105 protein-coding genes and 3 pseudogenes (2 of these 108 running past the window's edge) are annotated in these 111,645 nt (G+C 70.2%); 55 read left to right on the top strand and 53 right to left on the bottom strand.

Annotation, left to right across the window (positions count from 1 at the left end; genetic code table 11):
• A protein-coding gene (locus tag IOD14_RS23770; protein ID WP_249126044.1) for a hypothetical protein crosses the window boundary here: on the bottom strand, positions 1–241 show its 5' portion. The gene continues 50 nt to the left of window position 1, outside the view; the window shows 241 of its 291 coding nt (coding positions 1–241); its start codon is at positions 239–241; its stop codon lies beyond the left edge, outside the window.
• Positions 242–517: 276 nt separating this feature from the next.
• On the opposite strand from IOD14_RS23770, the gene IOD14_RS23765 reads away from it, so the two are divergent.
• From IOD14_RS23765 to IOD14_RS23750, 4 genes are all read left to right on the top strand, one after another.
• Positions 518–760 (top strand): DUF5302 domain-containing protein, encoded by a 243-nt coding sequence (locus IOD14_RS23765; RefSeq protein ID WP_123986835.1) that lies wholly within the window; start codon positions 518–520, stop codon positions 758–760.
• Between the two features lie 88 nt (positions 761–848).
• The gene (locus tag IOD14_RS23760; protein ID WP_123986834.1) at positions 849–1,040 is read left to right on the top strand and encodes a hypothetical protein; all 192 of its coding nucleotides are present in this window, start codon (positions 849–851) and stop codon (positions 1,038–1,040) included.
• 32 nt (positions 1,041–1,072) lie between these two features.
• Positions 1,073–1,951 (top strand): LLM class flavin-dependent oxidoreductase, encoded by an 879-nt coding sequence (locus IOD14_RS23755; RefSeq protein WP_123986833.1) that lies wholly within the window; start codon positions 1,073–1,075, stop codon positions 1,949–1,951.
• A gap of 394 nt (positions 1,952–2,345) precedes the next feature.
• Positions 2,346–2,741, top strand: coding sequence for an acetyl-CoA synthetase (locus tag IOD14_RS23750; RefSeq protein ID WP_249126043.1), 396 nt, complete (start codon positions 2,346–2,348; stop codon positions 2,739–2,741).
• 46 nt (positions 2,742–2,787) lie between these two features.
• On the opposite strand, the gene IOD14_RS23745 is transcribed toward IOD14_RS23750, so the two are convergent.
• A complete protein-coding gene (locus IOD14_RS23745) occupies positions 2,788–5,445 on the bottom strand; it encodes a glycosyl hydrolase (protein WP_212671464.1) in 2,658 nt (885 codons plus the stop codon).
• Between the two features lie 293 nt (positions 5,446–5,738).
• Between IOD14_RS23745 and IOD14_RS23740 the strand changes: the two genes are divergently transcribed.
• The 3 genes from IOD14_RS23740 to IOD14_RS23730 all read left to right on the top strand — a co-directional run bounded on the left by IOD14_RS23740 (position 5,739) and on the right by IOD14_RS23730 (position 8,959).
• Positions 5,739–7,442 carry a glycosyltransferase family A protein gene (locus tag IOD14_RS23740; protein ID WP_123986832.1) on the top strand — a complete coding sequence of 568 codons (1,704 nt, stop codon included), beginning with the start codon at positions 5,739–5,741 and terminating at the stop codon, positions 7,440–7,442.
• Between the two features lie 274 nt (positions 7,443–7,716).
• A complete protein-coding gene (locus IOD14_RS23735; protein ID WP_148094998.1) occupies positions 7,717–7,872 on the top strand; it encodes a DUF6131 family protein in 156 nt (51 codons plus the stop codon).
• Between the two features lie 247 nt (positions 7,873–8,119).
• Positions 8,120–8,959 (top strand): RNA polymerase sigma factor SigF, encoded by an 840-nt coding sequence (locus tag IOD14_RS23730; protein ID WP_123986831.1) that lies wholly within the window; start codon positions 8,120–8,122, stop codon positions 8,957–8,959.
• 81 nt (positions 8,960–9,040) lie between these two features.
• Here IOD14_RS23730 and IOD14_RS23725 read toward each other — a convergent pair whose 3' ends face one another.
• Positions 9,041–9,973: a LysR family transcriptional regulator gene (locus IOD14_RS23725; protein ID WP_174269035.1), complete on the bottom strand. Its 933-nt coding sequence runs from the start codon at positions 9,971–9,973 to the stop codon at positions 9,041–9,043.
• A gap of 461 nt (positions 9,974–10,434) precedes the next feature.
• On the opposite strand from IOD14_RS23725, the gene IOD14_RS23720 reads away from it, so the two are divergent.
• Positions 10,435–11,328 (top strand): helix-turn-helix domain-containing protein, encoded by an 894-nt coding sequence (locus IOD14_RS23720; RefSeq protein WP_249126042.1) that lies wholly within the window; start codon positions 10,435–10,437, stop codon positions 11,326–11,328.
• 490 nt (positions 11,329–11,818) lie between these two features.
• Here the strand turns inward: IOD14_RS23720 and IOD14_RS23715 are convergent, their stop codons facing one another.
• The gene (locus IOD14_RS23715) at positions 11,819–12,166 is read right to left on the bottom strand and encodes an SH3 domain-containing protein (RefSeq protein ID WP_212671463.1); all 348 of its coding nucleotides are present in this window, start codon (positions 12,164–12,166) and stop codon (positions 11,819–11,821) included.
• A gap of 265 nt (positions 12,167–12,431) precedes the next feature.
• On the opposite strand from IOD14_RS23715, the gene IOD14_RS44500 reads away from it, so the two are divergent.
• The 5 genes and pseudogenes from IOD14_RS44500 to IOD14_RS44495 form a co-directional block, all read left to right on the top strand.
• Positions 12,432–12,623 (top strand): immunity 51 family protein, encoded by a 192-nt coding sequence (locus IOD14_RS44500; RefSeq protein WP_249126041.1) that lies wholly within the window; start codon positions 12,432–12,434, stop codon positions 12,621–12,623.
• A gap of 188 nt (positions 12,624–12,811) precedes the next feature.
• Entirely contained in the window at positions 12,812–13,051 is a 240-nt protein-coding gene (locus IOD14_RS23705) for a hypothetical protein (RefSeq protein ID WP_249126040.1), read from the top strand.
• 214 nt (positions 13,052–13,265) lie between these two features.
• A complete protein-coding gene (locus IOD14_RS23700) occupies positions 13,266–14,150 on the top strand; it encodes a nuclease (protein ID WP_212671462.1) in 885 nt (294 codons plus the stop codon).
• A 103-nt stretch (positions 14,151–14,253) separates the two neighbouring features.
• A complete protein-coding gene (locus tag IOD14_RS23695) occupies positions 14,254–14,577 on the top strand; it encodes a hypothetical protein (protein ID WP_123986825.1) in 324 nt (107 codons plus the stop codon).
• A gap of 36 nt (positions 14,578–14,613) precedes the next feature.
• Positions 14,614–14,706, top strand: a pseudogene (locus IOD14_RS44495) (ADP-ribosylglycohydrolase family protein); the annotation flags it as partial.
• A 399-nt stretch (positions 14,707–15,105) separates the two neighbouring features.
• On the opposite strand, the pseudogene IOD14_RS23690 reads toward IOD14_RS44495, so the two are convergent.
• Both IOD14_RS23690 and IOD14_RS23685 read right to left on the bottom strand, forming a co-directional pair.
• Positions 15,106–15,314: pseudogene (locus tag IOD14_RS23690) on the bottom strand (helix-turn-helix domain-containing protein); the annotation flags it as partial.
• A 66-nt stretch (positions 15,315–15,380) separates the two neighbouring features.
• A complete protein-coding gene (locus IOD14_RS23685) occupies positions 15,381–16,772 on the bottom strand; it encodes an aminotransferase class V-fold PLP-dependent enzyme (protein WP_212671461.1) in 1,392 nt (463 codons plus the stop codon).
• A gap of 101 nt (positions 16,773–16,873) precedes the next feature.
• On the opposite strand from IOD14_RS23685, the gene IOD14_RS23680 reads away from it, so the two are divergent.
• The 3 genes from IOD14_RS23680 (at position 16,874) to infA (ending at position 18,607) form a co-directional block, all read left to right on the top strand.
• Positions 16,874–17,341, top strand: coding sequence for an Lrp/AsnC family transcriptional regulator (locus IOD14_RS23680; protein WP_212671460.1), 468 nt, complete (start codon positions 16,874–16,876; stop codon positions 17,339–17,341).
• Between the two features lie 253 nt (positions 17,342–17,594).
• Positions 17,595–18,386: a GNAT family N-acetyltransferase gene (locus IOD14_RS23675; protein ID WP_212671459.1), complete on the top strand. Its 792-nt coding sequence runs from the start codon at positions 17,595–17,597 to the stop codon at positions 18,384–18,386.
• Positions 18,383–18,607, top strand: a complete 225-nt coding sequence (gene infA / locus IOD14_RS23670) for a translation initiation factor IF-1 (protein ID WP_123758744.1) — start codon at positions 18,383–18,385, stop codon at positions 18,605–18,607. Before IOD14_RS23675 ends, infA begins: the two co-directional genes overlap by 4 nt.
• An 83-nt stretch (positions 18,608–18,690) precedes the next feature.
• Here infA and vanX read toward each other — a convergent pair whose 3' ends face one another.
• Genes vanX through vanH form a run of 3 tightly spaced genes read right to left on the bottom strand, consistent with a single transcriptional unit; the run spans position 18,691 to position 21,342 of the window.
• Positions 18,691–19,299: a D-Ala-D-Ala dipeptidase VanX gene (vanX, locus tag IOD14_RS23665; protein ID WP_212671458.1), complete on the bottom strand. Its 609-nt coding sequence runs from the start codon at positions 19,297–19,299 to the stop codon at positions 18,691–18,693.
• Positions 19,296–20,336 (bottom strand): D-alanine--(R)-lactate ligase, encoded by a 1,041-nt coding sequence (gene vanA / locus IOD14_RS23660; protein ID WP_212671457.1) that lies wholly within the window; start codon positions 20,334–20,336, stop codon positions 19,296–19,298. Before vanA ends, vanX begins: the two co-directional genes overlap by 4 nt.
• Entirely contained in the window at positions 20,329–21,342 is a 1,014-nt protein-coding gene (gene vanH, locus IOD14_RS23655; RefSeq protein ID WP_212671456.1) for a D-lactate dehydrogenase VanH, read from the bottom strand. The genes vanA and vanH overlap by 8 nt, the downstream gene beginning before the upstream one ends.
• Positions 21,343–21,501: 159 nt before the next feature.
• Here vanH and murF point away from each other — a divergent pair, with 159 nt between their 5' ends.
• Positions 21,502–22,845: a UDP-N-acetylmuramoyl-tripeptide--D-alanyl-D-alanine ligase gene (murF, locus tag IOD14_RS23650; RefSeq protein WP_212671455.1), complete on the top strand. Its 1,344-nt coding sequence runs from the start codon at positions 21,502–21,504 to the stop codon at positions 22,843–22,845.
• A 147-nt stretch (positions 22,846–22,992) separates the two neighbouring features.
• Here the strand turns inward: murF and IOD14_RS23645 are convergent, their stop codons facing one another.
• Both IOD14_RS23645 and IOD14_RS23640 read right to left on the bottom strand, forming a co-directional pair.
• Complete coding sequence (locus IOD14_RS23645; RefSeq protein WP_212671454.1) at positions 22,993–23,610, bottom strand: HAD-IA family hydrolase; 618 nt, start codon at positions 23,608–23,610, stop codon at positions 22,993–22,995.
• 141 nt (positions 23,611–23,751) lie between these two features.
• Positions 23,752–24,540, bottom strand: coding sequence for a class I SAM-dependent methyltransferase (locus tag IOD14_RS23640; RefSeq protein ID WP_212673375.1), 789 nt, complete (start codon positions 24,538–24,540; stop codon positions 23,752–23,754).
• Between the two features lie 127 nt (positions 24,541–24,667).
• Here IOD14_RS23640 and IOD14_RS23635 point away from each other — a divergent pair, with 127 nt between their 5' ends.
• Entirely contained in the window at positions 24,668–25,558 is an 891-nt protein-coding gene (locus IOD14_RS23635) for an aminoglycoside phosphotransferase family protein (protein ID WP_123986814.1), read from the top strand.
• Between the two features lie 241 nt (positions 25,559–25,799).
• Here the strand turns inward: IOD14_RS23635 and IOD14_RS23630 are convergent, their stop codons facing one another.
• Positions 25,800–27,041, bottom strand: a complete 1,242-nt coding sequence (locus IOD14_RS23630) for an MFS transporter (RefSeq protein ID WP_212671453.1) — start codon at positions 27,039–27,041, stop codon at positions 25,800–25,802.
• Positions 27,042–27,180: 139 nt separating this feature from the next.
• Between IOD14_RS23630 and IOD14_RS23625 the strand changes: the two genes are divergently transcribed.
• Positions 27,181–28,116: a LysR family transcriptional regulator gene (locus tag IOD14_RS23625; protein WP_212671452.1), complete on the top strand. Its 936-nt coding sequence runs from the start codon at positions 27,181–27,183 to the stop codon at positions 28,114–28,116.
• Positions 28,117–28,200: 84 nt separating this feature from the next.
• On the opposite strand, the gene IOD14_RS23620 is transcribed toward IOD14_RS23625, so the two are convergent.
• Positions 28,201–29,349 (bottom strand): peptidoglycan bridge formation glycyltransferase FemA/FemB family protein, encoded by a 1,149-nt coding sequence (locus IOD14_RS23620; protein WP_212671451.1) that lies wholly within the window; start codon positions 29,347–29,349, stop codon positions 28,201–28,203.
• Positions 29,350–29,708: 359 nt separating this feature from the next.
• Here IOD14_RS23620 and IOD14_RS23615 point away from each other — a divergent pair, with 359 nt between their 5' ends.
• Together IOD14_RS23615 and IOD14_RS23610 are read left to right on the top strand one after the other, a co-directional pair.
• Positions 29,709–30,257 (top strand): SigE family RNA polymerase sigma factor, encoded by a 549-nt coding sequence (locus tag IOD14_RS23615; protein WP_123986810.1) that lies wholly within the window; start codon positions 29,709–29,711, stop codon positions 30,255–30,257.
• Complete coding sequence (locus tag IOD14_RS23610; protein WP_212671450.1) at positions 30,254–30,961, top strand: hypothetical protein; 708 nt, start codon at positions 30,254–30,256, stop codon at positions 30,959–30,961. Before IOD14_RS23615 ends, IOD14_RS23610 begins: the two co-directional genes overlap by 4 nt.
• Before the next feature lie 60 nt (positions 30,962–31,021).
• Here IOD14_RS23610 and IOD14_RS23605 read toward each other — a convergent pair whose 3' ends face one another.
• Positions 31,022–31,840: an SAM-dependent methyltransferase gene (locus IOD14_RS23605; RefSeq protein WP_123986808.1), complete on the bottom strand. Its 819-nt coding sequence runs from the start codon at positions 31,838–31,840 to the stop codon at positions 31,022–31,024.
• Positions 31,841–31,976: 136 nt separating this feature from the next.
• Here IOD14_RS23605 and IOD14_RS23600 point away from each other — a divergent pair, with 136 nt between their 5' ends.
• Both IOD14_RS23600 and IOD14_RS23595 read left to right on the top strand, forming a co-directional pair.
• A complete protein-coding gene (locus IOD14_RS23600; protein WP_249126039.1) occupies positions 31,977–32,156 on the top strand; it encodes a hypothetical protein in 180 nt (59 codons plus the stop codon).
• A gap of 66 nt (positions 32,157–32,222) precedes the next feature.
• Positions 32,223–32,879, top strand: coding sequence for a hypothetical protein (locus IOD14_RS23595; RefSeq protein WP_212671449.1), 657 nt, complete (start codon positions 32,223–32,225; stop codon positions 32,877–32,879).
• Between the two features lie 147 nt (positions 32,880–33,026).
• Here the strand turns inward: IOD14_RS23595 and IOD14_RS23590 are convergent, their stop codons facing one another.
• The gene (locus IOD14_RS23590) at positions 33,027–34,526 is read right to left on the bottom strand and encodes an FG-GAP and VCBS repeat-containing protein (RefSeq protein ID WP_212671448.1); all 1,500 of its coding nucleotides are present in this window, start codon (positions 34,524–34,526) and stop codon (positions 33,027–33,029) included.
• A 450-nt stretch (positions 34,527–34,976) separates the two neighbouring features.
• On the opposite strand from IOD14_RS23590, the gene IOD14_RS23585 reads away from it, so the two are divergent.
• Positions 34,977–35,810, top strand: a complete 834-nt coding sequence (locus IOD14_RS23585) for a PIG-L family deacetylase (protein WP_123986805.1) — start codon at positions 34,977–34,979, stop codon at positions 35,808–35,810.
• A 177-nt stretch (positions 35,811–35,987) separates the two neighbouring features.
• Here the strand turns inward: IOD14_RS23585 and IOD14_RS23580 are convergent, their stop codons facing one another.
• Positions 35,988–36,254 (bottom strand): hypothetical protein, encoded by a 267-nt coding sequence (locus tag IOD14_RS23580; RefSeq protein WP_212671447.1) that lies wholly within the window; start codon positions 36,252–36,254, stop codon positions 35,988–35,990.
• Positions 36,255–36,397: 143 nt separating this feature from the next.
• On the opposite strand from IOD14_RS23580, the gene IOD14_RS23575 reads away from it, so the two are divergent.
• Both IOD14_RS23575 and IOD14_RS23570 read left to right on the top strand, forming a co-directional pair.
• The gene (locus tag IOD14_RS23575) at positions 36,398–36,700 is read left to right on the top strand and encodes a hypothetical protein (protein WP_212671446.1); all 303 of its coding nucleotides are present in this window, start codon (positions 36,398–36,400) and stop codon (positions 36,698–36,700) included.
• Between the two features lie 49 nt (positions 36,701–36,749).
• Positions 36,750–37,418, top strand: coding sequence for a hypothetical protein (locus IOD14_RS23570; RefSeq protein WP_212671445.1), 669 nt, complete (start codon positions 36,750–36,752; stop codon positions 37,416–37,418).
• A 326-nt stretch (positions 37,419–37,744) separates the two neighbouring features.
• Here the strand turns inward: IOD14_RS23570 and IOD14_RS23565 are convergent, their stop codons facing one another.
• The 7 genes from IOD14_RS23565 to IOD14_RS23535 all read right to left on the bottom strand — a co-directional run bounded on the left by IOD14_RS23565 (position 37,745) and on the right by IOD14_RS23535 (position 41,694).
• Positions 37,745–38,410: a dihydrofolate reductase family protein gene (locus IOD14_RS23565; RefSeq protein ID WP_212671444.1), complete on the bottom strand. Its 666-nt coding sequence runs from the start codon at positions 38,408–38,410 to the stop codon at positions 37,745–37,747.
• On the bottom strand, positions 38,410–38,937 hold the full coding sequence (locus IOD14_RS23560; protein WP_212671443.1) for an SRPBCC family protein: 528 nt from the start codon (positions 38,935–38,937) through the stop codon (positions 38,410–38,412). Before IOD14_RS23560 ends, IOD14_RS23565 begins: the two co-directional genes overlap by 1 nt.
• Positions 38,921–39,283 (bottom strand): metalloregulator ArsR/SmtB family transcription factor, encoded by a 363-nt coding sequence (locus tag IOD14_RS23555; protein WP_212671442.1) that lies wholly within the window; start codon positions 39,281–39,283, stop codon positions 38,921–38,923. The genes IOD14_RS23560 and IOD14_RS23555 overlap by 17 nt, the downstream gene beginning before the upstream one ends.
• A gap of 80 nt (positions 39,284–39,363) precedes the next feature.
• Entirely contained in the window at positions 39,364–39,984 is a 621-nt protein-coding gene (locus tag IOD14_RS23550) for a hypothetical protein (protein WP_123986801.1), read from the bottom strand.
• A 111-nt stretch (positions 39,985–40,095) separates the two neighbouring features.
• The gene (locus tag IOD14_RS23545; RefSeq protein ID WP_212671441.1) at positions 40,096–40,953 is read right to left on the bottom strand and encodes a rod shape-determining protein; all 858 of its coding nucleotides are present in this window, start codon (positions 40,951–40,953) and stop codon (positions 40,096–40,098) included.
• Positions 40,950–41,321 carry a TraR/DksA C4-type zinc finger protein gene (locus tag IOD14_RS23540; protein WP_212671440.1) on the bottom strand — a complete coding sequence of 124 codons (372 nt, stop codon included), beginning with the start codon at positions 41,319–41,321 and terminating at the stop codon, positions 40,950–40,952. Before IOD14_RS23540 ends, IOD14_RS23545 begins: the two co-directional genes overlap by 4 nt.
• Before the next feature lie 46 nt (positions 41,322–41,367).
• Positions 41,368–41,694, bottom strand: a complete 327-nt coding sequence (locus IOD14_RS23535; protein ID WP_123986798.1) for a TraR/DksA C4-type zinc finger protein — start codon at positions 41,692–41,694, stop codon at positions 41,368–41,370.
• Positions 41,695–42,012: 318 nt separating this feature from the next.
• On the opposite strand from IOD14_RS23535, the gene IOD14_RS23530 reads away from it, so the two are divergent.
• Both IOD14_RS23530 and IOD14_RS23525 read left to right on the top strand, forming a co-directional pair.
• Entirely contained in the window at positions 42,013–42,963 is a 951-nt protein-coding gene (locus IOD14_RS23530; protein WP_123992448.1) for a sensor histidine kinase, read from the top strand.
• Positions 42,960–43,625 (top strand): response regulator transcription factor, encoded by a 666-nt coding sequence (locus IOD14_RS23525; RefSeq protein WP_123986797.1) that lies wholly within the window; start codon positions 42,960–42,962, stop codon positions 43,623–43,625. Before IOD14_RS23530 ends, IOD14_RS23525 begins: the two co-directional genes overlap by 4 nt.
• Before the next feature lie 348 nt (positions 43,626–43,973).
• On the opposite strand, the gene IOD14_RS23520 is transcribed toward IOD14_RS23525, so the two are convergent.
• On the bottom strand, positions 43,974–44,138 hold the full coding sequence (locus IOD14_RS23520) for a hypothetical protein (protein WP_212671439.1): 165 nt from the start codon (positions 44,136–44,138) through the stop codon (positions 43,974–43,976).
• Between the two features lie 233 nt (positions 44,139–44,371).
• Between IOD14_RS23520 and secD the strand changes: the two genes are divergently transcribed.
• A complete protein-coding gene (gene secD, locus IOD14_RS23515) occupies positions 44,372–46,597 on the top strand; it encodes a protein translocase subunit SecD (RefSeq protein ID WP_212671438.1) in 2,226 nt (741 codons plus the stop codon).
• A gap of 34 nt (positions 46,598–46,631) precedes the next feature.
• Here the strand turns inward: secD and IOD14_RS44490 are convergent.
• The 4 genes and pseudogenes from IOD14_RS44490 to IOD14_RS23500 all read right to left on the bottom strand — a co-directional run.
• Positions 46,632–46,739: pseudogene (locus IOD14_RS44490) on the bottom strand (transcriptional regulator); the annotation flags it as partial.
• 116 nt (positions 46,740–46,855) lie between these two features.
• Positions 46,856–47,620 (bottom strand): MBL fold metallo-hydrolase, encoded by a 765-nt coding sequence (locus IOD14_RS23510; protein WP_212671437.1) that lies wholly within the window; start codon positions 47,618–47,620, stop codon positions 46,856–46,858.
• A 251-nt stretch (positions 47,621–47,871) separates the two neighbouring features.
• A complete protein-coding gene (locus IOD14_RS23505) occupies positions 47,872–48,411 on the bottom strand; it encodes a hypothetical protein (RefSeq protein ID WP_123986794.1) in 540 nt (179 codons plus the stop codon).
• A gap of 71 nt (positions 48,412–48,482) precedes the next feature.
• Positions 48,483–49,379 carry an AraC family transcriptional regulator gene (locus IOD14_RS23500; RefSeq protein WP_212671436.1) on the bottom strand — a complete coding sequence of 299 codons (897 nt, stop codon included), beginning with the start codon at positions 49,377–49,379 and terminating at the stop codon, positions 48,483–48,485.
• A gap of 133 nt (positions 49,380–49,512) precedes the next feature.
• On the opposite strand from IOD14_RS23500, the gene IOD14_RS23495 reads away from it, so the two are divergent.
• The 5 genes from IOD14_RS23495 to IOD14_RS23475 all read left to right on the top strand — a co-directional run bounded on the left by IOD14_RS23495 (position 49,513) and on the right by IOD14_RS23475 (position 53,163).
• On the top strand, positions 49,513–50,277 hold the full coding sequence (locus IOD14_RS23495; protein WP_212671435.1) for a nuclear transport factor 2 family protein: 765 nt from the start codon (positions 49,513–49,515) through the stop codon (positions 50,275–50,277).
• Between the two features lie 85 nt (positions 50,278–50,362).
• A complete protein-coding gene (locus IOD14_RS23490) occupies positions 50,363–51,289 on the top strand; it encodes a macro domain-containing protein (protein WP_212671434.1) in 927 nt (308 codons plus the stop codon).
• Between the two features lie 7 nt (positions 51,290–51,296).
• Positions 51,297–52,190: an NAD-dependent protein deacetylase of SIR2 family gene (locus tag IOD14_RS23485; protein ID WP_212671433.1), complete on the top strand. Its 894-nt coding sequence runs from the start codon at positions 51,297–51,299 to the stop codon at positions 52,188–52,190.
• Positions 52,183–52,563: a nuclear transport factor 2 family protein gene (locus tag IOD14_RS23480; protein ID WP_212671432.1), complete on the top strand. Its 381-nt coding sequence runs from the start codon at positions 52,183–52,185 to the stop codon at positions 52,561–52,563. The genes IOD14_RS23485 and IOD14_RS23480 overlap by 8 nt, the downstream gene beginning before the upstream one ends.
• 48 nt (positions 52,564–52,611) lie before the next feature.
• Positions 52,612–53,163, top strand: a complete 552-nt coding sequence (locus IOD14_RS23475) for a GNAT family N-acetyltransferase (protein WP_123986788.1) — start codon at positions 52,612–52,614, stop codon at positions 53,161–53,163.
• Positions 53,164–53,264: 101 nt separating this feature from the next.
• Here the strand turns inward: IOD14_RS23475 and IOD14_RS23470 are convergent, their stop codons facing one another.
• The 6 genes from IOD14_RS23470 to IOD14_RS23445 all read right to left on the bottom strand — a co-directional run bounded on the left by IOD14_RS23470 (position 53,265) and on the right by IOD14_RS23445 (position 60,451).
• Positions 53,265–54,989, bottom strand: a complete 1,725-nt coding sequence (locus tag IOD14_RS23470; protein WP_212671431.1) for an acyl-CoA dehydrogenase family protein — start codon at positions 54,987–54,989, stop codon at positions 53,265–53,267.
• Between the two features lie 66 nt (positions 54,990–55,055).
• On the bottom strand, positions 55,056–55,634 hold the full coding sequence (locus IOD14_RS23465) for a PadR family transcriptional regulator (RefSeq protein ID WP_123986786.1): 579 nt from the start codon (positions 55,632–55,634) through the stop codon (positions 55,056–55,058).
• 97 nt (positions 55,635–55,731) lie between these two features.
• Positions 55,732–57,726: a right-handed parallel beta-helix repeat-containing protein gene (locus IOD14_RS23460; protein WP_212671430.1), complete on the bottom strand. Its 1,995-nt coding sequence runs from the start codon at positions 57,724–57,726 to the stop codon at positions 55,732–55,734.
• A gap of 177 nt (positions 57,727–57,903) precedes the next feature.
• A complete protein-coding gene (locus IOD14_RS23455; RefSeq protein WP_123986784.1) occupies positions 57,904–58,557 on the bottom strand; it encodes a 3-oxoacid CoA-transferase subunit B in 654 nt (217 codons plus the stop codon).
• Positions 58,554–59,249 carry a 3-oxoacid CoA-transferase subunit A gene (locus IOD14_RS23450; protein WP_123986783.1) on the bottom strand — a complete coding sequence of 232 codons (696 nt, stop codon included), beginning with the start codon at positions 59,247–59,249 and terminating at the stop codon, positions 58,554–58,556. Before IOD14_RS23450 ends, IOD14_RS23455 begins: the two co-directional genes overlap by 4 nt.
• Positions 59,246–60,451 (bottom strand): thiolase family protein, encoded by a 1,206-nt coding sequence (locus tag IOD14_RS23445; protein ID WP_123986782.1) that lies wholly within the window; start codon positions 60,449–60,451, stop codon positions 59,246–59,248. The genes IOD14_RS23450 and IOD14_RS23445 overlap by 4 nt, the downstream gene beginning before the upstream one ends.
• Before the next feature lie 71 nt (positions 60,452–60,522).
• On the opposite strand from IOD14_RS23445, the gene IOD14_RS23440 reads away from it, so the two are divergent.
• Positions 60,523–61,431, top strand: a complete 909-nt coding sequence (locus IOD14_RS23440) for a LysR substrate-binding domain-containing protein (RefSeq protein WP_212671429.1) — start codon at positions 60,523–60,525, stop codon at positions 61,429–61,431.
• A gap of 327 nt (positions 61,432–61,758) precedes the next feature.
• Here IOD14_RS23440 and IOD14_RS23435 read toward each other — a convergent pair whose 3' ends face one another.
• Positions 61,759–62,286, bottom strand: a complete 528-nt coding sequence (locus IOD14_RS23435) for an MEKHLA domain-containing protein (RefSeq protein ID WP_212671428.1) — start codon at positions 62,284–62,286, stop codon at positions 61,759–61,761.
• Between the two features lie 290 nt (positions 62,287–62,576).
• Here IOD14_RS23435 and IOD14_RS23430 point away from each other — a divergent pair, with 290 nt between their 5' ends.
• Entirely contained in the window at positions 62,577–63,503 is a 927-nt protein-coding gene (locus IOD14_RS23430; RefSeq protein WP_249126038.1) for a hypothetical protein, read from the top strand.
• A 109-nt stretch (positions 63,504–63,612) separates the two neighbouring features.
• Here IOD14_RS23430 and IOD14_RS23425 read toward each other — a convergent pair whose 3' ends face one another.
• Positions 63,613–63,981, bottom strand: coding sequence for a VOC family protein (locus IOD14_RS23425; protein WP_123986779.1), 369 nt, complete (start codon positions 63,979–63,981; stop codon positions 63,613–63,615).
• Between the two features lie 63 nt (positions 63,982–64,044).
• Between IOD14_RS23425 and IOD14_RS23420 the strand changes: the two genes are divergently transcribed.
• The 3 genes from IOD14_RS23420 (at position 64,045) to IOD14_RS23410 (ending at position 65,743) form a co-directional block, all read left to right on the top strand.
• Positions 64,045–64,503 (top strand): MarR family transcriptional regulator, encoded by a 459-nt coding sequence (locus tag IOD14_RS23420; protein WP_123986778.1) that lies wholly within the window; start codon positions 64,045–64,047, stop codon positions 64,501–64,503.
• Positions 64,504–64,629: 126 nt separating this feature from the next.
• The gene (locus IOD14_RS23415; protein WP_212671427.1) at positions 64,630–65,334 is read left to right on the top strand and encodes a phosphotransferase; all 705 of its coding nucleotides are present in this window, start codon (positions 64,630–64,632) and stop codon (positions 65,332–65,334) included.
• 46 nt (positions 65,335–65,380) lie between these two features.
• Entirely contained in the window at positions 65,381–65,743 is a 363-nt protein-coding gene (locus IOD14_RS23410; protein WP_123986776.1) for a hypothetical protein, read from the top strand.
• 29 nt (positions 65,744–65,772) lie between these two features.
• Here IOD14_RS23410 and ligA read toward each other — a convergent pair whose 3' ends face one another.
• On the bottom strand, positions 65,773–67,884 hold the full coding sequence (gene ligA, locus IOD14_RS23405) for an NAD-dependent DNA ligase LigA (protein WP_212671426.1): 2,112 nt from the start codon (positions 67,882–67,884) through the stop codon (positions 65,773–65,775).
• 108 nt (positions 67,885–67,992) lie between these two features.
• Here ligA and IOD14_RS23400 point away from each other — a divergent pair, with 108 nt between their 5' ends.
• Together IOD14_RS23400 and IOD14_RS23395 are read left to right on the top strand one after the other, a co-directional pair.
• Entirely contained in the window at positions 67,993–68,547 is a 555-nt protein-coding gene (locus IOD14_RS23400) for an isochorismatase family protein (protein WP_212671425.1), read from the top strand.
• A gap of 742 nt (positions 68,548–69,289) precedes the next feature.
• On the top strand, positions 69,290–69,796 hold the full coding sequence (locus IOD14_RS23395; protein ID WP_212671424.1) for a nitroreductase family deazaflavin-dependent oxidoreductase: 507 nt from the start codon (positions 69,290–69,292) through the stop codon (positions 69,794–69,796).
• Between the two features lie 209 nt (positions 69,797–70,005).
• Here the strand turns inward: IOD14_RS23395 and IOD14_RS23390 are convergent, their stop codons facing one another.
• Complete coding sequence (locus IOD14_RS23390) at positions 70,006–71,280, bottom strand: ArgE/DapE family deacylase (RefSeq protein WP_212671423.1); 1,275 nt, start codon at positions 71,278–71,280, stop codon at positions 70,006–70,008.
• Here IOD14_RS23390 and IOD14_RS23385 point away from each other — a divergent pair.
• Positions 71,279–71,434, top strand: a complete 156-nt coding sequence (locus IOD14_RS23385) for a hypothetical protein (RefSeq protein WP_174269016.1) — start codon at positions 71,279–71,281, stop codon at positions 71,432–71,434. The genes IOD14_RS23390 and IOD14_RS23385 overlap by 2 nt on opposite strands.
• Positions 71,404–71,889 carry an Lrp/AsnC family transcriptional regulator gene (locus IOD14_RS23380; RefSeq protein WP_348540914.1) on the top strand — a complete coding sequence of 162 codons (486 nt, stop codon included), beginning with the start codon at positions 71,404–71,406 and terminating at the stop codon, positions 71,887–71,889. Before IOD14_RS23385 ends, IOD14_RS23380 begins: the two co-directional genes overlap by 31 nt.
• A gap of 105 nt (positions 71,890–71,994) precedes the next feature.
• Here IOD14_RS23380 and IOD14_RS23375 read toward each other — a convergent pair whose 3' ends face one another.
• Positions 71,995–72,573, bottom strand: a complete 579-nt coding sequence (locus IOD14_RS23375; RefSeq protein WP_348540913.1) for a translation initiation factor IF-2 — start codon at positions 72,571–72,573, stop codon at positions 71,995–71,997.
• 327 nt (positions 72,574–72,900) lie between these two features.
• On the bottom strand, positions 72,901–75,246 hold the full coding sequence (locus IOD14_RS23370) for an alpha-L-fucosidase (protein ID WP_212671422.1): 2,346 nt from the start codon (positions 75,244–75,246) through the stop codon (positions 72,901–72,903).
• 598 nt (positions 75,247–75,844) lie between these two features.
• Here IOD14_RS23370 and IOD14_RS23365 point away from each other — a divergent pair.
• Entirely contained in the window at positions 75,845–76,162 is a 318-nt protein-coding gene (locus IOD14_RS23365; RefSeq protein WP_212671421.1) for a transposase, read from the top strand.
• Between the two features lie 189 nt (positions 76,163–76,351).
• Here IOD14_RS23365 and IOD14_RS23360 read toward each other — a convergent pair whose 3' ends face one another.
• On the bottom strand, positions 76,352–77,383 hold the full coding sequence (locus IOD14_RS23360) for a saccharopine dehydrogenase NADP-binding domain-containing protein (RefSeq protein ID WP_212671420.1): 1,032 nt from the start codon (positions 77,381–77,383) through the stop codon (positions 76,352–76,354).
• Between the two features lie 101 nt (positions 77,384–77,484).
• Here IOD14_RS23360 and IOD14_RS23355 point away from each other — a divergent pair, with 101 nt between their 5' ends.
• Entirely contained in the window at positions 77,485–78,483 is a 999-nt protein-coding gene (locus IOD14_RS23355; protein WP_123986768.1) for a helix-turn-helix domain-containing protein, read from the top strand.
• Positions 78,484–78,517: 34 nt separating this feature from the next.
• Here the strand turns inward: IOD14_RS23355 and IOD14_RS23350 are convergent, their stop codons facing one another.
• Positions 78,518–81,583 (bottom strand): glycoside hydrolase family 2 TIM barrel-domain containing protein, encoded by a 3,066-nt coding sequence (locus tag IOD14_RS23350; protein WP_212671419.1) that lies wholly within the window; start codon positions 81,581–81,583, stop codon positions 78,518–78,520.
• Positions 81,584–81,771: 188 nt separating this feature from the next.
• On the opposite strand from IOD14_RS23350, the gene IOD14_RS23345 reads away from it, so the two are divergent.
• Complete coding sequence (locus IOD14_RS23345) at positions 81,772–82,827, top strand: LacI family DNA-binding transcriptional regulator (RefSeq protein WP_249126037.1); 1,056 nt, start codon at positions 81,772–81,774, stop codon at positions 82,825–82,827.
• Positions 82,828–82,867: 40 nt separating this feature from the next.
• Here IOD14_RS23345 and IOD14_RS23340 read toward each other — a convergent pair whose 3' ends face one another.
• The 10 genes from IOD14_RS23340 to IOD14_RS23295 form a co-directional block, all read right to left on the bottom strand.
• Positions 82,868–84,628, bottom strand: coding sequence for a cellulase family glycosylhydrolase (locus IOD14_RS23340; RefSeq protein WP_212671417.1), 1,761 nt, complete (start codon positions 84,626–84,628; stop codon positions 82,868–82,870).
• A gap of 81 nt (positions 84,629–84,709) precedes the next feature.
• Positions 84,710–86,212 carry a glycoside hydrolase family 43 protein gene (locus IOD14_RS23335; RefSeq protein ID WP_212671416.1) on the bottom strand — a complete coding sequence of 501 codons (1,503 nt, stop codon included), beginning with the start codon at positions 86,210–86,212 and terminating at the stop codon, positions 84,710–84,712.
• An 18-nt stretch (positions 86,213–86,230) separates the two neighbouring features.
• Entirely contained in the window at positions 86,231–88,366 is a 2,136-nt protein-coding gene (locus IOD14_RS23330; RefSeq protein WP_212671415.1) for an alpha-galactosidase, read from the bottom strand.
• A 256-nt stretch (positions 88,367–88,622) separates the two neighbouring features.
• Positions 88,623–88,931: a hypothetical protein gene (locus IOD14_RS23325; RefSeq protein ID WP_123986762.1), complete on the bottom strand. Its 309-nt coding sequence runs from the start codon at positions 88,929–88,931 to the stop codon at positions 88,623–88,625.
• Between the two features lie 104 nt (positions 88,932–89,035).
• Positions 89,036–91,927, bottom strand: coding sequence for an RICIN domain-containing protein (locus tag IOD14_RS23320; RefSeq protein ID WP_212671414.1), 2,892 nt, complete (start codon positions 91,925–91,927; stop codon positions 89,036–89,038).
• Between the two features lie 114 nt (positions 91,928–92,041).
• Entirely contained in the window at positions 92,042–93,082 is a 1,041-nt protein-coding gene (locus IOD14_RS23315) for an ABC transporter permease (protein WP_212671413.1), read from the bottom strand.
• Positions 93,075–94,583, bottom strand: coding sequence for a sugar ABC transporter ATP-binding protein (locus IOD14_RS23310; RefSeq protein ID WP_123986759.1), 1,509 nt, complete (start codon positions 94,581–94,583; stop codon positions 93,075–93,077). Before IOD14_RS23310 ends, IOD14_RS23315 begins: the two co-directional genes overlap by 8 nt.
• 20 nt (positions 94,584–94,603) lie before the next feature.
• Positions 94,604–95,674 carry a sugar ABC transporter substrate-binding protein gene (locus IOD14_RS23305; protein ID WP_123986758.1) on the bottom strand — a complete coding sequence of 357 codons (1,071 nt, stop codon included), beginning with the start codon at positions 95,672–95,674 and terminating at the stop codon, positions 94,604–94,606.
• 117 nt (positions 95,675–95,791) lie between these two features.
• A complete protein-coding gene (locus tag IOD14_RS23300; protein WP_123986757.1) occupies positions 95,792–96,550 on the bottom strand; it encodes an SDR family oxidoreductase in 759 nt (252 codons plus the stop codon).
• Positions 96,547–97,854 carry an L-fuconate dehydratase gene (locus IOD14_RS23295; protein ID WP_123986756.1) on the bottom strand — a complete coding sequence of 436 codons (1,308 nt, stop codon included), beginning with the start codon at positions 97,852–97,854 and terminating at the stop codon, positions 96,547–96,549. The genes IOD14_RS23300 and IOD14_RS23295 overlap by 4 nt, the downstream gene beginning before the upstream one ends.
• Before the next feature lie 309 nt (positions 97,855–98,163).
• On the opposite strand from IOD14_RS23295, the gene IOD14_RS23290 reads away from it, so the two are divergent.
• The 8 genes from IOD14_RS23290 to larE all read left to right on the top strand — a co-directional run bounded on the left by IOD14_RS23290 (position 98,164) and on the right by larE (position 106,246).
• On the top strand, positions 98,164–98,898 hold the full coding sequence (locus tag IOD14_RS23290; RefSeq protein ID WP_123986755.1) for an FCD domain-containing protein: 735 nt from the start codon (positions 98,164–98,166) through the stop codon (positions 98,896–98,898).
• 576 nt (positions 98,899–99,474) lie between these two features.
• A complete protein-coding gene (locus IOD14_RS23285) occupies positions 99,475–100,326 on the top strand; it encodes a fumarylacetoacetate hydrolase family protein (RefSeq protein ID WP_212671412.1) in 852 nt (283 codons plus the stop codon).
• Complete coding sequence (locus IOD14_RS23280) at positions 100,326–101,336, top strand: aldo/keto reductase (RefSeq protein ID WP_212671411.1); 1,011 nt, start codon at positions 100,326–100,328, stop codon at positions 101,334–101,336. Before IOD14_RS23285 ends, IOD14_RS23280 begins: the two co-directional genes overlap by 1 nt.
• A 34-nt stretch (positions 101,337–101,370) precedes the next feature.
• Positions 101,371–102,273, top strand: coding sequence for an amidohydrolase family protein (locus tag IOD14_RS23275; protein ID WP_123986753.1), 903 nt, complete (start codon positions 101,371–101,373; stop codon positions 102,271–102,273).
• On the top strand, positions 102,270–103,550 hold the full coding sequence (gene larA, locus IOD14_RS23270) for a nickel-dependent lactate racemase (protein WP_123986752.1): 1,281 nt from the start codon (positions 102,270–102,272) through the stop codon (positions 103,548–103,550). Before IOD14_RS23275 ends, larA begins: the two co-directional genes overlap by 4 nt.
• Positions 103,547–104,254, top strand: a complete 708-nt coding sequence (larB, locus tag IOD14_RS23265) for a nickel pincer cofactor biosynthesis protein LarB (protein WP_123986751.1) — start codon at positions 103,547–103,549, stop codon at positions 104,252–104,254. Before larA ends, larB begins: the two co-directional genes overlap by 4 nt.
• Positions 104,251–105,435, top strand: a complete 1,185-nt coding sequence (gene larC / locus IOD14_RS23260) for a nickel pincer cofactor biosynthesis protein LarC (protein ID WP_212671410.1) — start codon at positions 104,251–104,253, stop codon at positions 105,433–105,435. The genes larB and larC overlap by 4 nt, the downstream gene beginning before the upstream one ends.
• Positions 105,428–106,246 (top strand): ATP-dependent sacrificial sulfur transferase LarE, encoded by an 819-nt coding sequence (gene larE, locus IOD14_RS23255; RefSeq protein WP_212671409.1) that lies wholly within the window; start codon positions 105,428–105,430, stop codon positions 106,244–106,246. The genes larC and larE overlap by 8 nt, the downstream gene beginning before the upstream one ends.
• A gap of 18 nt (positions 106,247–106,264) precedes the next feature.
• Here the strand turns inward: larE and IOD14_RS23250 are convergent, their stop codons facing one another.
• The gene (locus IOD14_RS23250; protein ID WP_212671408.1) at positions 106,265–108,691 is read right to left on the bottom strand and encodes a SpoIIE family protein phosphatase; all 2,427 of its coding nucleotides are present in this window, start codon (positions 108,689–108,691) and stop codon (positions 106,265–106,267) included.
• A 333-nt stretch (positions 108,692–109,024) separates the two neighbouring features.
• On the opposite strand from IOD14_RS23250, the gene IOD14_RS23245 reads away from it, so the two are divergent.
• A protein-coding gene (locus tag IOD14_RS23245; RefSeq protein ID WP_212671407.1) for an RICIN domain-containing protein crosses the window boundary here: on the top strand, positions 109,025–111,645 show its 5' portion. Its footprint extends 73 nt past the window's final position; 2,621 of the gene's 2,694 nt are visible here — the first part of the coding sequence; it begins with the start codon at positions 109,025–109,027; its stop codon lies beyond the right edge, outside the window.

Genomic DNA, 111,645 nt, shown 5'->3' with positions numbered 1-111,645 from the left:
GTTCGCGGGCGTTCCCCGGTGACATGGCCTGTATCGCGGCATCGAGGAGAGCGCGGGCCTCGAAGGGGTCGCCGCAGCAGTCCCAGTGCGTGTCGCCCTGCTCGAAGTCGAGCCACAGCCGACGCTCGGGGAGGTGGACGTACTCCCTCCACAGACGCAGAGCCGTGCCGACGTCTCCTGGCCCCAGATAGTTGCGAGTGCGTTCGAGGCGGACGATCTCGGACAGCGCACGCGCGGACAAGCCGTCGATGACCGGCGTCGCTTTCGATGTCCGGCAGCCGGGAGCACCGGCCCGGACGCGTCCTGGCCGTCTACGCGGCATGGACCTTTCGGTTCGTCGTCATGCCCACATCCTGCCAGGATCTCGAAGCGTGTCGAACGGTTTTGCCCCGCACGGTCCGCACGGCCTGCACGGAGCAGCCGCCCGCAGTGCGGGATGCACAGACGGTAATCGGCGCCGGTACCGTGCCCGGCATGACAAGCTGGGCTTCCCATTGCCCGAACCCAGGAGGTCACGATGACCGCAGAAGCTGCGTCCCCGGAAGGTTCGGAGCCGGCTGCGCCCGAGACGTCCGCGCTCGCGCCCGACAGCGACGGCAACTACGACCTCAAGCGCAAGTTCCGCGAGGCCCTGGAACGCAAGCGCGGTGCACAGGCTGACGCGGCCGATCTTGCCGCCAACGCCAATGGGTCGAAGATCCGCGGGGCGCACGGCCCGGCCTCGAGCCAGCGTTCGTTCCGACGCAAGAGCGGGGGCTGAGCCGTACGGCCGTAGCCGAGCCGGCCGGCTTGCTCGAACGCGGTCCGGGCGGGGCACATGCGTGTCCTCGCCCGGACAGGGTCCCGCCGTGCAGCGCGTGGTCGCCATGGACGGGACAGCCGACGACGAAGTGCTTCCCTCGGCGCGCGTGAACGCGGCCCTCGACCGTCCGCGCCACCACGACGTCCACTACCGCCTCGTGCTCGACATCTCCGACCTGAACCGAGCGGGGGCCTGCCGAAGTGGCCGAACTCCCGTGCCCGCCAGGACACACCGTTGATCGAATTGTCACCGCCGCATAGGTTCCGGCGTATGACGAACGTACGGATCGGTGTGATGTACGACCGCGACTGGGCCCCTGAGCAACTGCCCGGGTTCGCGCGGCAGGCCGAGGCGCTCGGCGTGGACGACCTGTGGGTGGTGGAGGACCTCGGCTGGAACGGCGGGGTGTCTGCGGCGGCCGTCGCCCTCGGAGCCACGGAACGCGTCAGGGTCGGCATCGGCATCGCCCCCGCCCCGCTGCGCAGCCCGGCGCTCCTGGCGATGGAACTGGCCACGCTGGCACGGGTGTTCCCAGGCCGTCTGGTGGCCGGGATCGGGCACGGTGTGCAGGAGTGGATGGCCCAGGTGGGCGCCGCGGCCCGATCTCCGCTGGCCCTGCTGGAGGAGACGATCACGTCCGTACGCGCGCTGCTGCGCGGAGAACGGGTGGAGCTGGACGGCCGTGAAATCCGCCTGGACGGTGTCGAGTTGACGCATCCCCCGGCCGAGGTCCCGCCGGTCGTCGCGGGCGTGGTGCGCCCTCGTTCCCTGGAACTGTCCGGACGGGTCGCGGACGGCACCGTGATCACGGAGGGACACGGCCCGCGCGACCTGGAGAACGCCCGTGCGCTGATCGGCAAGGGTGGTGCCGCGTCCGACCACGCCCTGATGGTCTTCGCCTTCGCCTGCGTCGGTGACGACCCCGACGAGGTCGCCCGGGCCCTGCACCCGCACATCGAGGGTCACGGCGCCTGGCTCGGCCGCCCGCCCCACGAGGTGTTCACCGTCTCGGGCCCGGCCTCGCAGGCCGCCGGGCACATCCAAGAGCTCGCGACGGCCGGCGCGGACACGGTCGTCCTGCGCATCGCCGGTCCGGAGCCGCTGCGGCAGCTGAAGGCCGTACTGGAGGCGGTGGGGCGACGGAACTGACGTCCGGGGATCGGGTCGGCGGGGTTGGGGGAGGCGGGGCCGCGAGGCCGGGGGAGACGAGACCGAGGGTAGGCGGGGCGGCGGGGCGGCGGGTGTGCGGCCAGGGGCCGACGGACGGTCTGCGCAGCGGGGGCACGCCCAGTGCCCGACCGGCAGAAGCCGGTGCCACGGACGGCACGCGTCCACCTTCGCCCGGCGGGCGCCGTGGGGCATGCTGGTGTGCGTGGGAGCCGGGCCGGGAGGTGCGCGGATGCGATGGTGGGCCGGTGGGTGGGTGACGGTAGGGGTGGTGGTCCTGGTGGCGTGCGGAGGGTCGTCGGGAGGACCGTCCGAGGGCGGTTCCGGCACCCCGACCACCGGTGCGCCGACCTTCTCCACGCCTGGTGCGTCGCACGTGAGCCCGACCGGCCCGAGTCGGTCCGGATCGGCCTCCACGCCCTCCTCCTCGGAGAGCTGTGCCACCGGGCAGGTCGAGCTCACCGTGTCACCCGATGATCCGGTCCGGCAGCGGATGTGTGTGCGGCCCGGGACCGTGGTGTCGCTCGTCCTGCGCCCCCGCACGGACGGCAGGCGTTGGACCGCCGTACGCAGTTCCGCGCCGGCCTTCGTCGTGCCGTCCGGATGGCAGGTGGGTGCGGACGGCACCGCGAGGGCCTCGCTGCGGTGCGCGGGCACCAGGGGTGGTGCCGCCGACATCACCGTCCTGGCGAAGGAGCCGGACCTGGCGGGCGTGGGCCGTGCTGCCTTCACGCTGCAGGTGAACTTGGTGCCGCATACGACGGCGGGGTGACCCCGGAAACCGGGATCACCCCTTTCAGTGCGACGTGGGTGCCGTCTCAGTCGCAGTCCCGCACCTTGATGGTGTAGATGCCGCGTCCGTGGGTGGCCGCGTACAGGGTGCTGCCGTCGGGGCTCAGCTTCAGCTGGAGCACGGCGACGGCCGGGAGGGAGCCGACGCGCTGCCAGCTGGTGCGGCCGGGCGCCCGATAGACGACGCCGAGGTCGGTGGCGACGGCGAGGCCGCCGTTCGGTGTGACGACCGCGGAGTCGGCCGGCACGTCGGGGAAGTTCTTGGAGATGTCCTTCCAGGTGGTGCCGCCGTTCGTGGACTCGAAGACATGGCCGACGCCGGCGCCCGGTCCCTCGGTCCACTGCCGGGAGAAGCCGTTGACCGTGAGGAAGACGTGGTCGGCGTTCTTCGGGTCGATGGCGAAGCCGCTGAGGTAGCGGTTGGGCACGGTCCCGTTCGCGCCGCTGGCCGGCAGGGCGATGTCGTGCCAGCCGGTGCCGTCCGCGTTGCCGACGGAGATGCCGCGGGCGAAGCCCTGGTTGTTGCAGGGCCCGCACCATGCCGCGTACACCTTGCCGCCCGAGGCAGCGACGGCGGTCGCGGTGCGGCCGGCGCCGAGGTCGTACACGCTCTTCCACTCGTCACCGCTGCGGATGGCGTAGCCGTGGGTCTGCACCCAGATGTGACGGCCGCCGGCGATCCAGGTGGAGCTGTTCTTGGCGTCGGCGGCGAGCGGGGCGATGAAGCGTGCCTCGCTGGTGGCGTTGTCGGCCGGGGCGACGTTGTACGACGTGGCCTTGCTCGCGTCGGTGATCCAACTGCCGTCGTTGACCGCGCAGTTCTGGGTCACCTGGATGGAGAGGTAGACGTACTCCTCGGCGATGTTGCAGCCGTTGGCGGGGTCGGTGAGGGTGTCGCCGCCGTCGCCGCCGAAGTTGGAGCCCATCACCTTGTCGTTGCTGCGCAGGATCGACTGGCCGTTGTCCTGCAGGCCGCCGGTGACGGAGACGCTGCCGTGGGCGAGGTCCTTGCCGATGCCGACCGAGTAGTACTGCAGGGTGTCGATGGTGCCGTCGTTCAGCGAGGTCCAGTCGGTGGCGTGACCGGAGGAGTCCTGGGTTCCGTCGACGGGGCGCTTGTAGACGCCTCCGTCGTTGCCGACGTAGACGAAGCTCTTGCCGTGGTAGCTGCCGATCGCGACGCCGTGCTGGTCGGAGTGGGTGGTGGGGTTGCAGTCACCGGTCTGCTTGGCCGGGTCGATGCTCCAGCAGGAGAAGCCGAAGTTCCAGTACGGGCCGACGGCCGACCAGCTGGTGCCGCCGTCCTTGCTCTCGTAGACCTCCTCCAGGCCCGCGTAGACGTGCTCGGGGTCGGCCGGGTCGACGGTGAGGAACTGGTTGTACCAGGCCTGCACGCCGGGCATGTAGCCGGGTGAGGTCAGGGCCGAGCCGTCGGCTGCCAGGCCCTGGTAGTCGGCGATCTTCGTCCAGGGGCCGCTGGGAGAGCCCGACTTGGAGACGTAGATGCCCTCCAGGCCGCTGTCCGGATTGGTGTTCAGCTGCTCGGGCGACTGGTCGATGGCGTAGTAGCGGGAGCCGTCGGCGGAGCGGGCGAAGGTGACGCTGCCGACGTCGTCCGCGTCGGTCGGCAGGTCGCCGAAGCCGCTGCTGATGCGGGTCCAGGCGCCCTTGGAGTCCTTGGTGTAGAAGCCGTTGTAGTCGTCACCGCTGCGCCAGCCGACCGCGAGCACCACCTTGGAGGGGTTCTTCGGGTCGATGGCGATGTCGTTGGTGATGTTCTTGTACGCGGCGTCCGGGTCGTCGGCCTTCGGACCACCGGGCAGATAGTCGGGGTTGGGCGCGTACTCCAGTTTCCAGGCGCCGCTGAGCTTCTTCGTGGAGTGGCTCCACACGCCCTCGCTGGTCGCCGCCCACACCTTGCCGCCGCCGAAGCGCAGCTCGTGGATGGTGGTCGATTCCAGTTCGTCGCCGCCGACCCTGCTGCGCGTGGAGAAGGTGCCGTGGTGCGGGTCGGAAAGGAGGTAGACGCCGCTGCCGAGGTAGGCGTCCGCGTTGGTCGTCGCCTCGCCGGTGCCCAGCCACAGCCGTCCGCCGCCGTCGAGTGCGAGCGCACCGGTGGACTGCGCGGGGAGCCGGTCGCTGATGGGCTGCCAGTGCCCGCCGCCGCTGCGGGAGCGCCACACGCCGCCGCCCGCGCTGCCCGCGTACACGTATCCGTCGTCATCGGCGGCCATCGCGGCCATCCGGCCGGTGACCCGGCCCGAGCCGCCGCTGGAGTTGGAGTCGATGTCGCGGTAGCGCGCGTCGTCGGAGTCGTACGGCAGATCGGTGATGTTGCGCCAACTGCCTCCGGTGCGCGGCAGCTTGCTGAGACTGGTCCACGCGGCGCCGTATGCGCCGGGGGCGACGATGCCGGGCGAGGTGCGGGCCTCCGCGTACTGGTCCGCGCCCTCGGCTATCTCGTCGGCCTCGTTGCCGTCGTCGCCGTCGTCCTCTTTCACCTTGGGGCTCATCGTGCCCACCGACTGCTGCCGCTCGGCGGCGAGTCGGGCGAGCGTGCGGGCCCCGAAGGGGCTGCCGCTGTGCGGGCCGGGCGCCGCGCTCGCGGGAATCGCGACGAGTCCGGCGGTTGCGGTGATGGCGCAGAGGGTGAGCCATCGTCTTCTACGGGTTGGTGCCGACACCAGGTTCTCCCAAAGGGCGGTGATACAGCCGTCGTTGGAGACCCGACCACGAGGGGGACAGGGCGTCCGGGGGTTTGGCAAGTCTTTGACCGGAACCTGCCATTGCGTAGCCGAAGCCGGCACGGCGGTTTACCGCGCTTGCCTCGGAGTTGACCCGGCAAGCACGGCACGCGGAGAAAGGCAATCCTTGAAGGCTGTCGTGGATTGTTTCGCGTGGGACAACCTTTGCCAGAGTCTGAACGTCCAAAGAACAACAGGAGACAACAACGTGGTCTCCGCTGGGGGGAGCGTTCATGCTCAAAGTGAGCATCGTGGTGCCCGTTTACAACGCGGGCCGATACATAGACATCTGTGCGCCGTCACTCTTACGTCAGTCCTTGGGGGAGGGCGCGTACGAAATCATCTACGTCGACGACGGATCGACCGACGACTCCCCGCAGCGGCTCGACGAGTTGGCCGCCAGGCACGCGCACGTACGGGTGATCCACCAGGAGAACTCCGGCTGGCCCGGCAAGCCGCGCAACGTCGGCATCCGGGAGGCCCGCGGGGAGTACGTCCAATTCGTCGACCAGGACGACGAGTTGACCCCGGAGGCCCTGGAGCACCTGCACCGGCTGGCCACCCGCAACGGCTCCGACATCGTCCTAGGCAAGGTCATCGGCACCATGCAGGGGCCCAGCAACGTCTTCAAGCGCACCGTGGAGCGCTGCACGGTCGAGGACGCGCCCCTCATGGAGAGCCTCACCCCGCACAAGATGTTCCGCCGCGACTTCCTGCTCGCCCACGACATCCGGTTCCCCGAGGGCCCGGTGCGGCTGGAGGACCAGCTCTTCATGGTCCGCGCCTACGTGCGCGCCAAGACGGTCTCGATCCTCGCCGACCACCCTTGCTACATATGGAAGCGCCGGGACGACGGAGGCAACAACAGCAGCCGCGGCACCACTCCGGAGGAGTATTACGGTCACCTGCGCGAGGTCGTCGAGGCCATCAAGGAGGGCACCCGGCCGGGCCCGCTGCAGAACCACCTGCTGCGCCGCTCCTACCGCGTCGAACTCCTGCGCCCGGTGAACGAACCGCGCGTCCTGCAGCGCACCGGCAAGAATCTCGAGCGCCACTTCGACGTCGTGCGCCGTATGGCGCTGGAGGCATACCCGCCCGGTGTCCGCGACGGCCTGCCCGCCCTCACCCGACTCCGGGCGCACCTGCTGGAGGAGGGCCATCTGGACTCCCTCGTCGAACTCGCCCGCCGCACCCGGGGCATCAGGCCCGAGGTCACCGTCGACGACATTCGCTGGCGCGACGGAAAACTCCATGTCACCACCACGATCGGCATGCGCCGCGCCGACGGTGAGCCCCTCGCCCTCGTCGAGCGCTACGGCCGTATGCTCCTCGACCCCGAGCTGCTGTCCGGCATCGAGGGCGCCGAGGGCTGGGAAGCCCCGCACCCCCTCGGTCACGCCTACGGCGAGCTCCTGGTCCACGACACGACCCGCGACCTGTGGTGGTACCCGGACATGGATCTGATCCCGCGTACCCAGCCGCTCGGCGGTGGCCGCCACCGCGTCGTGCTCACCGGCGAAACGGTCGTCGACCCCCTCACCCTGGCCGGTGGGCGTTCGTTGGAACCGGGCGCGTACGTGGTGTGGGCGAGCGCCCAACTCCTCGGCGTGGGCCGTCGGGCGAGGGTGACACGGTCGGAGGACGCGTCGCGCGACGCCGGCTCGGGGCTTGCGCTCGGCGGACTCGGCTTCGGCTCGGTCAAGGTCGGAACCCCGCCCCACCTGGTGATCCCGACGTGGGGCGGCCCGGGCGGCCAACTCCGTCTCTCCGTCCGCCCACCGGGCCGGACCACACTCCCGCACCGCATCTACCTGCGCACCACATCGGCCCCACCCATCCGCCGGGCGGCCGTCACGGTCCTGCACCGCCTCCCCCCGGACGTCCGCGGCCGCGCCAAGAAACTGGCACGCAGGGCAGATCCCTGGAGCGGCGGCTGAGAGACGCCGGGAGGGCGGAGAGGGGCGCCGACCCTCTCCGCCCGGTACTCCCCACTGACCGCCACGGCGCGTGGTGATCGCTCGGCGACATCGTCCGCCACAGCGGCCTCGCAGGCGGATTTCCGGCCCATTCCGGGGCTGGGGCGGCCCGAGCCGATGATCCGTCGAACGAAACCCGTACCGATGACGCGGAGGACTCCAACGAGGGTGGGTGATGTTGCCGCTTCGGGGCATTCGGGAGGTGACAAGGTCAGCTCACCCGAGGAGGCACAACATGATCGCGCTCGGCATCATCCTGCTTGTCGTCGGTTTTCTCACCGGCATATCGATCCTGTGGACGCTGGGGATCATCCTGGCCGTGGTCGGCGTCGTCTTCTGGATCATGGGATCCATGGGGCACGCGGTCGCCGGCCGACGTCACTATTGGTGACCGCGGCTGTCCTCGAGCGGAGCCTGACACAGGCATGCGACGACGGCTGGGCCTGCCGAGGAAGAACCCCGGCGGCCCGGCCGTCGTGCGTCTCCCCGCACGCGTGGTCGGCGCAGCTCCTCGGTACTCCGGAACCGGCATCGAGGTTTTCGCATGTGCGTGCATGTGTGCTCCGGGTCGGGGTACATGGCCGGTCGTCGATCAGCGGGTCGGCTGATGCGAGGCCGACACAGTGGAGGGGTACATCATGGCGACGAGCGTGCGGACTGCCGGACGGACGGAGGCTCTGCCGGAGATCACCGACCCGTCCCAGGTGGCACCCAAGGACGCACGAGAGCTGTCGAAGCTGTTCTTCGAGCAGCTCGCGGTGCTGGAGGAGGGCACGCCCGAGTACCAGTACGCGCGCAACACGCTGATCGAGATGAACATGTCCCTGGTCCGCTACGCGGCCGGCCGGTTCCGCAGCCGCGGTCCGGAGGAGATGGAGGACATCGTCCAGGTCGGCATGATCGGCCTGATCAAGGCGATCGACCGGTTCGAGCTGACCCGCGAGGTCGAGTTCACCTCCTTCGCCGTCCCCTACATCGTCGGTGAGATCAAGCGGTTCTTCCGCGACACCTCCTGGGCGGTCCACGTGCCCCGGCGTCTGCAGGAAGCCCGGGTGCAACTGGCCCGCGCGAGCGAGGAGCTGAGCAGCCGACTGGGCCGGACGCCGACCACCCGCGAACTGTCCGAGCTGATGAGCCTGCCCGAGGAGGAGATCGTGGAGGCGCGGCTGGCCTCCAACGGGTACAGGTCGGCCTCCCTGGACGCGGCGATCGGCGGCAGCGAGGACGGTGAGAGCGTGCTCGCGGACTTCATCGGCAAGCAGGATCCGGCGCTCGGCCTGGTCGAGGACTTCCACGCCCTCGCGCCGATGATCGCCGAACTGGACGAACGCGACCGCAGGATCATCCACTGGCGCTTCGTCGAGGAACTCACCCAGGCCCAGATCGCGGAACACCTCGGCATCTCCCAGATGCACGTCTCCCGCCTGATCACCCGGATCCTGACCCGCCTGCGGGAGGGCATGCTCAGCAGCCACTGAGCGCTGAGGACCCCGGCGCGCGGGGACGGTCCGGAGCCGGGACACGGCCCGGCCGTCCCCGCCGTTGTGCCGGACCTTCGGTCAGTGCTCCGGTTGCTGCGTCGAGCGGGCCGCCGCCCGCAGGGCACGGACGGCGGGCAGGTCACGGTTGGCCGGGAGCCACGCGAGGAAGGACACGGACTCACCGAGCTCGGGGACGTCCACGTAGACGAGCCCCGGGCGCGGATAGAGGCGGCGCGCCGAAGCGGGGAGGAAGGTGATGGCCCGCTTCTGCAGGACGGCGAGGACCATGGCCTCGGTGTCCCGGACCACAGGTCCGTAGCGGACGGGAGTTCCGTCGGGCCGGGGATTGACGGTGAGGTGGTCCCACCATGTGCGGGGCACCTCGCGTGGCATGTCGACGACCATGCGGTCCTCGAGCTGAGCCAGCGTCAACGTCGCCTCCCCGGCCAGGGGATCATCGGCGGCCAAGCACACCACCCGGGATTCCGTGGCCAGTTGAAGGCTCTGGAACCCCGAGGGCAGCGGCCCGCGCAGGAAGGCCGCGTCGACCTCGCCGCCGGCCAGCGAGTCGAACTGCTGGATGAAGCCGAGGTTGCGCACCTCGACCTCGAGGTGCGGATGCTGCTCCCGCAGCCGGGCGAGAACCGCGCCGGCGTGCGGCATGGCGGCCTCGGCGCCGAGTGACCCGATCCGCAGTCGTCCGGTCATCGCCCCGGCGTGCGAGTCGGCGACCCGCAGCAGCCGGTCCAGCCCTTCGACGACAGCCCTGGACTCCTCGGCGACCGCACGTCCCGCGGGTGTCAGTCGTACGCCCCCGCCCCCGCGTTCGATCAACGAGACGCCCAGGCGCTCCTCCAGCGCACGGATCTGCTGGCTGAGCGCGGGCTGGGAGATGAACGTACGCGCGGCGGCCCGCCCGAAGTGCAGTTCCTCCGCCATCACCAGCAGGAGGCGCAGTTGGTGAATGCTCGGCTCGCGCAGGCGCTGCCCGCGCCTGTCCCCGGCAACCATAGAGACAAGGTTATCGAACCATCGACTTCTCCTCCCCGATGTGTCACTGGCGCGGGCGCCCTGTCGCGGGTGAGCATGGCGGGGCGAGACCGGCACCGCTTCGCAGTCCGACCAACTGCGAAGAATCAGGGGGAAGTTCCACGTGTCGTACTGTCGTACCCCACATGACGGATGTGGTGGACAAGCCCGCTTCCGATGCGGCACGGGTGTGAGCCCGGAGCGTTCCTCCAGCCGTACGGCGATGGCCTGCGCCGCGCACAGCGCCGTGCGCGATCACGAGTTCGCAGGCACGCCCGCGGCACACGACCGCGCGCTCGACGAGACCGTCGGGCGGAGGCCGACAACCCGCAACGCCCATCGGGAAAGAGGCATCCTTGCTCCGCTTGCATTTCACTGCCGACGACCTGAAGAGAGTTCGGCTCCTGCGCAGCCCCGACCCCACGTGGGAGATCATCTGCAGCATGTGCCGACTGAAGACCGACGAGGGGCGGACGGCGTTCGGTACGTGGCGCAGTTCGACACGCAGCAGACTGCACCACGACGAGAGACTGCGCGCGGCTCTGTTCCCGCTGCGCGGGCTGGTACCCAGCGTCGGCTACATCCCGGACTTCCTGACCCCCACTACCACCACCGACGGCCTGCCCGCGGCGCTGGAGAGCATCCGCGCGACCTCGCGCAGTGCGGTCACCCACCAGCTGACCCTGCTGGACGCGGGGCAGCGCAAGGCCGGCAGACCGGGCACGACACCACGTCCCGACGACACCGACCCTTCCCTGATCGCCGGGGCTCTGGAGACGTACTTCGAGACGACGTTACGGCCGCACTGGCCACGTATGCGCGCGGCGGTGGGCGCCGATGTCGACGCACGCACCAGGGCGTTGCTCGACGGCGGCGTCCAGGAGCTCTTCGACGGTCTCGCGCCGCTCGCACGGTGGCGGGATCCGGTCCTCGAGGTGGACTACCCGGTCGACCGGGACGTGGCACTGAACGGCCGGGGGCTGCTCCTCGTCCCGTCCTACTTCTGCTGGCGACGCCCGACGGCCCTGGCCGACTCCGCCCTCCCGCCCACCCTGGTCTACCCGGTGGCCAAACAGCCCTTGGAGCCGACTCAGACGTGGGGGACGGGAGCCGCCCGCCTGCTCGGCCGCACACGTGCCGCCATCCTGTCCGCCGTCGCCCGCCGGGACGGTCGCACCTCCTCGGACGTCGCTCACGCGGTCGGCGTCGCGCAGTCCAGCATCTCCTACCAGATCGCGGTCCTGCGCGAGAGCGGTCTGGTCAGCAGCCACCGCACGGGAAAGTGCGTCATCCACACGGCCACGCCGCTCGGTCTGCGCATCCTCGACGCCGGCTGATCACCGAGTGGTGCGCTCGGGAAACACTTCGGGCGTGCTCGAAAGGCCGGCACGTCGCTGTCCCCGTTGGTCATCGTGCACAACGACAGGCCGAACCGCAGCCGTTCGAGCGGCCACGGTTCACAGGGGGATGCCGACACAGGAGACATCGCGTGCTCGCTTCGATCCGAACAGCGTCCAAAGCGGCTCGCATGACAGCGGTCGCCGTCGCGGCGGTCGCCGCGACGGTGGCGCTGCCGACGAGCGCCGTGGCCCAGACGCCCGCGCCGTCGTCAGCGTCCCTGGTCTGCTTCGTCAACGGGGACGGTGTACGCATCCACTCACAGCCGAACGCGTCGTCCACGGTGCTGGGGCCGGCCTACTCCGGTGACAACTGGGTCGAGAGCGCGGGCAGCAACCGCGACCTACGCACACGGCACGGACGCCCGTACCGGAGTGTCCGGGTACATCACCTGGTCCTGTCTGCGCCACTGCTACGAGTGAGACCGGGTCAGTCGCGGTAGTAGGACAGGTACTGAGTGGCCGCCCAGCCGTCGACCCCGGTCGTGAAGTCGTAGATGTGGGCGAAGGCGTTCTGGACCTCGCCGCAGTACCAGCCGACGGTGTGACTGCGGTAGCCGAGCCCCTTGACGCCGCAACTGGTGCTGGGGCACGAGCGAATGCGGACACCGTCCGCGAGGAACATCGCGCCGCCCGACGGCTCGTCGGCGGGGGAGGCCCGGTGAGTGACCGCACCGGAGGTGTGCGCAGCGGCCTGCGGCGCGGCGGCCAGCACGGGTACGACGGTCAGCGCCGCTGCGACGGTGCCGATGCGCATCATGCGGTTCACGGTCTTCACGCCCGCCTCGCCCTTCGGGGAAATGGCCGGCCACCGGTCCGGGCCAACCGATTCGCCGATCCGGCCTGCATTTCCCCCTCATCCTGCTCAGGCCGTGGCGAGCGGCGAAGCACTTCGAGTCGCATCGAAGAGATGGCGCCGGCACTGAAGCTCCATGACCTCGACGGCGAACACTCGCTGACGTTGGATGTTGGTGGGCCAGGCTGCTGATGCCGCAGGAGCCGAAGCAGGGCACGAGCCGAACGGGTACTTCTGGGAGGGTCTCGTGCGGTTCGCCTGGCCGGACATCGCTGAACGCCTCGACTTCGACAGTGAGGCCGGCATGTTGTGCGCGGTCGGGAGTCCAAGTGACTTCGCGCGACTCAAGGCGGCCGTTGCGCCAGTCATCACGAGCCCCGAGGCAGTTCGCGACATCATCGCCCGGGCGGAGACTTCGGGCTTCGAGTTCGACGACTAGAGCTCCAACCCACCGGTCAGGAAGCCCCGTTCGGTCAGACTGCTGCGGTGAGTGGGCGTCCGCCCCAGCGGACGCCCTTTTGCCGACGACTTCGAGAGGCGCCTCGCGGTACGTCACCGTGATCGATTTCGAAGAGCCCCCGGACGGGTACCAGTGGTCGAACCTCACCAGTCGGCAAAGGAGTTCAGATGCATCTGCGCAAGCGTGTGCTGGCCCTGGTGTTCGTGGCCACTGCGGCCTTCACCGCCCTCGGACCGCAGGCCATGGCCGCCCCCATGCCCTGGGAGACCAGCAAGACCCCCGCAGCCGTCACCCATCACTCCTCCACGGCGGCCGGCGAGCGCGGCACGGTCACGTGCTGTGTGTCCCTCCCTGCTACCAGTAGACAGCCGCGCTCTGAACCCATGCCGGAACCGACGAGGCGGTGACTCTCGAAGGCACGTACATCGGCTATGCGGGCGGGTGTGCGACGCCCAGTTACTGGCGCCAGAGGGGTTCGCGGGCGGCGTCGCGGTCCTGCATGTCGGCAGGCGTCACCATGATCATAAGCAGGGTCCCAGCGCGGGATCTGCATGCGACGCCAAGCCGAGCACCCTGTGTCATCATTGGACACATAGAGTGATGTCCGTCAAGGGAGTCGCCATGCCTATGCTGCTCATCAAGGGCTCGTTCAAGGTGTCGGAGAAGGCCAAGCCGGACGGCGACACCATCTCGTTCATCCCGGACAACGTGGCCGACTGGAAGCTCGTACCCGGTAGCAAACCGATCCTGCCCGCCGCCGACGGCCACGCCAACATCCGGCTCGAAGGTGTCGACGCGCTGGAGACTCACTACGGGGGCAACTACGGATCGGACCAACACCAGCCGATCGGCCTCGCCCACCAGGCCGCTGACGAACTGCTGACGTTCCTCGGTTTCACCAGCATCGTCCGCAAGCCGGACGAGACCGTCACCCTCACCCCCGCCAGCGTGCCCGGCTTCATCCTCACCCGAGGCTCCGACGTCTACGGCCGCTGCGTGGCCCTGGTCGGCCGCGGCACCCCGCCCGGGTGCAGCGGCTACGAGATCAACGTCGGTGACGCCCTGCTGAAGAAGACCGCCAACCACCACCTGCTCTCGCTCGGCCTGGCCTACCCGACCTTCTACACCGGCTTTCCCGTCTCCCTGCGCACGGCCCTCGCCGCCGCCGCCCAGCAGGCCCGTCAGTCCACACCGCCGCTGGGCGTGTGGGCCAAGGACGTCACGCAGTCCGGAGTGAAGATCACCGGAATGGCCTCGCTCACGGCCGACGACGGAGCGGTCATCCTCCCGAAGCTGTTCCGCCGGCTGAAGGAATACCTGGACCTCAACCCCACAAGCCCGTCCCTGGCCTGCCTCACCTCCTACCTGGGCGGAGGCGCCGACAAGTTCCACATGCCGCCGACCTCCAAGGAGATCACCGGCCTGCAACACGCCATCGAGATCACCAACGGCAACACCGTGAGGATGACCCACCAGCCCGAAGAGATCATCTTCGTCGAAAAGTAGACGGCCGGAGCCGACCGGCCATGACCTGCGCGGAGGTGCCGTGACGGATCCACGAACGATCCTGTGGCAGGCGCGTCAAGGTCCCGTGCCACGGGAGTGGCGCGTGTTCACCAAGAGGCGGGGCGCGCTGTCCGGCTTCTTCCGCGGGACGTCGAACGATCCGGACCCGCTGCTGGTGATCACGCCGGACGGCTCCGTCGAGTACATCAGCGAACGCAAGCCGCTGACGATCGTCGTCTTCCAGGACCTGGCCGGCATGAAGCTACGCGTGGCCAGTACCGATTCGTCGGCTGCCGTCTCCACCTGGGTCGACCTGCGCTACCTCGACGGCAGCAAGTCGAAGTGGCGGTCCGGCTTTGGTCTGGAGGCGGTCCAAGGGTTCATCGAGGCTTACGGCGCCCACAAGGCACTTCGCGGCTACGCGTGAGTCCCGAAGCGTGCCGTCCCATCGGCACGACGGTGCGGTGACGAGATGTGCGGAGACGGTGGCTGGGACCGCGAGGCCACCGACGCCACGCAGATGGCCGTCCTGGTCGCGGAGTCACTGCTGGGGCGGGGACTGGATTCTTCGGCCGAAGGACATCGGCCTGCGGACCAAGGCGCGCTTTGACCTGCTGGAGGTCGTAGGCTCCCTGCTGCTTTTCGGCGGCAGCCTGCTGAGTTGCATGGTGGGGGAATCCTGGTTGTGGCCCGGCCTCGCAGGCTTCCCGCTCCTGGCCGCTGTCCACGCCGTGAAGGGCGTCCACCGACTCCGCACCCGCCGCCACTCCACGGCCTGATCGAAACGTCGGGGACGGCCTGCGTCGTTGCTTGCTGACGGTTCGTCCGTTGAGTCAGTATGACTGCCCATCTCGCGGTCGGCGGGATAGACCTGACCGTAGGCCCGTCGACGTCTGCCAAGTCCTCGGTCTCGGCTGACCGCTGGGACGGGCCCTGGTACCGGGTCGACCTCGCCGACCGGTCGTGCGGTGGCCGTCGCGATGACGAAATCCTCGTCTTCATCGCTGAGTTGGCGGGACGGCCTCCCGCCCACTGAGGGTCCAGGCGGGCCGGGCCGATCTCGTTGAAGCGGTGGATCACGTCCCGGACGGTGTCCTCGTCGGTCTGCACAAGCTGGGCGATCGCCGGCACCCGGTTCCCGCCCGACGAGGCCAGCAGCATCATCGCCCGCCGGTAACGCACCGAACTGGTGCTGCCCCGGCGCACGATCTGATGAATGCGGGCACAGCACTAGCGCAGCGTGTCCAGCACGTGGATGACGTCGGCGGCACGGGTGTCCGGGTTGACGAAGGCCATCCGCAGGACCGTGGTGTCGTTCCACCGGGTCGGCACGCACAGCATGGCGCCCGTCTGGGCGACCCGGGCAGACCAGGACGCGTAGTCCTGAGGGCTCCAGCCAGGGCGCTCGAAGAGGAGCACGGACAGGTGGGGGTCGATGGTCAGGCGCAGATGATCACTGGTGCGGATGGCGTCGGCGACCAGACGACTGGTGGTCAGCGTCTGTTCCACGGCACGCGCGTACCGGTCGGTTCCGTGGACCGCCAGGCTGAACCAGAACGGCAGCCCACGGGCCCGGCGGCTGAGATGGAGGGCCAGGTCCGCCGGATTGTGGACGTCCCGGTCGATGGCGTCGAGATAGTGCGCCGACTGACTGTGCGCCGCACGCGCCGCCGCGGGGTCCCGGTACAGCAGCGCGCAGCAGTCGTACGGGGCGAAGAGCCACTTGTGCGGATCGACGATGAAGCTGTCTGCCCGCTCGATGCCGCTGTAGAGGTGTCGCACGCTGGGCGCGGCGAGGCCCGCGCCGCCGTAGGCGCCGTCGATGTGCAGCCACACACGGTGGCGTTCACACGCGTCGGCGATGCCCTCGATGTCGTCGACGAGACCGGCGTTGGTGGTTCCGGCGGTCGCCACCACCGCGAACACGCCGTCCACCGAGTCCAGCGCAGCGCTCACGGCGGCTCCGGTGAGGCGTCCCCGTCGGTCCACGGCTGCGGTGACGACCTCGACGTCCATCGCCTGAGCCGCGGTTCTGATGGAGGAGTGGGCACTGTCGGCGCACACGATCTTCCAGCCGTCCGTCGGACGGGACCGGAGTGCGGCGGCAGCGGTGCGCGCCGCGACGAGGGCCGACAGGTTGCCCGAGGTGCCCCCGCTGACGAAGCATCCCGCCGAGGTGTCCGGCCAGCCGAGCAGCTTGGTGAGCCAGGCCAGGGCCTCGTTCTCGGCGTGGATGGCACCCGCCCCGGCCTCCCAGGTGCCCGCGAAGATGTTGGCCGCGCCGGTGACGGCTTCGAAGGCGAGCGCGGCCCGGGTGGGGGCCGCGGGGATGTAGGCGAGGTTCGTCACCGCGTTCTGGGCCCGGGTGGCCGGTGCCAGGACCCGGTCGAAGAGTTTGAGGGCCGCCTCGCCGCCGATTCCCCAGGGCGTGATGGCCGTACCGGCCGCGAGGGCGAGGTCGGCGGCGGACCGGGCACCCGACACCGGATCGGGAGCCCGGGTGAGGCGCCGCCAGGCGTAGTTCACGGCAGCCGCCACGACCTCGTCCTCATCGCCCCACACCCGGTTGTCGACGTGGGGCGGCCTGCTCACTGACATGTTGCTGCGTTGCGCGTTCTGCATGGCCAGAACGTAAGGAGGCGCAGCAGTATGCGCAATATGCAGAAGATTATGTGATCAGAATGCTCAAAAGAGAGAGGTAGTGGCGTGGCATACTGTGCACCATGCGAAACATCGACGCCCTCGACTCCCGGATCCTGCTGGCGCTCGACGCGGACCCCCGGGCCACGACGGTCGCGCTGGCCGATCGGCTCGGCCTGGCCCGCAACACCGTGCAGGCTCGACTGAAGCGACTGGAAGAGGACGGACGGCTGCGAGAGCCCAGCCGGCGCGTGGACCCCGCGGCCCTCGGCCGTCCACTGCTGGCCCTGATCACGCTGTCGATCAGCCAGCGGGTGGGACATCCCACCCAGGAAGCGATCCTGCGCATCCCCGAGGTCGTCGAGCTGCTCGTCACCACCGGCGACGGCGATCTGCTCGCCCGAGTGGTCGCCCGCGACACCGAGGACCTGCACCGCATCACCAACCTGCTGCTGGAGGCACCCGGCGTCGTCCGCTCCAACACCACCATCGTCCTGTTGGAGGTGCAGCCGTTCAGCGTCCGGTCGCTGTTGGAGCAGAGCGCCGGCTGAAGGAGCGGCACCGGGGCTGCGCCGTCAGGCAGGGGTTCGGGAATCCGCTTCGCTCGCGAGGTCGTGGAAAAGGGTTTGGGTGCGGCAACTCCCCGCTGCTACGGTCCTGATGGACCGTGAAGTCGTTGTCTGGAGGTGAGCCCCGTGAACACAGTTACCCGTGGGTGCTCCCTCATCCCGTCACGGTCCGGCGGCTGACGTTCGGTGTCGCCAGGAGCGCCTGAGATCGAGGCACTCCTGGAGGGAGACTCCGATGAACACACAGCCTTTCACTTCCGGCCTGAGCGAGCACGCCGTGCTGATCACGCGCATCGCGGACAGGCAATGGCATGCACTGGACGACGACCTGGTCGTCGGCCGTGGACATGCGCAACACCGGGCCGACGGACGGTTGTTCGTCAGCATCGACGCCTGGCACGACACCGCCTTCGACCGGCTCGCCGAGGCCATGCTGGCCCACCTGCCGGCGCCGCTGTACACGGTGGTCGACGAAGCCGACGTCGAGCTGACGGCGGCCTGGCACCGGGCCGGGTTCACGTTCCGGCGCCGAGAGTGGGAGTACGTCGTTCCCACCGACCCACAGGTCACGGGGCTCGACGAGGTCATGCCGCCGCCGGGCGTGACGATCGTGCCCGCCGGTCAGGCGTACGAGGACCCGCTGCGGGCGGTGGACCGCGCGATCCGAGACGAGGTCGAGGCGACCGTCGGGTGGGCGTCGATGCCCGCGGAGGTGATTCCCTTCCCCGAGGGGGACACCATCGTCGACCCGTCGAAGTACGCGGTGGCCGCGGCGCCGGACCGCTATCTCGGCCTGATCCGCGTGGTGACGGTGATCCGGCCGCGCATCGGGCTGATCGCGGTCCGGGCCGGCGAGCGGCGCCGCGGCATCGCGCGGGCACTGCTGGCCCACGCCTTGGGAACCCTGCACGACTCCGGGTTCACCGGGGCCTGGGTGGAAGTCCAGGAGTCCAATCGAGCGGCCGCGGCGCTGTTCGAGAGCATCGGCGCCCAGCCGGTCAGCAGCAACCTGGAGCTGGTGCGATGACCAAGCACAAGAACGTCATCGAAGTCGAGGGCAGGGTCGTCGAGTGCCTGCGCAGCGCCATGTTCACCGTGGAGCTCGAGAACGGCCACCAGGTCCTCGCGCACATCAGTGGGAAGATCCGCAAGAACTACATCAAGATCATGCTGGAGGACCGGGTACTGGTGGAGCTTCCGCCGTACGACCTGACACGCGGCCGGATCGTGTTCCGGTACCGGAACTAGCGGCGGTCGGCGCCCTGCGCGGCAACTGATTCCGGGCTCTCCGGTCACGGCGTTTCCGTGACCGGAGAGCTGCCGTACGGGTGCTACTCGATCGGGAAATCGAAGTAGGTGTCCGGATAGGGTTCGCCCTCCAGCGTGTAGTGCCACCACTCGCGTGCGTACGCCCTGAATCCGCAGTCCTCCATGATGGCGCGCAGGCAGGCACGGTTGCGCGCTTCGACGTGCCCGATCCCCGTCGCCCCATGATGGGAGAGGGAATCCATGAGGTCGTGACCGCCACCCATGGCGGCGAGTTCGCCGGTGTCCAGGTGATACAGCGTCACATCCACTGTGCTGCCCCGGCTGTGGCCCGACCTGGCGGCCACGTATCCCCGGTCGAACATGTCGGCCCTGCCGATCCTCGGGTAGTGCCGTGACTTGGTCCGGCCGTCCTCCGGCTGCTGCGACCAGCGCACGAAGCAGTTCACCGCGCGCTGGGGACGGTAGCCGTCCCACAGCAGCAGGCCGAAGCCGAGGGATCGCGCCTTGCCCCGGGCCTTGTCCAGCGCCGCGCACAAGGCCCTGGTGCCGACTATGCGATTCGCCAGGTAGCCGTCCACCGGCTTGCCGGTGAAGTTGTCCCAGGTCGCGTACTTGGCATCCCAGCGTATTCCGGGGACGAGGTCGTCCACGAAGGCGAAGTCCTCGTTCATCGAGGCTCCCGTGCCAGTGCCAGGGACACCAGTCGGTCGATCACTTCCGTGAGCGGCAGGTTCGCGGCCGCCATCATCCTCGGGTAGCGGCTGTACGAGGTCATGCCCGGAAAGGTGTTGACCTCGTTGAGCACGACTTCGCCGTCCTCCTTGAGGAACATGTCCACCCGCGACAGCCCCCGGCACCCGAGGGCGCGGTAGACGGCCTTCGCCCTCTCCACGACGAGCGCGCGCGACTCCTCCGGAATGTCGGCGGGCACGATCGCCGCGGAGTTGTCGGATCCCGTCTCCGGCTGATCCTCCTGGTGGATCCTGAAGAATCCGTGCGAGAGCGCGATGTGGTCCACCTGCCCCGCTGTCAGGTTCGTCTCGTCCCCGAGAAGGGCGCAGCCGATCTCGCTGCCGACGACGGCCTCTTCGATCAGCACCTTCGAGTCGTACTGCCGGGCGGTCTCCACCGCCCCCGCGAGTTCGTCCTCCCCGGACACCTTGCTGACGCCGAAGGACGACCCCGAACGGGCCGGCTTCACGAAGACGGGGTAGGTGATCCGCTCGGGATCGATTTTCTCGTCCGCCATGACCGTCCAGTGATTCGGCGTGGGAATACCTGCGTTCGCGGCGACGAGGTAGGTGAGGGACTTGTCCAGGCAGAGCGCGGAACTCTGGATGTCACAGCCGACGTAGGGGATGCCGGAGAGCTCGAGGAGCCCCTGTATCGCACCGTCCTCGCCGAACCTGCCGTGGAGCACCGGCAGTACGACGTCCAGAGTGATCCTCTCGTACCGCCCCTGCTCCAGGACGAGCAGTCCGGGCTCGCTCCGGTCCGGTGACAGCGCGACCGGGCGGCGGTTGTTCTGCTCCCAGTCCGTGTCGGGCCCGTCGCACAGCCTCCACTCGCCGCTGCGCGTGATCCCGATGAAGTACGGCTCGTACTTCTCGACGTCGAGGTTCCGCGCGATCTCCCGCGCGGACTTGACGGAGACCGGGTGCTCCTCGGAGCAGCCGCCGAACACGATGCCGACCTTCAGCCTAGCCATGCTGATTCCTTCTCTCGAATTCCAGGCAGTTGATGATGGAGTTCTCGACCGTGTCGATCAGGGCGTGCTCCGTGTAGTACGCCGTGTGCGGGGTGATGAGCACGTTCGGCATCTCCTGCAGCCGCAGCAGTGCCTTGCTTTCGATGTGCCTGTTGCGGCAGTCGGAGTAGAAGATTCCTTCTTCTCCCTCGACGACATCCAGCGCCGCACCGCCCAGGCGGCCGCTTTCCAGCGCCGCGACGAGGGCTTGGGTATCGATCAGGGGACCGCGTCCGGTGTTGATGACGAAGGCGCCGTCCTTCATCCCGTCGATGCGCCGACGGTCGAGGAGGTGATGCGTGTCCGTGGTGAGCGGTGCGTGGAGCGTCACGATGTCGCTCAGCCGCAGCAATTCGTCGAGGGAAACGTATCCGTTAGATGTCCTGGGGCGACGGTCATGGAAAAGGATCCGACTGCCGAAGCCCTTGAGCCTTTCCACGACCGCCGTGCCGATACGCCCTGTTCCCACGACTCCGATGGTCAGGTCGCGCAGTTCCTTGCCGCGTACCTCGTGCAGTCGGTAGTCGTGGCGGTCCGAGCGGCGGACGGTGGTCTTCGCGTTCCGTACCGCCATCAGCATCAGCATCAGGGTGTAGTCGGCCACGCTGTCGGGCGAGTAGGCGACATTCTCGACCGAGATGCCGATACCGGCCGCGTATTCCACATCGATGTGGTTGCAGCCGATGCTCCGCGTGGAGATGTATTCGACGCCTGCTCGACGGAGAGCGAGAAGTGTGGAACGGGTGATCCGGGTTTTGTGGCCTACGCTGATGCATCGATTCCCGGCAGCCAGGCCGGTATTCGCCTCCGATACCGCCGAGTCCGTGATGGTGGTGCTGACGCCGAAGCGGAGTGCCTTCTCCCGGAACAGAGTCGCCTCGTCCGGCCCGCATCCGTAGACGGTGATACCCGTTGCCGGGGACAGGGTGCATCCGGCCGCCCCTCGGGCTGATTCGCTGTGGGTCATGGAGACAGCCAAGGCGAGGTCGTGTTGCCGGGGCGTATGCGGTTTTGGATACGCCGACGATATGCAACTGGCCGCTAGCGTCGGGCACATGGCTACGTTGATTGCCCAACCGATTCCGTTTTTCCGGAAGCCTTTCTCTCAGAACTGCGAGATCCCGGCATGATTCCGCTCAGTGCTGGTGAGATCGCCGCCATTGCCGGCGGGACGATCTCGGGAGACGAATCCGTCACGGTGACCGCGCCGGCCGTGCTCGACAGCAGGCGGGCCGAACCGGGCAGCCTCTTCGTCGCCTTCACGGGGGAGCACGTCGACGGTCACGACTACGCCGAGCAGGCGGGCCGGGCCGGCGCCGTGGCCGTACTCGGCTCCCGGCCCACGCCGCTGCCCACCATCGTCGTCGAGGACGCACAGGCCGCGCTGCAGACGCTCGCCGCCCACGTCGTGGGCCGGCTGCGCGAACGGCTGACGGTCTTCGGGGTGACCGGCTCGCAGGGCAAGACCAGTACCAAGGACTTGCTGGCGGCCGTGCTGTCGAGCACTGCGCCGACGATCGCCACGTTCGGCTCGTTCAACAACGAACTCGGTGTGCCGCTCACCATGCTGCGCGCCGACGCCACCACGCGGTTCCTCGTCCTGGAGATGGGAGCCCGCCACATCGGCGACATCGCCGAACTCACCGGCCTGGTCGCCCCCGACGTCGCCGTCGTCCTCGGCGTCGGCCAGGCCCACCTCGGTTCGTTCGGTTCGCGCGGGGCCATCGCCAAGGCCAAGGGTGAACTCGTGCGAGGGCTGGCGCCCGGCGGCACCGCCGTCCTCAACGCGGACGATCCCCGGGTGGTCGCGATGCGCGCGCTCACCGACGGTCCGGTGCTGACCTTCGGCCGGGCGGAGCACGCCGATGTGCGGGTGCGCGGCCTGTCTCTGGACTCGCTCGGCCGACCGTCCTTCACCCTGCGGACCGTCGACGCCTTGCATCCCGTGGCGCTTCCGCACGTGGGCGCCCACCAGGCGCTCAATGCGTCGGCCGCCGCGGCCGCGGGTCTGCGGGCCGGCGTACCCCTCGACACGGCCGCAACGGCGCTGGCCACCGCCCCGCTGTCGAAGTGGCGCCTGGAACCGCGTGACCTCGCCGGCGGAGCGACACTGCTCAACGACTCCTACAACGCCAACCCCGACTCGACCCGCGCGGCCCTGGACGCGCTGGCCGCGATCGCGGGCGGACGCCGCATCGCCGTCCTCGGCGAGATGCTCGAACTCGGCCACGTCAGCGACGCCGAGCACCACGCCGTCGGACAGTACGCCGCCCACCGGGCCGACGTGGTGGTCTCGATCGGCAAGACCGCGCTGTCGATCGCCGACGGTGCGGGCGAGCGCGGGGTGGCACTGGCCGACAACAGCGCGGCCGTCGACTGGTTGCGCGACCACCTGGCCGCCGACGATGTGGTGCTCGTCAAGGGGTCCCGAGGAGCACGCCTGGACGAGGTGGCCGCCGCGCTCAGGTAGGTCGGCGAGGCGAGCCGGAGAAACGGCGTCGCAGTCGCCGTACCGTCGAAGGTGCGGGCGTCAGGCTCTCCGGGCGGGCGAGGCCATGCGCGTGTTCGGACGCGTGGCAAGGGTGGGTGACGGACGGGTGATGGTGCGCCGCATCGGTCAGCTCAGCAGCGGCGCGACAGCGGCCCGCAGTTGTTCGATGCCCCGGAAGTGCAGGCCCGCCGCGCCGGCCGCCTGAGCTGCCCTGACATGACCAGCGGTGTCATCGACGAACAGACACCGCGTGAGGTCGGCTCCGGCTCGCCGGGCGGCTGTGTCGAAGACGCGTCGGTCCGGCTTGGCCACCCCGATCCGGGCTGTGTTGACCACTGCGTCGAACGCCTCGTCCAGCCCGATCGCGGCGAGATATGCCTCCAACCTGGTGGTCGCGTTGGAGACCAGGACCACGGGCACCCTCGTGCGGAGCGCGCCGAGCACATCCACGACGTCGGGGTCGACCCGGCCGGTGAGCTTGCTCCATCTCGCGACCAACTCCCTTGCCCGACCCGGTGATCCGCAGACCGGGGTCAGGTCCTGGGCGACTCGGTCACGCCATTGCTCGTCGCTCAGACAACCCGTGACGGCTGCCTGGAGCAACTCGCCCTCGAACGCGGCCTGCGCCAACGTGCCCTCGGGCAGGCCCCAGGCCCTGTCCAGTGCGTTCATCCCGTCGGGATCCCACAGGTGCACGACTCCGTCGAAGTCGCACAGCACCGCGTCGAACGGCAGCGTGTCCATGGGCGGCGATCATGCCATCTGCCGGATCAACCGCCAACGCCGTGCAGAATGACGGCTTCGGCATTGACGGTTACGGCGCCTGTCGCCCATTGCCCGTCCGCCACCACTCCGACATGCCGTCACCAAGCGATCCAACACCCTTCAGTCGGCCTGCAGGACGAAGAACAGGAAGCACAAGAAGCGCGTCTTCGTGGCGATGGCCTCGGGGAACAGTTGGCGGGCGGAGGGATCGGGCTCGGGCTCGCTGATGGCCGTGATCCGGAAGCCGGCTCCGGTGAAGGCTTCGATCATCGCGTGCAGTGGCCTGTGCCAGATGCTCATCAGTGCGGTGTGGCCGCCCATGGTCCACTCTTCGGTCCAGTTGGTGGTGTCGAAGTAGTCGTACTCGGCCTCGCGGCCGGCCTGGCGGTGCATGAGGTTGATCGCAAAGGGATGGTCGACGGACGCGATCAGCCGGCCGCCCGGCTTGAGCACGCGCCGAAGCTCGGCCAGTGCCGGTCCCCAGTCCTCCAGGTAGTGCAGCACCAGTGAGGCGACCGCATCGTCGAACGTGTCATCGGGATAGGGCAGCGGGCCGTCCAGGTCCGCCACCTTCAGGTCCGCACCGTCGCCGAGCCGCCGCCGGGCCAGCTCCAGCATCCCGGCACTCGCATCGAAGCCGCTCACGACGGCGCCACGGTCGCGCAGCGCGGCGAACAGGGGCCCGGAGCCGCAGCCGACGTCGAGGATCCGTCGGCCGGTCACCTCTCCGGCGAGGGCCAGCATCGCAGGCCGCTCGTAGTGGGCGTTGATGAGGTTGGCTTCATTCTCGGCCGTGTACGCCTCGGCGAAACTGCTGTAGTCGTTGACCTTCGGTGGATCCACATTCACAGGGGACGGCGGCGTGAGCCCGGTGGAACTCGCTTTCTCCTGGTGCTCGTTGGAGATCATGGTGCGGGAGACGTGCACTGCATCCGTTCGGTTCCTGGTCGCCCCGACCGGGCTCGCGGCTTTGAAGATCCAACAAGCGGTTCGTTCAAGCGTCGCGGCCACCGTCGCCTCAGTACTGTGACTTCGCATGACCGACACCGAGATCACCGCAGACCTGGTTCGCGACCTGCTGCGGGAGCAGCATCCAGACCTTGCGGGGCTGGCCGTCCGTGAGGTGGCGGGGGGCTGGGGCAACCAAATGTGGCGCCTCGGGGACGAGTTGGCGGTGCGCATGCAGCGCATGGACCCCACCCCGGAACTCCAGCTCAAGGAGCGGCGGTGGCTACCCGTGCTGGCCCCGCGCCTACCGCTCCCGGTGCCGACCCCGGTGCGGTTCGGCGAACCCTCCGCGCGCTTCCCCAAGCACTGGACGGTGATGACGTGGGTCGACGGCGAGCCCCTCGACCACGGCACGATCACCCGCGGCGCCCACGCTGCCGACACGCTGGCGGGCTTCCTGCGCGCACTCCATGTGGAGGCACCCGCCGAGGCGCCGATCGCCGCGGACCGCGGTGGCCATCCGAGGAACTGCACGGACGGCTTCGAGAACTTCCTCCAGGCCGTCGTCCTCGACGACATCGCCGCCGATGTCCGGGCCGTCTGGGACGACGCCGTCGCGGCCGACGCGTGGGAGGGCCCGCGGGTGTGGGTGCACGGCGACCTCCATCCCGCGAACGTCGTCGTCTCGGACGGCACGCTCTCGGGCATCGTCGACTTCGGTGACATGTTCGCCGGCGACCCGGCGTGGGACCTCGCCGCCGCATGGGTGCTGCTGCCCGCGGGCACGGCCTCACGGTTCTTCGACACGTACGAGCATGCGGACGAGGCAGCGATCCGGCGCGCTCGCGGGCTTGCCGCGATGAAGAGCCTCTTCCTGATGCTCATGGGGCAGAACGGAGATCGGGGCCTTCCCGGCGGCAAGCCGCACTGGGGACCTGCGGGCCGGGCGGCGCTTGATCGGGTCCTGAAGGGTGTCTGATACGCGCTGCCCCGCCTCCGGGTGGGCTTCGCGGGCCTGCACGTTCTCGCCGGTGGCCGGTGGCCGGTGGCCGGTGGCCGGTGGCAAGCTGCGGCCGTCGGGGCGGGTCGGGGCAGGGCGAAGGAGCGAGCCCCTGGGCCCTCGGCGGTGACGTGGTGCTCGCGCAGCCGCTGGTTCAGGTCGACGCGGACATGCACCGAGGGCCCGACGGCGGTCCGCGGGCGGGGCACGTCGCGGTGCCTCACTGGCTGCGAGACAGTTCCGGCTCGTGCTGCGCCGTCCTGCCCTGTCGGGGAAGCAGGAGCGGTGTGGCCAGGACGAGCAGTCCTGTGACCGTGAGCGCGGTGCGCGGGCCGGTGGCGTCGGCGAGCAGTCCGGCGAGTGCGGTGAGGACGGCGATGGACGCTTGCGAGCCGATCGACCAGGCCGTCAGGGTGCGGGCGACGAGATGCTTGGGGGTCTGTTCCAGCCGGTACGTGGCGAGCACCGGGCTGTACAGGCTCATGTTGATGATGATCGCCAGCTCGACGGCCATCACGGTGACGAGGCCGACGACGCCGGGACGGACGAAGGCAAGCCCGATCAGCCAGACGGCGCGCAGGCTGCCCACGATCCGGAAGACCCACTGCCGGCCGAAGCGGGCCACTACGCGGCCGGCCAGCCTGGAGCCGATGAGTCCGCCGAGGCAGGGGACGGCGAAGGCGAGGGCGTACTGCCAGGGCGGGAACCCGAGCCGGCGAAGCAGGAGCACCGCCAGCAGCGGCTCGGTGGCCATGATCAGGCCGGCGACGAGCATCTGATTGAGGTAGAGCGAGCGCAGAACCGGATGGCCCATGATGTGTCGCCAGCCGTCGAGCAGCGCACCCGGCCGGACCAGGCTCCGGTCGGTCGTTCGCGGCGCTTCTCCCTGACCGCGGATCGCGGTGATGCCCAATGCGGAGAGCAGGTAGCTGAGCGCGTCGGCCACCACGGTGGTGACCGGTCCGAACACGCCGATCGCGGCCCCGCCCAGCGGTGGCCCGATCGCGATGGAGCTCCAGTTCGTGGACTCGAACCGCGCGTTGGCGACGAGCAGGTCATCCGGTCGTACGAGGGCCTTGAGGTAGGCGCCGCCTGCCGCGCTGAAGGCGATCTTGGCTGCGGCGACCACGGCCGAGACCACGAGCAGTTGGACGAAGCCGAGCCGTCCGAAGGCGTAGGCGACGGGGATCGTCGCCATGACCGCGAACCGGGCCAGGTCCATGATGATCATGACCGGGCGCTTGGGCCGGGACTCCACCCACGGCGCGAGCGGCACCGCGATCAGCGCGCCCACCGCGGGCCCCACCGCGGACAGTGCGGACACCTGGGCGGGTCCGGCATGCAGCACGAGAACGGCGATCAGCGGCAGCGCCCCGAACCCCAGCCCGGACCCGTAGGCGCTCACCGCGTACGACGCCCACAGCCAGCCGAACTTTCGGCCCAACCGTCTCCTGCCCACCATGCTCAGCGCACTCTCCTCGGTTCCCGTGCGAACAAGCCGACGTTGGCCGAGGAGAGCCAAGCGGACAGAACAACAGCAGGTCAAACAACCGGTCGGGCGGCAGTTCACAACCGCTGGTTGTTCACTAGGGTGGGTCGCCGTGGATCTCGAAGCAGTACGCACCTTCGTCGCAGTCGCGGAGGCGGGCCAGTTCCAGAAGGCCGCCACCGACCTTTCGATCACCCAGCAGGCCGTCTCCAAGCGCATCGCCGCGTTGGAGCGCACCCTTGGTGTGCGGCTGTTCACCCGCGCCCCACGCGGCGCCGAGCTCACCATCGACGGTCAGGCGTTCCTGCCCCACGCACGCGAGCTGCTGAGGGTCGCCGAACGTGCGGGCGCGTCCGTGCGCCCCGGCCGCCGTCCGCTTCGCGTCGACGTGCTCGCCTCGCGCAGCGCGCAGTCCCATCTGATGCGCGGTTTCCACCGGGCACATCCCGAGATCGACCTCGACGTGATGATGCTGTTCGACATCGAGACGGCCGTCGCAGCGATTCTCTCCGGTGCGATCGACGCGTCCTTCCGGGCCGTCGCTGCGCCTGGTCGACCCCTTCCCGAGGACATCGAGTCCGTCCGGGTCCTCGACGAGCCGCTTCAGCTGCTCACCGGCCCCGCCCATGCTCTGGCGGACGCCCGATCGCTGACCGTCGCCCAGCTCACCAGGCACCGGATCTGGATGCCCGGCATCGCCCCCGGTACCGAGTGGGGCGCCTACTACGACGACCTCGTCGGCGAGTTCGGCCTCACCATCGAGGTGACCGGTCCCAACTTCGGCTCCGACGCGCTCCTCGACACCATCGCCGACACCCCGGCCCTGGCCACGTTCATGGGCGAGCACACCCGCCTCATCTGGCCCGTCGACCACGGTCTGCGCCGCATCCCGGTGACCGATCCGACGCCTGTCTACCCGCACTCGCTCCTCTGGCACCGCGACAACCCCCACCCGGCACTGGCCACCCTCCGTGCCCACCTCGCCGCCACGGGAGCCGGCCGCGACGCCGCCGGGACCTGGGCTCCGGGGTGGGTGCTTCCCCACTGAGCCTTGCGCCGCACACCCATCGCCTGTGACCGGGCAGCTGCACCGGCTAGGTCCAGCTCCTCGATGCTCACTCCGAGGATCCGTTCATCGCCCGCGCCGCGTGATGTAGAGGTCGAAGGCCCGGTAGACCAACGGCCGCAGCGGCAGGTCCCATTCGCCGACGTACCTCACCGCGCGACCGCCGGTGCCGACCTTGAACTGGATCAGCCCGGCATGCGGGTCGTCGGGGTCGAGGGTGGGGGTGATGCCACGCAGGTCGTAGATGTCGCAGCCGGAGGCCAGGGAATCCCGGATCATCGCCCACTGGCAGGCGTTGGAGCCGCGCACTTCGCGCTTCTCGGTGGAGGAGGCGCCGTAGGCGTACCACGCGTGGGTGCCGACGCGGATCAGGATGGTGGCGGCGACCAGGTCTCCCTGGTGACGGGCCAGGTAGAGCCTGATCCGCTCGGGGTCCTCCGCTTCGAGCGCCGCGAACATGGTCTCGAAGTAGCGCAGCGGCCGGGGTGTGAAGCGGTCGCGCTCGGCGGTGTGGAGGTAGAGGTCGTGGAAGGCCTTGAGGTCCTCACCGGTCGTGACCTCGACTCCCGCCCTGGCCGCCTTCTTGATGTTGCGACGCCACAGCTGGTTCATGCTCCGAAGCAGGTCGTCCTCGGTTCTCCCGGCCAGTGGAACCTCGTACTTGAACTGAGGATGCCCGACCCCGAAGCCGTCCTGCGGGCTCTGCGGCAACCAGCCGGCGTCCCTCAGCCGGCTGGTCACACGGGCCCCGACCGGGTCGGCCCACTGCCCGGACAACTCGGTGAGCCTGTTCACGCCCGGGTCGGCGATGCCCTCCTTGATCTGGGCGGCGCTCCAGGTGTCCGTGCGCACCGGCGGGCCGAGCCGGATCGCGAAGGCGCCGTGGGCCTTGAGACGGGCCGCCAGGGGGTCGAGCCACGCGTCGATGTCGCCGGTCCAGTCGATGACCGGACCCTCGGCGAGATAGGCCAGTGTGAAGCGCTCGAGCCGCGGCACCGGTCGGTGCAGGACGAGCCCGGCACCGACCAGCCGCCCACCGTCGAACCAGCCGAGGGACTCGCCGCCCCACTCGGTCTTCACGTGAGCCCACGCCGGGGTCTGCAGGAAGCTGACCGAACGCTGTGTCCGCACGAAGTCCAGGTGCGCGGCAGCGCTGATCGGGCCTACCGTCAGGCTCCCGCCCACGGCCCTTGGGCGGGACTCGGTCCGACTCACTGGCCCGCCGTCCTCACACCGACGTTCCGGGACGGTACGCCGATGCACCTGGGGTACGAACGGGCCGGGACTGCTGTGCACGCTGACTCGCTGTAGGACATGCCGACAGCCAAGTGAGCGCGGTGTTGCGGGCCCGTATGCGGTTTTGGATACGGCGACGATACGTGTCGGTTCCTGGCATCGAGAGGGGACGGGTGCGCGGCGACCAAGCGATGCACCGGCCTCGACTCCCGCCCGTCATCGGCCCGTCCGGACCGCCTGTGAGGCACCTGACGGCGAGGTGTTCGAGAAAGTCCGGCCGGCAAGGCAGTCGAACCCCCTGCCGCACCCGTCTTCACAGGGGAACGAGGGAGGGCACTTTGAACGCCGACGAGGAACGCCAGTTCCGCGACTTCGTGGCGGCGAGGTCGAGATCGCTGCTGCACACGGCATACCTGCTGACCGGGGACTGGGAACAGGGCCGGGACCTGCTCCAGACCGCGCTCGCCTCCACCGCTCGGCGTTGGTCGAAGCTGCGTGACCGGGAGCAGCCGGAGATCTATGTGCGCCGGGCGCTCTACCACGCCCAGGTGGACCGCTTCCGACTCCTCAGCTGGGGGAGGGAGACGGTCACCGACACCCTGCCGGACCGACCCCAGGGCCAGAGCGGCGACTTGGCCGACTCCGTGGTCCAACGGCAGGACATCATGGCCGCGCTGCGGCGGCTGCCCAGGCGCCAGCGTGCGGTGATCGTGCTGCGGTACTTCGAGGACCGGCCGGACCACGAGATCGCCACGATTCTGGGCGTCGCCCAGGGAACGGTTCGCAGCCAGACCCACAAGGCGCTCGCCACTCTCCGAGCCACCCTGAGCGAGGCCGGGCCGTCCGCCTCCTCCTCCACTGCCTCCGGAAGGGGCGTGACCGCATGAACGACTCGACCGGGGAGCTGCTGCACGAAACGCTGCTGCACGACACCCTGCACACGCATGTCCGGGAGCACGACGGTGACGCCGGCGCCCATCTGGTCGGCCTGGCGGACGGTGCGTTGCGGGTCGCCCGGCGGCGGCAGCGGCTGGCGCGCGCCGGTGCCGGGGTGGCGCTGGCCGCGGCGGTTGCCACCGCCTGGGTGGCCGTCGCGGACGACGACCCGCCGCGCGCTCATGTGGTGCAGCCCGCCGAAGGACGTGGCGCCGCGAAGGCGGCCACGGTCTCCTTCCTGCCGGTCACCTCGGCGACCGAGCGGGCCTGCACCCCGGCCGGCAGCGGTTATACCGTGCACCGCACCGAGACCTACCCGGCGATGTGCATCCACGCCGACGAGGCCGGCGGCATGAGCGGTGTCCGCGTGGCCTCCGCGAAGGCCGAGAAGGGCACGGTCAAGGGCAGCTGGGGGGTGGAAGTGACCCTCACGCCCGCCGACCGGACCCGTTTCGCCACGTTCACCGGCTCCCTCGCGTCGGCCCCGCCCCCGCGCAACGAGTTCGCCATTGTCGTCGACGGCAAACTCTGGGGCACCCCCATGGTGTCCGACGCGGTCACCGTTGGCCGTATCGAGATCGTCGGCGTCTACGACGGAGACCTCACCAGCGCCATGGCCCACGACCTCGCCGACCGGCTGGATCCCGGCAGGTGAGGACGACGGGCGGCGGGTGGGGACCGAAGGCGGTGGAGGCGCCGTCGACCCGGCGGGCGGTCAGGGCTTGCGGGCCAGACCGGCGGCGATGAGGTTTTCCCAGACCGTGAGTTGACGCGGTCCGTCGTCGTTCCACGGGGAGTCGGTCGCGGCGGGCCGCCACAGGGGCGCGGGGACGATGCCGGGGTCCAGGATCTCCAGCCCGTCGAGGAGGCCGGCGATCTCCGCGTCGGTGCGCCACCGGCCGCGGCCGAAGGTCTGCTGGAGAACCTTCTCGGCCTCCCGCGTCTCCGGGTTGTTGCCGGAGCGGAAGTGGCTGACGAAGAAGTGGCTTCCGGAGGGCACTTGTTCGCGCCAGTAGCGGACGATGCCGGCCGGGTCCTCGTCGTCGTTGACGTGGTGCAGGATGGCGCTGAACATGACGGCGACGGGCTGAGTGAAGTCGATGATGTCCAGGGTGTCGGGGTGGGTGCGGATGCCCTCGGGGTCGCGCACGTCGACGGGGACCACCCGGGTCCGGTCGTCCTTCTCCAGCAACGCCCGGCCGTGGACCAGGACCTGGGGGTCGATGTCGACGTAGACGACCCGGGCCTCGGGGGCGTACCGCTGCGCGACCTGGTGGACGTTGTCGGCGGTCGGCAGACCGCTGCCCAAGTCGACGAACTGCCGGATGCCGGTGGTCTTGACGATCTCCGCGACCGCGCGGGTCAGGGCCGACCGATTGGCGAAGGCGATGGCCACCGAGCCGGGCAGGTCGCGTTTGAACACGTCGCCGATCTCACGGTCCACGGCGTAGTTGTCCTTGCCGCCCAGCAGGTAGTCGTACACGCGAGCGATGCTGGGCTTGGACGGGTCGATGGAAGAGCCTTCGTGCGTCATGACGCCATTTTCCCTGCAACCTCGCTTGCTGACCATGGTTTTGGGATGCTTGGGCCCGCCCTTGGTACGTGTGGCGATGCGGCGGGCCGTGGTGCGGGCGCCAAGGACTGGCGGCCGTGGCACCCTGACGGTTTTCGTGCGCCTCCCTGTTCCGCTTCCCAAGCGAATCGACGAGCTGCTGATCAAGACCTATCCGGTCATCGCCGGTACCGGAATCCCGGTGGTCGACGGTGCCTTCGACCCCACCGCCTTCGACGTCGCCGAGCGCACCGCCTTCCCCAACGGGGCCACCCTGACCCACCTCGTCCGCCGATAGCGCGTCGTCCGCGACGGTCGGCCGGACAGGGCGGATCGCCTTCTTCCCTCGCGATACGGTGCTGCGATGTCTCGATCAGTCGAAACCCGATCAGTCCTGTCTCCCGTCACCGCGGACGACGTCGACCTTGCCGTGCGGCTCGCCGTGAGCATCCTTCGGGACGCACCCGCGGAAGGGTGGGGAGACAAGGCAGGTTCGCTGGAGTGGGACTGCTGGGAGACCGTCGAGCACCTGGCCAACGACCTGGTGTACTACGCCGTGCAACTGGGGCCGCAGAGCCCGCCGCTGGACACCCATGTGCCTTTCGCGTTGCGCCAGAGGAGGCCGGACGGGCCCGCGTACTTCGTCCTGGCCGAGCGGGCCGCGGGTCCGGCCGGCCTGGTGCAGGTGCTGGAGGCGTGCGGGGCGCTGCTGGTCGCCATGGTGCGTACGACGCCGTCGCGGGTCCGCGCCCACCACGCAGCCGGGGTGTCGGATCCCGAAGGCTTCGCGGCCATGGGGGTGGTGGAGACGCTGGTCCACATGCACGATGTGGCCGAAGGCCTCGGGCTCGCCTGGACCCCGCCCTCCGCTCTCTGCTCGCGGGTGCTCGCCCGTCTGTTTCCGGAGGCACCGGGCGGCAAGGACCCCTGGCTCACCCTGTTGTGGGCCACCGGCCGCACCGAACTGCCGGGGCACCCTCGTCTCACCACGTGGCACTGGGTCAGCACACCGCGGTCGTAGGAGCGGACCGGCCGGAGGCGGGGGAGGGTTGCCGCGCAAGGGAGTTGTCGCCAGGACGGGTGGGCCGGGCCCGTGACCGATCGGGCCCGTGAGGGTGGCCGATCCGTCACGGGCCCGCTGTTGGCTGTCCGCCCGACGGAGCTCCGGCTAGTCGGCGAAGAGCGCGCCGAACTGGGCGGTGCCCGAGGTGGAGACGCCCACCGCGGTCACGGACAGGGCGCGGGAGCCGGTCGTGCCGATCTTCGTGCCGGTGGAGGGCAGGTAGGTCACCGCTCCGTCGCCGCCGTCCTCGTACGAGCCGATGACCAGGTCGGCCTTGCCGTCGCCGTTGACGTCGTCGAGCTTGACGTCGGCGCCGAACAGGTCGTTCTTCTCGGAGGTGCCGGGGACACCCGTCGTGTTCTGCTCGAACGACTGCAGGCCGGTGGAGGTGTTGATGCCGCTCGCCGTGCCGTACAGGACGGTGACCATGCCGGCGTTGGTGACGCTGCCGAGGTCCTCGTTGGGGGTGGAGACGACCAGGTCCTGGTAGCCGTCGCCGTTGACGTCGCCCAGGTCCAGGTCCCAGCCGAAGGCGTCGCCCTTCTCCGAACTGCCCGGCACGTTCCCGGTGTTCTGGGTGATGCCGGTGGTCGAGGCGGGGCCGGACGCCGAGCCGTAGGTGATGCTGACCTTGCCGCCGTTCGCGGAGTCCGGGATGGTCTGGCCGTCGCCGGTGGTGGCGTCCCAGCCGGCGCCGGTGACGATGTCCCCGTAGCCGTCGCCGTTGATGTCGCCGATGCCGGTGACGATGCCCGGCTTGAGGGTCTTGACGCCGGCGACGCTCAGACCGCTCGCGGTGCCGGGCACGTAGTAGTTGGTGTTCCAGCCGTTCTCGGTCTGCGTCTCGTAGCCGTCGACCACGAGGTCGGTGCGGCCGTCGCCGTTCACGTCACCGGCGGTGAGCTGCTGCGGGCCGTACGGGAAGCCGGAGGAGCCGGGCATGATCGGGGGCTTGACGGTGTAGCGTCCGCCGGGCTGGCCGGTGGAGCTGCTGAAGCCGCCCTTGTAGACGTAGAGGGTCGCGGACGAGCTGCCGACGGCCAGGTCGGCCTTGCCGTCGCCGTCGAAGTCGCCGGCGGCCAGGGCGAGTCCCCAGTTGTCGTGCGAGGAGACGGCCGGGTCGGGCACGTCGCTGGCCTTGCCGGTGAGGCCGCTCGCCGAGCCCCAGAGGATCGCGAGGGCGCCGCCGTCGGTGTCGGTGCCGACCTTCTCGTACGGCGAGGCCACGGCGAGGTCGTCGTAGCCGTCGCCGTTGAAGTCGGCGTACGCCGTCGCGCCGCCGAACAGGTCGCCGGTCTCGGCGCTGCCGGGCACGGTGCCGGAGTTCTGGCTGAGGACCGAGCGCTTGGCCGAGGTGATGCCGTTGCCGGCGCTGCCGTAGAGGGCGACGACCTGGCCGGCGTCGGCGTGGCCGCTGACGGAGGCGCCGGGGGCCGAGGCCACCTCGTCGCCGATGCCGTCGCCGTTGAAGTCGGCCTTCGGGACCTTGAACGAGTCGGCGGCCGTCGCCGTCGTCGCGGTGACTGTCAACAGACCGCCCGTCAGCGCGGCCGCGGCGGCCGTCGCGAGGGCGAGTCTGAGGTGCGGATGGTGCTTCTGGTGCATGCGGGATTCTCCTGCGGCATGCGGGGGATGCCTGGCGGGCATCCGCGTCGATGGGGTGCGGACCGTCCGCGTTTGCCAGGTGTTGTCCTGGGGGACACGGGTGGTTGGCGATCAAGAGACTTCCGGTGGGGCGCAAGGGTTGTACGGGACGCCGCGGGTTTCTTCTGCGGCGGCCGCGCGGCGGTCGGGCGGGCGCCGAGCCGTGCAGGGCGCGCCTGTGTCTGGTTCGCGTAGGTACGCACATGCCTGGGACACGCCTGGGAAGCCGAGCGGCGGTGCCGGGAACAGCGGGTCCCGTCGGCGGGGTTGCATCGACCGAGGGACCGGCGCCGCACGGGCGGGGACACGGAGACCACGAGGTCGGCCGTCCGACCGGGATCCGGTCCCCAGGACCGCGGTACGCCCATCGCGCTTCGAACCAGGATTCATTTCCGCAGGAGGACTGTTTTCATGACTGACCGGCCCTTGACGCTGATGGCGGTACACGCCCACCCGGACGACGAGGCCACCGGAACCGGAGGGGTCCTCGCGCGGTACGCGGCGGAAGGCTTCCGCACGGTTCTCGTGACCTGTACCGACGGCGGTTGCGGTGACGGACCAGGGGGCGTCAAGCCAGGTGAGCCCGGGCACGACCCGGCGGCGGTCGCCCTGATGCGCAGGCAGGAACTCGAGGCGAGCTGTGAGGTCCTGAAGATCAGCGATCTTGAGATGCTGGACTACGCCGACTCCGGAATGATGGGCTGGCCCAGCAATGACGCCCCCGGATCCTTCTGGCGGACCCCGGTGGAGGAAGGCGCGGCCCGACTCGCGGAACTGATGCGGCACTACCGGCCTGATGTGGTCGTCACCTATGACGAGAACGGCTTCTATGGTCACCCCGACCACATCCAGGCCCACCGCATCACGATGGCGGCGCTTGAGATGACCGAACTGACGCCGAAGGTGTACTGGACCACCATGCCCCGCTCGATGATGGGCCGGTTCGGCGAGATCATGCGCGAGTTCAACGAGGACATGCCGGAGCCGGATCCGGCCGAGGCGGCCGCGATGGCCGAGATCGGTCTCCCGGACGACGAGGTCACCACCTGGGTGGACACCACCGGGTTCAGTGGCCAGAAGTTCGACGCGCTGGCCGCGCACGCCAGTCAGGGCGAGAACATCTTCTTCCTCAAGATGGGCAAGGAGAGGTTCGGCGAGTTCATGGGCGTGGAGACCTTCGCACGCGTCCGGGACACCACGGGCGCTGCACTGCCCGAGAACGACCTCTTCGCCGGTCTGCGCTGACCCACACACCCGCGTGGTCCGCTCCGGCTCGTGCCGGGTGACCGTCCCTCTCGATCCGTGGGCCACGAGGGCGATCTCCCCGGTGACTGCGCAGGTCACCGGTCGGCGTGCCGCAGCCTGCCTGTGGCGCCGCCGCACCGGTGGCCCGTGCCGCAGCTCAACGACTCAAGGAGAGGTTCATGCCCCGGCTCCCGCCTCCGGAGACGAGCCGGTCGTGTCGCGGCCGCGCGTCGTCGCCCACTTCGACTTCGCCGCGGGCGGGACACTCGAGAACATCGCATCGAACCCGACGGCTCCGCCGACCTGCCCTTCGCCTTCGCCCGCCAGGCCGCCAACGTCACCCGGGACGGGAACATCCGCCGACGCGTGCCCCTGCCCGCCGTCGCGCATCCGGACACCCCCGTCGTCCACAACGCCATCGTCCTCGGCATCGCCCGCGCTCACGACGGCACCCTCTACGTCACCTACGCCACCGGCACCGGCGGGACCGGCATCTGTCGGCCGACGGGCTGCCCAACGACCTCGCCCTCGACGAGCACCGAGGGATGCTCTACGCCGCCGACTCGGTACTGGGGACCGTCCGGCGCGTGCCGGTGACAGGAGGACAGCGCACCGCGTGGGCCGCGACGACGGCGCTCACCCCCATCCCGTCCGGAACCGGCTTCGGCACCAACGGGATCAAGGTGCACGACGACGCGGTCCGGGTGTCCGACACCGACCGTGGGACGCTGCTGCGGATCCCCGTCCGCCGAAACGGCTCCGCGGGCCCGGTCTGGATCCGGGCGACCGGGCTCGACGGCATCGACGACTTCGCGTTCACCTCACACCGTGGCTCTCACCCAGCGGGACGGCCTCTCGAACCCCGTCTCCAGGCGCGTCAAACCAGGTGAGAACGCTGCTCAGTTGCGCTTACGCTTCCCGCGGAGGTCGCCTGTGGGGATGTCGTTGCTGTACGAAGTTCTGGAACCGCTGCCGGACGCGCAGAGTGCTCTGCGTCGCGCACGCGAGCTCCTTCAGGAATTCGCCGAGTGGGTGGACGATCCGAACATCCCCTGGACCGGCCAGGTCGTCACGGCGGAGCAGTATGTTCACGCCGTCACCCGCTTTCGCGAAGGCCGCTTCATGACACATGCCGGTACGCGCTTTCCGGAGACGGATCTCGAGGACTTCTGGGCGCGGCTGCAGGCGCTGGGCGTACCGCGCGGCGACTGTCCGTACGAGGTGACGGTGGAGCTGACACCCGAGCTGGAGCAGCTCTGGCCGCTCCCTGCGGACATCTGCCTGCAACCCTGGCGGGACGCCTGGCCGTCGTACGTGCTCGGCCGCTTGGAGGAAACCTGCAGGGAGGCCGACATCGACGCCCTGGTCGCGGACGTCGGCCCGCTGTCCTTCGACGTCGGCTGGGACGCCGGACTGCGCGGACTGCCCTCCAGCAAGCTGTGCGGCGTCCAGCTGTGCCTGAACAGCGTCTGGACCTCGCAGAGCTCAGAACCGGCGCCGGGCAGGCACGGTGTCTACCTCTCCATCGGGACCAGGAACCGGGACGTGCAGGACGAGTGGCTCGCGGCCACCGGCCTCACTCTCGGCGAGGCACTGCCCGGTTGGTAGCAGACGGCCCCGGCTGGACGGGGGAGACCAGCCGGGGCCGTGAGCGGGCGTGCGGAGGGCGGTCGCCTCTCGGCGGGGGGCTCCATGGGGCTTCAGCCGGACGATCGTCCCCATGGGCCAGGGGTGAGGCCCGGGGACACTGTCCCCTCCGCAGCCACATACTGATGAACGGTCACCCGCCTCCCCTTGTTCCACGGTCAGCGGCATCCACAGTGTGAAGCACGGCACGTCGCTCGTGGGTTGAGGGAGAGTCAGCAGTAAGGGACCGGACAGAATCCGTGCTGACCCACCGGACACGTTGCCGCGCCCACTCGTGGCAACGAGAGCTACCGCTTCGAGACCGTGTAGGTCAGATGGGTCACCCGGGACGATGTGTCCGTGCGGGCCTGGTCGAGGGCGAGTCGGTCGGGGTCCACGTGGTCGAACAGGCGGATCCCGGAGCCGAACAGCACGGGCGCGAGCGTGATCGAGAACTCGTCGATAAGGCCGCTGTCCAGGTACTGCTGGATCGTCTCGGCACCGCCCGCGATGCGCACGTCCCGTTCGCCGGCGGCCTCGCGGGCCCGCAGCAGCGCGCTCTCGATCCCGTCGTTGACGAAGTGGAAGGTGGTACCGCCCGGCCGCTCCCACGGCGTGCGCTCCGTGTGGGTGACGACGAACACGGGGGTGTGGAACGGCGCCTCCTCCGGCCATGCCAGTTCGCCGCCGTCGAACATGCGCTTGCCCATCACGCTCGCACCGGTGCGCTCGTGGGTCGCTCGTGCGATGTCGTTGTCGAGTCCTTCCTCGCCGCCGTCGCCGAGCTTGAGGTTCTCCCGGAACCAGCGCTGCGGCAGCAGCCAGGCCTGGAGTTCCGACCACTTCGTCATCCAGCGCCGGACCCTCGGGTCGTCGCGGCCCTCGGGCGAGAACACGTACTCGACGGACACGGCCTCGGGCGCCATGAAGCCGTCCAGCGACATCGTCACGCTGAAGAACACCTTTCCGGCCATCAGCGCACCGTCCCTTCCCGCCGCTCCGTGGAACGCTCCCGGGCGACCTCCGTGACGTAGGCCGCCAGGTTGCTCAGCGTCTGCTCGCCGCCCTCGATCGCGTGGTACTTCTCCACGGCCTCGTCGCGGAGCTCCTTGGTGGGGAACACCGTGCTCATCACGATCCTGGTCCGCTCGCCGGCCGGCTCGAAGGTCAGGACCGACTCGAAGGCGTTCGGGTCGTCGCGGGACTCGCCGTGCAGCAGGGCGATCCGCGCCGGCGGGACGATGTCCCGCCAGGTGATCCACTCCTGGTAGTCGGTGCCGTCCGGCCCGTGCATCACGAAGTCCCACACCCCGCCGACGTGGAACTCGAAGGACCGCGTCGTGGTCGTGAAACCCTGCGGTCCCCACCATCGCGACAGGTGCCGGACCTGTGTGAACGCCTCGAACACCACCTCCCGCGGAGCGTCGATCACCCGGGAGATCACGACCTCGCGGTCGGTGGTCGTGTGCGCGGCCTCGCCGTTGCTACTGGTCGTCGCCATCGTGTGGTCCCTCCTGCGTTGCCTGCTTCAACTCCTGCACGTACACGTCCAGTCGGTCGAAGCTCTCGTTCCAGAACCGCTCGAAGCCGCCCACCCAGTCGTGGATCGGCCGCAGCCCGTGGGCGTCCAGGCCGTACAGCCGCTGCTTGCCCGCCCCGCGGACCCGCACCAGCCCGACTTCGCGGAGCACCCGCAGGTGCTTGGAGGCCTGTGGCTGGGTCATCCCCAGGTCGCGCGCCAGGTCGGTCACCGGTCGTTCGCCGCCCCGCAGCAGCACCAGGATCTCCCGCCGCTGCGGTTCGGCGATCGCGTTGAACGCGTCCGAGGTCGTTGCCGCTCGTGCCATGACGCCATCGTATGCCTATATCGGCATGCGTTTCAACGGCTGGATGGATCGACGGCTGGTTGGATCAACGGCCGGATGGATCAGCGGGAGGCGGTCCACCGTGGGGCGGTGCGGGCCCAGGCCGCGTCCCACTGGGCGAGGTTGTGCCGTTCGAGCCGGTGGTGGACGTAGGCGTACGCGGCCGCGCCGAGGAGACCGACGGTCATGGCGGCGACGAGGGCCCAACCGACGGCGCGGTCACGGACCTGTTCGCCGGTCAGGGGCGCGTCCGTGATCTCTCCTTCGGCGTCGACCCATACCCGCACGGTGCTTCCGGCGGTCAGGGCGGGTTCGACGTCGGTCTTCGCCGTGCGAGCGTGTCCGCGGGGGTCGGTGAAACGGACGGTCACCGGGTACAGCGCCTTCTTCGCCTCGTCCGATCCCGGCTCCGGGTGCCGGGGAGCATCGTGAACCAGGACGGCGGGGGTGTCGTGCCGGGTGACGATCTGGTGCCGGGCGATCTTCTTCCAGTGGCCGTGGGCGGTGCCGCCGACGAGGATCATGGCGGCCGGGGTGGCGGCCAGAACCACCAGGATCAGACCGAGGGCGATCCATGCCTGAGCGAGATCCGTGCGACGGCGCAGGGGGCTTCGCCGCCAGCGCCACAGCAGGACGCGCGGGAGGTCTTCGGGAGGGTGTTCCGGGGGTGTGGCGCGGGCCACGGTGTCTCTCCTTCCGGACGGGGGCGCGGCGACCTCGCCGGGCGCTTGCCGTGGGCCAGAGCGAGGGGTGGGGGGCAGAGCGGCGGACCGGTGGTGGTGTGGGGCGTCGGCCTAGTGGTGGTGCGCTGCGCCGGGGACCGCGAGGGCCGAGGGGTGGGCGTGGGCGGCCCGCAGGAGTCTCGCGGCGCCGCGGACCGCCGCGGTGTGCGGGGCGAGGACGGGCTGGACGGGAGCCTGCAACCGGCCGTCGAGGGGACGGGTGATGTCGGCTCGCAACGCACCCCCTCCGGCGAGCAGCGGGCCATGGCGGAGGGCGTCGCGTGTCTGGGAGGTGCGGTCCTGGTCCAGCATGGCGCTCACCATGGCGACGACCGCTTCGGTGATCCGCGCAGGCGGGGTGAGGCTGTCCAGTTCGGTGATCCGCGCAGGCGGGGTGAGGCTGTCCAGGTCGCCGGTGCCCAGGGCGGTGCTGCGGGCGTCGGTCACCGCGCCGTCGGTGAGGAGCGTGACCTCGGTGAGGTGGGCGCCGATGTCCACGACGAGCAGGGGCCGGGCCAGATCGGCGTCCGCGGCCACGGCAACGGCACGCGCGGCGGGGACGGTCAGCACCGTGCGCGGGCGCAGGACCTCGACCGCCGTGCGGGCCTCGGCCCGGTAGGCGAGGCCGCCGAGCGCGGGCGTGGTCAGGATGAGCAGGGGCCGGCCGCGACGGGGCAGGCGTGGGCCGAGCAGCCGGTCGAGCATCCGGGACGTTCCCGGCGTGTCGACGATCGTGCCGCGCTGGACGGGGCAGATGGCGACCTCGTCCGGGAAGGTGATCGTGGGCACGTCGAGGATCGTGCGCCGCCCGGAGGTCCAGGCACGGGTGCGGGCGCTGCCCAGGTCCAGGGCGATGCCGGAGCACCGCCGGCACCAGGGCCATGAGCGGTGCCGGGCGGCCACGGGGCGGTCCTTGGGCATCGTGGTCATCGGCCGGCCTCCTTGACCTGCTGGCATCGCGCGCAGTACCTGGCCTGCGGCACGATCATCAGCCGTTCACGGGCGACGGGCCCGCGGCACAGGTGGCAGATGCCGTAGCGGCCCAGGTCCATGCGGGTCAGGGCGGCCTCCACGTCGGCCAGGACCAGGCGGGCGGAGGCGGCGAGCTTGACGCGCACCTCGAGTTGGGCGGCCGACCTGCGGGAGGGCAGGGCATCGGCACGGGAGGAGGCGGCCGAGAGCTGGTGAAGCTGTTCCCGGCGGAACAGGCGTTGCTCGTGCAGGTTCTCGCGCAGTACGGCGAAGTCTTCGGCCGTCAGGCCGGTGCCGTGGTCGTCGATGATCCGGTTGTTCACCAAGTCACCCCCTGGGCAGGGCAGGAGAGGGAGGTCGGACAGGTGCTCGTCAGGCGGCGTCGCGCTGGCAGGGCACGCAGAACGGCGTGTACGGCAGGATTTCCAGGCGCTCCACGGGGATCGGCTTGGCACAGTTGCGGCAGTTGCCGTAGCTGCCGTCCCCGACACGGGCGAAGGCGGCCTCCACCTCGGCGAGGACGCGCTTGATGGTGTCCTTCTGCGTGGACATCACCTGCTCCTCCGCGTCGGACCGGGCCTCGTCGATCGCCCGTAGCTGGGAAAGACGGGAGGTGCGTTCGTGTTCGAGGCGCTGGAGCGCCTCGTGCTTCGTCAGCCGCTCACGACGGGTTTCGGCCTGAGGCGTGTCGAGAGACATTGAGGTTCCTTCTTTCCGTGAGGAGGGGGCCGGGCAGGGGGCTCCGCGGGGCGGGGCCGGTTTGTGTCTCCACCCTGGCCGTGGTGCCGGGCCGATCCCATCGGGCGCGATACCCATCTGCGGCACGGCCGGGGACCCATCGCGGCGTGGGCAGGGCGGGCCAGGGAAATGGGGATTGGTGCCCATCGACAGCGCGGCGGGCGGCGGGCAGCCTGGACAGCAGGCCGGTCAGAACCAGTGAACGCAGCTCACGCTCGGGGTGCGCGGGTGACCGACAGTGGAGGCAAGTCGTGTCACACGGAGAAAGGCGTCATCCCGGTGTCCCTGTTCTGGCGGATCTTCGCGCTCAACGCGGTCGTGCTGGGAAGCGCCACCGCGCTGCTGCTGTGGGCTCCGGTGACCGTCTCCGTGCCGGTGCTGCTGACCGAGGCGGTCATCCTCGTGGCCGGTCTCGTCGTCATGCTGGTCGCCAACGCGGCCCTGCTGCGGATCGGGCTGGCCCCGCTCGATCGGCTCACACGGCTGATGACCACGGTCGACCTGCTGCGCCCCGGGCACCGGCTGCCGGAAGGCGGCCGCGGTGAGACCGCCGAACTGATCCGCACCTTCAACGCCATGCTCGAGCGCCTCGAGCACGAGCGGGCGTCCAGCAGCGCCCGCGCCCTGTTCGCCCAGGAAGCCGAACGGCGCCGCATCGCGCAGGAACTGCACGACGAGGTGGGCCAGAGCATGACCGCGATCCTGCTGTCGCTGGAGCGGGCCGCCGACGAGGCGGTCGAGCCGCTGCGCGGTGAACTGCGGCAGGTGCAGGAGATCACCCGGGGGAGCCTGGACGAGGTGCGCCGTCTGGTGCGCCGGCTGCGGCCGAGCGTGCTCGAGGACCTCGGTCTGGTCAGCGCCCTCACCTCGCTGACCGGCGAGTTCGCCACACACGTGGCGTTGCGCGTGGTGCGCCGCTTCGACACCGGCCTGCCCGCGCTGGATCAGCAGACGGAACTGGTGCTGTACCGGGTCGCCCAGGAAGCCCTGACCAACGCGGCTCGCCATGCCGACGCCGACAAGGTCGAGGTGAGCCTGCGTCACACCGGCGACGCGGTGGTCCTGGCCGTTGTCGACGACGGCCGCGGAACCCAGGCCGCCCCCGAAGGAGCGGGAATGCGCGGAATGCGCGAGCGGGCTCTGCTGATCGGAGCCACGCTGGACGTCACCTCCCAGCCGCAGGCCGGTACCGCGGTCCGCCTCACCGTGCCCCTCAGGAAGCAGTCATGACCACACCTGGCACCTCCGTGATCCGTATCCTCCTCGCCGACGACCACGCGCTGGTACGGCGCGGTGTGCGGCTCATCCTCGACCGGGAACCGGACCTCGAGGTGGTCGCCGAGGCGGGGGACGGGGCGGAGGCCGTCGAACTGGCCCGCACCCACGAGGTCGACCTGGCGGTGATGGACATCGCCATGCCCCGGATGACCGGCCTGCAGGCGACCCGCGAACTCGTGGCCCTGAAACCCGGCGTGCGCGTCCTGATGCTGACGATGCACGACAACGAGCAGTACTTCTTCCAGGCGCTGAAGGCCGGCGCCGGCGGATACGTGCTGAAGTCCGTGGCCGACCGCGACCTCGTGGCTGCCTGCCGGGCCGCGATGCGTGACGAGCCCTTCCTGTATCCGGGCGCGGTCACGGCCCTGATCCGCAACTATCTCGACCGGGTCCGCAACGGCGAGGAACCGCCCGAGCAGGTGCTGACCGCGCGCGAGGAGGAAGTCCTCAAACTCGTGGCCGAGGGCCACTCCTCCAAGGAGATCGCCGAGCTGCTCTTCATCAGCATCAAGACCGTCCACCGGCACCGGGAGAACCTGCTGCACAAGCTCGGCCTGCGCGACCGGCTGGAACTGACCCGCTACGCGATCCGCGCCGGCCTCATCGAGGCCTGAGCGGGCCGGCGGCGGTGCTCCAGGAGCCCTGACCGCGGCCGGTACGACATCACCGACAGGGAGGGGAAGGGGATGGCCCGTCGCGTGTACGCCGTGTCGCGCACGCGGAACCCGGGGGCTGCGGCCGCCGTGTGGGCCGTCCTGCTCGCTGTCGTCATCGTTCTGCTGGGCCCCGCCGCCCTGGGCGCTGAGCAGTGTCGTGCAGGGGGCGGACCGCTGCATTCGGCCGGGGTCGGGGCGGAGCGGGCGCACGGGGAGGCTGCAGGGGGCGGCCTGGCGCCCGCGGTTGGAGCCGGGGCCGAGGCCGAGCGGACGTGCGGGGAGCCATCAAGGGGCTGCCCGGTGCTCTCAGCCGAAGCCGATGCCGAAGCCGAAGCGGATGCCGAGCCGGGCCAGGACCGGCTTCACGCGGACACCGCCGACCCGGCCGTTCCCACCGCCGCGGTGCGCGGTCAGGGGGAGGTCACCGGTGAGCGACCCGCACTGCCGGCCGCCGTCCAGGGCGCCTCGCAAGCCGCGGATGCTGCCCCGCTCCGGCCCGCGCGGCCGTCGGTCGCGGTGGGAGGCCCGCCCGTCTCAAACCATCCGGCACCTGGACACGGGGTACGGGCACCGCCCTCGCTCTCCGGCATCTGAGCTCTGCTGCCTTGCCTTGCCTTGCCTTGCCTTGCCCTGCCCTGCTCTGTCCTTTCCATTCCCGGCCGCGGCCCCTGTGCCGGCCGTGGTGTGCCTGCCGGAGGCCCCTCGTGAACCGATCCGCGCGCATCAGAGGGCTCATCGCCCTCGCCGCCGTAGCCCTGTCCCTGTACGTCGCCCTCACCGTGCCCGTCCACCTCGGACTCGATCTGCGAGGCGGCACCCAGATCGTGCTGGAGACCCGCCCTACCGCCGACCACGAGGCCGACGATGACGCCACGGACCGTACGGTGGAGGTGCTGCGCGGCCGTATCGACGCTCTCGGTGTTGCCGAACCCACCATCGCCCGTTCCGGCAGCGACCGGATCATCGTCGAACTGCCAGGGCTGCAGGATCCCCGCCAGGCGGCCGAGGTGCTCGGCCGCACCGCCCAGCTGACCTTCCACCAGGTACTCGGCGCGGCAGCCGACTCCGAGGACCGCGCCGAACCCCTGCCCAAGCGGCCCCGCGAGCAGGTGATGGCCGACGAGTCCGGGCGGCTGCTGCTCCTGGAGGCGGCCGCACTGACCGGCAAGGATGTCGAGAAGGCGGCCGCCCGTTTCGATCAGCAGGGCGGCGGATGGCACGTCGCCGTCGACTTCAGGAGCACGGGCGAAAGCGGATGGGCCCGCCTGACCGGTGAGGCGGCGTGCCACCCGGCCGGAGAACCGGGCCGCCGGGTCGCCATCGTCCTGGACGGCAAGATCATCTCTTCGCCGCAGGTCGACCCGTCCGTCGCATGCCGTTCCGGCATCGGCGGCGGCGCCACCCAGATCACCGGTGCCTTCGACGACAGCGAAGCCAAGGAGTTGGCCCTCCTCATCAACGGCGGCGCGCTGCCGGTGCCGGTCGAGACCATCGAGCAGCGCACCGTCGGCCCCACCCTGGGCGCCGAGGCCATCACGGCCAGCGCGTGGGCCGCCATCATCGGCACCGCGCTGACCTCGCTGTTCATCATCGCCGTCTACCGCATCATGGGATTCCTGGCGACCGTGGCACTGGTCTGCTACGGCCTCCTCTCCTACGCCGCCCTCGCCGTCCTCGGGGCCACCCTCACCCTGCCGGGCCTCGCCGGATTCGTGCTGGCCATCGGCATGGCGGTCGACGCCAACGTGCTCGTCTTCGAACGAGCCCGCGAGGAATACGCGTCGGACCGGCGCCGCACCCCGCGGTCCGCCCTGACCGCGGGATTCCGCAGGGCCTTCAGCGCGATCGCCGACTCCAACATCACCACCCTCATCGCCGCGGGCCTGCTCTTCTTCCTCGCCTCCGGGCCCGTGCGCGGGTTCGGCGTCACGCTGGGCATCGGAGTTCTCGCCTCCATGGTCAGCGCCCTCGTCATCACCCGTGCCCTTGCCGACCACGCCGTCGGCCGCCCCCGTCTGCGCCGCCGCCCACGCCTCACGGGCATCGCCCACACGGGTGCCGTCCGCGACCGGCTCAGCCGCACGAACCCGAACCTGATGCGCCATCCGCGCCGTTGGCTTGCCGTCTCCTGCGCCGCCCTCGTCCTGGCCGCCTCCGGCATCGCCGTACGAGGCCTCGACTTCGGTGTCGAGTTCACCGGGGGCCGTCTCATCGAATACACCACGGCCACCCCCGTCGACCCCGGCCGGGCCCGCACCGCGCTCGCCGACGCCGGATTCCCCCGGGCCGTCGTCCAGACCTCAGGCGAGAACCGGCTCACCGTCCGTACCCACCATCTGAGCAACGCCCAGGCGGGAACCGTCACCGACACCGTGGCCGGCCTGGCACAGCGGGTCGACAAGATCCGCGACGAGGCCATCGGGCCCAGCCTCGGCGAGGAACTGCGCCAAGGCGCCCTCGTGGCGCTCGTCGTGGCCCTCGGTGCCCAGCTTGTCTATCTCGCGGCCCGTTTCCGCTGGCTGCTGGGCACCTCCGCGGTCGCCGCCCTCGCCCACGACGTCGTGATCCTCATCGGCGTCTTCGCCTGGCTCGGCAAGACCATCGACGGCGTCTTCCTGGCCGCGCTGCTGACCGTCATCGGCTACTCCGTCAACGACTCCGTCGTCGTCTTCGACCGGGTCAGGGAACTCGGCCGCGCCGACCGCAGGACGCCCTTCGACCGCGTCGCCAACCAGGCACTGCTGCAGACCCTGCCCCGTACCGTCAACACCGGCATGGGCGCCGCGTTCATCCTCACCGCGCTGGCCGTCCTCGGCGGCGACACCCTGACCGACTTCGCCCTGGCCCTCGTCATCGGCCTCGCGGTGGGCACCTACTCCTCGATGTTCACCGCCACACCACTGGCCATCGAACTGCACAGGCGGACCTGAGCGGGGCCGGCCACGTCCCTTCGGTCGGGGGTGATCAGGCGACGGGCTTCAGTCGGACACAGCACCGGCCCGGGCTGGGCGCGAGACAGGCCGTACAGCCGCTCTCGCCCAGCCCGTGGACCACACCGCGCAGTAGATGCAGTTGGTGAGGATCGCGCTGACATGGAACTGATCCGCTGACGGGGCACCTTCAACGCCGCCCCCGCCCCGGCCGGCCCTGGTTCCGGTCCTGTCCCTGGACGACCGCCCTCCTTGTGCCTACTGCCCTCGGGCCCGCTCCATGTTCGACTGGTGGATGGGGGACAGCCAGTCCGCACCCGGGCCCAGTCGCGCGTCGTCCGGTTCCTCTCCCCGCCGCAGGGCGTCGATGTAGGCGCGATCGGCGGCGAGGCGGGCCGCCACCTCGGGGCCCTCGGCGACGGCGCCATGGCCGGGGACCAGGACATCGACGTGGGTGATGGCCTCGTCCAGCCGGTCGAGTGCCGTCTCGTAGGCGCTCAGTTGATCGTCCTGGCGGAAGTCGAAGAGCGGGATCAGGATGTCGGAGAGCATGTCGCCGGCGAGCAGGACGCCCCGGTCCGCGAGGAGGAGGGCGGCGTGGCCGACGGCGTGGGCCTGATGCTCGATGATCCGCCCCGGCACGGGGCCGCCGTCCGCGGGCAGCGCGGTGACGAGCGCGACCAGATCGAGCGGGACGCCGGTCGCGCTCTCCGCTGCCATGGCCTGCGCCCGCTCTCGGGCCCGACCGGCGAGGTCGGCGTTGGGCTGGGTGGCGTACCTCGGCACGTCGCCGAATCGGGGGTGCCAGAGCAGGTGATCCCAGTGGGGGTGGGTGGAGAACCCGGCGACCACCGGGATGCCGAGCCGCTCCACGTCATCGGCCAGTTCGTCCAACTCGGAGCCGTGGATGCCGGGATCGACCAGGATCAACCCGTCCTCCCCACGCACCACGACGGAATTGCTCCAGACCCATTCGCTCTGCCGGACCCAGACACCGTCGGCCACCTGCTGCAATTTGCCCATCTCCGCTCCCATCACTTGGCTACGTGACTTGGCCAGGTGATGAGACTGCGCCACTCGGCCGAATTCATCGCTTCGAGCGCCCCGACTGAGGCATACGGCTCCGGCATTCGGTGTCTGGCATCCCTCGACGTCGCCGCAATTCACCGGTGATCGCCTGATCCACATCGTGTGTCGCACTGTTCATGGAGGCATCTCAATGAGCCCCCCGGACCGTCTCAAGCCCACTACGGCGCCTGCGCGGAGATCGCGTCCTAAGTGACCCGGACAGGGCGGCGATACGTACGCTCACGCCATTGCTTGGCTTCGGGATCCCAGGTGAAGGCGACGTGGTAGCCGTTCTCGCGTACCGTCGCGGCGATCCAGTAGCCGTCGTGGTCCCAGCGGATCGTCGCGGCCGTGCCGGGGCGCCGTTCGGACTCGCCGAGCGGCGCGTCCGCGGCACACAGCTCCGGCAGTTGGGCAAGCGCCTCGGGCTCGACGGCCACCTTCATCTCGACCAGCCACCCGTCCTCGGTGCGCAGATGAATGAGATCCACGACGTCGGAGGGCTCGTCGAGACTCGCTCGCGCCTGTCGACGGATGAACCGGTGCATGATGTCGCGCGTCCCCGAGCCCATCCCCTTGGCCAGTGCGTTCCCGAAGTAGGTGGAGATCGCTTGCAGGAACGGCGTCGCCGTCATCGTCGCGACGACGAGCAGGACGTCCGACAACTCGGCGGGTGAGGCGACTTCGCCGCTGCCGGGGGCATGTTCGGCAGGCGCCGGTGGTTCGTAGATGAGTTCGTCGTCCATGATCCCCTGCCTGGTCGCCGGCGATTGTCACCCGTCGAGCACCCAGGGTATTCAAGGCGCCTCGCTGTGTTTCACCCAGGCGTGCGATCGCGGACGGTGGCCCGGAAGGCGATCGGGGTCCGGCCCGTGCGCTGGTGGAAGTACTTGGTGAAGTGGGTGGCGCTGGGGAAGCCGAGGCGGGCGGAGATCCAGGTCGCGCTCTCGTCGCCGTGGGCCAGGAGGCGTTTGGCTTCGAGGACGACGCGGCGGTCGATGTACTCCTTCGCGCCGACCCCGGCAGCGGCCTGGCAGGCGCGTGCGAGGGTCCGTGCGGAGTAGCCCAGGGCGTGGGCGTAGTCCTCGACCCGGCGGGTGCGGGTGAAGTCCTTCTCGACGGCGTCCCTGAAGCGCAGGAAGGCCGAGTCCGGTGGGCGGGCGGGTCGCTCCCGGACGGTGGACGGGTGGGACAGACGGAGCACGAGAACGGCGAGGAGGTGCCGCAGCGCCGCCGTATGGACTTCGAGGGGGAGCTGTCCCAGGTCCTGGAACTCCCGGGTCAGATGGTGGAGGGCCAGGCTGAGGGCGGCCGCCTCGGCGGTGCGTGGGCGGTGGAGGGCGGGGGCGTGGGGATCGTCCAGTCGCGACGCGGTGGCGGTGGCCGAGTCGAGAGCACCGGGCAGGAACAGCACGACGGTGCCCTCGGCCCCGGTGAGATCGCCCCACTGCTGCACCTGCCCGGGGCGCACCCACAGCCAGGAGCCCACGTCCAGCCGGTGAACGGTGAAGTCCACCGTGTGGTCCAGTGAGCCGTCGGTGAGCGTGAGCAGGTGGTGGAACTCGGGACGCTGCGGGGCGGCGAGACGGGTGGCCGGGACCCGCTCCCGCAGGGCGGCCAGCGTCGTCACTTCGATGCCCGAAGGCGTCCCTGCCGGGGCGGCGAAGGGGACCTCCGGGATCGCCGCCCTGCCCGCTTGTCGGTTTCTGGCCATAACCAGTCCGCAGTGTACCCACTCGCCTGCCGGTCAGCACAAGAGACTTGGTGGTGCAGCCGGTCAGGGCGACCTCCGGAAGTCCGAAAGAGGACATCGCCGCCGGACCCTCATCGACCCAAGGAGCAGAGCCATGAGCACCACCGTGAAGGAGACCGTCGTACAGGCGGCGGCCGAACTGTTCGGCGCCAAGGACCCCTCGGCCGTGGACCGCTGGACGGCCCCCGGATACACCCAGCACAGCGCGCTCGCCGCCGACGGCCCCGAGGCGCTGCGTCAGCTGGTCGCCTCGTTGGGGGAGGACTTCCACTACGAGGGTGCGCGGGTGATCGCCGACGGCGACCTGGTCGCCCTCCACGGCACCTACCACGGCTTCGGGCCCGTGCCGCTGGTCGCTTTCGACATCTTCCGGGTCGACGCGGACGGCAAGCTGGCCGAGCACTGGGACGCCCTGACTCCGCAGGTCAGCGAGACGGTCTCGGGCCGTGCGCAGACCGACGGCCCGGCCGAGGTCACGGAACCGCACAGGACGGCGGCCAACCGCGCCCTGGTGACCGAGTTCGCCGAGAAGGTACTCGTCGGCGCGGACTACTCGGTGCTCACCGACTACATCTCCACCGAGACGTACCACCAGCACAACCCGGAGGCGGCCGACGGTCTCGACGGGTTCGGCGCCGCCGCGGCGTCATGGGCCGAGCAGGGGAAGAACCTGGTCTACAAGAAGGTGCACAGGACGATCGCCGAGGGCGAGTTCGTACTGCTGCAGTCCGAGGGCGACTTCGGAGTGCCCGTGGCGTACTACGACCTTTTCCGCGTCGTCGACGGCAAGATCGTCGAACACTGGGACGTCATCACCCCCGTCCCCGCGGAACTGCCGCACGCCAACGGCCTGTTCTGAGCCCGCACTTCCTTCGCCTCCCTCAGGGCCCGTGCACGGGGGAAGCGAAGGGCCGCGTGCCCGCCGTACGCCGACCGAGGAAACCATGGCCGCATCCCCCCTGGATCTCGACGACTACCGCACCGCCATCGCCCTGAACCAGCCGTTCGTACCGTCGGCACGGCCGGCCGGACCGCGGCAGCAGGACGAAGCGGCACGGACCGCTCTGACCGCGCTGCTGCGCGAGCGCGCCGTAGACGACCTGGGCGTGACGCCGGACAGCGCGGCTAATCTGACAGCTCGCCAGACACGCCGAGCACTGCGGGTCGCGCTCAACCTGCGAGCGCCGGGCCCGCGCCCCGAGGGCGTGGACGTAGCGCTCGACGCGCTCCTGGGCGGGGAACGCGAGACGCGCGGCATCGTGGACGCGGCCGCCCTGGCCACGATCGCCGAGACCCACCCGTCCACCGGCTACGCGGCCGCCCACTCGACCGTGCTGTGGCAGGGAGACATGACCACGCTCGCCGCCGACGCCGTGGTCAACGCCGCCAACAGCCGGCTGCTGGGGTGCTTCCGGCCCCTGCACTCCTGCATCGACAACGCCCTGCACAGCGCGGCCGGGCCCCGGCTGAGGGACGACTGCGCCACGATCATGGCGCTGCAGCGAGGAGCCGAGCGGACCGGCGCCGCGAAGATCACCCGCGGCTACCAGCTCCCGGCCCGAATGGTCCTGCACACCGTCGGCCCCGTGGTCGACGGCGCGCTCACCACAGAGCACGAACGCCTGCTGGCACAGGCCTACCGGTCGTGCCTGGACGTGGCCGCCGATACCGGGGACGTGCGCAGCGTGGCGTTCTGCTCCCTCTCGACGGGTGTCTTCGGCTTCCCCAAGCTTCCGGCCGCGCGCATTGCCCTGGCGACGGTCGCCGACTGGATGGCGTCGCACCCCGGCCGGCTGGACCGAGTCGTCTTCGACGTCTGGGCCCGCTCCGATCTCGCCGTCTACGAACAAGCCCTGACCGGGGAAAGGTGACCCACCCATGAGCGACAAGCGGTCGGCAACGGACGACACCGACACCGTCCGGGCCTGGCTCGACGAGAGTGACCATGTCCTGGTGACCGCCGGGGCGGGCCTGACGGCGGCGGCCGGATACGACTACGGCGACACCGTCCGCTTCCAGGAACTCTTCCCGGCCCTGCACCGACTCGGCCTGCGCTCGCGCTACATGGTCGGCGTCCCGCTGCCGCCCGAACTGATGTGGGGCTACTGGGCGGTGCATATCGCGGATGTCCGCTACGACCCGCGACCCAACCCCCTCTACCAGGACCTGCACGCCCTGGTGAAGGACAAGGACACCTGGGTGATGACGTCCAACGTCGACGCCCTGTTCGTCCGCAACGCCTTCGACCCGGAGCGGATCTTCACGCCCCAGGGAGACTACGGCCGCTACCAGTGCACCACCCCGTGCACACGCCGGACGTGGAGCACCGAGCCACTGGTCGAGGAACTGCTGAGGGCCTACGACCCGACCAGCGGCCTGATCACCGACCCGGGAGCCCTGCCGCGCTGCCCGAACTGCGGCGGGGACGTCGAGATCAACGTCCGCATCGGCCCCGAGTTCGTCGACGACGCCTACCTCCCGGCGGCCGGACGCCTCCAGGACTGGCTGAACACCCTCCCCGCGGGGGACCGGCTCCTCGTCCTGGAATTCGGAGCGGGCTTCAACACCCCCGGCGTCATCCGACGCCCCGGCGAACACCTCACCCGCCGCCTCCCCGGAGCCCGCCTGGTCCGCGTCAACCCTGACCACCCCGAAGTCCCCGACGCCCTCACCGGCCGCGCCCTCGCGGTCGCGGCTCGCGCCGATCACCTGATCAGCGCGCTCAACCGTCCCTCGTCCACCCTCTCGACCTACGGTGACCACTGTGAGTGATCTCGAACGGAACAAAGCCACGGCCCAGGCGTTCTACGACCTGATGTTCAACCAGTGCCGCCCGGCCGAAGCCATCGACCGCTACGCCGGCGACACCTACATCCAGCACAACCCGCACGTCGCCGACGGCAAGCAGGCGTTCATCGACTACTTCGTCCGCATGGCCGAGGAATACCCCGGCAAACGCGTCGAGTTCAAGCGCGCCTTCGCCGAGGGCGACCACGTCGTCCTCCACTGCCATCAGATCTGGCCCGACGAGGAGTACGCAGGCATCGACATCTTCCGCTTCGATGCGGACGGCAAAATCGTCGAGCACTGGGATGTCCTCCAGGTGATCCCGTCGGCCTCCCGCAACGACAACACCATGTTCTGAGGGGAAGTGCCCACCTCGGGGCGGGACTTGGGCTGTTAGCGTGCGCTGATGGAAGATCTGGGTCCCATCGCCTGGCCGCCTGCGCCGATATCGACCGAAAGACTCGTGCTCCGTGAGCCGGAGGCGCGTGACCGTGACAGGTTCATCGACCTGCTCGCCTCACCGGAGGTGCACACCTACCTCGGCGGCCCCCGCCCGCGAGACGAGCTCGAGCGCGTGTTGCCGGAGGTGCCTGAGCGCTGGTCCGGAAGTCTCGTCGTCGAGCTGGACGGGGTGATGGTCGGTCAGATCCTGCTCAGGAGGGCCACCGGGCACAGTCGCCCGGCTGCCAAGGGGAAGGTCGACCTCGGCTATCTCTTCCTGCCGCAGGCGTGGGGATCCGGGTACGCCACCGAGGCGTGCGCTGCGGCACTCGACTGGTTCGACGGCGTTCTTCCCGGCGAGCCGGTGGTGCTCGCCACCCAGACCGCCAACACCGCCTCGATGCGCCTCGCCGCGAAGCTGGGGTTCACCGAGGTGGAGCGGTTCCATGCCTGGGACGCCGAGCAGTGGCTCGGTCTGCGGCCTCCGGCCGGGCCTCGGGGCGACCGGGAGGCTTAGGCGGGGCGGCGGACGGCGCCGGCGGGTGCCAACATTTCCGCCGGTGATGGTGGCCGGGCCGTTGCTCGGCCATCATCGGTGAGGGATACGACGGGGCGTGCCTACGGGGCCATCTCGTACGTGCCGGACAGTGCCTCGACCTGCTGCCAGACCCGCTCGGTGCGTGCCGGGTCGACGACCGGCCGTCGGACCGCGTCCAGCGCCCACTCCTGCTGCTGCGGGGTGGCCGAGTCCTTGCCGTGCAGTTCGACGGCGTGAGCGGAGAAGTCCCGTACGAGGACGGCGAACAGTTCGTCGAGTACGTCCTCGTCGAGCCCGGTGAGACGGGCCTGCTCCAGGACGAGCTGTGCGTGGACGACGAGGGCGAAGAGCTGGCCGACGGCGAGGAGGAGGTCGAGGTCGCGGCTCTGTTCCGCGTCGGGGGCCGCGGTGGCGACGAACTCGCAGAGCGCGTCGGCCTGTTCGCGCAGCCGGCCGACGTTGGGCAGGTGCGCGTACGCCTCGAAGGCGGGCCGCCAGTCGTGGAAGCGCACCGAGCCGAGGCCACGGGCGGGTCCCTGCCGGAACAGGAAGGTGTCGTCGGCGGCGTCGAGGCGGGTCGGCACGTCGGGGTAGTCGGCCGGGTCGAGGAGGTGGCTGCGCATGAACTTCAGGATCAGCGCCAGGTTGACGTGGACCGTGCCCTCCAGCTTCGGCAGACCGCGGATCTCCACGGCGGCCTGGGCGAAGTAGTTGTCCTTCTCGAAGCCCTTGGCGGCGATGACGTCCCACATCAGGTCGATGACCTTCTCGCCCTCCGTGGTCACCTTCATCTTCGTCATCGGGTTGAAGAGCAGGTAGCGGCGGTCGTCGGGACCGGCGCAGCGGAAGTAGTCCACGGCGCGGTCGCTGAACAGCTTCATCCCGACGAGCCTGACGTAGGCGTCGGTCAGCTCGCGCCGCACGTGCGGGAAGGCGGTGACGGGACGGCCGTACAGGACGCGGTTGTGGGCGTGGGTGACGGCCTCGTACATGGCGTGCTCGCAGATGCCGATCGAGGCGGTGCACAGGTTGAACTTGCCGACGTTGACGGTGTTGAGAGCGGCGTCGAACGCGGCGCGGCCGGTGTGCAGGACGTCCTCGGCGCGGACGGGGTAGTCCTCCAGGCGGAACTCGCTGACGAACTTGGACGAGTCGACGACGTTCTTGACCAGGTGGTAGGCGGGGTGACGGCTGTCGGCGGCGAAGAACACGTAACCGTCGGGGCCCTCGACATCGGCGCGGCGGCCGAAGACGGAGACGAGCCCGGCGGCATTGCCGTTGCCTATGTAGTACTTGGAGCCGGTGGCACGGAAGCCGCCTTCGCCGTCGGGCTCCAGCAGCATGTCGGTGGAGTAGATGTCGGCGCCGTGGGTCCTCTCGGACAGACCGAAGGCGAACACCTCACCCTGGGCGAGGAGTTGGGCGGCGCGCTCGCGGGCGTCGGCGTTGTCGCTCTGCCACACCGGGCCGAGGCCGAGGATGGTGACCTGCCAGGCGTACCAGTAGTCCAGGCCGTAGAAGCCGAGGATCTCGTTGAGCGCGGCGATGCGGGCGGTGTCCCACCGCTTGTCCGGCTCCCCCTCCCCGGCGCTGGACGACGGCGTCAGGAAGGTGGCGAACAGGTTCTCCTTCGCGGCGAAGGCGAGGAAGTCACCGAGCCACGCGCGCGTGCGGTAGTCCTCGATCAACTGCCGCTTCCCGCGCTCCTCGAACCAGTCGACGGTGGCCCGCAGCAGGCGGCGCGTCTCGGGATCGAAGTGCGCGGGGTCGTACGTGCGCGGGTTGAAGAGGAGCTGGTCAGCCATGGTGAGGGCCCTTTGGGGTGGTGGAGGACGGTGGGATGACGGAGCGGTCCGGAGACCTCGGAGGGGTCAGAGGGCGGCAGGGCCGAAGCGGGCCAGCGTGGCGAGCACGTCGTCCAGCCAGCCGATCATCATCCGCTCGTAGGCGATGCCGCCGCGCAGGACGACGTGCTGGAGTTCTGTTTCCGCGTCGGGCGGCGCGTCCGGTGCTGCCGCGCTGTCCGCCTCGGGGCCGGTGAAATCCCGCTCCTGGCCCGCGAGGTAGTGCGCGAGCCGGTCGCGGTGCGCCCGGCGATGACGCTCCACCTCCTGGATCAGCCCCGCCGGGTCGTCGAAGGCGGCACCGCGGATCTTCACCGCCAGGTCGTGGCGGACGCTCTCCGGCTCGATCGGATCGTGCAGCCACGAGGACAGCGCGGCGCGGCCCAGGTCGGCGACGGAGTACTCCTTCTTGTCCGGACGCCCTTGCTGCGGGACATCGCGGGCGTCGACCCAGCCGTCGGTCTCCATGCGCTTGAGCACGCGGTAGATCTGCTGATGGGTCGCGGTCCAGAAGTAACCGATGGACCGCTCGAAACGCCGGGCCAGTTCATAGCCTGACCCGGGCTTCTCCAGGAGCGACACCAGGATCGCGTGTTCGAGCGCCATGCCGAAGATCGTGCTATGCAACTCGTTGCATAGCAAGTCCGTGTGTCGCGATGCGACGTGGCTCACCCTGTCCGGGAACCGCCGACCCGGTTTTCCGTCATCGCAGGCCCAGGCCGTGGCGGTAGGAGGGCAGCGGGCCGGAGTTCGTCAGGACGGCGGCGCAGGTCGGGTTGGCGGCGCAGGTCCGGCCGGGGTCGCGGGAGGGCAGCAGGGTGTTGTCGGTGAACGTGAGGCCGTGGGGTTCTCCGCACCCGCCGTCCGGGTCCTGCTTGTCGGCCGGGGGCCAGGCTCCGGGGAACTCCCGTCGTTCGACCCATTCGGGCACGGAGTCGTCCCAGAAGTTGCCGCGGTAGCGCACGTTCTGGACGGGGCGGTTGCCCCATTCCTCACTGCAGCCGCCGATGGAGGCCACATAGTTGTAGACCGTGTTGCGGTCCACGGTGACCCAGTTGGTGCTGTCGTCGGTGTAGATCCCGACGTTCCACTCGCCGTACTTGCTGTCGGTGACCGCGTTGCCGCCGATGACGGCGCCGTCGGCGAAGGAGGTGCCCTGTTCGCCGCGCAGATAGATGCCGCCGCCGTCCTCGAGGAGCCGGTTCGTCGTGAAGACGCGGTTGTCCAGGATGCGGTTGCGGCGCATGATGCCCCGCAGGTCGTCGCCGGGTCCGGAGAGGATGCCGGAGTAGGGCACGTCGTTGACCTGGTTGTGCGCGATGGTGGTCTCCCGGGTCGCCGTGTCCCAGATGCCGGAGGCCGCGTGGTACTCCGCGCCGGTGTGGTGGATCCAGTTGTTGGTGATCCGGTTTCCGCGGTTGGTCCCCTTCTGGTCGGGCGGGACCACCCCCATCAGGATGCCGCCGTCGGAGACGTCGCTGATGACGTTGCCGTCGACGACGTTGTACGAGCTGTTCTCGGAGAACTCCAGGGCCTGGGCGCCCAGATGGGTGAAACGGTTGCCCTCGAAGGTGATCCGCTCGGCGGTGCGGAAGGCGACCGTGCCGGGCACCGTGAGCAGTTGCGCGTCGTCCCGCTTCCCCGGCCGCAGATACATGCTCCACGCGGAGGCGAACCCGGCCGGTTCGCTCGGCGCCCGCCAGGTGGCGTACGCGAACGTCAGGCCGCGGAAGCCGATGTCGTGGAGGGGGCGCCCCGGGCGGCCGGTGCCGGTGACCAGGGACTCCAGTTCCGGAGCGACGACCTGTGCCCGGCGCATGTCCTCACCGGCCCGCGGGAAGTAGAGCAGCTCATGGTGTCCGGGCCGGGAGCGGTCGAGATACCAGCTGCCGGGCTTGGGGGCGAAGCTGGGCGTGTTCTCCACACTGGTCGGCGCTTGGAGCAACTCCGTGCCCCCGTAGAGCTGTTGGGCCAGATCCCAGCACGGCTGGTCCATGGTGACGGTGGTCTGGCGGCCCCTCGGGGAGACCCCCGCGACTCCGCAGCGGCCCTCGAGATAGCCGGACCGGTAGACGAACTCCATGTCGCCGGGGTTCCGCCAGGTACGGGGGACGGCACTGGTGGTGACGTAACCGGTCCTGGTCGCCTTCAGCGTCCCCGGGAAGCCCGCACCGTCGCGGGTGAGCCGCGTGGCACGCCGGTCCTCGACGTAGAGCTGGCGGGTCTCGAGCCCGCCCGCGTCCGCGCGCCAGAAGCCCTTGAGCCGTGGGTCCGGCCGCCACTGGGAGATCTGACGGCCGCCGCTGATCGTCACCCGCTCCTGCCGCGGTGTCCCGTAGCCGTACGCCTGGTAGACCACCCGGTGGCCGCCCCGGCCGGAGTCCCCCGCGGCCTGCGACATGCGCAGCGGCGCCTTCAGGTGGTACGTCCCACCGCGCAGGTTCACCACCAGGTCCGACGTCATCCGCGGGGCCTGGGCGCGTACGGCCTGTTGTGCGCGTGCCGGTGTCGCGAAGGGGCGGTCCAGGGTGCCGGGCCAGGAGTCCTTGCCCCAGGGAGCGACGTACAGCTGTGTGGGAGTGGCCGCCGGGTCCGGCACGGCCGCCGCCGCGGACGGCACGGCCGCCACCGAGAGCCCGATCGCCAGTGCCGCCCGCGTCACGACGCCTGCCCTTGTCCGGGCACGGAAGATCGCCATGCTGCCTCCTCGATGTAAGGAGTCCCACCCTGGGGCAGCACGGGATGGCGCGCAGTCGTCCTGAGGTAGCGGCGGCACCGACCAAAGTCGGTATCGCGGCCGCCCTTTGGTCGGGTGCGGGTCAGGACATGGCTGACTCCGAACCGGGACCAGGGCGGCCGCGCGTCCCGACGGGCGTCAGTGCCGGCCCGGCGTGATCCCGAGGCGCTGAGCGAGTTCCTCGGCGCCGATGCCGTACGTCTCGCGGATCCGTACGCCGTCGGGGCCGACGTCGAAGACGCCGTGGTCGGTGTAGACGCGGCTGACGCAGCCGACGCCGGTGAGCGGGTAGGTGCACCGGGGCACGAGCTTGGGCTCGCCGGAACGGGTGAAGAGGGTCATCATCACGTAGACGTCCTTGGCGCCGATGGCGAGGTCCATGGCGCCGCCGACGGCGGGGATGTCCTCCGGTTTCCCGGTGGTCCAGTTGGCGAGGTCGCCGTCGAAGGCGACCTGATAGGCGCCCAGGACGCAGACGTCGAGGTGGCCGCCGCGCATCATGGCGAAGGAGTCGGCGTGGTGGAAGTACGCGGCTCCGGGCAGCTCGGTCACCGGGACCTTGCCGGCGTTGGTCAGGTCGGAGTCGATCGCGTCGCCTTCGGCCTTGGGGCCCATGTTGAGCATGCCGTTCTCGGTGTGCAGTACGACCCCCGAGTCGGCCGGCAGATGATCGGCGATCTTGGTGGGCTGTCCGATGCCGAGGTTGACGAAGGAGCCGGCCGGGATGTCGCGGGCGATGACGGCGGCCAGCTCGTCCATCGAGAGCCGGTGGTCGGTGGGCGTGGTGGTCATCGTGCCCCCTGGACGGTGTAGTGACGGGCCGTCACCTGGACGACCCGGTCGACGTAGATGGACGGGGTGACAACCGCCTCCGGGTCGAGCTTCCCGGCCTCGACGACCTGGTTGACCTGCACGATGGTCGTCGTCGCGGCCGTGGCCATGACGGGGCCGAAGTTGCGGGCCGTCCTGCGGTAGACGAGGTTGCCCATGGTGTCGGCGACATGGGCGCCGATGAGCGCGTAGTCGCCCTTGATCGGGTACTCCAGCAGGTACGTACGGCCGTCGATCTCCCGGACCTCCTTGCCCTCTGCCAGCGGTGTGCCGACCGCGGTCGGGCAGTAGAAGGCGCCGATGCCCGCCCCGGCCGCGCGCATCCGCTCGGCGAGGTTGCCCTGCGGCACCACCTCCAGCTCGATCTTCCCGGCGCGGTAGAGGCCGTCGAAGACGTAGGAGTCGGACTGGCGGGGGAAGGAGCAGAGCACCTTGCGCACCCGGCCGGCCGCGAGCAGCGCGGCCAGTCCCACCTCGCCGTTTCCGGCGTTGTTGGACACGATGGTGAGGTCCTTCGCGCCCTGCCGGATGAGCGCGTCGATCAGGTCGAACGGCATCCCGGCCAGGCCGAACCCGCCGACGAGGACGGTGGATCCGTCCTCGATCCCGGCGACCGCGGCATCCGCGCTCTCGACGATCTCCGCCCGGCTCATCGGCCCGCCTCCGTGACGGAGCAGTTCTCCAGTACGACGGCCAGGCCCTGGCCGACGCCGATGCAGATCGCTGCGACGCCGTAGCGCTGCCTCGTCTCGCGCAGGACCTTGGCCAGTGTGGCGAGGACGCGGCCGCCCGAGGCGCCCAGCGGGTGCCCGATGGCGATGGCGCCGCCCTTCTGGTTGACGAGGGCGGGGTCGATCTTCCACGCGTCGACGCAGGCGAGCGACTGCACGGCGAAGGCCTCGTTGAGCTCGACGGCGCCCACCTGGTCCCAGCCGATCCCGGCCCGGGCCAGTGCGCGGTTCGCGGCCTCGACCGGGGCGTACCCGAAGGCCTGCGGCTCCAGCGCCATCACACCGCGGCCGGCGATGCGGGCGATCGGGTCGGCCCCGATCGTCGCCGCGGCCTGCTCGCTCCCCAACAGCACCGCGGAGGCACCGTCGTTGAGCGGACTGGCGTTGCCCGCGGTGATGGTGCCGCCCTGCTCGGGGGTGCGGAAGACCGGCTTGAGCCCGGCCAGCACCTGCGGTGTGGAGCCGGGCCGGATGCCTTCGTCACGGGTCAGGTCGACGCCGTCGACCGGTGCCACCAGGTCGTCGTAGAAGCCCGACTCCCATGCCTGGTGGGCGAGTTGATGGGAACGGGCGGCGAACTCGTCCTGCCGTTCCCGGGAGATGCCGAAGCGCTCCTGGAGCTGTTCGTTGGCCTCGCCGAGGCTGACCGTCCACTCCTTCGGCATGCGCGGGTTGACCAGTCGCCAGCCGAGCGTGGTGGAGACCGCGGTGACATCACCGGCCGGGAACGGCTTCGCCGACTTGGGCAGTACCCACGGGGCCCGGGTCATCGACTCGACGCCACCGGTCAGCACCACGTCGGCGTCGCCGGTCTCGATGGCTCGACTGGCGATCATCGCCGCGTCCAGGCTCGATCCGCACAGCCGGTTCACCGTGGTGCCGGGCACGCTCACCGGGAGGCCGGCGAGCAGCGCCGCCATGCGGCCGACGTTGCGGTTCTCCTCCCCGGCGCCGTTGGCGTTGCCCCACACCACGTCGTCGACGGCGGCGCGGTCGAGGCCCGGCACCGTCGCGAGGGTCGAGGTGATCGCGGCGGCGGCGAGGTCGTCGGGTCGGACGCCGGCCAGCGCGCCGTTGAAGCGGCCGAAGGGCGTCCGGGTCGCGGCATACAGGAATGCGCTCATGGCAGGGACGCTAGCTCCAAGGAGCGATATTCTGAAGTACGCATATCTCAGTTGATTGATATGGACGGGATATGGATCTGCGTCACCTGCGGTACTTCGTGGCGGTCGCCGAGGAGCGGCATTTCGGTCGTGCGGCCGAGCGGCTGCACATGGCGCAGCCGCCTCTGTCCCAGCAGATCCGTCAGCTGGAGACGGAACTCGGCGTCGAACTGCTGCACCGCACCACACGGCGCGTCGACCTCACGGAGGCAGGCCGGGCCTATCTGGAGCGGGCGCGCGGGATCCTCGCCGACGTGGACGATGCCGCTCACCAGGCACGGCTCGTCGCGGCGGGATCGGTGGGGCATCTAGCGATCGGGTGTGTGGGCTCGGCGACGTACAGCCTCCTGCCCGCGCTCTCACGCCGGCTCACGAAGGAACTGCCCGGGGTCGACTTCTCCTTCCGCGGCGAGATGCTCGCGCCCGACCAGGTCGATGCGCTGCGCGCCGGCGCGATCGACGTCGCGCTGCTGCGCCCGCCCGCGGCCGACCTCTCCCTCACCGTGCACACCCTGCGCCGCGACCGGCTCGTCGTCGCCGTACCGGCCGACCACCCCCTGGCCCGCCGGAAGCGGCTGCGGCCCGCGGACCTCGCCGATGCCGACCTGATCGTGCACTCCGCCGACCGCCGGTCGGTGATGTACGACGTCGTCCTGGGCCTGCTGCGCGACGCCGGTGTGGAGCCGCACATCCGGCACGAGGTCGGTGAGACCTCGACCTTGGTCACCCTGGTGGCCGGCGGTCTCGGTGTCGCGGTCGTGCCCGAGCCCGTGACCGCGCTGGCGCTCGACGGTGTCGCCTACCGCCCGCTGATCGGGGCCGGCGCGCGAGTGGAGCTGGCCGTCGCCCACCGCGCCGACCGTTCCGAGCCGCATCTGGCGCGTACGGTCGGGATCATCCGGGCGACGGTGAGAGAGGTGCGTTCGGGCGGGCTCGGGTGAGGTGCGTCGCCTGGGCGACGATCTTCGTGACGGGGTCCCGGGCCCGCTGGTCGGTGGGATTGTCGGTGACGTGCAGAGGCGCGGAGAACGGCTTCAGCTCAGTGCCGGCAGCCGACCTCGCCGCTCACGGCGTCACCGGCCAGGACATCAAGCGGGCGCCGATGCCGGCCGAGGTCTCGGGTGTCGTGTCGTTCCTCGCCTCCGACGGCGCCGCGCTCGTCACGGGGCAGACCGTCGTCGAGGTTCGGCCGCGCGCAGGGGGTGGGCCGGGGAACGGCGTGCCAGGGAACGATGTGCGGGGAACGGCGTGCTGGGCAACGGCCCGTGTCAGCCGTCTGCCCGTCCCCGCGACAGGTCCGTCCACGACCGGAACACGGCGGCCTGGCCGTGGTGGGTGCCGTCGTCGTCCACCAGGTTCCACATGGTGACGTGCTCTATCCAGAATCTCCGGCCGGACTTGGCGATCCTGAGGCCCCGGTAGCCGGACGCGTACCCGTGTTCCGTCACTGAGCGCACCAACTCCTCCCTGTCGCTCTGCCCTTCCGCCTCCGCCGACAACCGGGACGGGAGCCGCACGAACTCCGCCCAGGAGTACTCGAAGCACTGCTGGGCGGTTCTGTTCGCGTAGACGAACATCGGATCCGCGCTCGTGTCGTGCGCGAGCAGTCCGAAAGGTGCGTCCGCGTAGAGCCGGCGGGCCAGGTCACCGCCGGGTTCCGACGGATACAACGGGGTGCCGGTCAGTCGCCGATGACTGGACAGGAGAAGCCGGGCGAAGGCATCGTCGCGGTTCTTCGTGACCGGGGACGCGCCGGGGGCGGCGGTAGCGGCGTCGTCGTCGAAGAGCGGGGTCATCGAGGAGGACCTCTCGTGCGTCTGGGGAGGGGAGTGGATCACAGGTGATGCGCCGCGCTCAGTATGCGTTCGTACACATGTGCCGCCAGTACCCGGGTCCGGCACCGCATCGGCGGCTTGCTCAGGGCTGAACTCACCTCCGCCGGGATGCGCGGTCGCGAGGTGCGCGTGAGGCTGAAGCCATGGTGGAGCGCCGCGTGATCGTCGCCCGCCGTCTGGACCGGATGCCATCGCGCCGGGACGGGACGAGCGGCAGGAGGGCGAGGCGGAGGTGAGAGGACGGTGAGGCAGTGAACGCGCGCAAGAGCCGGGAGAAGCAGGAGCGGGACGTGGAGGCCGTCCTCGACGAGCTGTACACCACGCCGCCGCCCGGGTTCGTCGCGCGACGGGAGACGCTGGTCGCCGCGGCGAAGACAGCCGGTCAGGCGGACGGCGCCCGCCGGATCCACGCCGCACGCCGTCCCACCCTCGCGGCGTGGGCGGCCAACCTCCTGCTGCGGTCCCAGCCGGAAGAGAGCCGGCAGTTCCTGGAACTGGGGCAGGCGCTGCGCGAGGCCTACGACGCCCTCGACGCCGACGGACTCAAAGAGCTCTCCGCGCAGCGGCGCCGAGTCGTGGCCGCCCTGTCACGGCAGGCAGCCCAGGTCGCCCGCGAGGCCGGGCACCAGCTCTCCGAACCGGCCCAGCAAGACCTCGAAGCGACCCTGCGTGCCGTGCTCGCCGACCCGGACGCAGCCGAACAGTGGGCGGGCGGCCGTCTGACCAGCGGCCTCACCCCGCCCTCGGAGTGTCGCGCCGGCACCGCCCCACCAGCCAAGAGGCCGGGCTCCCGGAGCCGGCCGGCAGCAGCCCCGTCCCGGGCGCGGGCCTCCAACGACGAACTCGCCGAGCGGCGCCGTGCCCGTCAGGAACAGCTCGACCGGGCGCAGGAGGCGGCGGAGGCGGCCGAGCAGCGGCTGCGTGAGGAGCGCGCGCGGCGAGCAGACGTCGACGCCGAGCTGCGGCGAGCGCGTGAGCGCACAGAGGAGGCCCGTCGGCTGATGTCCGCCGCCGAGGAGCGCATGCGGCAGACACGCCAGGAGTACCGGCAGGCCGAGAGCGACCGACAAGAAGCCGAGGAGCGCAGCCGTTCCGCCGCCGAGGCCTTTGCGCGGGCCGAGCGGGAGGCACGGAAGAAGGCGCAGGACCTACGCCGTCTGACTGCGGGCACGCCGTAGACGCCCCCGGTCGCCGGAGCGTGAGGGGCCCGCTTCTCCCCTCACCGCCTCACCGCCGCACCGCCTCCTCGCCGGTGATCGCCGGTGCTCGTCGGTGGTGTTCGGTCTCTCAGGTGCGGTCGTGGAGCGTCACGTGGTAGCCGTCGGGGTCGGCGAAGGTGAAGGTCCGGCCGAAGGGGCCGTCGATCGGTGCGGAGACGATGGTGTGGTCGTCGGCGACGAGAGCGTCGTGGATGGCCTGGACGTCGGTGGCGTGCAGCCAGATCGCGGCACCGATGCCGGGCTGGGCGACGGAGGCGAGGTCGGTGCCGGGCACGATGTCGCGGAGCGCGAACGCGATCGGCTTCGTCTCGAAGACGACGGCGTGCGGAGGGCCGGCCGGCGAGCGGACGAGGCCGAGGTACTGCTCGTAGAACGCCTGTGAAGCGTTGAGGTCGCGCGCCTGGAGCGAGATGAAGTCGGGGCCGGTGGCGGGCATGGTGATGCTCCTTCTCTTCGTGTCAGATTCCTGACACAGGTCAAGCTATGTCAGAATGCTGACATGAGTCAAAAGGGTGCCGGCATCGACCTGGACAAATCACTGGGCTACCTGCTGAAGGAGGCCTCCAGCGCCCTGCGCGCAGCCATGGAGGAAGTGCTGCGGCCGCTGGGGATGAGCGTGACCCACTACTCCTGCCTCGAACTGCTGGCCCAGCGCCCGGGCTTGTCGAACTCCGAGCTCGCGCGGGGCGCGTTCGTGACACGGCAGACGATGAACGTGCTGCTCCAGACCCTGGAACGGGACGGCTACGTCACCAGGCCCGCGGAGGCACCTGTCGGGAAGGTTCTTCCCGCACGGCTCACCCCCCGCGGCCGACGCAGCCTGGAGAAAGCGACCGCAGCGGTCCGTTCCGTCGAGCTCAGAATGCTGGCCGGAATGACCGAGCCCGAGCAGTCGGAGGCATTCCGGATCCTGCAGGGCATGATTCGTTCCTTGCGCGATGGCCACGAGGATGCCTAGCCCGTCCGGCTCCAGTGCCGGCACCCCGGCCGGGGCCGAGGCAGCACTCGCGGGGTGTGTTCCTGGGCGGGGTCAGTGCCCCGACGAGGTGAAGCGTTCACCCCCGACGGCGGATAGGGTGCCTGGATGACGGGTGAGTTACTCGGTTCCGGGCGTAGCGCGGACGTGTACGTCATCGATGACGACTGGGTCCTACGGCGATACCGCGACGGCGGCGATGCCACTGCTGAAGCCGTCGTGATGGCCTACCTCGCGCAGCACGGTTACCCGGTGCCCCTCCTCCAGGACCCGGAGGGCTCCGGGCAGAGCACGGCGCCAAGGGCCGACCTGGTGATGCAGCGGCTGCACGGCACGTCCATGCTTCACGCACTGCTGCGAGGCATGATCACGGCCGAGGAAGCAGGAGCCCAACTCGCCGACCTGCTGCACCGCTTGCACTCGATTCCCGCACGGGTCTGCGCCGACCCCGCCTTCCGGATCCTCCACCTCGATCTGCACCCGGACAACGTGATGCTCGCCTCGGGGCGGCCCGTGGTGATCGACTGGTGCAACACAGAGGAAGGGCCACCCGGGCTGGACCGCTGGATGTCGGCCCTGATCCTGGCACAGGTGGCCGTCGGCAACTCCGCCCTGGCGGCACCGGCCCGGGCCGTGCTCGCCTCACTGCTCGCGCACCTCGGCCCCGTGATCGCCCTGGGCGATGCCGACTCCGGATGCCTCGCAGAAGCCAGGAGGAGACGGGCTGCCGACCCTTCGATGAGCGAACACGAGACCCAACTTCTCGACAAAGCCGTGGAGTTGATACGCGAGCTGACGCCCACTGGACCTTGAACGACTCTTGATCCCCCTGCTGAGCAGCGCCCGGTAGGTTGGCCGCATGTCATCTGCGCTTGTCGTCGGCTACGACCCGCTTGCGATCCCTGGCGTCGACGGAGAGGCCCTTCGTGCGGCACTCGATGCGGAGCTGGCCCGTTTCGGTGCGCACGGCATCGACGCGGCCATGACGCTGATCGTGTTCGACGAATCGGCCGAGTCCACGCTCGTCGCATCGTTGACCAAGCAGCCGTGGGATGTCGTGGTCGTCGGCGGCGGGCTCCGCAAGGCCGAGCAGCTGCTGCCACTCTTCGAAGAGGTCGTGAACCTGATCCGCCGCCATGCACCCCAGGCCGCCATTGCGTTCAACACAACTGGCGGCGACAGCGTCGAGGCTGCACAGCGGTGGCTCCGCGAGGACGAGTGATGACACCGCTGATCGCCAGGTGACGGCGGTCAGGACAGGTAGTCGGCGACCAGCAGCGCGAATTCGTCCGGGGTGACCAGGCGGATGCCGAGGGTCTCCGCCTTGGCCCGCTTGGATCCGGCGCCCTCACCGGCGACCACGAGGGTTGTCTTCTTCGAGACGCTGGAGGAGGAGCGGCCGCCGGCCCGTTCGATGAGTTCGTTCATCTGGTTGCGGCTGAGGCTTTCCAGCGGGCCCGTCATCGCACCGGTGACGACGACCGTCATGTCCACGAGCGGACCCGCATCCGATGCACCGTCCGCGGTGTCGGCCGATGCTGTCGGGTCGTCAACTGTCGCGGGCGGGGGAGTCGCACCGGGTTCGGTCATGTTCACCCCGGCCACGCTGAGTCTGTCGATCAGGCCGCCGAGTTCGGCGAGTTCGGCGACGATGGAGGGCGCCTTCTCCGGGCCGATGCCATCGACCTGTTGCAGGGCCGCGGCGTCGGCGGCACGGATGTTGTCCATGGTGGCGAAGTGGCGGGCAATACGGCGGGACATGGAGCGGCCGGTGCCACGGACACCGAGCGCGCACAGGACCCGCGACAGCGGCCGCCCCCGGGCCGTGTCGAGGGCGGCGAGGAGGTTGTCTGTGCTGGTTTCGCCCATCCGGTCCAGCGCCAGGAGCTGATCGCGGGTGAGGGCGAACAGGTCGGCGAGATCGGCCACCAGACCTGCCTCGACGAGCTGCACGACGCGGGTGGCGCCCAACCCCTCGATGTCGAGCTGGTCGCGGCCGGCGGCGTACGAGAGGGACGCCACCAGATGGCAGTTGCGGCCCTGCTCACAGCGCCAGCGCTCCTGGCTGGTATCGATGGCCGAGCCGCACCGCGGGCACACCTCGGGGAACACGATGGGCTGTTCGTCGCCGGTCCGCAGGTGGGCGACCGGCGCCTCGATGCGGGGGATGACGTCGCCGGCCCGGTGGACCATGACGTGATCGCCCAGGCGCAGGTCGCGGCGGGTGATGTCGGCCGGATTGTGCAGCGTCGCGTAGGTGATGGTGGCGCCCTCGATCTGTACCGGCTCCAGGACGCCGCGCGGGGCGATGATCCCGGTCCGGCCCACGTTCCACTCCACCCCCACCAGGCGGGTGATCTTCTCCACCGCGGGCAGCTTGTAGGCGATCGCCCAGCGCGGCGCGCGGGACCCGGATCCGGCGGCTCTCTGGTCGGCGGCGAGGTCGGCCTTGATGACGATGCCGTCGATCCCGAAGGGCAACTCGGCGCGCAGTGCGGCGACCTCCCGCACCCGCTCCAGGACCTCCTCCACGCTCACTGCAGTGACGGTGGGCACCGCGGTGTCGGCGGCGGTGTGCACGCCCAGCCGCGCGGCCAGCGCCATCAGCTCGCTGTGCGCGAGCGTGTCCAGCTGCTCGGTGAGTTCGGTGCCGGTGCCGGTACTGGCACCGGTGTCGGGCAGGGGCAGCAGGCCGTAGCCGAAGAACGTCATCGGCACCGTGTACGCGCGGTCCTTGGCCCGCAGCGTGCCCGCGGACGCGCCGCGCGGGTTGGCGAACGGCTGCCCGCCGTGCGCGGTGCGCACCTCGTTGGCATGCTCGAACTGGGATGTCGTCATGAGGACTTCACCGCGTACCTCCACGGTGACCGGCCGGTCCAGCTTCTCCGGCAGGCCTACGAGGGTGCCGATCGCGTGCGAGACGTCCTCCCCGGCGATTCCGTCGCCCCGGGTGATCAGCCGAGTCAGACGCCCCTGGGTGTAGCGGGCCGCGACGGCGAGACCGTCGAGCTTGGCCTCCACACTGAAGCGCTGCACCTCGTGCCCGATCCTGCGGGCCAGCGACGCCGTCCACGCCGTGAACTGCTCGGCCGAGAACACGTTGTCCAGGCTCAGCATCGCGACCGTGTGCGGCACATCGCCCTGGACCGCACCGCCGGCGACCTTTCCCGTGGGGGAGTGCGGCAGCACCTGGTCGGGATGGGCGGTCTCCCACTCGGCGATGCCGCGCACCAGCTGGTCGTAGGCGTCGTCGTCGAGGGGTGAGGTGCCGTCCGTGTAATAGGCGGCCGCGGCCGTCACGACGTCCTCGACGGCCTGCGCATAGGCAGCCGCGTCCACGATGTGTGCAACAGGTGTGGTCATGCCGTCATCCTGCCTGCCACCACTGACAACGCCCGCAGGAGCGCGGCCGGAGCGGACGAAAAGGCTGCCGTGACCGCCTGGCAGATGCTTGCGGTTAGGGTGGCGGGTATGCCGGATACCGCGCTGCTCGTCGTCGATCTGCAGGCCGCTCTGGTGGCGGGGGCCCACGACGTGGAGGCCTGTCTCGCCCGCGTTGCCGCACTGGCCGGTCGGGCCCGCGCGGCCGGCACGCCGGTGGTGTATCTACGGCAGCGGGTTGACCTCCCCGACGTGCCGGCCGAACTGCTGGACATCCATCCGGCGGTGGCCCCGCAACCCGGCGACACCGTGGTGGACAAGGACAGCGCCGACTCCTTCCTCGGCACGCCGCTCGACCAGCTCCTGCGCGACCAGGGCATCCGGCGCGTGGTCGTCACCGGCTTCGCCACCGAGTACTGCGTCGACTCCACCAGCCGCAGCGCGCTCTCCCACGGCTATGACCTCGTCCTGGTCGCCGACGGCCACACCACCCCGCAGCGTCCCGCCGACAGTCCGCTGCCGAGCGCGGATCAGGTGGTGATCCACCACAACGCGGTCTTCGCCACGATTGCCTACGCGGGCCGCACCATCCAGGTGCTCCCGGCAGAGAAGGTGGACTTCACCGCCGAGCGGGCCGTCGGATAGGACCCGGCGGACAGTCCCCGACGGATAGCCTGACTCGTCTGCTCGGGACGAATCCGAGCGGATTCCCCTCATGCGTGGTCCGCCCTGCCGGCCCGCGGACCGGCAGGGCGGATATATCGGGCGACCTGTTGGCGCAAGTCGTACTCGGAAGCAGACAGACGCCGGCTGAGACGCCTCGGACGCACTCAAGCGGGTGGCGATCATCTGCCGGGTGGCGGCGGCGTCGGCCACTGCCGTAAAGCGGGTTGCACTGGCTGATGACGATGTACGTGGGCGAGAGCGCGATGAGCTCCTGGGCGTGGGCAGTGGCGCGTAGGCGGACCTTGCCCGCGCCGAGGACGGACGTCCTCGCCGAAGCAGAGGGTCAGCCGAGTTCCGGTTGCAAGTGGCACGCCTCTTGCGGTCTTTGCCGCCTTCCCTTTCACTGTGCGCATCTTCTGGTTCTTGGATCCGACGGAGCGGCCGCGACGGGCGTGCGTCGGTTCGGTCGATCGAAGATCTCTGAGGAGGAAGCCCTCCTTCGTCAACCGCCCTCGCCAGGAGGGAGCTCGATCGCTGACGCGAGTGCAAGCCGTGATGTCGACGCGCGGTACGAGGAGCATGGCCTTACGCACAGCCGCCGCCTCCCCCAACGATTCCCTCGACAGCCAGAGGAATGCGACACCGCCAACGCCGTGCTGAGGCGACGGGTTCCGCGTGAGAGACGGGTGATTTCGTGAAAGCCGATGGAGAGTGAGATGGCATGGCCGACACCCCACCCACCACGCCGACACCCTTCGATCGCCCCCAAGGGCTCGATTCGCCACTCGTGCCGAAGATCATCAAACTGGCATCGCGGTTCAATGTCGCCGTATATCGCGCCACTGGCGGGCGGGTCGGCGGCAAGTGGAGGATCGGGAGCGCCTTCCCTCGCGGCGTGCCCGTCTGCCTCGTGACCACCAAGGGGTGCAAGAGCGGCTTGCCGCGGACCCAGCCCCTGCTCTTTCTGCGGGATGGCGATCGAGTGGTGCTCGTGGCCTCGCAAGGCGGGCTGCCGAACAACCCCTTCTGGTACAGAAATCTTCAAGCCGATCCGCAGATCACCGTCCAGGTCCGCAGCAGCGTGCGTCGCATGCTCGCGCGTACGGCTGATGCTGCCGAGCGCGCGGTGCTGTGGCCGCGGCTTGTCGCCATGTACGCCGACTTCGACAAGTACCAGGCGTGGACCGACCGGCAGATCCCGGTTGTCATCTGCGAGCCGGCCTCGTAGGTAACCCGAAAGTCTTTCTGCCGTGCGGTGACAGGGCGTCGGAGGATGCCGGGTACGGGCTGGGACTGTGCGCATAGAGGCACGCCTGCCTCACCCATCTCGGCGAAACTGGGACCGGCTTGCCGATGCTCCATTGCCAAGTAGCACCGGAAGAAGGTCAGTTGGTCTGGGCGGGCAGCGTTGCGTGTGGGGTGCCGGAGACTGCCGGGTTACTTTGTGCCGACTGTCCGCAGCGCGGCCAGGACCAGCGTGCGGGTGACGGTGATGACATCGGCGAGACGCACCTGTTCCTGCGGACCGTGTGCCCACCGCACTTCGCCGGGCCCGTACTGGAGCGTGGGGATGCCCTGGGCGCTGTAGAGCCGCAGGTCGCTGCCGTACGGCGCACCCTGCTCGCGTGCCGGCCTGCTGCCGGTGATGTCGGCGTGGGCGTGGCCGACCAGCGCCGCCAGGGGGTGGCCGTCGGGCATCCGTCCGCTGGCGAACTGACCGCCGGGCCAGGTGACCGTGGCCGGGTGGGCACGCAGCCAGGGATCGGCGGCGCAGGCCTGGGCGATGCAGTTCTCCAGCTCGGTGCGGGCGTCGGCCGGGTCCTCGTCAAGCCGGACGCCCAGTCGTCCCTCGGCCACGAGGAGGTCGGGGACGCTGCTGGCCCAGTCGCCGGCGTGGACCGTGCCGACCGACAGCGGGTAGGGGATGGGGTAGGCGGCCATCAGCGGGTGGGGATCGCGGTTGCGGGCGGTTTCCAGACGGGCCAGTGCGCGGTGGAGGGGGAGGTAGGCGTCGAGAGCGCTGACGCCCGCGTAGCGGGTGCTGCCGTGGGTTGCCTGGCCGGGGACTTCGATGCGGAAGGTCAGGGCTCCTGCGTTCGCTGTCATCAGCGTGCCGCTGGTCGGCTCGGCGATGATGCAGGCGTCGGCGGTGTGGCCGCGCCGGAGCGTGCCGAACGCGCCGAGTCCGCCGTCCTCCTCGCTGACCACGAAGTGGGCCGCGAGACGGCCGCGCAGTCTCACCCGGGCGGTGCGGATGGCGGTCAGGGCCGCGAGCACGGCCGCCAGCCCTGCCTTCATGTCACAGGCGCCGCGGCCGTGGACGATGTCGCCCGTGACCCGGGGAACGAACGGGTCGCCCGCCCAGCGCGACCGGTCGCCGGGAGGCACCACGTCGACATGGCCCTGCAGGACGAGGGCCGGTCCGTCGCTGTCGTCGCGTGTGCTTCCCACCAGCCCCCACGCCTCGTCTCGCGGGGCCTCGGCGCCCGGGTAGGCGGGATCCGCGCGCAGTTCGGGCAGGTCCATGGACCACAGGTCGACGTCGAGGTCCAGTCGCCGGAGATGCCGGGCCAGCAGGTGCTGCAGCTCGGATTCGGCAGCGCTGCCCGTCACGCTCGGTATGGAGAGCAGCTCCAGCAGTGTCCGGGCGGCGTCGGCTTCGTCCACTGCGGCCAGCGCGGCGGCTTCGGCGTCGCTCAGGGTTGTGGTCATGGCAGCACTGCTCCTGGCAGATCGACGTCAGGTCGATCCGGACACTATGGCTGCCTTCCGGCGCAAACAATCTTCATTTCCTCCTGTCCACCAGCGATTATTTGCAATATCAGGGGTGGTCTGGTGGATCATTGCGCTCTCGATCGGTTGCTGAATGCTTCGGAGGCGCCCGTGGACCCTATTGATGAAGCGGTCATCCGCTGTGTGCAGCAGAACGCCCGGGCCACGTACGCCGAGATCGGCAAAGCCGCCAATCTGTCGGCGTCGACGGCCAAACGACGGCTGGACCGGCTCGTCGCAAGCGGCGCGATCCGCGGTTTCACTGCCGTTCTTGATCCACAGGTGCTCGCATGGCGGACCGAAGCGTTCGTCGAGGTCTACTGCCGAGGAAACCCCACTCCTGCGGAGCTGCGTCGAGCGCTGGAGGGCGTCCCGGAGGTCGTCGAGGCATGTACCGTTTCGGGTGCCGCGGACGCTGTGCTCCACCTTCTCGCCGAGAGCATCACGCATCTGGAACAGGCCATCCAGCGGGTCCGCGCGACCGAGCCGGTCGAGCGCACGGAGAGCGTCATCGTTCTGTCCCGGCTGATCAAACGGCCGCACCTGTGACCGCCGTCGGCCGGACCGCCACGGGATTCCGGTCGGAGCCGACGGACCATTCTGTTGACAGCAGGACGGCCTGTCGGCCTTTGGTCTGCACGCGAGACACGGCGCTCACTGGCCCACTCCGTCCCGTGTCTGCCGCTGCTCGTCGGAAAGGACGCAGGGCCGTTGCAGGCGCCAGACGTTGGCCGGAGGCAGGCTGGCCCACACGGTCGTGCGGCCGGTGGCGTAACTGCGCTGGTAGGCGTCCATGATTTCGCTCACCGCGCCGCATCGGCGCGCTTCGCTCCGTGAGACGGTCAGGGCACGGAGCCTGCGCATGCCGACGTGGGTGGAGTAGGTGAGAGTGCCGCCCGGATGCAGCAGTTCCATGTAGCGGGCCATGATGCGTTCGACCTGTCCCGGCGTGAACTTGGTCAGCGGCAGCGCGGAGACGATCACGTCATGACGGTGGCCGGTGTCGAGGTCTCCGACGCAGATCTGGTGCACGGTCACGGTCACGGGCCCGGGTCCGCCTGCCGGGGCGGGGTGTGCGGCGACGAGGCGGCGCAGCTGAGTGGCGAAACGCGGATCGGCTTCGACGACGTCGAGGAGACTGCCCCGGGGCAGTTGGGATAACAGGGAGCGCGTGACCCCTCCGGTGTCGGCGCCGGCTTCCAGCACGGACAGGGGGTGGGGCGCGGCGGCCACCACGGGTTCGGTCAGGGCCCGGGCCAGCGGCGCTTCCGCTGGAGGCGGAAGCGCCGGCAGGCCGCAGATCGCGGGCCGTTTCGATCAGGAACATCCAACCTTCCGCGTGGCGCTGCGCCAGGACTCGGTCGTGGGAGGTGGTCCAGCCGTTCATGGGTTCGACGGTAGAAGCTGCGGTTCCGCGTCGGACCCTTCGATCTGCGACGTTGACCCCTACGAAAGCAGGGCCCGCCCGTAGGGCAGACCCGGCCCCATTCCAGGAATCCGCAGGCGGTCCAAATCCACCGCCTGTCACTGAGTGCGCCAGGCGGTGGTGGCCGTCGGGTCTCAGGCACCCCAGTGCACTTTGAAGACCCATGCGTGCTGCCCCGCCTTGCGTGCGGCTTCGGGGACGTCGATCACCAACGCCCCGTTGCTGAGAGTCCATGTCAGGGGCCGGCCGTGGCCGAGCATCGTGACCTTGTCTCCGCTGCGGATCGGGATCGGCGCCTCGACGGTGAGTTTGGCGCCAGGCCTGGTGAGAGAGTGGATGTAGAAGGCTTCGTCGGGGCGGATGGTGAATCGCAGGTCCTCGCCCAGTTCGGCCATCCGGGACCAGTACGTGGTGTCGTAGATCGCCTCTCCGTTGGTGCGCAGCCAGTGGCCTGTCTCACGCAGCCGGGTCTGCATGATCTCGGGGATGGTGCCGTCGGCGCGCGGGCCGATGTCGAGGAGGAAGTTGCCGTTCTTGGAGACGATGTCGACGAGGCTGTGCACCACCGTTTCGGTCGTCATGTAGGCGTCGTCCGGTGTCGCCTGGTTGTAGCCGTAGCTGAACGGGTCGAGGCCGCGGCTGGACTCCCACTTGGCGACTACCGTGTTGTCGTACGTCGTGTACTCGGGCGTGGTGAAGTCGTGGAAGGCGATGCCCGCACGGTCGTTGACGCTGACCTCTATGGGCCGGGCGCGGTTCTTCGCGTGGTTGAAGTAGTCGGCGAGGACGTGGAGGCTGTCGTTGGCGCCGCCGATGTCACACCAGATGACCTCGGGGTCGTAGCCGTGAATCAGTTCCCTCATCTGTGGGGCCTGGTAGTCCTTCACGAAGTCCTTGCCCGCGGTGTAACCCGTGTACGGCAATGGCTCCTGGGTGTACGGGTTGCGCGGGGCGTGGCCCATCCAGGGGTTGTCCGGGTTGAACCACTCGGGCATGGAGAAGTAGAGCCCGCGGTGGAGTTCGGGTGTGTAGCGGCGGGACGCGTCGAAGAGTTCCCTGACGAGGTCCCGTTTCGGGCCCATCCTCACGGAGTTGCGGTCGGAGACCTTCGTGTCCCACAGGGCGAAGCCTTCGTGGTGCTTCGACGTCAGCACGTGGTACTCCGAGCCCGCGTCCCGGAACAGTTCGACCCAGGCGCGCGGATCGAACTTCTCCGCCGTGAACATCGGGATGAAGTCGTCGTAGGCGAAGTCCTCGCCGTACTTCTCGCGGTGGTACGCGAAGACGGCGTTCTGGGGATCCTGCATGTGGTTCCAGTACCACTCGGCGTACTGCTTTCCGACCGGCGACCAGGCGGGCACCGAGTAGACGCCCCAGTGGATGAAGATGCCGAACTTGGCGCCCTGGAACCAGTACGGTGCCTGGTGGCCGGAGAGAGAAGCCTCAGTGGGCTGGTAGTCGGCGACACCGAGGGTCAACCGGCTTTTCTGGGAGGCGACTTGGGTTCCGCGTCCGGTGACGGTCACCGAGCCGTCCCGAGCCGTGCCGGGGGCGGTGCCCGCACGATTGCGGATTCCCACGCGGATGCGGGTCTGCTCGCCGGGGTCCAGGCGGCGGACACGAGCGGCTTCGACGGTGCGTGCTCCCGGAACCTCGACGCGCACCGACACGCCGTCCGCGGCCAGGACGGCGACGGTCCCCGCGTTGACGACGGTGGCCTCGACGCTCTGGGCGCCGGACGATTGCAGGAGCGAGTTCGTGGAGCGTGTCCCGCGCAGGGCCAGCGCGCGTCCCTGGGCGGCAGGTTGCAGGGACAGCGCGAATATATGGAGCGAGGCCTTGTTCGCCTGCGCCGGATTGGTCACCGGGAGCGTGATCGCTACGCAGTCGCGCTGCGGGTCGAGCCACACCTCGGACGTGCCGATCCCCACGCGGTGTTCGTCCTTGGTGCCGTCCGGTCGATAGCGGTACGGCACCGACAGGGACCCGCCCGCGGAATACCAGTCGGATCCGCCGAGGGGGGCGGTCGTGGTCGAGCCGTCCGTGTAGTGGACCGTGGCGTTGCCGGAGGCGTTGCCATAGCTGCCCGCGGTGAGGAAGACGGCCGAGAGGTAGCGGCCTTGGGGCAGTTCGACGCGCTGGCCGAGTGCGACGACGTTGTTCTTCGCGTCGGTATTCGAGGTCGGGAAGTCGAAGGACACGCCGTCGACTTCGACATGGCCCGTGGGAAGTTCCTCGCCCGGGAACGTGTAGCCCGAGCCGTCGAAGTCACCGCCGCGTGCGGAGGCCGTGTCGATGCCGTCGTTGTCGTAGAGGGAGTCGAGCGGGACGGGGACGGGGTCAGGGACGGGAGCCCACGGCCCGGCGTGCTCGGTCGGTGGTTCGGAGGCGTGCGCGGCGGTGGCTGAGGTGAGGGGAATGGCTGCTGCGGCGACTCCGGCCGCGGCGCCCAGGACCTGACGTCTCGGATACGTACCCATGAGCGGCTCCCATTCATCGGATGTCTGATGATTGAGGAGAGGCGAGCCGCTGTCAATGATGCGGACAGGCAGGGAAGTTGGAGAGATAGGTAGGATCACAAGTGGGGTGGCGTGGCTGCATGTCCTGCTCGGCCGGAAGGTCTTGCGTCCGGGCCGGCCGACGGCCGCCCGCTGGGTTGAATGGCTCTCGCACTGAGCAGCGGGCGGCGCTGGGCGAGCAGTTCGACCTTCTCCAGGCCGCCGAGGATCCTCGCACACGGCACACGGCACACGGCACACGGCACACGGCACACGGCCAACGACCGCGACAAGCGTCAGGACGGCCTCGATGGCGTACGTGCCGCGAGCCTGCTCGGCCTGGTCGTAGTCGAGTTTCAGTACGCGCACCCTGTCGCCGAGTTCAGTGGAGACCTCCTCCAGCGGCACGGTGCGCCGGCCACGGCTCCCGGCCCCCGGCAGGAGGTCTCGGACGAGCTCGCCCAAGGCACAGGCGAAAGCCGTGCCACGCGGGAGCGGAACGGGCACCTCGGTGCGATGCCGGACCATGACGCGTTCATGGGAGTCAGGAGTGTGAGTGTTCACGATGCCGACGTTATGAATGCATGCCCGCCGCTGGATCAGCCGTTGTGTGATGCACAGCTCTCGCGGCTTCCGCGCCCGCCTGTGCAGACGCGGCATCGCGCACACCATTCCGGAGAAGACCGACCAGCAGCGACGCCGTCACGACCGGGGTCGGCGCGGAGGGCGGCCACCGGCATTCGACCCGCGAATCCATCGGCGGCGCAACATCGTCGAGCGATGCTTCAACCAACTCAAGAACTTCCGCGGAATCGCCACCGGATACGACAAGACCGCCACCTCCTACGAGGCAGCGGTCAGTCGCGCGTCATTCCTGCTCTGGGCAAGATCCGTTTGAGAACGGAATCTGGTACCGCGGTACTGCTCCCCGTCCTCCGCGCAGCCCGCCAACCGGTGACGCCCTGACCGACGAGAGGGCGATCAGCACGCCGCCGGCGATGCCGCGCAACTGCGGTTCGGTCTCGGGGATGTCCTTGGGCCCCTGGCCCCGAGGAGGCAGGGGCCCGATGGGCCTTGGCGCCTGCCGTTACGGAGCCGGCTCCAGGGAGATGTGCGGGGACAGCGCGCGGAGGAAGTCGGGTGCGTCGAACATCTCGCCGGCTGAGGCGACGCCGACCGTCCTGGTCCGGCCCGTGAGGAGGCGGTGGACCGCTTCGACCGCGAGGGGTGCGGTGACGGCGTAGATGTCCTGGCCGCCGGCCACTGCGCGCCGTTCGGTGCCGCCCCGGCGTACGACGACGTCGACGAGGAAGGTCTGTGCGGACCGCCCCTGCTCGTCGACCGCAGTGGGGGTCGGCGAGTCCGGGGACGCCACGCCGGTGGCCGCTTCGGTGGTCATGTAGGTGCGTACTTCGGGGATGGACAGGTGGCTGGGGATGGTGACGACGTCGGCCATGGTGAACTCGCCGATGACGGCCCGCTGCCCCACCGGGTCCGGGAAGGACCACCGCAGGGTGGGCAGGTCGTCGCTGTGGTACTCCAGTTGCCCCTTCGTGAAGCGGACACGGCGGCCGTTTCGCCGTTCGGCGGAGACCTTGCCCGCTGCGCGTGTTCCGTCCGTCGGCGCCCAGTGGTCGAGGCCGTACGCGATGTGTGCCTCGTCGGCCTCGGTCCAGTCGCCCATCGCCGCAGTGGCGAGCAGGTCGCCGAGGCCGCCGTAGAAGGCCATCGCGGGGACGATCGCCGTCCCCGCGTCACGGGCCCGGTCAGTGAACTGCGTGAACGTATCGGCGTTGGCCTCGATCTCGGCCGCCACGTCGACGTAGGGGATGCCGGCCCGCAGGGCCGCCTCGATCACCGGGGCGGCCGTCGTGGCGAAGGGGCCGGCGGCGTTGATGACGGCTGCCGCACCGGCCAGTGCGTGATCGAGCGAGGCCGGGTCGTCGACCGAGGCAGGGCGGACCTCGAGGCCGGGGTACCCGTCGGCCAGCGCCTTGAGCTTGTGGGCGTCGCGCCCGGACAGGACCGGCACGAATCCGCGCTCCTGCAGGTGTGCCACCACGAACCGGCCGGTGTGCCCGTACGCCCCGTACACCGTCACCGTGTGCCCCGTTGCCATGACTTCTCCCTGTGCTGGAACCGATCGACCACGACGATCCTGGCGTGGTGGAAGGCCGAACCGTGAGTGTCTGGAACGACATCTCCCATACAATTACGGACATGAGATCTGTCGCGCTGGCCGTCACCGACGGGATGCTCCACTTCGAACTGTCCGTGGCCCACGAGGTCTTCGGTTCGGCACCGGACGCAGTCACCGTCCCCTGGTACGACATCTCGGTCTGCGGGCCGGGCCCGGTGCGGTTCGGCCGGTTCCGGCTGGAGCCCGACCACGGCCTTGACCGGCTCCGAGGCGCCGACACCGTGATCGTCCCGGGCTGGGCAGACATCGACGTGGCCCCGCCCGCCGAACTGGTGGAGGCGGTACGCGCGGCCCACGACGCGGGCGCCCGCGTGGTCTCCCTGTGCACGGGTGCCTTCGTGCTGGCCGCCGCGGGCCTGCTGAACGGCAGGCGGGCCACCACCCATTGGGCGCACACCGACGTCCTGGCCTCCCGCTACCCCGACGTGGACGTCGATCCGGACGTCCTCTACGTGGACAACGGCAGCGTGCTCACCTCCGCGGGCAAGGCCGCCGCGCTCGACCTGTGCCTGCACCTCGTCCGCCTCGACCACGGCTCGTCGATCGCCAACGCGGTCGCCCGCCGCCTCGTCGTACCACCGCACCGGGCGGGCGGCCAGGCCCAGTTCGTCACCTCCCCGGTACCCACCCAGGACGACCACCCGCTCGCGGCCCTGCTCCCGTGGATCATCGAACGGCTCGACCAGCCGCTGACCGTGGAGGACCTGGCCCGGCACGCCCGGATGAGCTCACGCCACCTGGGCCGCCACTTCCACGCGGCGACCGGGACCACCCCTCTGCAGTGGCTGCTGACCCAACGGATCCGCCACGCCCAGGAACTGCTGGAGAAGACCGACGAGAGCATCGACAGCATCGCGGCGGCCACGGGCATGGGCACGGCCACGACCCTGCGTCGGCACTTCAACCGCACCCTCGGCGTCCCTCCGGACGCCTACCGTCGCACCTTCCGCACCCGGACCCGTCTTCCCCTTCCGGACTCGGCCAACGGCCAGGCAGCACACGGTGGTTCAGGGTATTGAGACAGCAACGGCGGTGCGCACGGCTTCGGGTGGCTCACCGCCGTCCCGGCCTGGTCGGACTGGGCAGGGCCGTGAGGACGAACGTGAAGTCCGCGGGGCGTACTTCGAGCCGGTACTCGGGCAGGACACCCGGACCGACAGCGCCGGAGCCGAGGCCGTGGACGACGTGGTCGGTGTGCAGGTGGACGGTGGGGCCCGCCGCCAGGTCGGTCTGGTGGCGTGCCTCGGCCAGCTGCCGGTCGGTCCACCTGCGGGCGGCCAGGTTGAACAGTTCGGCGCCCTCGATGCGCAGACCCGCGCCCGTGCCGTCGACGATCTCGGCCCAGCGCACGTCGGCGCGGTTGCCGTTGTCCTGCGGGCGGACGTACGGCGTCTGCAGTTCGTCGACGCTCGCATGGAAGAGGCCGATCCGGGCCGCCTGCCGGGAGTCGGGGTAGGCCTCTCCGGGACCGGCGCCGAACCAACTGACCCGGGACCACTCCCCGGGCAGCTCCCAGTGCAGACCGATACGGGCCAGGGAGGGCGCCTTGTCCCGCCGGACCAGCTCCGCGTGCTCCTGCGGCGGCAGGTCGGCCGCCACCATCGCCTCGCCGAAGTGGTCGTCCCGCTCCGGCCAGTGGCCGAACGGTTCCGTGCGGACGCGCACCCGCAGGCGCTGTCCGTCCGTCTCCCAGCGGTACGTGGTGAGATACCCCCGGTCCGTGCCGGAGGCGCCGCTGCGCACCACCACGGTGAGTCCCTCCGCGTCCGGGGCGACGGAGACGGCCCGGTGGCGCAGCCGCTGCAGGCCGCATTCCTCCCAGTACTTGGCGTCGCGCTGGGCCCAGGCACGGTCGTTGTCGGTCGGCGCGCGCCACAGGGACAGCCGCGGACCGTCGAACGCGTGGCACCCGATTCCGAGCAGACGACCCGTCGTCCGGTCGAAACGAGCCGGCCCGAGCGCGAGGCGAGTGCCTGATGTCTCGATGGCCGGGAGCCCGGTGCCCAGCGTGGGGGCCGATGGGCTCCCGGGGGACGGCAAGGGCACCTGACCCCAGGCCACCACATGCCCCTCGGGCGCCCATACGGCGGCCCGGGCCAGCTCCGCCCGCACGGTCAGCCGGCGCTCGCCCCTGCCAGTGCCCGCCCCGAGCGGCGGGAGCGGTATCTGCGCCTGCTGCCCCGCGCCGAGGTCCGGCGTGGCGAGGGTGCCCTGCTCCACCACGGCCCCGTCCAGGGAGAGCGACCAGGTGAACCGCAGATGCGACAGGTCCACCACGTCGTGGCGGTTGTGCACGAGGATGTGCCCGGGGGCGCTGCCGGGGCCGATGACGACGGGCGCGATGACCTTCTGGTACTCCAGCAGGCCCGGTGAGGGAGTTCCGTCGGGGAGGACCAGCCCGTCGCAGATGAAGTTGCCGTCGTGCACCTCCTCCCCGAAGTCGCCGCCGTAGGCGAAGAACGTACGGCCCTCGGCGTCGGTGGTGCGCAGGCCCTGGTCCCGCCACTCCCACACGAAGCCGCCCTGGACGCGCGGGTACCGGTCGCACAGCCGCATGTACTCGGCCAGTCCACCGGGGCCGTTGCCCATGGCGTGGGCGAACTCGGTGTAGAGGAACGGCATTCGGTTGCGGGGATCCTCGGAGGGGTCGCCTTCGCCGTCCGTGGCCGGGTAGAACTTCTCGCCGGGCCGCAGCAGACCCTGACCGATCCGGCTCACGGTGGCCGGCGTGCGGTACATCTCGCCGTAGAGGTCGACGTAGCGGGCCAGTCGGTCGCCCTCGTAGTGGATCGGGCGGGACGGGTCACGCTCGCGGATCCAGGCGGCCATGGCCTCCAGGTTGCGGCCGTCGCCCGCCTCGTTGCCCAGCGACCAGGAGATGACACAGGCGTGGTTCTTGTCCCGCTCCACGGTCCGCTCCGTGCGGTCCAGACACGCCTCGCGCCATCGCGGGTCGTCGGACGGGTTGTCCTGCCAGGGCTCGGGCTTCGTCATCTCGAAGCCGTGGGTCTCCAGGTCGCATTCGAGCATGACCCACAGGCCGTACTCGTCGCACAGGTCGAGGAAGGCGGGGTGGGGCGGGTAGTGCGAGGTGCGCACGGCGTTGATGTTGTGCCGCTTCATCGACTCCACGTCGCGGCGCATGTCGTCGAGGGTGACGGCCCGGGCCCTGTCGGGGTGGAACTCGTGCCGGTTGACGCCGCGCAGCACCACACGACGGCCGTTGACGGTCAGCACGCCCGAGTCGGTGACGGAGACCGTGCGGAAGCCGATGCGGAGTCGGACCTCTTCGGCGGGCGTGGCGATCACGGCGTCGTAGAGGTGGGGATCCTCCGCGCTCCACGGCCGGACCTCGTCGAAGGTGAACTCCTGGGCCACGGTGGCATCGCGGACCCCGAGCGCGGGGATGCCGATCGTCGCCTCCGCCTCCGCCTCCGCGCCCGTCTCCGTGTCGACGTCGAACCGGAGTCGGCCGGCTCCGCTCGCCGCGTCGTAGTCCGCGTGCACGAACACGTCCCGGATGCCGCCGACCGGTCGGGACAGCAGGGCCACGTCACGGAAGATGCCCGCCAGTCGCCAGGTGTCCTGGTCCTCCAGGTACGTGCCCGACGAGTACTGGTGAACCCGGACCGCCAGGACGTTGCGGCCGGGACGCAGTGCCTCGGTCACGTCGAACTCCGAGGCCAGGCGGCTGCCGCGGGTCACTCCCAGTTCCCGGCCGTTCAGCCACACCCGTGCGCACGACTCGACGCCCTCGAAACGCACCACCGCGGGGGAGGCCGTCCAGAACGGCGGCAGGTCGAAGGTCCGCCGGTAGTCGCCGGTCGGGTTCTCGTCCGGCACATACGGCGGGTCCAGCGGGATGGGATACGCGATGTTCAGGTAGACGGGCCTGCCGTAGCCGTGCAACTGCCACTGGGAGGGGACGGGCAGCCGGTCCCAGTCCCCGTCGTGGAAACCGGGCGTCTCGAAGCCGTCCGTCTCGTCGAGCCCGGTGGCCGAGAACCGGAAGGCCCAGTCGCCGCCCAGATCGAGCCGGGGAGCGTCGGTCGCCAGTGCGGCGCGCGGTGGCTTCCTGCCGTGACCGGGCGAGAACTCCTCGAAGTAGCGCGGGGACATACAGCTCCTCTGTGCGACGAAAGTATCGAAGGGGAAGGCGCTCTCACAGGGGCGGTGCGGGATCTGCCCACCTGCGAATTTGCTGGTCAGGCATGGATTCGGGGCATCGACCGGTGTTCCCGCGAAGTGCGAAACCCGCGGGTATGCTTTCGTGGGCGTTCGACTGGCGAGGGGATGGGCGGAGGACCGTGCCGGACAACCGATCAGACGTTCCTGCGACGGGCGAGGCGGAAGAACGGAAGACGAGCGGTGGAGGGCCGGCGACGGTCACCATCGCGTACATCGCCGAGTCCGCCGGTGTCTCCGTCCCCACGGTGTCGAAGGTGCTCAACGGCCGGTCCGGAGTGTCGGACGAGACCCGGTCGCGTGTCGAGGAGCTGATCCTCCGGTACGGATACCGCAAGCCGCCGAAGAACCGCAGCAACCTCGTGGAGTTGGTGTTCCGCGAACTGGAGAGCATGTGGGCCGTGGAGATCATCCGCGGTGTCGAGCGGGCCGCCCGCAGGAACAAGGTCAGTGTCCTGGTGTCGGAGTTCGGTCTTCAGGACGCGCCGGCCAGGACCATCGACGACACCGTGGAGCGGCGCCCGCGGTGCGTGCTGTCGGTTGCCTGGCTGTCGGAGGAGGAGCGGGACCAACTGCAGGCGAAGGGGATCCCGTTCGTCGTCTTCGACCCGAACCGGGAGCTGCCCGACGGTGTGCCGTTCGTCGGTGCCACCAACTTCCGGGGCGGCCAGGCCGCGACCCGGCATCTCATCGAACTCGGCCACCGTCGCATCGGATTGATCACCGGGCCGGATCACCCTTTCTGTCTCGCGCGGACGGCCGGCTACTGCTCGGCGCTGATCGAGGCGGGTCTGCCGGTGGAGCCGGACCTCATGGTCAAGACGCTCCTCACCCGGGAGGACGGCTGCGCCGCGGCGCGCGACCTGCTGTCACGGCCCGATCGGCCGACCGCGGTGTTCACCGCCAACGACATGCAGGCCCTCGGCGTCTACCGGGCCGCCCGGGAACTGGGACTGCGTGTCCCGGACGACCTGAGCGTGGTCGGCTTCGACGACCTACCGGCCGTGGCCTGGGCGGATCCGCCGCTGACCACGGTCCACCAGCCCCTCGCCGACATGGCGGTGGCCGCCACCGAACTGGCTCTGGCACTGGGCCGCGGCGACGACGTACCTCAGGTGGGCCTGGAGATCGCCACCAGCCTCACCGTCCGCGAGAGCACGGCCCCGCCGAAGGGCTGAGCGCGCCCCGGGTGCCACGGCGGCACCCGGGGCGGCCCGATCAGACGACGGTGCCGGTCACCGAACCTCCGCTCCTGGTCACGCGGTAGGTCACCGTGGCGCCGCTCCAGAAGTGGAAGACCAACGTGGCCTGTGCGTTGTCCCGCAGCGAGTTGAGGAAGTCGGAGGTGAGCAGGAGCCCGTTGCCGGCGTAGTCAGGCCGGAAGGACACGTTGAACTCCTGGTAGGGACTCCAGTTGACCGGGCCGGCGTTGGTACCGTCGGCATAGGTGGCCTCCATGGTCGCCAGCTGGTCCCCGCGGTACTGGGTGGGGACGGTGAGCCCGCTGGTGGAGCCGTTCGCGTCGGAGAGCTGCGGCCTGTCGTACGTGGTCACGTAGATCTGCCAGGGCCGTCCGCCGGAGAACCGGGCCTCGATCGTCGCGTTGACGCCGTAGGCACGGTTGCCCGCCAGTCTGGTGAGGGCGGACGCCGTCAGGGTGAGCTGGGTGCCGGAGACGGTGTAGTCCCGGCCCTGGGCGAGACGGGTGCTGCCCTGCCAAAGGCCTTGGAGCGTCAGGCCGTTGGGGTTGAGGGTGAGCGTCCTGGCGGTGATCGTGCCGGACTTGGCCAGGAAGATCCGGTCCGAGGAGGCGGTGCCCGAGCGGGTGGTCCAGCTGGACTTGACCGCGGCGAACAGCGCGGGGTCGCTCCACTGGAGCGTCGTGCGGTTGAGGAAGGCGAAGGTTCCGGGGTCCCACAGGGCCGTGGTCACTCCGGCGGCGCGGGCGTCGTGGCCGAACTGCTCGAAGTACTTCAGCGCCTCGCCACGCTCGATCCGGGAGGGGTGGTTGGAGTCGGGGTAGGCAAGCAGGCCGTACTCACCGAGGTAGACGGGGATGCCCTTGGAGGTGAAGGTGGCGCGGACCCTGGCGAAGTGGTCGCTCATGTCCTTCTGCGAGGTGGCGTCGAACTGTGTGCCGCCGGCCACGTTCACGCTGAACGGGTAGTAGCCGTAATAGTGCACGGTGGCCACGAGGTTGCTGTCGCCCAGTGACTTCATCTGGGCGGACAGGGCGTCCAGGAGGACCTGGCCGGAGTTGGTGTGCAGCGTGGGCAGGACGAGCAGCCGGGTCGCGTTGGTGCCGCCGGACTGACGTACGACGGTGTGGAACGCGTTGTTGAGTTCGTCGTTGTACTGGATGCCCTGGGCGTCGGTGGTGTTGTTGAACTGCGGCTCGTTGTTGCTCTCGAGGAGCAGGGACCGCGGGGAGTCCTTGAACTTGGCGGCGATCTGGGTCCAGGTGGCCTTGAAGCGGGCCAGCACGCCGTCGTGGTCGGTGGGCATGGTGGAGATCCACTGCCACGAGTCGTGGTGGACGTTGAGCACGACGTACAGCCCGTCGGCCAGAGCCCAGTCGACCACCTGCTTGACGCGGTTCATCCATGTCGCGTCGATCGTGTAGGGAGCCGAGGCGGACTGGTGGCCGTTCCAGGTGACGGGGATGCGGACGCTGCGGAAGCCCTGGGCCTTGATGGTGTCGAACAGGGCTTTGGTGGCCTGCGGGTTGCCCCAGGACGTCTCGTCGGGGATGGCGTCCAGGGTGTTGCCCAGGTTCCAGCTGGGCTGCATCGCCGCCACCGTGTCCATCGGGCTCGCGGCCTGCAGGGGGAGCCGTATCGGGAGCGAGCCCTCGCGGGCGGGTGCGGCGAAGGCCGCGGTGCTGGTCACCCCGATCATGGTGACCAGCACCAGCAGCAGTCCGAGCGGGCGGCCGGGACCGCGTCTGCTGCGGCCGGTGAGGTGGTGCGTTCCCTTCATGGGTGACCCTTCTCTGTCGGCCGGGCGGGGCATCCGCCCGTGGGGGGAGGTGCGTTCAGAAGGTCGGGGGAGGGTGTCGGATCAGTGACCGAGGGGCTCGTAGTCGAGCCAGTCGAAGTGGACGGTCCCGGTCGCGGCGTACATGCCGATGACCCGGCCGGTGAAGCCGCCGGCCACCTCGGTCGACAGGTAGCGGCCGTCCAGGGAGCCGAGTTCGGCGAAGGTGCCGTCCGGTTCCTCGACGCCGAAGGCGAGCGTGTCGGGCCCGGTGCGGGGGCCTTGGGGCGGGGTGGGGGAGACGCGCACGCCCAGCACCACGGGACCGGCGGGCACGGACCGGGAGGCCACGACCGTGCGCAGGGGCCCCACACGGGCGAGCACCCGTACCTGGCCCTCGGACGCCTCGATCTCGTAGTGGTGCTCCTCGTCCAGACGGACGGCGAGCCCGCCGCGTCCCTGTTCCGGGTCGACCCGCGTGCGGGCCGTGCAGGCCAGGTGCTGCTGGCGGCGGCCGACGAACACGGCGTCCGGCTCGTCCAGGGAGCCGCCGCGGGCGCGCAGGGTCAGCCAGCCGGAGCGCTCCTTGGTGGAGCAGTGCTCCGGGGAGCGGTCGCGCGGGGAGACCCACTGCGGCCGCAGTTCGCCGAGGTCGAAGTCGTCCCGGACGGGCTCGGCCGGTCCGGGAACCAACGGCCAGGCAGGGAGGGGCAGTTCGGAAGGGACCTCGCCGACCACGGGCCAGCCGTCCACCCATTCCACCGGCGCCAGGAAGGTTTCCCTGCCCAGCACGTGCCAGCCCGGAGTGCCGCCTCGCGGCCGGACCGCCAGCAGCACCATCCACCAGGAGCCGTCGGGTGCCTGGACCAGGTCCGCGTGCCCGGTGTTCTGGATCGGGCGGTTGGTGCCCCGGTGGGTCAGCACCGGGTTGGACGGGCACGCCTCGAACGGACCGGTGGGAGAAGGCCCGCGGGCGATCGAGACCCCGTGGCCTCGCTCGGTGCCGCCCTCGGCGATGAGCAGGTACCAGTACGCGCCGACGCGGTACAGGTGCGGTGCCTCCGGGGCCATCGCGCCGGGGGTGCCGGACCAGATTTTCCGCGGCTCTTCGAGCGTCTCCCCGGTGGAGGGGTCGAGGCGGACCTGGGAGACCCCCGCGACCGTGCACCAGCAGGTGCCGTCCTCGTCCCAGGCGAGGTCCGGGTCGATGCCGGGGACACCGGGCAGCCGTATCGGATCGGACCAGGGGCCCGCGGGGTCGGTGGCCGTGAAGAGCATGTTGCCGTCGCTGCTGACGTTGGTGACGATCAGCCAGAACCGGCCGTCGTGATGGCGCAGCGTGGGCGCGTAGATGCCCCCCGAGGAGCGCGAGTCCAGTGGCAGCCGCAACTGTTCGGGACGGTCCAGGGCGTTGCCGATCTGCGTCCAGTGCACCAGGTCGCGGCTGTGGAAGACCGGGATGCCGGGGAAGTACTCGAAGCTGGAACAGACGAGGTAGTAGTCGTCGCCCACGCGGCAGACGCTCGGATCCGGGTGGAAGCCGGGGATCACGGGGTTGAGCACGGCGTCTTCCCGATGTTCTGACACTTGATCAAATCCTGTTCTTCAGCGGCTTGCAGCCGTGTGGACGAGACGGAGCAGCACCGCGGACGGAGCCGTGGGCAGCGTCAGCGTGAGGGCGGCGGTGTCGGGGTTCCAGGTGGCTTCGGCCCGGCTCGCGGCGGGATACAGCACCTCGGCGCGGGTCGTACGGCTTCGGAGGTGCGGCAGGGGGAGAGCAGTGGTGGTCTCCGCGCCGGGGCGGCGCCATACGGTGAGGTAGGTGGTGGCGGGGGCGTGCAGGGCCAGGGCGAGCCATGGGTCGTCCCACGCCGGCAGGCCGAGCGGCCAGGCGGGCACGGCCCGGGCGAGGTCGGCGCGGATGGCCTTGTAGGTGCTGACGGCCTCGTGGACCAGGGCGCGGGCGTCGGGGCCGAGGTCGGGCAGCGGACCGGAGAGATGGATACGGCCGAGGAGGGCGTTGGCCATGGTGAACGCCACCTCGTCCGGGGAGTCGGTGGGCAGCGGGTAGGACCAGACGGCCCCCTGTTCCGGGGTGACGGCGGTGGGCGCGGACGCGGCGATGGGGGCGTACAGCTGGAGGTTCTGCTGGTCGCTGGTGGACTGCAGCTGGAGCCGTGACAGCAACGCGTAGTCCCAGCGCATGCCGCCGGAGGAGCAGTTCTCCACCACCAGGTGCGGATGGCGGTCCAGGATGCCGTCGATCCAGTCGAGGTGCGCCCGGTTGTGGCCGAGCAGACCGGCGCCGGGGGTCTCGCCGGGGTGGGCGCTGGTGCCGGAGCCGGGGTCGATGTTGTGGTCGAGCTTGAGGTAGCCGATGCCCCAGTCGCCGACCAGTCGGTCCACGACCTGGTCCAGGTGGGCGCGAGCCGCCGGGTGGCGCAGGTCCAGGTGGTGCCGGCCGGTCTCCGTGACGCGGACGCCGTCACGGCGGAAGAACGCCTGGTCGGGCAGGGACTCGGCCATGGGGCTGCGGACGCCGATCACCTCCGGCTCCAGCCACAGGCCGGGCACCATGCCGCGGTCCCGGATCCGGTCCAGCACCTCGTGGATGCCGCGCTCGCCGGGGAAGCGTGCGGCGGCGGGCTCCCAGGCGCCCACGCTGTCCCACCAGCCGCCGTTCTCGCCGTCGTACCAGCCGGCGTCGATGACGAAGTACTCCGCGCCCGCCTCGGCCGCCGCGTCGACCAGGGGCAGCAGCTTGTCCGTGCTGGGGTCGCCCATCAGGCAGTTCATGTAGTCGTTGAAGACGACGGGAAGCCGCTCGTGGTCCGGGTGCGGACGGCGGATCGCACGCCGGTAGCGGGTGAGCGCGGCGAACGCCTCGTCCGGGCCGCCGTCCTCGCTGAAGGCGAGAGCGACCGGCACGGTGGCGAACTCCGCGCCTGGCGCGAGCGGTTGCCGCCAGCCGTGATGGGTGTCGGTGGGGCCGAACATGGCCAGGTAGGCCAGCCGGTCGCGCTCTCCGCACTCCCAGTGCCAGCCACCGCCGTTGTGCTCGATCTGCCACAGCCAGGTGCGCCCGAGGCGCCGGTCCGTCAGGCCGCCCATGGGCAGCCGGCCGCAGCTGGACCACACGCCCCGGCCGGTCAGCGTGAACTCACCCTTGCCGTTGTCGTAGACGACGGAGCCGCCGAGGGCCGGCGAGGTCTCCCGCATCGGCCGACGCTGCCAGCGGCACTCGGCGACCCAGTCGTTCTCGGCCCACAGCAGGTTTGCCGCGTCGATCGACTCGGGCCCTTCGGCCAGGCAGCCCACGACGAGGGAGGAGACCGACTCCAGATGGAGGACCGACTCGCCGTCGTTGCGCAGGAGCACCTCGGAGCGCAGTACGGGCTCCCCGTCCGGCGAGCTGTAGGTGACCTCCGCGACGAGACCCGTCTCGGGGTCGTGGAGTTCGACGCAGAGCCGGTGCCGGTCGCCGTCCTGGCTCACCCGGTGCCCGCGGTGGCGCAGGCGTCCGCCGAGTGAGGTGTCGATCAGGCGGCCGCCGGACCAGGCGCGCCCTTGGCCCGCGGCGGTCACCTCGACCAGGGGCAGCGGGGGCCAGTTGCGCCGCTCGTGGGACGCGCCGCCGGGCAGGCCGATCCGTGTGAGGCGAGGGACGCCGTCGTCGCCGACGCCGATCTCGACCTCCAGGGCCCGGTGGCCCCAACGGAGCGTCTGCGGTGCGTTGGTCATGGCTGCGGGCCTTCCCGGTCGTGGCGTCGAAGCGCTTCACTCGCCCGGGAACGTTAATGACAGGTTTCTCGCGAAACAAGAGACGTAACTCTAGGAAAGTTTCTTTTTCTCGCGTTATTGACAGTCGATCGACCCGGTGGGACCGTCGAAGCGCTTCAACACACCACTGCGCGAACCGTGCTGGGCCGGACATGCGTGTGGCGCCACCCATCCGTGGAAACGGGACGGGCAGCGCCACACGTTGGAACAGGAAGACTTAGCCGGGGAACGGCTTGCTGGCGTCGTCCTCGGCCTTGATGCACGCGTCGAGCTTCTTCTGGATGGCGGCCGCGTCGCTCAGCGCCTTCCTGGCCGCCGCGGTCTCGCCCAGCTGCTTCAGCTTCGCGGCCTTGGCCTTGAGGTCGGCGATCTGCTGGCGCATCTGGCTCTTGTTGCAGGTGATGGCGGCCTTCACCGACACCTCGCCCCGCTCGGCCGACGTGGCGGCGTGAGCGGGCACCGAGGTGATGAAGAGGCCGCCGACGATGGCCGCGGAGACGGCCAGCGCGGAAAAGCGCTTGGTCATGAGTTGTTCCCCCAGATAGGGCTTGCATTGGTCGGAGTGGATCTTACTGAACTCTTGAAACCCACCAGTAACCGCACCCCCAACACAGCCCGCCGCTGGTGGTGTCACACTCCGACGATCTGCCACTCCTGGTTCGTCCCGGACCCGACGGCCTGCTGGATGACCCGGGCGCCGTCGGCCGTCGAGCCGCCGTCGACGTCCACGCACCACGAGCTGTTGCGGACGTTGACGACGCGGTGGAAGCCGCCGCCCGCGTCGACCAGCCTCCACCACTGGTTGTCGCTGCCCGCGTCATGCCACTGGATGAGCTGGGCGCCCTGGGCGCTGTCGCCGGGGCTGTCGAGAACGCGGCCGCTGTGCCGCGCCCGCAGACGGAAGGAGCCGTCCGCGTTGGGCAGGAACTGCCACTGCTGGTTGGCGGAGCCGGACGAGGTGTACTGGATGACCTTCGCGCCGTCGGCAGTGCCTCCGGCCGACACGTCGAGGACCTTGCCGCTGCGCCGGTTGACCAGCTTGAACCAGGCGCTGAGCAGCGAGACGGTGATGTCGATGCGCTGCCCGGCCACCAGTGCCACCTCGCGGGCGTGTGTGCCCAGAGGAGAGGAGGCCACCGTCGCGGAGGTCGTCACCGAGGTCATGCCGCGTCGGCTGACGAGGGTGACGGTCTGGTCGATCGCCGAGGTGAGGGAGAGGGTGGCGGTGCGGGCGGTCAGGTCCCAGCTGAAGGTGTGGATCCGGATCCGGCCGCGGGTGCGTACGCCGGTGATGGTGCCCTTGGCGAGTTGGTCGGGCAGAGCCGGCAGGACCTCCAGCACTCCGGGCCGGGAGTAGACCAGGGCCTCCGCGAGCACACCCGGCAAGGCGTGCGCGGCGTCCGCGTTGTAGATGTCCAGGTCGGGATTGTGGGAGGTCATCAGCGACTTGAAGACCATGTTGTTGCCGATGATCTTCCTCAGGTTGTCGTAGACCTTGCCGCCGTCCTTGAGACGGGCCCCGGCCAGGGCGCGGTGGAGGCTGCCGTGGGCGGAGATGTTCTGGTCGCCGCGCTTTTCCAGGGCCTTGAGAGCCGGGCGGACGAGTGCGGGCTCGTCCTCGGGGTTGATCTCGTGCAACGGCCAGGCGCCGTACAGGTGTTGGATGTGCCGGTGATCGTAGTGGTCGCTCAGGGTGGGCCAGGACCATTCGGCGAGCGCGCCGTCGCTGTTGACGCGGTAGTCCGGCAGCTTGGCCAGCAACGCCGTCCAGCGCTCGACGCCCTGTCCGCTGCCCTGCTCCACGCCCAGGGCGTCGGCCGCATCGATGGCGGCCTGGAGGGCGTGTCTGCCGGCCATGATGTCGCCGGTGGCGTTGATCGACAGACAGACGCCGGTGTTGCCGGGCGCGTTCTCCATGGAGAAGGACGGCACGAAGACGGCCTTGCCGTTCGCGTCGGTCCGGGTCAGGAAGTCCTCGTAGAACAGGGCCAGTTCCATCAGGGCCGGCGCCAGCCTGGTGCGATGGAAGTCGCTGTCGCCGGTGACCTCGAAGTACTCCAGCATCGGGTACAGCAACCAGTCGGCGCCGCCGGTCCAGCACTGGCCAGGGAAAGAGCCGTTGTCGAAGTGGAGCATGTGGCCGTACTCGCCGTCGGTGCGGGACGGAGCGAGGAAGCCGCGGGCGCCGTAGAGGTTGGTGGCGTTGGTGCGCCAGTGGGCGAGCTGGCCGAGGATCAGGTCGAAGTAGCCCTCCATCACGTCGGTGGTGTCGAGGATGTTGGCCCCGGCGACCTGGAGGTTGATGTTGGCGTCGGTGGTGAAGTCGTCGGCCCAGGCGCCGTTCCAGGAGCCCGTCCAGATGCCGGTGAGGCGGGGCGGCAGGACTCCGCTGGAGCTGAGGAAGAGGTAGCGGCCCGAGTCGTAGAGGCGCTCGAGGAGGGCGAGGTCGATGACGCCCCGGTGCGCGTTCTGGCGGGCGATGAGTTCGCTGACGGACAGCTTGCGGTCGGCGTCGGGGACGTTCAGGTCGAGGCGGGAACGGTCGTACAGCTCGGTGTGGATCGCGGTGTGTGCCGAGCGCAGGGTGGCGTAGTCGGTGCCGAGCGCGGCCAGTCGGGCGTGCAGCGGCTCGGCGTTCCAGGCGGTGGAGGACTCGTAGCGGTCCAGCTTGGTCAGCAGGATCACCCTGGTCGCCCTGGCCACGACGATCGTGGAGCCGTTGACGGTGACCGAGGAGCCCGCCCCTGTCGCCACGACACGCGTGACGCCCTCGTAGCCGAAGGCGCCCTGCCCCGCGGGGTAGGTGCCGCGCAGGTTCAGGTAGCCGTCGCCGTCGCGCAGGGTGGCGAGGGTGGTGAAGCCGACGGTGGTGGGTACGCCGTCGAGCGCGGTGTTGATGCTCAGTGTGGTGTCGACGGTGCGCCCGGGTGCGGGGAGCAGCTCGTGGACGATGACGTTGTCGGCTCGGGAGACGAACGCGCGGCGTGTCCAGGTGCCGTACTGGTCGGTCCAGCTGGAGCCGACCTCACCGGTGCGGTAGTCCGTGGTCCGGACGTAGTTGTCGACCGTGGTCATGCCCGGAGTGCTGAGGCGCAGTTCATGGGCGGGGTGGTACGTCTGCGTCCAGCGCAGTGACCACCCGGAGGCGAAGTCCTTGTTGGCGCCGGCGTAGTCCCCGGCGAGCGCCTTGTCGCGTACGCCGTTCAGGCGGCCGGCGTGCACGGGTGGTTGCAGGTCGCGGGTGCCGTTCGGCAGCACCAGGCGGTGGTGATTGAGGACCACCTTCTCCAGCGCCGCCGCCCCGTGCAGGACGGCGCCGTGCTCACCGTTGCCGGTGAGGAAGCCGTCGGTCCAGGAGGCGGCGGGGGAGGTGTCGTGGATGCCGCGGTCGGGGAGCGTGACCTGCGGCGGGACCGCAGCCTCGGCCGTTCCCGCGAGGAGACCGCCGGGGAGGGCGGCCGCTGAGGCTGTCAACGCGGTGGCGGCGAGGAAGTGTCTGCGGTCCAGGGGAAGGTCCGACACCCGAACTCCTTGGTGTGCTGGCGGTGGTGGGGGCTGGGGGCCGCGCCGGGGAGGCGCGCGTGGGTGGGCGACAGGGGTGTGGAGGCGATCCGGGGAGGTGATCGCCTCCACAGGTTATTCCTGGACCTTGCCCCCGGTGACCCGCGACAGCGCCAGGGCGATCAGGATGATGGCGCCGTTGAGGGCGCCGATCCACTGTGCGGGGACGCCGCCGAGGGTGAGGACGTTCTGGATCAGGAAGAGCAGCAGGATGCCGGTGAAGGCACCGAACATCGTGCCCTTGCCGCCGTTGAGACTGATGCCGCCGATGACGGCCGCGGCGAACACGGTGAAGATGTAACCGTTGCCCTGCGCGGAGGCCACCGAGGCCAGACGTCCCGAGAGCATCAGGCCGCTGAGCGCCGCGAGCAGGCTCGCGGTGACGATGACGATCCACAGCACCCGGTCGGTGCGGATGCCGGCCGCCTTCGCCGCGTCGACGTTGCCGCCGATCGCGTACAGGGAGCGGCCGAAGCTGGTGAAGCCGAGCACCACGATCCCGACGGCGAACAGGATCAGGCAGACCCACACCGAGGCCGGCATGCCCAGCCACTCGGTCGTGCCGATGTACAGCATCGACTGCGGCAGTTGGAAGAAGGTCTGGCCGCCGGAGATTCCGGTGAGGATGCCGCGCAGCACGATCAGCATGCCCAGGGTCACGATGAAGCCGTTGAGGCCGAACCGGATGATGAACAGGGCGTTGACCGCGCCGATCAACAGGCCGACGGCGAGGGTGACCGGGACCGACAAGGAGCCCGGGAGCAGTCCGAGGCCGTGTGTGGCGCCCGCCGGGACCGTGAGCCAGGCCGCGACACCGGGGGCGAGGCCGACCGTGGACTCCAGGGAGAGGTCCATCTTCTTGACGATCAGCACCAGCGTCTGCGCCAGGACCAGGACCGCGATCTCGGACATGGTCTGGAGGACATTGATGAGGTTGTCGGCCTGCAGGAACACCGGGTTGACGATCTGGCCGACGATCGCGATGACGATGATCGCGGGGATGAGGGCCAGGTCGCGCAGCCGGGTGAAGGCGATTCTGCGCCCTCCGGCCTTCCGGGCGGCCGGCTGTTCGTCGGGCGGGGTCTTCGCGGTGGTCGCGGCCGCTGTCTCAGACATCGAGGTCCACTCCTTCCATCGCGGCCACCAGCTCGTGGTCGTGCCAGCCGCTGGGCTTCTCGGCGACCACGCGGCCCTGGAACATCACCAGGACGCGGTCGCACATGCGCAGGTCGTCGAGTTCGTCGGAGGCGATGAGCACCCCGGTGCCGGACTCGGCGGTCTCCTCGACCTTGCCGAGGAGGAACTCCTTGGACCGCACGTCGACGCCGGCGGTCGGGTTGATGAGCACAAGGACCTTGGGGTCGCTGGCCAGGGCGCGGGCCATGACGACCTTCTGCTGGTTGCCTCCGGAGAGCCCGGAGACCTCCAGTTCGGGGCCCGGTGTCTTGATCGCCAGGTTGTCGATCATGTCCTTGGCGAGTTCGTCGCGGCGCCTGCGGTCGATGAACCCGGGCGGGCCGAGCCGTTCCGGGATGGTCAGGGTTCCGTTGTCCGCGATGGACATCCCGGGGACATAGCCCTGGTGATGGCGGTCCTGCGGGACGAATCCGACGCCGGCCCTGAGAGCTGCGGGGACGCTGCCCGACCGGGGCCGAATGCCCGCGATCTCCACCGTGCCGGTGTCGGCGCCGCGCAGCCCCACCACGGTCTCCGCGAGTTCGGTGCGGCCACTGCTCGCCGCGCCGGCCAGACCGACGATCTCGCCGCCCCGGATCCCGAAGGACACGTCGTCGTAGGCGCCGTGCAGGGAAGCACCGCCGACCGAGAGAACCTCCGGGACCGCGGTGTCCACCGGGCCGCGGCGCCTGCCCGTGCTCTCCGCCGCGCCGTCGCCCGTCATGGCGGCGACGAGCTCGGAGCGGGGCAGGTCGGTGACGGAGGCCGTGAGGATGTGCCGGGCGTCGCGGAACACCGTCACCGTGTCGCAGATCTCGTAGATCTCCTGCAGGTGGTGACTGATGAACAGGAAGGTGACGCCCTGTTCCTGGAGGTCCCTGATCCGGCCGAAGAGGCGGTCGATGGCCGCCGCGTCCAGCTGTGCGGTGGGCTCGTCGAGGACGATGAAGCGGGCCCCGAAGGACAGCGCCCGGGCGATCTCCACGAACTGCCGCCGCTCGACGTCGAGTTCACCGGCCGGAGTACGCACGTCCACGTCGACCGACCAGGTCCGCAGCAGTTCCTCGGCCTTGCTGCGGACCGTGCGCCAGCTGATCAGACCGCCGCGGCCGCGGTCGTGACGGTTGAGGAAGAGGTTTTCCGCCACCGTCAGTTCGGGGATGATCGTGGACTTCTGGTAGACGCAGGCCACCCGCTGCCGCCAGGCGTCCCGGTCGGCGAGCCGGGGGGCCGGTTCGCCGCCGAAGGTCACCGTGCCCGTGTCGGGTGCCTGGAGGCCGGTGAGGATGGAGACCAGGGTCGACTTGCCCGCGCCGTTGCGTCCGACCAGCGCGTGCGTCTGCCCGGGTGCGATCGTGATCCCGGCGTCGCTGAGCGCCACAGTGGATCCGTACCGCTTCGTGATCCCCGCCGCCTCGGCGACGGGCGGAGCCGTAACCATGTCTGCGTATCGCCTTCCGGTCAGCCGAGGTTGTTGCCCCAGAGGGACTTGTCGTCGCTCTTGAGGCTGGTGACGCCGCCGTAGGTGCCGCCGTCGGCGGTGACGAGCGGTGCGGACAGCTGGTCCTCGAGCACTCCGTCGCGGACCTGGATGATGGTGCTGTCGTGGTCGGTGCTGCCGGGCTTGAAGGTCTTGCCGTCGATCGCGGCCTTCAGGTAGTAGAGGGCGTACTTGGCGTACAGGTCGGCCGGCTGGGAGACGGTGGCGTCGATCTGGCCGGCGCCGATGTCCTTGAGCTCCTCGGGGATGCCGTCGTTGGACACGATGAAGACGTGCTTCTTGTCCTTAGGGCCGACCAGCAGGCCCTTCTGCTTGAGCACCTGGAGCGTGCCGGACAGCGCGAAGCTGGACTGCATGTAGACGCCCTTGATGTCCGGGTGGGCGGTCAGGTCCGTCTGGAGCTTCTGCGCGGCGACGGCCCCGTCCCAGTTGGTGGCCTCGCCGAAGACCTTGATGCCGGGGTAGTTCTTCTTCATGCAGTCGTTGAACGCCTCGGTGCGGTCACGGCCGTTGATGGAGGAGAGGTCGCCCTGGAGCATGACGACCTTGCCCTTGCCGCCGAGCTTGGTGCCGAGGAACTGGCAGGCCTTCTCGCCGTACGCGCGGTTGTCGGCCCGTACCACCATGTAGACCTTGCCGGTGTCGGGGCGGGTGTCCACGGTGACGACCGGGATCTTCTTCGCCTCCATCTGGGCCAGGGTGGGCGCGATGGCCGCGGTGTCCTGCGGGGCCATCGCCACGCCCTTGACGCCCTGGCTGATGAAGGTCTGCGCGTTGGCGGTCAGCTTGGCGACGTCGTTCTGCGAGTTGGTCGTCTTCAGGTCCAGGCCCAGCTCCTTGCCGTACTGGGGCGTGTACTTGATGTACGAGTTCCAGAAGTCGGTGTCGGAGCGCGGGTAGTCGACACCCACCACCGGCTTGCCGCCGCTCGAACCGGCCGACGTGCTGGAGCTCTGGCAGGCGGTGAGGGCGGAGACGGTGAGGACGGCGAGTGCACCGAAACAGGCGTACCGGGTGTGTCTGAGCGTCATTGCTCTTCTCCTTGGTGCGGGAAAGCCTGGAAACGGACGGGCTGAACGAGGGGCTGAGAGGTTCGCGCGTTCACTGGTTCAGGGGGCGGGGCTCAAGGGCTCGGGGACCGCCCGCGGTCAGCTCCGTGGGCGGATCCGCAGTCCTTGCATGCCGCCGTCGACGGCCAGATCGGTGCCGGTGGTGGAGGCGGCGAGCGGGCTCGCGAGGTGGGCGATGGCCGCGGCCACCTCCTCAGCGGTGACCAGACGGCCGATGGGCTGGCGGGCGTTGAGGGCGGCGCGTTCGGCCTCCGCGTCGGCGGCGCGCTCAAGGAGCCGGCCGACCCACGGGGTGTCGACCGTGCCGGGGTTGACGCAGTTGACGCGGATGCCCTCGCGCACCAGGTCGGCGGCGCTCGCCCGGGTGAGAGCGAGGACGGCGCCCTTGGTCGCGGAGTACAGCGCGCGCTCGGGCAGACCCGCGGTCGCCGCGATGGAGCAGGTGTTGACGACGGCGGCGCTGCCGGAGCGACGGAGATGGGGGAGCGCGGCGCGGGTCACGCGGACGATTCCGAGGACATTGACGTCGAACACGCGGTGCCACTCGTCGTCGGAGTTGTCCTCGATGGTGCCCTGGGCGCCGATACCGGCGTTGTTGACCAGGATGTCGATGCCGCCGAGGAGTCTCGCGGCCTCGTCGACGGCCGAGCGCACCTCGCTGTCGTCCGTCACGTCGGCCCGGATGCCGAGGAGCGGCTCGGGCACGTCGTCGGGCTTGAGGTCGAGGCAGGCGACCCGGGCCCCCCGTTCGGCGAGCAGCCGGGCGGTGGCCAGGCCGATGCCGGAGGCGCCGCCGGTGACGACCGCCGTCAGCCCGGTCAGTTCGGATCCGCTCACGGGGCGGTCGCCTCCTGCCAGACGGGGCCGTCCGGGTAGCGGTGGGCGGCGACGGATGCGGGGTGGATCTCGGCGCTGATGCCGGGTGCGGTCGGGGCGAGATAGCGGCCGTCGCGGATGCGGACGGGGTCGGTGAAGTGCTCGTGCAGATGGTCGACGTACTCGATCACGCGGTCCTCGGTGGTGCCGCTGACGGCCACGTAGTCGAACATCGCCAGGTGCTGCACCATCTCGCACAGGCCAACACCGCCGGCGTGCGGGCAGACCGGGACGCCGAACTTGGCGGCCAGCAGCAGGATGGCGACGTTCTCGGTGACGCCGGCGGTACGGCTGGCGTCCATCTGGAGGATGTCGAGCGCCCCGGCCTGCAGGAGCTGCTTGAACATCACCTGGTTGTGGGTGTGTTCACCGGTGGCGACCTTGATCGGTGCCAGCGCCTGTCGGACGGCGGCATGGCCGAGGATGTCGTCGGGGGAGGTGGGCTCCTCGATCCAGTACGGGTCGTAAGGGGCGAGGGAGCGCATCCAGTCGATGGCCTGCCGGACCCCCCAGGCCTGGTTGGCGTCGACGGCGATCCGGATGTCCGGGCCGACCGCCTCGCGGGCCAGTCGCAGCCGGCGGACGTCGGCCTCCCGGTCGGCGCCGACCTTCAGCTTGATCTGGGAGAAGCCGTCGGCGACCGCCTCCTTCGACAGCCGCACCAGCTTCTCGTCGTCGTAGCCGAGCCAGCCGGGCGTCGTCGTGTAGGCCGGGTAACCGGACGCCAGCAGGTGCGCGGTGCGTTCCGCGCGGCCCGGCTCGGCGCGGCGCAGGATGTCCAGCGCCTCCTCGCGGGTCAGCGCGTCCTCCAGGTAGCGGAAGTCGACCAGGTCGACCAGCTGCTCCGGGGACAGCTCGGACAGCAGACGCCAGACCGGCTTCCCGGTGCGGCGGCCGTACAGGTCCCACACGGCGTTGACGATCGCCGCGGCCGCCATGTGGATGGCACCCTTCTCCGGACCCAGCCAGCGCAGTTGACTGTCGCCGGTCAACCGACGGGAGAAGGCGCCGAGGTCGCCCAGGACCTCCTCCACCGACAGGCCGACCACCAGCGGGGCCAGCGCGCGTACGGCGGCGACCTCCACATCGTTGCCGCGTCCCACCGTGAAGGCGAGCCCGTGTCCCTCGTCGCCGCCGCTCGTACGGACCGTCACATAGGCGGCCGAGTAGTCGGGTTCGGGGTTCATGGCGTCGGAGCCGTCGAGGTGGAGCGAGGTCGGGAACCTGACGTCCACCGCTTCGACGGAGCTGATGAGTTCAGTCATGCTGCCCGGCCGTCCCGGCCCGGGGGCCGCGGTGTCTGTTCGAGGTCATGGCAAACCACCTGTCGTCATGTGTCGATGGCATGTCCCCTGCGCAAGAACAGGTATCGGACATGGGATGGATTTAAGAGCGCGCTCCGTCTCGCTGTCCATACCTGCAGCGAAACAATTTGCCGTGCACTCCGTTCACCTGCGTACATGTCGATCTTTCGAGGATGCGCAGAGACGGATCGGTCATCCCATCTCTTTCGCAGGCATGGGATGTATTGCTACGGTGCCGCTTGCGCACGCACGAAGAGGGGACGGCCGCACATGTCACTGACCGACAAGGCCATCGACCGCATCAGAGAGCTCATCCAGTCCGGTGAGCTGGCGCCGGGCGCCAAGCTGTCGCCCGAGCCGCAGCTCGCCGCGGAACTCGGACTGTCACGCAACCTGACGCGGGAGGCGGTGAAGGCCCTGGTCGTCTCCCGGGTGCTGGAGATCCGGCGCGGTGACGGCACCTATGTGACCAGCCTGGAGCCGGAGCTGCTGCTCAGCGGGGTCGGATCCGCTGTGGAGCTGCTGCGCGGCGACACCCTGCTGGAGCTCACCGAGGTGCGCCGGCTGTTCGAACCGGTCGCCACCGCGCTGGCCGCGACCCGGATCTCGGACGCCGCACTCGCCGAGGTGGAGCGCCACCTCGACGCGATGCGCGCCGCCCGCGAGGACGTGGAACGGCTCAACGAGCACGACGCCGCGTTCCACCGCACGGTGATCGCGGCCACCGGGAACGCCACGCTCTCCGCGCTGCTGGAGGGCATCTCCAGCCGGACCGTGCGTGCGCGGATCTGGCGCGGTCTGGTCGACGACAACGCCGCCGCGCGCACCGTCGCCGAGCACGAGGCCATCTACCAGGCCCTGGCCGACCGGGACGCGGCCCTCGCACAGGCCGCGGCCCTCATGCACGTCACCACGACGGAGCACTGGCTGCGGGCCCACTGGGAGCGGGAGGACGGTCGTAGCCCGCTCGACCTCGCCGCGGCGGATGCTCGGACGCCGCCGTAAGTGGTTGTGCTTCTGGGGGGGGGGCCGCGGGTTGAGGTGTGCTGTGGATGGTCGGCGGCGGCGATTGAGGCGTGCTGTGGTCGTTCGGCCCCGGTGTCGGCGGCTGAGACCTGCTGTGGATCCTCGGTTCGGGTCCTGACTGCTGCAGTTGGCCGTGGTCGGTTGACGCCGGTGCCCGCGGATGAGGCCCGCCGAGGATGCCCGGTTCCCGGCCCTGACGGCTGCGTTCGCCGTGGATGCCCGGCCCCGGTGTCGGCGGCTCGGGCCCGCCGTCGATGGTCGGCCCCGAGCCTCACGGCTGAAGCCCACCATGGACGCCCACCCCCGAAGCCGGCGCTCAGGACCCCCGCAGAAGCCTGACCCGGCGCTGATGCTTCAACGCCGCCCCTCGCGCCTGAAACCCGCCGCAGACGCCCGACCCCTGCCCCCGATGCCTCTCCCCCCAGGGCCCGTGACTCCACAGTCGACGCCCTCACCGCACCAGCGCCCCCCTCGGCGCCCGGCCCCCGGCCGACGCCGATGCGCGGCGAACGCCCCGACCCTCCCCGATCGACAGCTCACCCCCTGGAGAACCCGATGAGACTGCTGCGTGTAGGCCCGCCGGGCCTGGAGCGCCCCGTCGTGCTCGACGCCGACGGCGGCGCCCACGACCTGACCCCGCTCACCGACGACATCCACGGCGCCTTCCTCGCGGACGGAGGCATCGACCGAGTCCGGACCGCCCTCGGCGACGGGCTCCTGCCCCCGATCGAGATCGCCGGACAGCGGATCGGCGCACCCGTCGCCCGCCCCGGCAAGGTCGTGTGCATCGGCCTCAACTACGTCGACCACGCCGCCGAGACCGACACCCCGCCCCCGGCGGAACCGGTGGTCTTCATGAAGGCGGCCGACACGGTGGTCGGCCCCGACGACACCGTGCTGATACCGCGCACCAGCCTCAAGACGGACTACGAGATCGAACTCGCGATCGTCATCGGCCGCACCGCACGCTATCTGGACTCCGAGGACGAGGCCGACGAGGTCATCGCCGGTTACGCCGTCGCCGACGACGTCAGCGAGCGCGCCTTCCAGCACGAGCGGGGCGGACAGTGGGACAAGGGCAAGTCCTGCGAGACCTTCAACCCGCTCGGCCCCTGGCTGGTCACCCCCGACGAGGTGGGGGACCCGCAGGACCTCGCGATGCGGCTGTGGGTCAACGGCGAGCAGCGCCAGGACGGCCACACCAAGAACATGATCTTCGGCGTACGGCACGTCGTGTGGTACCTGAGCCAGTTCATGGTGCTGGAGCCCGGTGACGTCATCAACACGGGCACCCCGGCAGGCGTCGCCTTCGGCGCCAACGACTTCCCCTACCTGCGCGAAGGTGACGTCGTCGAGGTGGAGATCGACCGGCTCGGCCGCCAGCGCCACGTCCTCGGACAGGCCTGATGACCTCCCCCGACCTCGACCGGAGCACCGGGGCGGACCTGCCCCGGTGCCTCGAACAGGTCCCGCTCGGCCGCTCGGACGTCACCGTCGGCCGCCTGGGTCTCGGCACCGCTCCGCTGGCCGGCCTGTTCTCGGCGGTCGGCGCCGAGCAGGCCGCCGCCACGCTCGACGCGGCCTGGTCCGCCGGCATCCGCTACTTCGACACCGCCCCGCACTACGGCGCCGGACTCGCGGAGCGGCGGCTGGGCGGCTTCCTCACCGGATCCGGACGCCCGCGCACGGAGTACACCGTCTCCACCAAGGTCGGCCGTCTGCTCGTGCCGGGCGACTCGGCCCCGGGCGACGAGGCCTTCCACGTCGACGAGGGGCTGGTGCGGGTCCGCGACTACAGCCCGGCCGGCGTGTACCGCTCGCTGGCCGAGAGCCTGGAGCGCTCGGGACTCGACGCCTTCGACACCGTGCTCATCCACGATCCCGACGACCACTGGGAGGAAGCGGTCCGCGGGGCCTACCCCGCCCTCGCCCGGCTGCGTGCCGAAGGAGCCGTACGGGCGATCGGCGCCGGGATGAACCAGACCGCGATGCTCACCCGCCTGGTCCGCGAGACCGACCTCGACTGCGTGCTCGTCGCGGGCCGCTACTCCCTGCTGGACCGCGGCGCCGCCGACGATCTGCTGCCCCTGTGCGCCGAGCGCGAGGTGGGCGTCCTGGTCGGCGGTGTCTTCAACAGCGGCATCCTCGCCGACCCCGCGCCCGGCGCCACCTACGACTACGCCCCGGCGACCGAGGCCGTGCTCCGACGCGCCCAGGCCCTCGACGAGCGGTGCGCCGCACACGGCGTACCGCTGGCCGCCGCCGCGCTGCAGTTCCCGTACCGCCATCCCGCGGTCACCTCGGTGGTGATCGGCGCGCGCAGCCCGCGAGAGGTCAGCGAGAACGTGGCCCACGCCACCAGGGAGATCCCGCAGGAGCTGTGGGACGAACTCGACGCCCTCGGAACGGAGGGGTGATGACCGGAATCGACGTCCACGGAACGGAGGGGTGATGACCGGAATCGACGCCCACCACCACGTCTGGCGCCTGAAGGACTCGCCCAAGGACACGCCGGGCCCGAGCCCACGCCCGCACGACTGGCTCGACACCCCCGCCATGGAACCCGTACACCGCGACTTCACCCTGGACGACCTGGCGGCGGAGACGGCGTCCACCGGCATCGACCGCACGATCCTGGTCCAGGTGCTGCCCGATGCGGAGGAGACCGCGGAGTTCCTGACCCTGGCGGCCTCCTCGGACCTGGTCGCGGGCGTCGTCGGCTGGGCGGACCTCACCGCGGAGGACGTGGCCGACTCGTTGGACGCCCTGCGCAGGGGCCCCGGCGGTGAACTCCTCGTCGGCATACGGCATCTGGTGCAGGCGGAGGCGGACCCCGCCTGGCTGAACCGGCCGGACGTCCGGCGGGGTCTTGGCGCGGTGGCGGACGCGAACCTGGTCTACGACCTGCTCACCGTGCCGCACCAGCTGCCCGCGGCCCTCGCCACCGTACGGGCGCTGCCCGAGCTGACCTTCGTGCTGGACCACGTCTCCAAGCCGCCCATCGCCTCGGGAGAACTGGAACCCTGGGCCGCACGGGTCAGGGAACTGGCCGCCGAGCCGAACGTGTTCTGCAAGCTGTCCGGGATGGTCACCGAGGCCGACTGCCGGACCTGGACCACGGACGACCTGCGCCCCTACGCCGACGTCGTGCTCGACGCCTTCGGTCCGTCCCGGGTCATGTTCGGCTCCGACTGGCCCGTGTGCCTGCTGGCCGCCTCCTACCGGCAGGTCGTCCGCACCACCGAGGAACTGACGTCCGCGCTGAGCGCCGCCGAACGCGCCGAGGTCTTCGGCGGCACGGCGGCCCGCGCCTACCGACTCCCCCTGGAAAGACTGCGTGAGGAAGCCCCGTGAAAGTACGTCTCGCCTACGGGCAGTCGGGACTCGACATCGACGTGGACCCGAGGGCGGCGACCGTCGTCGAACCCGTCCACCACGAGGCCGCCGCGGACCAGTCGGCGGTACTCCGTACGGCCCTGCGCGCGCCGGTCGCCGGACCGCCGCTGCGGGAGCGGGTCAGGCCGGGGCAGACGGTGGCGATCTCGGCCTGTGACGGCACCCGCCCCCAGCCCCGCCACCTGATGATCCCGGCCGTCCTCGACGAACTCGACGGCATCGTCCGCCTGGAGGACGTCGTCATCCTCGTCGCCACCGGCACCCACCGGGGCAACAGCGAGGCCGAGCTGCGCGCGATGTTCGGCGACGAGGTCGTGGACAGCGTCCGGATCGTCAACCACGACGCCCGCGACGCCGGGCAACTGACCTGGATGGGCACCTACGGCAAGGACGTGCCGGTGTGGCTGAACCGGGAGTGGGTCGAGGCCGACGTCCGCATCACCACCGGCTTCGTCGAACCGCACTTCTTCGCCGGCTTCTCCGGCGGTCCCAAGCTCGTCGCCCCCGGCCTCGCGGCCCTGGAGACCGTCCTCGTCCTGCACGACGCCGCCCGCATCGGGGACCCGCGCGCCACCTGGGGCGTCATCCACGGCAACCCGGTCCACGACGACGTACGCGCCATCGCCGAGGCCACCGGCGTGACCTTCGCCCTGGACGTGGTGCTCAACCGGGACAAGGACATCGTGGCCGCGTTCGGCGGTGATCTGCCGGCGATGCACGCGGCCGCCACCGCCGCGGCCAAGCGCATGGCGATGCGCCCGGTCCCGGCGCCGTTCGACGTCGTCGTCACCACCAACTCCGGCTTTCCGCTGGACCAGAACCTCTATCAAGCCGTCAAGGGCATGTCCGCCGCCTACCAGGTGGTCCGCCCCGGCGGGACGATCGTCTGCGCCGCCGAGTGCCGCGACGGTTTCCCCGACCACGGCTCCTACCGCGAGGTCCTGGCCTCCGCCGCCTCGCCGCGGGCGCTGTTCGACGACATCAGCGCCCGCACCGAGACCGTGCCCGACCAGTGGCAGGTGCAGATCCAGGCACGTATCCAGTCCGGCAGCCGGGTGGTCGTGCACACCGGATTCCTCAGCGACGCCGATCTGGCCACCGCCCATCTGGAACAGACGCGGGACATCTCGGCCACCGTCGCCGACGCCCTGGCCGCGGCGGGTCCGGGGGCCAGGGTGTGCGTTCTGCCCGAAGGCCCGCAGACCATCCCGTACATCGACGGGGGGCGGTCATGAGCGAGGTGCTGAACCTGGGCTTCGCCCGCGTCGACCTGGACCGCGAGGCCCGCCAGGGGCTGCCCGAGGTCGTGTACGGGCCCGGCAAGACCCCGGAGCAGATCACCGGCATCGTCACCGGGCTCCTGGCGCACAACACCGGCCCGGTCCTCGTCACACGCGTCGGGCCGGAGACCGCCGAGGCCGTCCTGACGTCCGTGGACGGCGGAGCGTACGACGCCGAGGCCCGGCTGCTGCTGTGGCGCCCTGCCGCCACCGGGGAGTTCTCCGTCCTAGTCGCCGCGGCGGGTACGTCCGACCGGCCGGTCGCCGCCGAGGCCATGGCCGTGGCCTCGGCCGTCGGTCTGGACACCAGCGCCGTCCACGACGTCGGCGTGGCGGGGCTCGACCGGGTCCTGCAGGTCCGGGACCAACTCCGGGCCGCGGACGCGGTGATCGTCGTGGCCGGCATGGAAGGTGCCCTCGCCAGTGTCGTCGGCGGCCTGGTGCGGGCGCCGGTCGTCGCCGTCCCCGTCTCCACCGGCTACGGCGCCTCGCTGGAGGGCGTCACCGCGCTGCTCGCCATGCACGCCTCCTGTGCCGCCGGGGTGAGCGTGGTCAACATCGACTCCGGCTTCTCGGCCGCGATGGCGGTCCACCGCATCGCCCAGACGCGCATCGCCCGGACGCGCGGCGGCACCGACGACCGCGGGGGCGCCCGGTGATCTGCTGGATCAACCCCTTCACGGGCCTGGCCGGCGACATGCTGCTGGCCGCGCTCATCGACGCCGGAGCACCCCTGGACCGTATCCGGTCCGCGATCACCGCCACCGGCCTCACCGGCTGGGAACTCACCGCCGAACGCGTCACCGACCACGGCCTGTCCGCCACCCGCGTCCATGTGCACGTCACGGACCCCCACACCGAGCGACACGCGGCGGAGGTCGTCGACCTCGCCTCCCGCGCCACCCCCGAACCCGTCGCGGCCCTCGCGGTCGCCGCGGTGACGGCCGTGGCGGAGGTGGAGGGAAGGCTGCACAACGCCGACCCGGCCGCCGTCCATCTGCACGAACTGGGCGGCCACGACACCCTGGTCGACATCGTCGGCACCGCCGCGGCCCTGCACGCCCTCGGTGTCACCGAGGTCGTCAGCTCGCCGTTGCCCCTCGGCCGGGGCCGCATCGACGCGGCCCACGGCGTGCTGCCCTGCCCGGCCCCGGCGACACTCGCGCTGCTGGCCGGAGCCGAGGTCACCGGCACCGATCTGCCGGGGGAGACGGTGACCCCGACCGGCGCCGCGCTGCTGCGCGCCTGCGCGACCAGGTACGGCCCGCCCCCGCCCATGACCCTCGGGCCCACGGGATACGGCGCCGGAACGCGCCGGCTGCCCGACCGGGCCAACGTCACCGCCGTCACCCTCGGGGAACCGGCCCGCACCGGGCAGGAGGACGTCGTCGTCCTGGAGACCAACCTCGACGACGTCACCGGCGAGATCCTCGGCCACACCATCGCCCGCGCGATGGCGACGGGAGCGCTCGATGCCTGGGCCACCCCCGCCGTGATGAAGAAGGGCCGCCCCGCCCAGATCCTGCACGTGCTCACCACCCCCGAGCACGAACGGCCACTGCGCGACCTCGTCCTGGCCGAGACCGGCACCCTCGGCGTCCGCCGCCTCACCGCCACCCGCACCACGCTGCCGCGCCGCTTCGAGACCGTCGACGTCGACGGCCACCCGGTGCGGATCAAACACGGCCCCCACCGGGCCAAGCCCGAACACGAGGACCTCGTGGCCGCCGCGGCACAACTCGGCCTGCCCCTGCGCGCGGTGGCGGCCCGTGCGCTGCGACTGCGACTGAGCGGCGAGGCCGGCGACCACCGGCCCGAGGAGGCCGGGACCGATGACTGACGCGACACTCGAACAGCGCCTGCTGGACCGTTTGGGAGCCATCGGACCGGTCGCCGTGGCCTACTCGGGCGGCGCGGACTCGGCCCTCGTCCTGGCCGCCGCGGTACGGGCCCTGGGTGCGGAACGGGTCGTGGCCGTCACCGCCGTCTCTGAGAGCCTGGCCGCGGAGGAACTCCCACGGTCCAGGCGGCTGGCAGAAGACCTGGGAGTGGTCCATCTGACGCCGCGCACCGAGGAACTCTCACGCCCCGGCTACCGGGCCAACGGCCGCGACCGCTGCTACTTCTGCAAGTCGGAGGTCCTGGACACCATCACCGCCCTCGCCGGCGAGCACGGCTACGAGCAGGTGGCCACCGGGACCAACGCGGACGACGCCCGCGACCCCCACCGCCCGGGCATCAGGGCGGGCCGGGAACGCGGCATCCACACCCCGCTCCTCGACGCCGGACTGGACAAGGCGGCCGTACGCCGTCTCAGCAGGGCCTGGTCACTGCCGACCTGGGACAAGCCGGCAACTCCCTGCCTGGCCAGCCGGATCCGCTACGGCATCGAGGTCACCCCGCACCGCCTGGCCCGCGTCGACCGGGCGGAGACGGCCGTGCGCGCGCTCCTCGCCGACGCCGGTCTTACCGTGACCGACCTCAGGGTCCGCGACCTCGGGGACACCGTCCGTCTGGAGATCGACTCCTGGCTCGTGGACCGCGTCGCGGCACACCCGGGGATCCCCCTGGCCCTGGCGGGCGCGGGCTACGCCGACCTGCCCCACCACGTCGAGCCCTTCCGGTCGGGGCGGCTCAACATGGAGACCTGAGTGGGGCGTTGAGGAAACTCAACCCGGCAGCGGCAGCTCCGCCCAGATCGTCTTTCCGGAGGGGGTCTGGCGGCTGCCCCAGCGCTCCGCGAGCTGGGCGACGAGCAGGAGTCCGCGCCCGCCCTCGTCGAAGGAGCGGGCCCGCCGCAGGTGCGGGGCGCTGTTGCTGCCGTCGGAGACCTCGCAGATGAGCGAGTCGCCGCGCAGGAGGCGCAGCTCGATGGGCGCGGTGCCGTAGCGGATGGCGTTGGTGACCAGTTCGCTGACGATCAGTTCGGTGGCGAAGGCCAGCTCGTCCAGCCCCCACGCGGTCAGCTGATCGCTTGCCATCCGGCGGGCCCCGGCGACGAGGGCGGGATCCGTGGGCAGCCGCCAGGTGTGCACCCGGTCGGCGTCGAGCGCGGACGTCCGGGCCAGGAGCAGCACGATGTCGTCGGCGGGAGCGGCGGGTATCACCTTGCGGACCACCTGATCGCAGATGGCCTCCAGGCCGGCCGGCGGGTGGCTCAGCGCGTCCCTCAGCAGGCCGAGCCCCCTGTCGATGTCCCGGTCGGCAGCCTCGATCAACCCGTCCGTGTAGAGGGCGAGCACACTGCCCTCCTGCAGTTCGACCTCCACGGCTTCGAACGGCAGGCCCCCCACCCCCAGAGGCGGCCCGGCGGGCAGGTCGAGGAACCGGACGGTTCCGTCCGGGGCCACCAGGGCCGGCGGCGGATGTCCCGCGCGGGCCAGGCGGCAGGTGCAGGAGACCGGGTCGTAGACGGCGTACAGGCAGGTGGCACCCACCTCTCCCGATGCCCCGCCCGTCGATCCCCGCGCGTCGGGCCCCTCCTCCCGGTCGAGCCGGACGACGAGGTCGTCGAGCTGGGTGAGCAGCTCGTCGGGGGCGAGATCGACGTCGGCGAGTGTGCGCACGGCGGTGCGCAGGCGGCCCATCGTCGCCGAGGCGTGGATGCCGTGTCCCACCACGTCACCCACCACCAGCGCGACACGTCCTCCGGACAGGGGGATGACGTCGAACCAGTCGCCGCCGACCCCGCTCGCGGATCCGGCCGGCAGGTACCGGTAGGCGAGGTCCACCGCCGTGGCGGTGGGCAAGCGCTCGGGCAGCAGGCTGCGCTGGAGGGCGAGCGCGGTCCGGCGTTCCTGGGTGTAGCGGCGGGCGTTGTCGATGCTCACGGCCGCCCTCGTGGCGATCTCCTCGGCCAGCAGCAGGTCGTCGTCGTTGAAGACCTCAGGCGTGCGGTGCCGGACCAGGTACACCAGGCCCAGGGTGACGCCACGGGCCCGCAGCGGCACCAGCAGGACCGAGTGCATCCCGTACCGGCGCACCGCCTCGCCGCGAACCGGGGACTTCTCCAACCACTCGCGCAGCACCGGGTCCCCCATCCGGTGCCGGGTGCCCCGGCCGGTGCGCAGCGCCCAGGCCGCCGGGGATTGCGGGGGCCGGGTGATCGTCTCGCCCACCGGCACCACGGACTCAGGGCACCCCGGGAGCACCGAAGCGCGGGCGCAGCGGGCCAGGACGACCGGTCCCGTGGGCGAGACCGGCTCCGGTTCGTCTCCGCGGACGACGGACTCCAGCAGGTCGACGGCGACGAAGTCGGCGAATCCCGAGACGGCCACCTCGGCGAGCTCCTCCGCGGTCCGCGTCACGTCGAGGGTGCTGCCGATGCGCGCGCTGGCCTCGTTGAGCGCCTCCAGGCGGCGCCTGGCCCAGTACTGCTCGGTGGTGTCGATCACCAGGGCCGACAGGCCCCGCACCGAGCCGCCCGGGTCCTTGAGCGGGGTGAGATAGACGGACCAGGCATGGTCCTGGACCTCGCCCGGGGCCCGGCTCGGCTGCTGCTCGCTGTGGATCGCGTCCCCGGTGCGCAGGACCTGCCGCTGGAGAAGGTCCATCTGCTCGTGACTCGCCTGGATCTCGGTGAGGGTGAGACCTTTCATCTCGTCGCTGGTCAGGCCCATGGCCCGGCTCATCACCTGGTTGCATGCCACGAACCGGGCCCGGCGGTCGTAGACGGCGACGGACAGCGGGAGCTGCGCGAGCGTCAGATCCCACAGTTCGGCGGCGTCAGCCGTGCTGGGGCCGGAGGCGTACGTCACCGCGGCGCCCGTGACGAGCCAGAGCGGGCGGGTCTCACCGGTCGGCAGCGGGGTGCCGCGCAGCCGTGCGACGACCCGGTCCCCGTCGCGGTGGCGCAGTGCCACGTCGCTCGTCCAGGGCTCCCCGGCGGACAGGTGCCGGCCGGCTGAGTGGGGCAGGTCCGCGGCGAGCAGGTCGGCGGCCGGACGGCCCACGACGTCGTCCGGCGTGTGCCCCAGCAGGGCCCGGGCGCCGGCGCTCCACGCCATGACTCTCAGTTCGGCATCCATGACGACCGCGAAGTCCTCGGGTACCGCGGTGCCCTGTGCCGCACCGGAGACGGCGGACTGGTTGTCCATGGGAGGACCCACTCTCGTTCCTGCCGCGACGCCGGACCCGCCGGCACCGAGCGTCACGGGCGGTGCGTCCAGCATCCCGCCTTGGCGCATCCGGCTCAACCTACGCCAGCGCCAGGCGAAATAATGAGTACTACTTATAGTTGCTCCTCGGTGCCGACAAATTCTAACGACTTCATAGGGTTGTGCGGGACGGTCAACGCATCTGTCTGGGACGTTGCAAGGGTTGGTGTCACGCCTGCGCAGAATGTGCCTGCTTATCGTCTTGACGCAGACGGTGATCAGCCCCGATAAATGCAACTCATGAGCACCGTCGCTCAGAGGAGGACACCGCACATGAGACCTCTACGCATAGGCGCCGGACTGGCCAAGGCACTCGCGGCCGCAGTCGTCGTCTTCGCGACCGTGGTGCCGGCCCAGTCGGCACAAGCGGCCACGACAAACTTCTACGTCGACCCCACCGGCGGCAGCGACAGCAACTCCGGAACCAGCACCGCCGCCGCTTTCAAGACCATCCAGGCGGCCCAGGCCGCAGTCCGCGCGTCGAACGCGAACATGTCCAGTGACATCGTCGTGAACCTGCGCGGCGGCACCTACAACCTCAACAGCCCGATCACGCTGGGCACGAGCGACTCCGGCACGAACGGCCACACGGTCGTCTACCAGGCATACAACGGCGAGACCCCCGTGATCGGCAGCGGCAGGACGATCACCGGTTGGACCGCAGTCGGCAACGGCGAGTACAAGGCGTCGGTGGGCAGCCTGAACTTCCGTCAGCTGTACGTCAACGGAGTGCGCGCCACCCGCGCGCGGTACCCCGACCTGGGCTCGGACTTCCAGCTCCAGGGCAGCGACAAGACCAACAAGCTTCTGCAGGTGCTCAGTTCGCAGATCTCCAACTGGAGCAACCTCAGCCGGACCGAGATGGTCCTCGAACTGCAGTGGGCGGAGAACTACCTGCGGCTGAAGTCGTTTACCACCGCGGGCGGCACGGCCAACGTGTCCATCCAGGACCACGAGGCGGGCATCCTCTTCCAGCGGCCCTTCCCGGTCCTGTCCAGCGGCTCCCCGCTGCACTTCGAGAACGCCCACGAGTTCCTCAACGAGCCCGGCGAGTTCTACGTCGACACGGCCGCGCAGACGGTCTACTACAAGCCGCGCTCCGGTGAGGACATGTCCACCGCGACAGTGCAGGCACCCACCCTGCCCACGCTCGTGGAGGTCAAGGGCACCAGCCTCGACGCCCCGGTCCACGACCTGCGCTTCTCCGGCATCACCTTCACCCAGACCACCTGGATGGAAGCGACCGACAACGGTCTGCTCAACGGCCAGGGCGGCAACTTCAACCTCTCTGCCGACTCCTCGAACCACCAGTACGTCGACCGCCCGCCGGCCGGGGTCCACGTCGCGGACGCCGACCGCGTCTCCTTCACCGGGAACAGCTTCACGCAGATGGGGGCCACCGCACTCGACCTGCACCACGGCGTCCACGACAGCAGCGTGACCGGCAACGTCGTGTACGACATCGCGGGCAACGGCATCATGGTGGGCAAGTTCTCCGACCCCACGGTCGAGTACCACACCGTCTACAACCCGCCCACGTCCCCGGCCGGTGAGGACGCCCGCGAGGTCGTCAAGAACGTCACCGTCAACAACAACCTGATCACACGGATCGGCGAGGACTACCTGGGCACCGCCGGCATCAACGCGGGCTTCGTCAACAGCACCACCATCAACCACAACGACATCAGCGACGCCCCGTGGGCCGGCATCTCGCTCGGCTGGGGCTGGCAGTCCGCGGCCAACGCCGAGGGCAACAACAGCATCAGCTACAACCGGATCGGCAACGTGGTGAACCGGCTGTGCGACACCGCCGGCATCTACCACCTCTCCAACGACCCGGGCACCGTCATCAACGGCAACTACGTGCACGACGTGGTCCGGGGACCGGCAGCCTGCGGCTCCGCGGTGGCGGGCCTCTACATGGACGAGGGCTCCAACAACATGACCCTCTCCAACAACGTGCTGTCGCACACGGACGGTTTCATCAACCAGAACGCCAACGGCAGCAATGTGACGCTGTCCGGCAACGCGACCTCGGGCACCTCGGTGATCCAGGCCTCCGGGCTGGAGCCCGCGTACCAATCCCTGTCGGCGAAGCTCAACCTCGCCTACAACAAGCCGGCGACCGCGTCCACGGTCCTGAACTCGGGTGTGGCGGCGTCCAAGGGCAATGACAACGACAGCTCCACCGGCTGGTCGCCGACCGGGACCGACACCTCCGCCTGGTGGCAGGTCGACCTCGGCCAGGCCTACCAGCTCGGCCAGTACTCCCTGACGATGCGCCAGGACATGGACCAGCCCGAGACGCGCAGCAACTTCGAGATCCGCGCCTCGAACGACCCGTCGTTCGCCGGCTACACCGTGCTGGGGCGCCAGGGCGCCACTACGCTGCCGATGGCCTCCACGCTGACGGGGAACATCGACGTCCGCCAGAAGTTCCGTTACGTGCGGGTCGCCAAGACCGACGGCGCCTACTTCTTCTTCTCCGACTTCAGCGTGCAGCAGGCCGGCGGTGCGCTGGAGGACGCGACCGGCACACCGAACGTCAACCCGTCGACGTACTACACCATCAAGAACGTCAACAGCGGCCAGCTGGCGGACGTCTACCAGGCCTCCACCGCCGACGGCGGTAGCGTCGTCCAGTGGCCGGCCAACGGCGGCACCAACCAGCAGTGGAACATCGTCCCGGTCAGCGGCCAGCTCTACAAGATCGTGAACAGGAACAGCGGCAAGGCCCTCGACATCAACGGCGCAACTCACTACAGAGGGACCGACCTTCAGCAATACGCCTACAACGGCGGCAACAACCAACTGTGGTACTTCGAGCCGACCACCGGCGGATACGTCATCCGCAACTTCGAGACCAAGCAGGTCCTGGAGGTCGGCGGAGGCTC

Origin of the sequence: Streptomyces sp. A2-16 (assembly GCF_018128905.1) — a bacterium.
In the GTDB taxonomy this organism is placed as follows: Bacteria; Actinomycetota; Actinomycetes; order Streptomycetales; family Streptomycetaceae; genus Streptomyces.
The sequence above is the reverse complement of the archived record's forward strand: the minus strand, read 5'-3'. Positions and strand labels throughout refer to the sequence as shown.

Bases quoted from the DNA above. Each gene is read 5' to 3' on its own strand.
- IOD14_RS23765 (WP_123986835.1), top strand. From the start codon at position 518: ATGACCGCAGAAGCTGCGTCCCCGGAAGGTTCGGAGCCGGCTGCGCCC.
- IOD14_RS23755 (WP_123986833.1), top strand. From the start codon at position 1,073: ATGACGAACGTACGGATCGGTGTGATGTACGACCGCGACTGGGCCCCT.
- IOD14_RS23740 (WP_123986832.1), top strand. From the start codon at position 5,739: ATGCTCAAAGTGAGCATCGTGGTGCCCGTTTACAACGCGGGCCGATAC.
- IOD14_RS23735 (WP_148094998.1), top strand. From the start codon at position 7,717: ATGATCGCGCTCGGCATCATCCTGCTTGTCGTCGGTTTTCTCACCGGC.
- IOD14_RS23730 (WP_123986831.1), top strand. From the start codon at position 8,120: ATGGCGACGAGCGTGCGGACTGCCGGACGGACGGAGGCTCTGCCGGAG.
- IOD14_RS23725 (WP_174269035.1), bottom strand. From the start codon at position 9,973: ATGGTTGCCGGGGACAGGCGCGGGCAGCGCCTGCGCGAGCCGAGCATT.
- IOD14_RS23720 (WP_249126042.1), top strand. From the start codon at position 10,435: ATGTGCCGACTGAAGACCGACGAGGGGCGGACGGCGTTCGGTACGTGG.
- IOD14_RS23705 (WP_249126040.1), top strand. From the start codon at position 12,812: ATGCATCTGCGCAAGCGTGTGCTGGCCCTGGTGTTCGTGGCCACTGCG.
- IOD14_RS23700 (WP_212671462.1), top strand. From the start codon at position 13,266: ATGCCTATGCTGCTCATCAAGGGCTCGTTCAAGGTGTCGGAGAAGGCC.
- IOD14_RS23685 (WP_212671461.1), bottom strand. From the start codon at position 16,772: ATGCAGAACGCGCAACGCAGCAACATGTCAGTGAGCAGGCCGCCCCAC.
- IOD14_RS23680 (WP_212671460.1), top strand. From the start codon at position 16,874: ATGCGAAACATCGACGCCCTCGACTCCCGGATCCTGCTGGCGCTCGAC.
- IOD14_RS23675 (WP_212671459.1), top strand. From the start codon at position 17,595: ATGAACACACAGCCTTTCACTTCCGGCCTGAGCGAGCACGCCGTGCTG.
- infA (WP_123758744.1), top strand. From the start codon at position 18,383: ATGACCAAGCACAAGAACGTCATCGAAGTCGAGGGCAGGGTCGTCGAG.
- vanX (WP_212671458.1), bottom strand. From the start codon at position 19,299: ATGAACGAGGACTTCGCCTTCGTGGACGACCTCGTCCCCGGAATACGC.
- vanA (WP_212671457.1), bottom strand. From the start codon at position 20,336: ATGGCTAGGCTGAAGGTCGGCATCGTGTTCGGCGGCTGCTCCGAGGAG.
- vanH (WP_212671456.1), bottom strand. From the start codon at position 21,342: ATGACCCACAGCGAATCAGCCCGAGGGGCGGCCGGATGCACCCTGTCC.
- murF (WP_212671455.1), top strand. From the start codon at position 21,502: ATGATTCCGCTCAGTGCTGGTGAGATCGCCGCCATTGCCGGCGGGACG.
- IOD14_RS23645 (WP_212671454.1), bottom strand. From the start codon at position 23,610: ATGGACACGCTGCCGTTCGACGCGGTGCTGTGCGACTTCGACGGAGTC.
- IOD14_RS23640 (WP_212673375.1), bottom strand. From the start codon at position 24,540: ATGATCTCCAACGAGCACCAGGAGAAAGCGAGTTCCACCGGGCTCACG.
- IOD14_RS23635 (WP_123986814.1), top strand. From the start codon at position 24,668: ATGACCGACACCGAGATCACCGCAGACCTGGTTCGCGACCTGCTGCGG.
- IOD14_RS23630 (WP_212671453.1), bottom strand. From the start codon at position 27,041: ATGGTGGGCAGGAGACGGTTGGGCCGAAAGTTCGGCTGGCTGTGGGCG.
- IOD14_RS23610 (WP_212671450.1), top strand. From the start codon at position 30,254: ATGAACGACTCGACCGGGGAGCTGCTGCACGAAACGCTGCTGCACGAC.
- IOD14_RS23605 (WP_123986808.1), bottom strand. From the start codon at position 31,840: ATGACGCACGAAGGCTCTTCCATCGACCCGTCCAAGCCCAGCATCGCT.
- IOD14_RS23595 (WP_212671449.1), top strand. From the start codon at position 32,223: ATGTCTCGATCAGTCGAAACCCGATCAGTCCTGTCTCCCGTCACCGCG.
- IOD14_RS23590 (WP_212671448.1), bottom strand. From the start codon at position 34,526: ATGCACCAGAAGCACCATCCGCACCTCAGACTCGCCCTCGCGACGGCC.
- IOD14_RS23585 (WP_123986805.1), top strand. From the start codon at position 34,977: ATGACTGACCGGCCCTTGACGCTGATGGCGGTACACGCCCACCCGGAC.
- IOD14_RS23570 (WP_212671445.1), top strand. From the start codon at position 36,750: ATGTCGTTGCTGTACGAAGTTCTGGAACCGCTGCCGGACGCGCAGAGT.
- IOD14_RS23565 (WP_212671444.1), bottom strand. From the start codon at position 38,410: ATGGCCGGAAAGGTGTTCTTCAGCGTGACGATGTCGCTGGACGGCTTC.
- IOD14_RS23560 (WP_212671443.1), bottom strand. From the start codon at position 38,937: ATGGCGACGACCAGTAGCAACGGCGAGGCCGCGCACACGACCACCGAC.
- IOD14_RS23555 (WP_212671442.1), bottom strand. From the start codon at position 39,283: ATGGCACGAGCGGCAACGACCTCGGACGCGTTCAACGCGATCGCCGAA.
- IOD14_RS23545 (WP_212671441.1), bottom strand. From the start codon at position 40,953: ATGACCACGATGCCCAAGGACCGCCCCGTGGCCGCCCGGCACCGCTCA.
- IOD14_RS23535 (WP_123986798.1), bottom strand. From the start codon at position 41,694: ATGTCTCTCGACACGCCTCAGGCCGAAACCCGTCGTGAGCGGCTGACG.
- IOD14_RS23525 (WP_123986797.1), top strand. From the start codon at position 42,960: ATGACCACACCTGGCACCTCCGTGATCCGTATCCTCCTCGCCGACGAC.
- IOD14_RS23510 (WP_212671437.1), bottom strand. From the start codon at position 47,620: ATGGGCAAATTGCAGCAGGTGGCCGACGGTGTCTGGGTCCGGCAGAGC.
- IOD14_RS23505 (WP_123986794.1), bottom strand. From the start codon at position 48,411: ATGGACGACGAACTCATCTACGAACCACCGGCGCCTGCCGAACATGCC.
- IOD14_RS23500 (WP_212671436.1), bottom strand. From the start codon at position 49,379: ATGGCCAGAAACCGACAAGCGGGCAGGGCGGCGATCCCGGAGGTCCCC.
- IOD14_RS23495 (WP_212671435.1), top strand. From the start codon at position 49,513: ATGAGCACCACCGTGAAGGAGACCGTCGTACAGGCGGCGGCCGAACTG.
- IOD14_RS23490 (WP_212671434.1), top strand. From the start codon at position 50,363: ATGGCCGCATCCCCCCTGGATCTCGACGACTACCGCACCGCCATCGCC.
- IOD14_RS23485 (WP_212671433.1), top strand. From the start codon at position 51,297: ATGAGCGACAAGCGGTCGGCAACGGACGACACCGACACCGTCCGGGCC.
- IOD14_RS23475 (WP_123986788.1), top strand. From the start codon at position 52,612: ATGGAAGATCTGGGTCCCATCGCCTGGCCGCCTGCGCCGATATCGACC.
- IOD14_RS23470 (WP_212671431.1), bottom strand. From the start codon at position 54,989: ATGGCTGACCAGCTCCTCTTCAACCCGCGCACGTACGACCCCGCGCAC.
- IOD14_RS23465 (WP_123986786.1), bottom strand. From the start codon at position 55,634: ATGGCGCTCGAACACGCGATCCTGGTGTCGCTCCTGGAGAAGCCCGGG.
- IOD14_RS23460 (WP_212671430.1), bottom strand. From the start codon at position 57,726: ATGGCGATCTTCCGTGCCCGGACAAGGGCAGGCGTCGTGACGCGGGCG.
- IOD14_RS23455 (WP_123986784.1), bottom strand. From the start codon at position 58,557: ATGACCACCACGCCCACCGACCACCGGCTCTCGATGGACGAGCTGGCC.
- IOD14_RS23450 (WP_123986783.1), bottom strand. From the start codon at position 59,249: ATGAGCCGGGCGGAGATCGTCGAGAGCGCGGATGCCGCGGTCGCCGGG.
- IOD14_RS23445 (WP_123986782.1), bottom strand. From the start codon at position 60,451: ATGAGCGCATTCCTGTATGCCGCGACCCGGACGCCCTTCGGCCGCTTC.
- IOD14_RS23440 (WP_212671429.1), top strand. From the start codon at position 60,523: ATGGATCTGCGTCACCTGCGGTACTTCGTGGCGGTCGCCGAGGAGCGG.
- IOD14_RS23435 (WP_212671428.1), bottom strand. From the start codon at position 62,286: ATGACCCCGCTCTTCGACGACGACGCCGCTACCGCCGCCCCCGGCGCG.
- IOD14_RS23425 (WP_123986779.1), bottom strand. From the start codon at position 63,981: ATGCCCGCCACCGGCCCCGACTTCATCTCGCTCCAGGCGCGCGACCTC.
- IOD14_RS23420 (WP_123986778.1), top strand. From the start codon at position 64,045: ATGAGTCAAAAGGGTGCCGGCATCGACCTGGACAAATCACTGGGCTAC.
- IOD14_RS23415 (WP_212671427.1), top strand. From the start codon at position 64,630: ATGACGGGTGAGTTACTCGGTTCCGGGCGTAGCGCGGACGTGTACGTC.
- IOD14_RS23410 (WP_123986776.1), top strand. From the start codon at position 65,381: ATGTCATCTGCGCTTGTCGTCGGCTACGACCCGCTTGCGATCCCTGGC.
- ligA (WP_212671426.1), bottom strand. From the start codon at position 67,884: ATGACCACACCTGTTGCACACATCGTGGACGCGGCTGCCTATGCGCAG.
- IOD14_RS23400 (WP_212671425.1), top strand. From the start codon at position 67,993: ATGCCGGATACCGCGCTGCTCGTCGTCGATCTGCAGGCCGCTCTGGTG.
- IOD14_RS23395 (WP_212671424.1), top strand. From the start codon at position 69,290: ATGGCCGACACCCCACCCACCACGCCGACACCCTTCGATCGCCCCCAA.
- IOD14_RS23385 (WP_174269016.1), top strand. From the start codon at position 71,279: ATGGCAGCACTGCTCCTGGCAGATCGACGTCAGGTCGATCCGGACACT.
- IOD14_RS23390 (WP_212671423.1), bottom strand. From the start codon at position 71,280: ATGACCACAACCCTGAGCGACGCCGAAGCCGCCGCGCTGGCCGCAGTG.
- IOD14_RS23370 (WP_212671422.1), bottom strand. From the start codon at position 75,246: ATGGGTACGTATCCGAGACGTCAGGTCCTGGGCGCCGCGGCCGGAGTC.
- IOD14_RS23365 (WP_212671421.1), top strand. From the start codon at position 75,845: ATGCATGCCCGCCGCTGGATCAGCCGTTGTGTGATGCACAGCTCTCGC.
- IOD14_RS23360 (WP_212671420.1), bottom strand. From the start codon at position 77,383: ATGGCAACGGGGCACACGGTGACGGTGTACGGGGCGTACGGGCACACC.
- IOD14_RS23355 (WP_123986768.1), top strand. From the start codon at position 77,485: ATGAGATCTGTCGCGCTGGCCGTCACCGACGGGATGCTCCACTTCGAA.
- IOD14_RS23350 (WP_212671419.1), bottom strand. From the start codon at position 81,583: ATGTCCCCGCGCTACTTCGAGGAGTTCTCGCCCGGTCACGGCAGGAAG.
- IOD14_RS23340 (WP_212671417.1), bottom strand. From the start codon at position 84,628: ATGAAGGGAACGCACCACCTCACCGGCCGCAGCAGACGCGGTCCCGGC.
- IOD14_RS23330 (WP_212671415.1), bottom strand. From the start codon at position 88,366: ATGACCAACGCACCGCAGACGCTCCGTTGGGGCCACCGGGCCCTGGAG.
- IOD14_RS23325 (WP_123986762.1), bottom strand. From the start codon at position 88,931: ATGACCAAGCGCTTTTCCGCGCTGGCCGTCTCCGCGGCCATCGTCGGC.
- IOD14_RS23315 (WP_212671413.1), bottom strand. From the start codon at position 93,082: ATGTCTGAGACAGCGGCCGCGACCACCGCGAAGACCCCGCCCGACGAA.
- IOD14_RS23310 (WP_123986759.1), bottom strand. From the start codon at position 94,583: ATGGTTACGGCTCCGCCCGTCGCCGAGGCGGCGGGGATCACGAAGCGG.
- IOD14_RS23305 (WP_123986758.1), bottom strand. From the start codon at position 95,674: ATGACGCTCAGACACACCCGGTACGCCTGTTTCGGTGCACTCGCCGTC.
- IOD14_RS23295 (WP_123986756.1), bottom strand. From the start codon at position 97,854: ATGACTGAACTCATCAGCTCCGTCGAAGCGGTGGACGTCAGGTTCCCG.
- IOD14_RS23290 (WP_123986755.1), top strand. From the start codon at position 98,164: ATGTCACTGACCGACAAGGCCATCGACCGCATCAGAGAGCTCATCCAG.
- IOD14_RS23285 (WP_212671412.1), top strand. From the start codon at position 99,475: ATGAGACTGCTGCGTGTAGGCCCGCCGGGCCTGGAGCGCCCCGTCGTG.
- IOD14_RS23280 (WP_212671411.1), top strand. From the start codon at position 100,326: ATGACCTCCCCCGACCTCGACCGGAGCACCGGGGCGGACCTGCCCCGG.
- IOD14_RS23275 (WP_123986753.1), top strand. From the start codon at position 101,371: ATGACCGGAATCGACGCCCACCACCACGTCTGGCGCCTGAAGGACTCG.
- larB (WP_123986751.1), top strand. From the start codon at position 103,547: ATGAGCGAGGTGCTGAACCTGGGCTTCGCCCGCGTCGACCTGGACCGC.
- larE (WP_212671409.1), top strand. From the start codon at position 105,428: ATGACTGACGCGACACTCGAACAGCGCCTGCTGGACCGTTTGGGAGCC.
- IOD14_RS23250 (WP_212671408.1), bottom strand. From the start codon at position 108,691: ATGGACAACCAGTCCGCCGTCTCCGGTGCGGCACAGGGCACCGCGGTA.